This window comes from Lactobacillus sp. ESL0237, from assembly GCF_003692985.1.
In the GTDB taxonomy this organism is placed as follows: domain Bacteria; phylum Bacillota; class Bacilli; order Lactobacillales; family Lactobacillaceae; genus Lactobacillus; species Lactobacillus bombicola.
Genome location: NZ_REHE01000007.1, coordinates 1 through 115,343, shown reverse-complemented (window position 1 = coordinate 115,343; position 115,343 = coordinate 1). Strand labels below are relative to the sequence as shown.

The 115,343-nt window shown below is 34.7% G+C and carries 113 protein-coding genes and 1 riboswitch; of the genes, 15 read left to right on the top strand and 98 right to left on the bottom strand.

Features of this window, described 5'->3' with window-relative positions:
* Positions 1 to 82: 82 nt before the first annotated feature.
* Positions 83 to 163, top strand: a complete 81-nt coding sequence (locus F5ESL0237_RS08620; RefSeq protein WP_370448613.1) for an IS3 family transposase — start codon at positions 83 to 85, stop codon at positions 161 to 163.
* A 69-nt stretch (positions 164 to 232) separates the two neighbouring features.
* Here F5ESL0237_RS08620 and F5ESL0237_RS03495 read toward each other — a convergent pair whose 3' ends face one another.
* The 11 genes from F5ESL0237_RS03495 to F5ESL0237_RS03445 form a co-directional block, all read right to left on the bottom strand.
* Positions 233 to 1,117 (bottom strand): aldose 1-epimerase family protein, encoded by an 885-nt coding sequence (locus F5ESL0237_RS03495; protein WP_122024644.1) that lies wholly within the window; start codon positions 1,115 to 1,117, stop codon positions 233 to 235.
* Positions 1,118 to 1,135: 18 nt separating this feature from the next.
* A complete protein-coding gene (gene hslU / locus F5ESL0237_RS03490; protein ID WP_122021641.1) occupies positions 1,136 to 2,536 on the bottom strand; it encodes an ATP-dependent protease ATPase subunit HslU in 1,401 nt (466 codons plus the stop codon).
* 15 nt (positions 2,537 to 2,551) lie between these two features.
* Positions 2,552 to 3,076, bottom strand: a complete 525-nt coding sequence (gene hslV / locus F5ESL0237_RS03485) for an HslVU peptidase proteolytic subunit (protein ID WP_122021640.1) — start codon at positions 3,074 to 3,076, stop codon at positions 2,552 to 2,554.
* Positions 3,076 to 4,002 (bottom strand): site-specific tyrosine recombinase/integron integrase, encoded by a 927-nt coding sequence (gene xerA, locus F5ESL0237_RS03480; protein ID WP_122021639.1) that lies wholly within the window; start codon positions 4,000 to 4,002, stop codon positions 3,076 to 3,078. Before xerA ends, hslV begins: the two co-directional genes overlap by 1 nt.
* Before the next feature lies 1 nt (position 4,003).
* Positions 4,004 to 5,320, bottom strand: coding sequence for a methylenetetrahydrofolate--tRNA-(uracil(54)-C(5))-methyltransferase (FADH(2)-oxidizing) TrmFO (gene trmFO / locus F5ESL0237_RS03475; protein WP_090091901.1), 1,317 nt, complete (start codon positions 5,318 to 5,320; stop codon positions 4,004 to 4,006).
* An 87-nt stretch (positions 5,321 to 5,407) separates the two neighbouring features.
* Positions 5,408 to 7,516: a type I DNA topoisomerase gene (gene topA, locus F5ESL0237_RS03470; protein WP_122024643.1), complete on the bottom strand. Its 2,109-nt coding sequence runs from the start codon at positions 7,514 to 7,516 to the stop codon at positions 5,408 to 5,410.
* Positions 7,517 to 7,593: 77 nt separating this feature from the next.
* On the bottom strand, positions 7,594 to 8,430 hold the full coding sequence (gene dprA, locus F5ESL0237_RS03465; protein ID WP_122024642.1) for a DNA-processing protein DprA: 837 nt from the start codon (positions 8,428 to 8,430) through the stop codon (positions 7,594 to 7,596).
* Positions 8,431 to 8,482: 52 nt separating this feature from the next.
* Positions 8,483 to 9,238: a ribonuclease HII gene (locus tag F5ESL0237_RS03460; RefSeq protein WP_122021636.1), complete on the bottom strand. Its 756-nt coding sequence runs from the start codon at positions 9,236 to 9,238 to the stop codon at positions 8,483 to 8,485.
* Positions 9,235 to 10,074, bottom strand: coding sequence for a ribosome biogenesis GTPase YlqF (gene ylqF / locus F5ESL0237_RS03455; protein WP_118896463.1), 840 nt, complete (start codon positions 10,072 to 10,074; stop codon positions 9,235 to 9,237). The genes F5ESL0237_RS03460 and ylqF overlap by 4 nt, the downstream gene beginning before the upstream one ends.
* A 48-nt stretch (positions 10,075 to 10,122) precedes the next feature.
* Positions 10,123 to 10,353, bottom strand: coding sequence for a YozE family protein (locus tag F5ESL0237_RS03450; protein ID WP_122024641.1), 231 nt, complete (start codon positions 10,351 to 10,353; stop codon positions 10,123 to 10,125).
* 5 nt (positions 10,354 to 10,358) lie between these two features.
* Entirely contained in the window at positions 10,359 to 11,219 is an 861-nt protein-coding gene (locus tag F5ESL0237_RS03445; RefSeq protein WP_090091891.1) for a DegV family protein, read from the bottom strand.
* Positions 11,220 to 11,338: 119 nt separating this feature from the next.
* Between F5ESL0237_RS03445 and F5ESL0237_RS03440 the strand changes: the two genes are divergently transcribed.
* Positions 11,339 to 12,004 (top strand): hemolysin III family protein, encoded by a 666-nt coding sequence (locus F5ESL0237_RS03440; protein WP_122021635.1) that lies wholly within the window; start codon positions 11,339 to 11,341, stop codon positions 12,002 to 12,004.
* Here F5ESL0237_RS03440 and F5ESL0237_RS03435 read toward each other — a convergent pair.
* Positions 11,990 to 13,183 carry a CCA tRNA nucleotidyltransferase gene (locus F5ESL0237_RS03435; protein ID WP_122021634.1) on the bottom strand — a complete coding sequence of 398 codons (1,194 nt, stop codon included), beginning with the start codon at positions 13,181 to 13,183 and terminating at the stop codon, positions 11,990 to 11,992. The genes F5ESL0237_RS03440 and F5ESL0237_RS03435 overlap by 15 nt on opposite strands.
* Before the next feature lie 102 nt (positions 13,184 to 13,285).
* On the opposite strand from F5ESL0237_RS03435, the gene F5ESL0237_RS03430 reads away from it, so the two are divergent.
* Positions 13,286 to 14,173 (top strand): YitT family protein, encoded by an 888-nt coding sequence (locus tag F5ESL0237_RS03430; protein ID WP_122021633.1) that lies wholly within the window; start codon positions 13,286 to 13,288, stop codon positions 14,171 to 14,173.
* 48 nt (positions 14,174 to 14,221) lie between these two features.
* On the opposite strand, the gene F5ESL0237_RS03425 is transcribed toward F5ESL0237_RS03430, so the two are convergent.
* From F5ESL0237_RS03425 to F5ESL0237_RS03350, 16 genes are all read right to left on the bottom strand, one after another.
* A complete protein-coding gene (locus tag F5ESL0237_RS03425; protein WP_122024640.1) occupies positions 14,222 to 15,472 on the bottom strand; it encodes a peptide-binding protein in 1,251 nt (416 codons plus the stop codon).
* Positions 15,473 to 15,584: 112 nt separating this feature from the next.
* Positions 15,585 to 15,860 carry an HU family DNA-binding protein gene (locus tag F5ESL0237_RS03420; RefSeq protein ID WP_090091881.1) on the bottom strand — a complete coding sequence of 92 codons (276 nt, stop codon included), beginning with the start codon at positions 15,858 to 15,860 and terminating at the stop codon, positions 15,585 to 15,587.
* A gap of 182 nt (positions 15,861 to 16,042) precedes the next feature.
* A complete protein-coding gene (der, locus tag F5ESL0237_RS03415) occupies positions 16,043 to 17,353 on the bottom strand; it encodes a ribosome biogenesis GTPase Der (RefSeq protein WP_090091880.1) in 1,311 nt (436 codons plus the stop codon).
* 64 nt (positions 17,354 to 17,417) lie between these two features.
* Complete coding sequence (rpsA, locus tag F5ESL0237_RS03410; RefSeq protein ID WP_090091879.1) at positions 17,418 to 18,623, bottom strand: 30S ribosomal protein S1; 1,206 nt, start codon at positions 18,621 to 18,623, stop codon at positions 17,418 to 17,420.
* Positions 18,624 to 18,683: 60 nt separating this feature from the next.
* Positions 18,684 to 19,370, bottom strand: coding sequence for a (d)CMP kinase (gene cmk, locus F5ESL0237_RS03405; RefSeq protein WP_122021631.1), 687 nt, complete (start codon positions 19,368 to 19,370; stop codon positions 18,684 to 18,686).
* Between the two features lie 41 nt (positions 19,371 to 19,411).
* Positions 19,412 to 19,861, bottom strand: a complete 450-nt coding sequence (locus tag F5ESL0237_RS03400) for a LysM domain-containing protein (protein ID WP_122024639.1) — start codon at positions 19,859 to 19,861, stop codon at positions 19,412 to 19,414.
* A 104-nt stretch (positions 19,862 to 19,965) separates the two neighbouring features.
* Positions 19,966 to 20,649 (bottom strand): ECF transporter S component, encoded by a 684-nt coding sequence (locus tag F5ESL0237_RS03395; RefSeq protein WP_233551881.1) that lies wholly within the window; start codon positions 20,647 to 20,649, stop codon positions 19,966 to 19,968.
* An 84-nt stretch (positions 20,650 to 20,733) separates the two neighbouring features.
* Positions 20,734 to 20,848, bottom strand: a riboswitch (FMN riboswitch).
* Positions 20,849 to 20,876: 28 nt separating this feature from the next.
* Positions 20,877 to 21,596 carry a pseudouridine synthase gene (locus tag F5ESL0237_RS03390; RefSeq protein WP_122021628.1) on the bottom strand — a complete coding sequence of 240 codons (720 nt, stop codon included), beginning with the start codon at positions 21,594 to 21,596 and terminating at the stop codon, positions 20,877 to 20,879.
* 2 nt (positions 21,597 to 21,598) lie between these two features.
* The gene (gene scpB, locus F5ESL0237_RS03385; protein WP_122021627.1) at positions 21,599 to 22,204 is read right to left on the bottom strand and encodes an SMC-Scp complex subunit ScpB; all 606 of its coding nucleotides are present in this window, start codon (positions 22,202 to 22,204) and stop codon (positions 21,599 to 21,601) included.
* Complete coding sequence (locus F5ESL0237_RS03380; protein WP_199688762.1) at positions 22,194 to 22,931, bottom strand: ScpA family protein; 738 nt, start codon at positions 22,929 to 22,931, stop codon at positions 22,194 to 22,196. Before F5ESL0237_RS03380 ends, scpB begins: the two co-directional genes overlap by 11 nt.
* A complete protein-coding gene (locus F5ESL0237_RS03375; RefSeq protein WP_122021625.1) occupies positions 22,928 to 23,284 on the bottom strand; it encodes a reductase in 357 nt (118 codons plus the stop codon). The genes F5ESL0237_RS03380 and F5ESL0237_RS03375 overlap by 4 nt, the downstream gene beginning before the upstream one ends.
* An 8-nt stretch (positions 23,285 to 23,292) precedes the next feature.
* A complete protein-coding gene (gene xerD, locus F5ESL0237_RS03370) occupies positions 23,293 to 24,192 on the bottom strand; it encodes a site-specific tyrosine recombinase XerD (RefSeq protein ID WP_122021624.1) in 900 nt (299 codons plus the stop codon).
* Positions 24,185 to 25,072 (bottom strand): S1 RNA-binding domain-containing protein, encoded by an 888-nt coding sequence (locus F5ESL0237_RS03365; protein WP_122021623.1) that lies wholly within the window; start codon positions 25,070 to 25,072, stop codon positions 24,185 to 24,187. Before F5ESL0237_RS03365 ends, xerD begins: the two co-directional genes overlap by 8 nt.
* A gap of 158 nt (positions 25,073 to 25,230) precedes the next feature.
* On the bottom strand, positions 25,231 to 27,000 hold the full coding sequence (gene pyk, locus F5ESL0237_RS03360) for a pyruvate kinase (protein WP_122021622.1): 1,770 nt from the start codon (positions 26,998 to 27,000) through the stop codon (positions 25,231 to 25,233).
* Between the two features lie 24 nt (positions 27,001 to 27,024).
* Positions 27,025 to 27,984 (bottom strand): 6-phosphofructokinase, encoded by a 960-nt coding sequence (gene pfkA, locus F5ESL0237_RS03355; protein WP_090091861.1) that lies wholly within the window; start codon positions 27,982 to 27,984, stop codon positions 27,025 to 27,027.
* 156 nt (positions 27,985 to 28,140) lie between these two features.
* Entirely contained in the window at positions 28,141 to 31,269 is a 3,129-nt protein-coding gene (locus F5ESL0237_RS03350) for a DNA polymerase III subunit alpha (protein ID WP_122024638.1), read from the bottom strand.
* Between the two features lie 107 nt (positions 31,270 to 31,376).
* On the opposite strand from F5ESL0237_RS03350, the gene F5ESL0237_RS03345 reads away from it, so the two are divergent.
* The gene (locus F5ESL0237_RS03345; RefSeq protein ID WP_118896447.1) at positions 31,377 to 31,583 is read left to right on the top strand and encodes a DUF2929 family protein; all 207 of its coding nucleotides are present in this window, start codon (positions 31,377 to 31,379) and stop codon (positions 31,581 to 31,583) included.
* Positions 31,584 to 31,613: 30 nt separating this feature from the next.
* On the opposite strand, the gene F5ESL0237_RS03340 is transcribed toward F5ESL0237_RS03345, so the two are convergent.
* The 8 genes from F5ESL0237_RS03340 to uvrC form a co-directional block, all read right to left on the bottom strand.
* Complete coding sequence (locus F5ESL0237_RS03340) at positions 31,614 to 33,158, bottom strand: bifunctional UDP-sugar hydrolase/5'-nucleotidase (RefSeq protein ID WP_122021620.1); 1,545 nt, start codon at positions 33,156 to 33,158, stop codon at positions 31,614 to 31,616.
* A 68-nt stretch (positions 33,159 to 33,226) separates the two neighbouring features.
* A complete protein-coding gene (gene rpmF / locus F5ESL0237_RS03335) occupies positions 33,227 to 33,418 on the bottom strand; it encodes a 50S ribosomal protein L32 (RefSeq protein WP_090091854.1) in 192 nt (63 codons plus the stop codon).
* A 111-nt stretch (positions 33,419 to 33,529) separates the two neighbouring features.
* The gene (locus F5ESL0237_RS03330) at positions 33,530 to 33,751 is read right to left on the bottom strand and encodes a lipopolysaccharide assembly protein LapA domain-containing protein (RefSeq protein ID WP_090091853.1); all 222 of its coding nucleotides are present in this window, start codon (positions 33,749 to 33,751) and stop codon (positions 33,530 to 33,532) included.
* 8 nt (positions 33,752 to 33,759) lie between these two features.
* Positions 33,760 to 34,554, bottom strand: coding sequence for an SDR family oxidoreductase (locus F5ESL0237_RS03325; RefSeq protein ID WP_122021619.1), 795 nt, complete (start codon positions 34,552 to 34,554; stop codon positions 33,760 to 33,762).
* Entirely contained in the window at positions 34,551 to 35,489 is a 939-nt protein-coding gene (gene rnz, locus F5ESL0237_RS03320) for a ribonuclease Z (RefSeq protein ID WP_122021618.1), read from the bottom strand. The genes F5ESL0237_RS03325 and rnz overlap by 4 nt, the downstream gene beginning before the upstream one ends.
* A gap of 12 nt (positions 35,490 to 35,501) precedes the next feature.
* Positions 35,502 to 37,421: an acyltransferase family protein gene (locus F5ESL0237_RS03315; RefSeq protein WP_122024637.1), complete on the bottom strand. Its 1,920-nt coding sequence runs from the start codon at positions 37,419 to 37,421 to the stop codon at positions 35,502 to 35,504.
* A gap of 23 nt (positions 37,422 to 37,444) precedes the next feature.
* Complete coding sequence (gene obgE / locus F5ESL0237_RS03310) at positions 37,445 to 38,749, bottom strand: GTPase ObgE (protein ID WP_122024636.1); 1,305 nt, start codon at positions 38,747 to 38,749, stop codon at positions 37,445 to 37,447.
* Positions 38,750 to 38,822: 73 nt separating this feature from the next.
* On the bottom strand, positions 38,823 to 40,625 hold the full coding sequence (gene uvrC, locus F5ESL0237_RS03305; protein ID WP_122024635.1) for an excinuclease ABC subunit UvrC: 1,803 nt from the start codon (positions 40,623 to 40,625) through the stop codon (positions 38,823 to 38,825).
* 176 nt (positions 40,626 to 40,801) lie between these two features.
* On the opposite strand from uvrC, the gene F5ESL0237_RS08570 reads away from it, so the two are divergent.
* Positions 40,802 to 40,915 carry an SPJ_0845 family protein gene (locus F5ESL0237_RS08570; protein WP_255409262.1) on the top strand — a complete coding sequence of 38 codons (114 nt, stop codon included), beginning with the start codon at positions 40,802 to 40,804 and terminating at the stop codon, positions 40,913 to 40,915.
* 39 nt (positions 40,916 to 40,954) lie between these two features.
* Here the strand turns inward: F5ESL0237_RS08570 and yihA are convergent, their stop codons facing one another.
* From yihA to rpsO, 7 genes are all read right to left on the bottom strand, one after another.
* A complete protein-coding gene (yihA, locus tag F5ESL0237_RS03300) occupies positions 40,955 to 41,539 on the bottom strand; it encodes a ribosome biogenesis GTP-binding protein YihA/YsxC (RefSeq protein ID WP_122021614.1) in 585 nt (194 codons plus the stop codon).
* The gene (clpX, locus tag F5ESL0237_RS03295; RefSeq protein ID WP_122021613.1) at positions 41,529 to 42,806 is read right to left on the bottom strand and encodes an ATP-dependent Clp protease ATP-binding subunit ClpX; all 1,278 of its coding nucleotides are present in this window, start codon (positions 42,804 to 42,806) and stop codon (positions 41,529 to 41,531) included. The genes yihA and clpX overlap by 11 nt, the downstream gene beginning before the upstream one ends.
* A 123-nt stretch (positions 42,807 to 42,929) precedes the next feature.
* Complete coding sequence (tig, locus tag F5ESL0237_RS03290; RefSeq protein ID WP_122024634.1) at positions 42,930 to 44,255, bottom strand: trigger factor; 1,326 nt, start codon at positions 44,253 to 44,255, stop codon at positions 42,930 to 42,932.
* 143 nt (positions 44,256 to 44,398) lie between these two features.
* Positions 44,399 to 45,589: an elongation factor Tu gene (tuf, locus tag F5ESL0237_RS03285; protein WP_090091838.1), complete on the bottom strand. Its 1,191-nt coding sequence runs from the start codon at positions 45,587 to 45,589 to the stop codon at positions 44,399 to 44,401.
* Between the two features lie 183 nt (positions 45,590 to 45,772).
* The gene (locus F5ESL0237_RS03280) at positions 45,773 to 46,606 is read right to left on the bottom strand and encodes a tetratricopeptide repeat protein (protein ID WP_122021611.1); all 834 of its coding nucleotides are present in this window, start codon (positions 46,604 to 46,606) and stop codon (positions 45,773 to 45,775) included.
* A 2-nt stretch (positions 46,607 to 46,608) separates the two neighbouring features.
* The gene (locus F5ESL0237_RS03275) at positions 46,609 to 48,375 is read right to left on the bottom strand and encodes a ribonuclease J (protein ID WP_118896436.1); all 1,767 of its coding nucleotides are present in this window, start codon (positions 48,373 to 48,375) and stop codon (positions 46,609 to 46,611) included.
* Positions 48,376 to 48,530: 155 nt separating this feature from the next.
* Positions 48,531 to 48,800 (bottom strand): 30S ribosomal protein S15, encoded by a 270-nt coding sequence (rpsO, locus tag F5ESL0237_RS03270; RefSeq protein ID WP_090091833.1) that lies wholly within the window; start codon positions 48,798 to 48,800, stop codon positions 48,531 to 48,533.
* 198 nt (positions 48,801 to 48,998) lie between these two features.
* On the opposite strand from rpsO, the gene rpsT reads away from it, so the two are divergent.
* Entirely contained in the window at positions 48,999 to 49,250 is a 252-nt protein-coding gene (gene rpsT / locus F5ESL0237_RS03265; RefSeq protein WP_090091831.1) for a 30S ribosomal protein S20, read from the top strand.
* 48 nt (positions 49,251 to 49,298) lie between these two features.
* Here rpsT and holA read toward each other — a convergent pair whose 3' ends face one another.
* The 9 genes from holA to typA form a co-directional block, all read right to left on the bottom strand.
* Positions 49,299 to 50,285, bottom strand: a complete 987-nt coding sequence (gene holA, locus F5ESL0237_RS03260) for a DNA polymerase III subunit delta (RefSeq protein WP_122024633.1) — start codon at positions 50,283 to 50,285, stop codon at positions 49,299 to 49,301.
* Between the two features lie 160 nt (positions 50,286 to 50,445).
* The gene (locus F5ESL0237_RS03255; RefSeq protein ID WP_122024632.1) at positions 50,446 to 52,725 is read right to left on the bottom strand and encodes a DNA internalization-related competence protein ComEC/Rec2; all 2,280 of its coding nucleotides are present in this window, start codon (positions 52,723 to 52,725) and stop codon (positions 50,446 to 50,448) included.
* Positions 52,694 to 53,404 carry a helix-hairpin-helix domain-containing protein gene (locus tag F5ESL0237_RS03250; RefSeq protein WP_122021607.1) on the bottom strand — a complete coding sequence of 237 codons (711 nt, stop codon included), beginning with the start codon at positions 53,402 to 53,404 and terminating at the stop codon, positions 52,694 to 52,696. Before F5ESL0237_RS03250 ends, F5ESL0237_RS03255 begins: the two co-directional genes overlap by 32 nt.
* Positions 53,405 to 53,465: 61 nt before the next feature.
* Positions 53,466 to 54,515: a SepM family pheromone-processing serine protease gene (locus F5ESL0237_RS03245; RefSeq protein ID WP_122021606.1), complete on the bottom strand. Its 1,050-nt coding sequence runs from the start codon at positions 54,513 to 54,515 to the stop codon at positions 53,466 to 53,468.
* Positions 54,508 to 55,002 carry a pantetheine-phosphate adenylyltransferase gene (coaD, locus tag F5ESL0237_RS03240; protein ID WP_122021605.1) on the bottom strand — a complete coding sequence of 165 codons (495 nt, stop codon included), beginning with the start codon at positions 55,000 to 55,002 and terminating at the stop codon, positions 54,508 to 54,510. Before coaD ends, F5ESL0237_RS03245 begins: the two co-directional genes overlap by 8 nt.
* On the bottom strand, positions 55,002 to 55,553 hold the full coding sequence (rsmD, locus tag F5ESL0237_RS03235; RefSeq protein WP_122021604.1) for a 16S rRNA (guanine(966)-N(2))-methyltransferase RsmD: 552 nt from the start codon (positions 55,551 to 55,553) through the stop codon (positions 55,002 to 55,004). Before rsmD ends, coaD begins: the two co-directional genes overlap by 1 nt.
* A 2-nt stretch (positions 55,554 to 55,555) precedes the next feature.
* Positions 55,556 to 55,888, bottom strand: a complete 333-nt coding sequence (locus F5ESL0237_RS03230; RefSeq protein ID WP_118896430.1) for a YlbG family protein — start codon at positions 55,886 to 55,888, stop codon at positions 55,556 to 55,558.
* Positions 55,885 to 57,063, bottom strand: coding sequence for an FtsW/RodA/SpoVE family cell cycle protein (locus F5ESL0237_RS03225; protein WP_122021603.1), 1,179 nt, complete (start codon positions 57,061 to 57,063; stop codon positions 55,885 to 55,887). Before F5ESL0237_RS03225 ends, F5ESL0237_RS03230 begins: the two co-directional genes overlap by 4 nt.
* An 88-nt stretch (positions 57,064 to 57,151) precedes the next feature.
* Positions 57,152 to 58,993 (bottom strand): translational GTPase TypA, encoded by a 1,842-nt coding sequence (typA, locus tag F5ESL0237_RS03220; protein WP_090091814.1) that lies wholly within the window; start codon positions 58,991 to 58,993, stop codon positions 57,152 to 57,154.
* Positions 58,994 to 59,250: 257 nt separating this feature from the next.
* On the opposite strand from typA, the gene def reads away from it, so the two are divergent.
* The 4 genes from def to F5ESL0237_RS03200 all read left to right on the top strand — a co-directional run bounded on the left by def (position 59,251) and on the right by F5ESL0237_RS03200 (position 62,894).
* The gene (def, locus tag F5ESL0237_RS03215) at positions 59,251 to 59,805 is read left to right on the top strand and encodes a peptide deformylase (RefSeq protein WP_118896429.1); all 555 of its coding nucleotides are present in this window, start codon (positions 59,251 to 59,253) and stop codon (positions 59,803 to 59,805) included.
* Between the two features lie 196 nt (positions 59,806 to 60,001).
* Complete coding sequence (locus tag F5ESL0237_RS03210) at positions 60,002 to 60,226, top strand: DNA-dependent RNA polymerase subunit epsilon (RefSeq protein ID WP_090091810.1); 225 nt, start codon at positions 60,002 to 60,004, stop codon at positions 60,224 to 60,226.
* Positions 60,227 to 60,231: 5 nt separating this feature from the next.
* Positions 60,232 to 61,911, top strand: a complete 1,680-nt coding sequence (gene rnjA, locus F5ESL0237_RS03205; protein WP_122024631.1) for a ribonuclease J1 — start codon at positions 60,232 to 60,234, stop codon at positions 61,909 to 61,911.
* Positions 61,912 to 61,943: 32 nt separating this feature from the next.
* Entirely contained in the window at positions 61,944 to 62,894 is a 951-nt protein-coding gene (locus tag F5ESL0237_RS03200) for a diacylglycerol kinase family protein (protein WP_122021599.1), read from the top strand.
* 160 nt (positions 62,895 to 63,054) lie between these two features.
* On the opposite strand, the gene F5ESL0237_RS08565 is transcribed toward F5ESL0237_RS03200, so the two are convergent.
* The 35 genes from F5ESL0237_RS08565 to F5ESL0237_RS03030 form a co-directional block, all read right to left on the bottom strand.
* Complete coding sequence (locus F5ESL0237_RS08565) at positions 63,055 to 63,180, bottom strand: hypothetical protein (RefSeq protein WP_255409261.1); 126 nt, start codon at positions 63,178 to 63,180, stop codon at positions 63,055 to 63,057.
* Positions 63,181 to 63,686: 506 nt separating this feature from the next.
* Positions 63,687 to 65,129, bottom strand: coding sequence for an FIVAR domain-containing protein (locus F5ESL0237_RS03195; protein ID WP_122024630.1), 1,443 nt, complete (start codon positions 65,127 to 65,129; stop codon positions 63,687 to 63,689).
* A gap of 126 nt (positions 65,130 to 65,255) precedes the next feature.
* Positions 65,256 to 65,891 carry a hypothetical protein gene (locus tag F5ESL0237_RS03190; RefSeq protein ID WP_122024629.1) on the bottom strand — a complete coding sequence of 212 codons (636 nt, stop codon included), beginning with the start codon at positions 65,889 to 65,891 and terminating at the stop codon, positions 65,256 to 65,258.
* A 99-nt stretch (positions 65,892 to 65,990) separates the two neighbouring features.
* On the bottom strand, positions 65,991 to 66,461 hold the full coding sequence (locus F5ESL0237_RS08615; protein ID WP_370448609.1) for a hypothetical protein: 471 nt from the start codon (positions 66,459 to 66,461) through the stop codon (positions 65,991 to 65,993).
* A gap of 443 nt (positions 66,462 to 66,904) precedes the next feature.
* Positions 66,905 to 67,498, bottom strand: a complete 594-nt coding sequence (locus tag F5ESL0237_RS03180; RefSeq protein ID WP_147440976.1) for a hypothetical protein — start codon at positions 67,496 to 67,498, stop codon at positions 66,905 to 66,907.
* A complete protein-coding gene (locus F5ESL0237_RS03175; RefSeq protein WP_233551889.1) occupies positions 67,446 to 67,880 on the bottom strand; it encodes an SLAP domain-containing protein in 435 nt (144 codons plus the stop codon). The genes F5ESL0237_RS03180 and F5ESL0237_RS03175 overlap by 53 nt, the downstream gene beginning before the upstream one ends.
* Before the next feature lie 216 nt (positions 67,881 to 68,096).
* Positions 68,097 to 68,570, bottom strand: coding sequence for a GNAT family N-acetyltransferase (locus tag F5ESL0237_RS03170; protein ID WP_122024626.1), 474 nt, complete (start codon positions 68,568 to 68,570; stop codon positions 68,097 to 68,099).
* Positions 68,571 to 68,751: 181 nt separating this feature from the next.
* Positions 68,752 to 69,984 (bottom strand): MFS transporter, encoded by a 1,233-nt coding sequence (locus tag F5ESL0237_RS03165; RefSeq protein ID WP_122024702.1) that lies wholly within the window; start codon positions 69,982 to 69,984, stop codon positions 68,752 to 68,754.
* Between the two features lie 122 nt (positions 69,985 to 70,106).
* Positions 70,107 to 70,496, bottom strand: coding sequence for a DUF1828 domain-containing protein (locus F5ESL0237_RS03160; protein WP_122024625.1), 390 nt, complete (start codon positions 70,494 to 70,496; stop codon positions 70,107 to 70,109).
* 18 nt (positions 70,497 to 70,514) lie between these two features.
* Positions 70,515 to 72,869, bottom strand: a complete 2,355-nt coding sequence (locus F5ESL0237_RS03155) for an ATP-dependent RecD-like DNA helicase (RefSeq protein ID WP_122024624.1) — start codon at positions 72,867 to 72,869, stop codon at positions 70,515 to 70,517.
* The gene (locus F5ESL0237_RS03150) at positions 72,862 to 73,509 is read right to left on the bottom strand and encodes a tetratricopeptide repeat protein (protein ID WP_369931597.1); all 648 of its coding nucleotides are present in this window, start codon (positions 73,507 to 73,509) and stop codon (positions 72,862 to 72,864) included. The genes F5ESL0237_RS03155 and F5ESL0237_RS03150 overlap by 8 nt, the downstream gene beginning before the upstream one ends.
* Positions 73,509 to 74,162, bottom strand: coding sequence for a histidine phosphatase family protein (locus F5ESL0237_RS03145; RefSeq protein WP_122021591.1), 654 nt, complete (start codon positions 74,160 to 74,162; stop codon positions 73,509 to 73,511). The genes F5ESL0237_RS03150 and F5ESL0237_RS03145 overlap by 1 nt, the downstream gene beginning before the upstream one ends.
* Before the next feature lie 175 nt (positions 74,163 to 74,337).
* Positions 74,338 to 75,459, bottom strand: a complete 1,122-nt coding sequence (gene mnmA, locus F5ESL0237_RS03140) for a tRNA 2-thiouridine(34) synthase MnmA (RefSeq protein ID WP_228150126.1) — start codon at positions 75,457 to 75,459, stop codon at positions 74,338 to 74,340.
* A gap of 6 nt (positions 75,460 to 75,465) precedes the next feature.
* A complete protein-coding gene (locus F5ESL0237_RS03135) occupies positions 75,466 to 75,807 on the bottom strand; it encodes a DUF1831 domain-containing protein (protein ID WP_122021590.1) in 342 nt (113 codons plus the stop codon).
* Positions 75,808 to 75,855: 48 nt separating this feature from the next.
* Positions 75,856 to 77,010, bottom strand: coding sequence for a cysteine desulfurase family protein (locus F5ESL0237_RS03130; RefSeq protein WP_122024623.1), 1,155 nt, complete (start codon positions 77,008 to 77,010; stop codon positions 75,856 to 75,858).
* 3 nt (positions 77,011 to 77,013) lie between these two features.
* Positions 77,014 to 77,709, bottom strand: a complete 696-nt coding sequence (locus tag F5ESL0237_RS03125) for a 5'-methylthioadenosine/adenosylhomocysteine nucleosidase (protein WP_122024622.1) — start codon at positions 77,707 to 77,709, stop codon at positions 77,014 to 77,016.
* Between the two features lie 14 nt (positions 77,710 to 77,723).
* A complete protein-coding gene (locus tag F5ESL0237_RS03120; RefSeq protein ID WP_122021587.1) occupies positions 77,724 to 78,041 on the bottom strand; it encodes a hypothetical protein in 318 nt (105 codons plus the stop codon).
* Position 78,042: 1 nt separating this feature from the next.
* A complete protein-coding gene (locus F5ESL0237_RS03115) occupies positions 78,043 to 78,606 on the bottom strand; it encodes an NUDIX hydrolase (protein ID WP_122021586.1) in 564 nt (187 codons plus the stop codon).
* 13 nt (positions 78,607 to 78,619) lie between these two features.
* Positions 78,620 to 78,829 carry a cold-shock protein gene (locus F5ESL0237_RS03110; protein WP_090091777.1) on the bottom strand — a complete coding sequence of 70 codons (210 nt, stop codon included), beginning with the start codon at positions 78,827 to 78,829 and terminating at the stop codon, positions 78,620 to 78,622.
* Positions 78,829 to 81,618 carry an isoleucine--tRNA ligase gene (gene ileS, locus F5ESL0237_RS03105; protein WP_122024701.1) on the bottom strand — a complete coding sequence of 930 codons (2,790 nt, stop codon included), beginning with the start codon at positions 81,616 to 81,618 and terminating at the stop codon, positions 78,829 to 78,831. Before ileS ends, F5ESL0237_RS03110 begins: the two co-directional genes overlap by 1 nt.
* Before the next feature lie 220 nt (positions 81,619 to 81,838).
* Complete coding sequence (locus tag F5ESL0237_RS03100) at positions 81,839 to 82,609, bottom strand: DivIVA domain-containing protein (protein WP_122024621.1); 771 nt, start codon at positions 82,607 to 82,609, stop codon at positions 81,839 to 81,841.
* A complete protein-coding gene (locus tag F5ESL0237_RS03095; RefSeq protein WP_233551872.1) occupies positions 82,585 to 83,397 on the bottom strand; it encodes an RNA-binding protein in 813 nt (270 codons plus the stop codon). Before F5ESL0237_RS03095 ends, F5ESL0237_RS03100 begins: the two co-directional genes overlap by 25 nt.
* A 175-nt stretch (positions 83,398 to 83,572) precedes the next feature.
* On the bottom strand, positions 83,573 to 83,878 hold the full coding sequence (locus tag F5ESL0237_RS03090; protein ID WP_090091773.1) for a YggT family protein: 306 nt from the start codon (positions 83,876 to 83,878) through the stop codon (positions 83,573 to 83,575).
* The gene (locus tag F5ESL0237_RS03085) at positions 83,875 to 84,315 is read right to left on the bottom strand and encodes a cell division protein SepF (protein WP_090091771.1); all 441 of its coding nucleotides are present in this window, start codon (positions 84,313 to 84,315) and stop codon (positions 83,875 to 83,877) included. Before F5ESL0237_RS03085 ends, F5ESL0237_RS03090 begins: the two co-directional genes overlap by 4 nt.
* Positions 84,316 to 84,328: 13 nt before the next feature.
* On the bottom strand, positions 84,329 to 85,654 hold the full coding sequence (gene ftsZ / locus F5ESL0237_RS03080) for a cell division protein FtsZ (RefSeq protein ID WP_122024620.1): 1,326 nt from the start codon (positions 85,652 to 85,654) through the stop codon (positions 84,329 to 84,331).
* A 15-nt stretch (positions 85,655 to 85,669) separates the two neighbouring features.
* Positions 85,670 to 87,016: a cell division protein FtsA gene (gene ftsA, locus F5ESL0237_RS03075; RefSeq protein WP_122024619.1), complete on the bottom strand. Its 1,347-nt coding sequence runs from the start codon at positions 87,014 to 87,016 to the stop codon at positions 85,670 to 85,672.
* Positions 87,017 to 87,077: 61 nt separating this feature from the next.
* Positions 87,078 to 87,929 (bottom strand): cell division protein FtsQ/DivIB, encoded by an 852-nt coding sequence (locus F5ESL0237_RS03070; RefSeq protein ID WP_122024618.1) that lies wholly within the window; start codon positions 87,927 to 87,929, stop codon positions 87,078 to 87,080.
* A 17-nt stretch (positions 87,930 to 87,946) separates the two neighbouring features.
* Positions 87,947 to 89,047 carry an undecaprenyldiphospho-muramoylpentapeptide beta-N-acetylglucosaminyltransferase gene (murG, locus tag F5ESL0237_RS03065; protein ID WP_122021579.1) on the bottom strand — a complete coding sequence of 367 codons (1,101 nt, stop codon included), beginning with the start codon at positions 89,045 to 89,047 and terminating at the stop codon, positions 87,947 to 87,949.
* Positions 89,048 to 89,055: 8 nt separating this feature from the next.
* Positions 89,056 to 90,426 carry a UDP-N-acetylmuramoyl-L-alanine--D-glutamate ligase gene (murD, locus tag F5ESL0237_RS03060; RefSeq protein ID WP_122024617.1) on the bottom strand — a complete coding sequence of 457 codons (1,371 nt, stop codon included), beginning with the start codon at positions 90,424 to 90,426 and terminating at the stop codon, positions 89,056 to 89,058.
* 4 nt (positions 90,427 to 90,430) lie between these two features.
* Positions 90,431 to 91,393, bottom strand: a complete 963-nt coding sequence (gene mraY / locus F5ESL0237_RS03055) for a phospho-N-acetylmuramoyl-pentapeptide-transferase (RefSeq protein WP_122024616.1) — start codon at positions 91,391 to 91,393, stop codon at positions 90,431 to 90,433.
* Between the two features lie 5 nt (positions 91,394 to 91,398).
* Positions 91,399 to 93,564 carry a penicillin-binding protein gene (locus F5ESL0237_RS03050; RefSeq protein ID WP_122021576.1) on the bottom strand — a complete coding sequence of 722 codons (2,166 nt, stop codon included), beginning with the start codon at positions 93,562 to 93,564 and terminating at the stop codon, positions 91,399 to 91,401.
* Positions 93,564 to 93,926 (bottom strand): cell division protein FtsL, encoded by a 363-nt coding sequence (gene ftsL / locus F5ESL0237_RS03045; protein WP_122024615.1) that lies wholly within the window; start codon positions 93,924 to 93,926, stop codon positions 93,564 to 93,566. Before ftsL ends, F5ESL0237_RS03050 begins: the two co-directional genes overlap by 1 nt.
* Positions 93,927 to 93,941: 15 nt before the next feature.
* On the bottom strand, positions 93,942 to 94,889 hold the full coding sequence (rsmH, locus tag F5ESL0237_RS03040; RefSeq protein WP_122024614.1) for a 16S rRNA (cytosine(1402)-N(4))-methyltransferase RsmH: 948 nt from the start codon (positions 94,887 to 94,889) through the stop codon (positions 93,942 to 93,944).
* Positions 94,890 to 94,895: 6 nt separating this feature from the next.
* A complete protein-coding gene (mraZ, locus tag F5ESL0237_RS03035) occupies positions 94,896 to 95,327 on the bottom strand; it encodes a division/cell wall cluster transcriptional repressor MraZ (RefSeq protein ID WP_122024613.1) in 432 nt (143 codons plus the stop codon).
* Positions 95,328 to 95,474: 147 nt separating this feature from the next.
* On the bottom strand, positions 95,475 to 95,801 hold the full coding sequence (locus tag F5ESL0237_RS03030; RefSeq protein ID WP_122024612.1) for a DUF3397 family protein: 327 nt from the start codon (positions 95,799 to 95,801) through the stop codon (positions 95,475 to 95,477).
* Positions 95,802 to 95,899: 98 nt separating this feature from the next.
* Between F5ESL0237_RS03030 and F5ESL0237_RS03025 the strand changes: the two genes are divergently transcribed.
* Positions 95,900 to 96,031: a DUF4044 domain-containing protein gene (locus tag F5ESL0237_RS03025; RefSeq protein WP_090091749.1), complete on the top strand. Its 132-nt coding sequence runs from the start codon at positions 95,900 to 95,902 to the stop codon at positions 96,029 to 96,031.
* A 27-nt stretch (positions 96,032 to 96,058) separates the two neighbouring features.
* On the opposite strand, the gene mreD is transcribed toward F5ESL0237_RS03025, so the two are convergent.
* The 9 genes from mreD to F5ESL0237_RS02980 form a co-directional block, all read right to left on the bottom strand.
* Complete coding sequence (mreD, locus tag F5ESL0237_RS03020) at positions 96,059 to 96,589, bottom strand: rod shape-determining protein MreD (protein WP_122024611.1); 531 nt, start codon at positions 96,587 to 96,589, stop codon at positions 96,059 to 96,061.
* Complete coding sequence (mreC, locus tag F5ESL0237_RS03015) at positions 96,589 to 97,440, bottom strand: rod shape-determining protein MreC (protein WP_122021571.1); 852 nt, start codon at positions 97,438 to 97,440, stop codon at positions 96,589 to 96,591. Before mreC ends, mreD begins: the two co-directional genes overlap by 1 nt.
* 48 nt (positions 97,441 to 97,488) lie before the next feature.
* Positions 97,489 to 98,493: a rod shape-determining protein gene (locus F5ESL0237_RS03010; protein WP_122024610.1), complete on the bottom strand. Its 1,005-nt coding sequence runs from the start codon at positions 98,491 to 98,493 to the stop codon at positions 97,489 to 97,491.
* Between the two features lie 97 nt (positions 98,494 to 98,590).
* Positions 98,591 to 99,214, bottom strand: a complete 624-nt coding sequence (locus tag F5ESL0237_RS03005; RefSeq protein WP_122024609.1) for a RadC family protein — start codon at positions 99,212 to 99,214, stop codon at positions 98,591 to 98,593.
* 37 nt (positions 99,215 to 99,251) lie between these two features.
* On the bottom strand, positions 99,252 to 99,929 hold the full coding sequence (locus tag F5ESL0237_RS03000; RefSeq protein ID WP_122024608.1) for an HAD family phosphatase: 678 nt from the start codon (positions 99,927 to 99,929) through the stop codon (positions 99,252 to 99,254).
* Complete coding sequence (locus tag F5ESL0237_RS02995; protein WP_122024607.1) at positions 99,907 to 101,187, bottom strand: folylpolyglutamate synthase/dihydrofolate synthase family protein; 1,281 nt, start codon at positions 101,185 to 101,187, stop codon at positions 99,907 to 99,909. Before F5ESL0237_RS02995 ends, F5ESL0237_RS03000 begins: the two co-directional genes overlap by 23 nt.
* Before the next feature lies 1 nt (position 101,188).
* Positions 101,189 to 103,828, bottom strand: coding sequence for a valine--tRNA ligase (locus tag F5ESL0237_RS02990; protein WP_122024606.1), 2,640 nt, complete (start codon positions 103,826 to 103,828; stop codon positions 101,189 to 101,191).
* 269 nt (positions 103,829 to 104,097) lie between these two features.
* Entirely contained in the window at positions 104,098 to 105,315 is a 1,218-nt protein-coding gene (gene thiI, locus F5ESL0237_RS02985; RefSeq protein WP_122021565.1) for a tRNA uracil 4-sulfurtransferase ThiI, read from the bottom strand.
* A gap of 6 nt (positions 105,316 to 105,321) precedes the next feature.
* Positions 105,322 to 106,479: a cysteine desulfurase family protein gene (locus F5ESL0237_RS02980; RefSeq protein WP_122021564.1), complete on the bottom strand. Its 1,158-nt coding sequence runs from the start codon at positions 106,477 to 106,479 to the stop codon at positions 105,322 to 105,324.
* A gap of 806 nt (positions 106,480 to 107,285) precedes the next feature.
* On the opposite strand from F5ESL0237_RS02980, the gene F5ESL0237_RS02975 reads away from it, so the two are divergent.
* On the top strand, positions 107,286 to 107,723 hold the full coding sequence (locus F5ESL0237_RS02975) for a hypothetical protein (RefSeq protein ID WP_122024605.1): 438 nt from the start codon (positions 107,286 to 107,288) through the stop codon (positions 107,721 to 107,723).
* Between the two features lie 621 nt (positions 107,724 to 108,344).
* On the opposite strand, the gene ezrA is transcribed toward F5ESL0237_RS02975, so the two are convergent.
* Entirely contained in the window at positions 108,345 to 110,060 is a 1,716-nt protein-coding gene (gene ezrA / locus F5ESL0237_RS02970; RefSeq protein ID WP_122021562.1) for a septation ring formation regulator EzrA, read from the bottom strand.
* 372 nt (positions 110,061 to 110,432) lie between these two features.
* On the opposite strand from ezrA, the gene rpsD reads away from it, so the two are divergent.
* The 3 genes from rpsD (at position 110,433) to F5ESL0237_RS02955 (ending at position 112,896) form a co-directional block, all read left to right on the top strand.
* Entirely contained in the window at positions 110,433 to 111,044 is a 612-nt protein-coding gene (gene rpsD, locus F5ESL0237_RS02965) for a 30S ribosomal protein S4 (protein ID WP_122024604.1), read from the top strand.
* A 71-nt stretch (positions 111,045 to 111,115) separates the two neighbouring features.
* Positions 111,116 to 111,589, top strand: a complete 474-nt coding sequence (locus F5ESL0237_RS02960; RefSeq protein WP_122021561.1) for a YueI family protein — start codon at positions 111,116 to 111,118, stop codon at positions 111,587 to 111,589.
* Positions 111,589 to 112,896, top strand: coding sequence for a replication-associated recombination protein A (locus F5ESL0237_RS02955; protein ID WP_122024603.1), 1,308 nt, complete (start codon positions 111,589 to 111,591; stop codon positions 112,894 to 112,896). The genes F5ESL0237_RS02960 and F5ESL0237_RS02955 overlap by 1 nt, the downstream gene beginning before the upstream one ends.
* A gap of 131 nt (positions 112,897 to 113,027) precedes the next feature.
* Here F5ESL0237_RS02955 and F5ESL0237_RS02950 read toward each other — a convergent pair.
* Positions 113,028 to 115,343, bottom strand: a 2,316-nt coding sequence (locus F5ESL0237_RS02950; RefSeq protein ID WP_122029874.1) for an SLAP domain-containing protein, incomplete at its 5' end; no start/stop codon positions are given.

Here is a 115,343-nt window from a genome sequence, read left to right as displayed (position 1 = left end):
TGCAATGGCAGAAGTTAGAAATAGATTCTACATTCTTAGATTTACCTATATCTTTTGGAAAACAGATTGTCTATTAAAGTGAATCAAATACTACACTAAAACTAGAATTAAGTATAAGTTAAAAGGCCGCACCCCGATTGAATATCGGAATACGGCCTTATAAAATGAAATAATATTAACTTCTAATTCTAGGGGTTAGTTTCAGTCAATAATTAACACTAAGCTTTTTACCTTAATCATGAAAAGCCATACTAAAACCAGCAGTAAAAGTTTTTCCTGTTTCAAGGTGATTCATTCCAAATTTTTCTTCTAACTTCCCAGTCGAATCTGCTCGATCAGCAATTCCCCACCAAGGTTCAATACAAACATAATCAGCCATTTGGGGATACTGTGACCAAATCCCTACAAAAGGTGCATCCCGCAGCCATACATTAACATGATAATTACTAGTATCAGTTTTCAACGATATGCGATTATCATGGCCATGTAATTCAAAAACCAGGGCATCATTTTTAAATAAATGTTCGCTTAAGGTAATCAAACTATTAGTCGATGCTAGAGAGCGATTAGCCCAGTCTAGAAGACCATTACTTTTTATTGGAATTTGCACACGAGTAAGTGAAGGTTTAGTACTAAAATAAAAATCAGACTTGCTAATAACCGAACTTGTTGGAATATTAAATCCCGGATGACCGCCAATTCCAAAAATCATTTCATAATCTGATTTATTGGTAATACTAAAGTTTTCTTCAAGTAAATTGTTTAATAAATTATAGTTAACCCGCAGTTCAAACTTAAAGGGATAAATTTCTCTTGTCTGAGCTGTATCTGTTAGCAAAAAAGTAATACTCTCAGCGGTATGTTGCTCAACCTCAAATGCCATATCGCGGGCAAAACCGTGCTGGGCCATTTGATAGGTCTTACCTTGAAAAGTATATTGATTATTTTTCAATTTACCTACGATAGGAAACAGAATTGGTGCATGCCGTTGCCATACATCTGGATTTGCCTGCCAAATATATTCATAGTTACTATGCAGACTTTTAACACTGTGAATCTCGGCACCTATATTTGAAATAACAACTTGTAAAATACTATTTTTAATAGTGTAATCCATGATCATTCATCGCCTTTATTAAAGAATAAACTTGGTTAAATCTTTATTTGTTATTATATCACTAAGTTTTTCATTAACATATGCTTCAGTAATCGTTATTTCACCCATGGCCATATCTGGTCCTTCATAAAGCACATCTTCAAGCAATTTTTCTAAAATAGTCGACAATCTTCTTGCACCAATATTATCAGTTCCCTGATTGACATCATAAGCAATTTGTGCAATTCGACTTATAGCTTCTTGTGTAAAAATCAATTTAACACCATCTGCTTTCATCAAAGCAACGTACTGTTCTAACAGAGAATCGGCTGGATCCTTTAAAATTTTCACAAAATCATTCTTTGTCAACGCATTAAGTTCCACTCTAATTGGAAAACGTCCCTGTAATTCAGGAATTAAATCACTAGGTTTAGATTCAGAGAAGGCACCGGCTGCAATAAACAAAATATGGTCTGTTTCAACTGGACCGTATTTTGTCTGCACGGTCGATCCCTCAACAATTGGTAAAATATCGCGCTGTACCCCTTCACGTGATACTTCCCCAGAAGTTTTTTTATTACCAGCAGCAATTTTATCAATTTCATCAATAAAAATGATGCCATTATTAGCCGTCCGTTCAATCGCTTTTTGATAAATTGAATCATAGTCAACCATCTTATGTGATTCTTCTTGAATTAAAATTTCACGTGCTTCTCGAACTGGTAAGGTGCGCTTAATTTTCTTTTTAGGTGCTAGCCCATTAAGTATTGAACTCATATCAATACCCATTTGCCCCATCATATCACCCATCGGGTTAACTTTAGGTGCCTGTTCAACGTTAATTGTAACATCTCGATTTTCTAGTAAGCCTTTGTTTAATTGTTCAGCGACAGTCAAACGCTCATTACGGATAGCATCAGTTACTTCTTCTTCATTTGAATTAGCGTCTGCCTGAGTACCTGAAGTCATCGCCGACATCATCTGTTGCCATTCTTCCATCATATTCTTTTGCTTTTCACGTTTAATACCAGGAACTAGCAAGCGTACTAAAGCTTTATTAGCTTCTTTAGTTGCCTGTAAACGAACTTGATCAAATTGTTCTTTTTCTTCCATACGAACTGCTTCATTAACCAAGTCACGTACCATTGATTCCACATCACGACCGACATAGCCAACTTCTGTAAATTTAGTTGCTTCTACTTTAACAAAAGGTGCCTTAACGATTGTGGCTAACCTTCTAGCAATTTCTGTCTTACCCACACCCGTTGGTCCTGCCATCAGCATATTTTTAGGAGTTATTGCTGCCTGCATTTTACTGGATAATTGCATGCGCCGATAACGATTATAAAGGGCAACTGCAACTGCCTTTTTAGCATTATCTTGACCAATAATATATTCGTTTAGCAAACTAACAATTTGCTTAGGAGTCTTTGTTTCCATGAGTTTCACCTGCTTTTAAAGTTCATCTGTATTAATTTGGTCATCGGTAAAAATATCAATACCAGCAGCAATTTCAACTGCTTCATGTGCAATTTCACTCGCTGTCATATTCGAAGAATGCCTAATCATCGCAATTGCCGCCGCTTGAGCAAAATTGCCACCTGAACCAATCGCAACAACATTCTCATCTGGCTCTAAAACCTCTCCATTACCAGAAATAAGCAATAGGTCATGATCATTAAAAGCAATAATCATGGCTTCCAATTTCTGTAAAGTTGCATCTTTACGCCATGCTTGCGCCATTTCAACAGCTGCTCGGCGCAAATCTCCACCAAATGCCTCTAACTTTCCTTCAAGCATGTCTTGCAGACTAACAGCATCCGCAACCCCACCTGCAAAACCGATTACTACTTGATTATGATATATCCGGCGAATTTTTTTAGCAGTTGACTTAGCAATTACTTTTTCACCTAAAGTAACCTGTCCATCACCTGCAATTGCAGTCTTACCATTATATTTTACTGAACATATTGTTGTCATTATTTTGCCTCGTCTTTCTTATCATTGCGGGAAAAAAATCTTTTATAATTTGCTTGTAGATGGCTCATAGTCACATGCGTATATATCTGGGTGGTTGAAAGATTAACGTGACCAAGTAATTCTTGAACGCTACGCAAATCAGCACCATTATTGAGCATAGCCGTCGCAAAGGAGTGCCGTAACTCATGTGGATGCACTTTACCGTTAATTCCTGCATTGTTAAACACTTTTTGCATAACATACTCAATGCCACGCGAGGTTAATGATCGTCCCCGACTATTTAAAAAAACATGATCTGTATCTTTTGCATTGGCTAAAAGTTGCTTGCGCGCACTTTCTAAATAATCTACTAATACAACTTTAGTTTGATCATCAAAAGCTACATAACGATCCTTATTCCCCTTACCATGGACTAAGATAATCTTTAAATCAAAATCTATTGCCTTAATTTTTAATCCACTAACCTCACTAACCCTCATACCAGTTGTATAAAACAATGCAAACATCGCTAGATTACGCATTGTTAATGGATCTTTACTACTTAGTGAAGTTATAACTTGATCAATTTCTGGTGGATAAAAAAATTGCGGTAGTTTTCGTTCTTTAGCTCTCAAGACAATAGTCTGAGTCGGATTAACTTTAATCATTTTTCGTTTAAACAAAAAATGATAAAAAGAACGTAAACTTGACATTTTTCGCGCTTGAGTAGTACGTGCAAGCTTACGTTGAGCCAAATTTTGTAAAAAAATCTCCACATCCCTGGGTACTACTTTTTCCCAACCAGTAAAGCCACCATTTTCTTGCCAAAACATTTTTGCTTCAAGCAAATCAGTTTGATAAGACCTAATAGTTGCCTTGCTATATTGACGCTCATTTTGTAAATACGAAATAAAAAGTTGCAAAAAATTACTTTCTTCCGCTACCATTTTAGTCTATCACTTCTTGCTTGAACTTTGCTAGCGTTTCCAAGCTACGCTCACTAATTTTTTCATGCCGTTCACGCTTATTACGAATTTTTTTACCTTCAAGACCAGGTATCAAAGCAAAACTAGCATTCATTGGTTGAAAGTGCTTAACATTAGCTGTAGTCACATAATTAGCCATTGAACCCATTGCAGTAATTTTCGGAAAAATAATTGTATCTTGTCCGCTCGCTTTTCTGGCTGCATTAATTCCAGCAACTAAGCCACTGGCTGCACTCTCAACATATCCTTCTACACCTGTCATTTGACCAGCAAAAAAGAGGCCAGCACATTTTTTAGCTTCATAACTTGCCGTTAGTACTTCAGGTGAGGCCATATAAGTATTACGATGCATTTTACCATAACGAATAAAACGTGCATTGGCTAGTCCTGGTATCATTGAAAAAACTCGCTTTTGGGCCCCATACTTCAAATGAGTCTGAAAGCCAACTATATTATACATTGAGGCAACCGCATTATCTTGCCGCAATTGGACTACTGCATACGGCTGTTTCCCAGTATGTGGATCTTCTAACCCTACTGGCTTTAGTGGACCAAATAACATAGTCTTTTCACCACGAGCAGCCATAACTTCAATCGGCATGCAACCTTCAAATACATCTTCTTTTTCAAAACTATGCACTTGAGCTGTTTCTGCACTCACCAATTCACGGGCAAAATTTTCATATTCTTCTTGCGTCATTGGACAATTTAAATATGCCGCCTCACCCTTATCATAGCGTGACTTCTTATAAACAATATCCATATCAATTGAATCAGCAGCAATAATTGGTGCAGCAGCATCAAAAAAATGTAAACTTTCAGTTCCAGAAAATTTTTGAATTTGTGTAGCTAATGCATCACTAGTTAAAGGACCTGTAGCAATAACATTTATTCCTTCAGTTGGCAAAATTTTTATTTCTTCATCATGAAAAGTAATCTTCGGCATTGCGTGCAACTTAGCGGTAACATAGTCACTAAAATCATCCCGATCCACAGCTAGTGCTCCACCAGCTGGAACTTGTGTCTTATCTGCTGCAGCAATAATAAGTGAATCTAACTGACGCATTTCTTCTTTTATCAATCCTACCGCATTTGATAGTTGATTCGACCGCATTGAATTGGTACAAACAAGTTCAGCTAACTGCCCTGTTTTATGTGCAGATGTCATTTTTTGCGGTCGCATTTCATAAAGATCAACTGGAATTCCTCGTTTAGCCAATTGCCAAGCAGCTTCACTTCCAGCTAAGCCACCACCTACTACAGTTACTTTTTTAGGCATATCAATATTCCTTTACTAAAAATATTATTTATGTAAAAGAATATCATCAAATCAGATTGATTTGATGATATTTACATAAATTTAACTTTATTGGTTTTCTTTTTCTTCTTCCCTTGGTTCTTCGCTGTAATCACCATTAGGGCATAAAACAACTAAATTGTGTTTACTTCTTTTTTCAACTAGGAAGTGACCATCATTAGGGCATTGGCGACTAATCGGCTTATCCCATGAAACAAAATCACATTCTGGGTAACGAGAGCAGCCATAAAATTTACGGTTACGTTTGGATTTCTTTTCAACCACATCACCTTTACCACATTTGGGACACAAAACACCTATTTTTTTAACAATTGCTTTCGTATTACGACATTCCGGAAAGCGCGAACAAGCATAAAATTTGCCATAGCGGCCCATTTTAATGACCATGGGGGCACCACAGATATCACAATTAAAACCAGCTGGTTCATCTTTAATCTGAACTTTTTTTATGTCGGCATCAGCCTTATCTAGTTCCTTTTTAAAGGGATGATAATATTCATCTACCACCTTTACCCAATTCTTCTGGCCCGCTTCAATGCTATCTAAGTCATTTTCTAATTGAGCTGTAAAATCAATATTAACAATGTCTGGGAAAAATTTTTCAATTAAATCGTCAACAATTTCACCCAATTCTGTCGGTACAATAGATTTAGCTTCTAATTTAACATAATAACGCCGCTGCAGTGTATCAATTGTCGGAGCATAGGTTGAAGGCCGACCAACACCATTTTCTTCTAGAGCATGAACCAAACTGGCTTCAGTATATCGAGCTGGTGGTAAAGTGAAATGCTGCTTATTATCAGATTTTGCTAATTTAACAATATCACCATTTTCCAATTCAGGTAATTCACTACTTTTTTCTTGTTGATTGTCATATACCTTAGTAAAGCCAGCAAATTTCATTTTTGAACCTGTAGTTCTAAAAATCACCCCATTTTGTTCAGCATCTGCTCTAACTGTGTCATAAACAGCTGGTGTCATTTCACTAGCTAAAAAGCGTGACCAAATCAACTTGTATAAACGATATTGCTCAGTAGTTAACACTGCTTTAAGTGACTCCGGTGTACGATAAACGCTAGTTGGCCGAATTGCTTCATGAGCATCTTGGGCATCTTCTTGATTTTTAAAATGCCGCGCCCCTTTAGCTGCATATTGGGCACCATATTTTTCATTCAAAAATTTAGATGCTTCAGCCTGGGCTATTGGAGATATTCGTTTGGAGTCTGTTCTCATATATGTAATTAAGCCGACCGTACCTTCTTTACCTAAGCTAATTCCCTCATATAACTGCTGGGCAATGCTCATAGTTCTTCTAGTACGATAACTTAACCGCTTATTGGCTTCTTGTTGCATTGTTGAAGTTGTAAACGGAGCAGCTGGTTGGCGCCGACGTTCACGTTTAACAACATTATTAATATTAAATTCTTGCTTTTTATCAATTTTAGCTAAAACATTTTTGACAGCGTCATTATTGGGTAAGTCCTTTTTTTTACCATTGATTCCCCAAAACTGGGCTTTAAATATTTTAGTTTTTTTCTTAAATTCAGCGTCAATTGTCCAGTATTCTTCAGGCTTAAAATTATTTATTGCTTTTTCACGATCAATCACAAGCTTAAGCGCAACAGATTGAACACGCCCAGCACTCAAACCTTTTTTTACTTTATCCCATAAAATAGGTGATAAAGAATAACCGACTATTCGATCTAAAATTCGGCGAGCTTGTTGGGCATTAACTGTATCCATATTAATTGCCCGTGGATGCTTGAAACTGTTTTTGACAGCATCCTTAGTAACCTCATTAAAAGTAACTCTATTCTTAGCTGTATCATCCAAATTTAAGGCATGGGCCACATGCCAAGCAATAGCTTCTCCTTCACGATCGGGGTCAGAAGCCAAATATACTTCTTTAGCCTTTTTGGCTTCTGCCTTCAATTCCTTAATTGTGTCACCTTTACCACGAATTGAAATATATTTAGGCTCGTAGTGATTTTCAAAATCAATCCCCATTTGTGATTTAGGCAGGTCACGAATGTGTCCCTTAGAAGCAATCACACGATAGTTACGTCCTAAATATTTTTCAATTGTTTTAGCTTTAGCCGGTGATTCAACTATTACTAATGTTTTTTTACGCTTTTTTGGCTTTGACTTAGTAGGCATCAAAAGCCTCCTCATTAATTTTCTTAATTTTAGTACTAGACTGAGAATAGAATATTTATTGGCTAATTGTCAAATCTTTAAAGTTGAAATTCAAAATCCGTAATTGGACAAGCCCCAGCTGCAATTAACTTGTTAGGTCCTGCAGAAAGGAGACTAGTAATTGGCCCCGGGATGGCAAAGATATCACGATTTTCTTGTAAAGCTAAGTTAGCTGTTATCAATGAGCCAGACTTTTCCTTAGCTTCAGTTACAATCACACTTTGTGCAATGCCAGCTAAGATACGATTACGCTCTGGAAATCGAAAGGGTCTTGGTGGAGTATCAGGTAGGTACTCACTTAAAATTAGACCAGATTTAGCAATTTGCTCTTGAACCTGATAATTACTCATGGGATAAAAATGATTAAGTCCATTCCCCACTACAGCAATAGTCTTACCTTTATTTTTTAAGGTTGCTTTGTGCGCCATGACGTCTACCCCTTTGGCTAGACCACTGGCAATTACTATCTTATTTTTGATTAAATTAGGTACCAACTTATCCAACACTACTTGACTATAATTAGTAGCCTGCCTAGCGCCAACGATTGTTACTATTTTATTTTTTAATAAACTCAGATCTCCTTGAGTAAATAAAACTAAAGGTGGCCGATAAATTTGACGCAAGGCGTCTGGATATTCATTATCAAAAAAACTAATGGGGTAACACTGTTTCTTAATACGAATAATAATTTTTTCTATCCCTGTATCATTATACGCAGCTAAGCATGACTGATTTAAATTATCAGGCAAATTCATATTCTTAATAGTCTGAATACTGATATCATTGCTAGTGATTTGACTAGCAATTCGTAACATTTTAACATAACCAATATTTTTTTGTAGTTTTAGACGTAAAAGAAAATCTGTTATTTTCATAAAAAATCCTCCCATTTGTATAATACGCAGAAAAGGAGGCAGATTTTTTATTTTACTTATAAAAATCACTTACTGGAGCAAAAGTTTTACGGTGAATCGGCGTCGGACCATATTTTTGTAATGCTGCAATATGATCCTTAGTGCCATAACCAGCATTACAATTAAAATGATATTCGGGATAAATATCATGATAATCTTCCATTAACTGATCACGAAAAACTTTCGCAATAATCGAAGCTGCTGCAATCGAATTAGATTTAGCATCCCCTCTAATCAAGCGCTCTTGCGGCAAGTTAATTGGCACATTCATCGCATCAACTAATAATGCATCTGGTTTTAAGTCCAATCCTTTTACCGCATCAGCCATTGCTAAACGATCAGCCTCATAAATGTTAATTTGATCGATTACTTGGGCACTCTTTATTCCTATAGCTACACTAACTGCCTTTTGTAAAATTAATGGATAGAGCTCTAAACGTTTAGTTCCACTTAATTTTTTAGAATCATTGACTTCAATAAGATCAAAACTATCGTCTAAAATAACTGCCGCAGTAACTATCGGACCAGCAAGCGGTCCACGCCCTACTTCATCTACTCCAGCTACAATCTTTTTTTTCGACCAATATTTTTTTTCATAAAAAAAACGATTATTAAAGGCAAGTTTTTTTTCGGCAAACTTTGCTTTACGTTTATAATAGCTTGCTAATAATTTTTGGACGCCAACTCTTGAATCTAACGAAAGCATTGTTAAATCTGACTCACTAACATTATCTTCAGTTAATAACTGTTTTATTTCAGTAATCTTCATGGACGATCAAGCGTAATCCTTCCTACCTTACCTTTACGAAGCCGTTGTAGTAAATACAAAGAGAAACGGTCATAATCATCGCGCATGCCATATTCTTCAGTAAGTGCTAATAACAAATCAGTATTATTAATCTTCTCTACTCGATCTTTTGTCGAACGAGTAAATCTCACCAAATCAGCTAAATAATTTTTGCGCAAACTTGCAAGCAAAAATAAAGCAACATCATCTGCGCTAAAAATTGTATCTTTAATTGCTCCAAATGCAGCTAACTTATAACCAACATCTTGATCTTCAAATTTAGGCCACAAAATCCCTGGTGTATCAAGGATCTGAATATTAGACTGCGTTTTTAGCCAAGTTTGTCCCTTAGTAACGCCTGGCTTATTACCAACTACTGCTACATTACGTCCAACTAAACGATTAATAATTGTCGATTTCCCGCAATTAGGTACACCAGCTACGGCAATTCTAATTATAGGATTAGTAGCCCCTTTGGCTTCACGCTGTTTAATTTTTTCATTGGCGGCATTTTTAATCATACGAACTAAAACTTGCATATTATTACTATGCAAGGAGTCCATTGCCATAACAAATTTACCTTTGCCAGTTAATTTTTTTTGCCAAAGCTTGGTCATTGTGGGATCTGCTAAATCTGCTTTATTTAAAATAATTAAATGCGGTTTATCTCCAACCAAGTCTTCAATCATTGGATTTCTTGATGATTGTGGAATTCGTGCATCTAATACTTCAACTAATACATCAATTAAGCTCATCTTATCTTCAAGTTGATTACGAGCTTTATTCATATGACCTGGATACCACTGAATTTTAGCCATTACTATCTTGCCTTCTTTACACTAAAAGGTCTATGTGACCATATATAATTAATATGACATCTTTTCGCGGTACATTTGATATGCTTCATCAAAAATACTCATATTTGGTAAATAACCTGCATTTAATTCCAAATAATTAGACAATTCTTCATAACTTTGCTCTTGTTTAGGAAAAGTTTGATCATTTAGAGCATTATTTGCAAATTGTGCTACATCATCTTTTGCATCTGCACTACACTGGGTCATTAAATAACGATAAAAGCTCTCTCGATATGACAATATGTTTACTCCGTATAATATAAAATGGCATACGCATCCATACCAGCATGGGTGGCAATAATAGGACTAGTTTCACGTACCAATACATTAATATTTGAATTAATATCTTTTATTTTTTGAGCCAAATCAAGTAATTTTTCTGGTACTCCACCAGTTGAAACATAAGAAATGCCCACTTCCTTAATACTATCTTTGTTAGCCGCTATATCAGCTAAAACGCGTTGATCAAAGGCAAGCGAGAACTTTTTACCACGGCCCTTTTTAGCAATTTTTAATTCTCCACCTGGCATCTGTAATTCAATTCTAATATTAAGTAAATTAGCAATCTTCCCAGAGATGGGGCCTAAACGTCCACCTTTAATAACATTTTCTAGGTTCACAATCATCATCCGCAAACGCTGCGTTTTTTTAATGTTTTCAATATGCTCTAAAATTTGGTTAACTGTTTTGTTAGATGCAACATCACGTGCAGCAGCTAAAACTTGTAGTCCCTCAGCTCGATCTGTTAATTCTGAATCTACAATATGAACAGCATCAGGCTTATCAGCCATATTGGCTGCTTGCCTTGCTGCATCAATCGTACCACTTAATGCTTTGGCTAAAAATATACCGATGACTTCACTACCATCTGCTGTCAAATCATTAATTGCTTTTATGATAGTCCCGATTGGTGGTTGACTTGTTTTGGGTAATTCTTTTGCAATAACCATTTCATCAACAAATTGTTGTCTAGTGATTTCTACCCCATCTAAATAGGTTTTACCTCCAACGGTTACCGATAACGGTACAACCGTAATATTATATTTTTCTATTTCTTCTGGCGTCAATTGTGCCGAAGAATCTGTCAAAATTTTAATTTCTGACAACTTTACTCGCCCTCAATTCTGAATTGCTGTCACATTTTTATGATAGAATATTAATATCAATTATCTGTATTATATCAAAAAAATAAACAAAAAGAAGAAAGTGAATGGCTTGATTCATTATGAAATTAAAAGAATTTTGGCAAGAGCCGCAAAAAAGAACAAAAAGATACTATATTATTGACAATACGCTGAGTGCTATTACGCATGGCATCGGCTTTTGTCTCGCTATAGCGGGGTTGATTTTATTGATTATTAAAGCTGTTTCAACCCATAGTACAGTAAGAATTATTACCTTCAGTGTTTATGGAATTTGCTTGTTGCTACTATACCTTTTTTCAACCCTTTTTCATAGTTTAATATTTACAAAAGCACGAAATATATTTCAAATTTTTGATCATTCCTCAATTTTTCTTTTAATTGCTGGTACCTATACGCCTTATTCATTAGTAGTCATTGGCGGTAGATGGGGTTGGTTCTTGTTTAGTTTAGTTTGGCTATTAGCAATTTTGGGCATACTTTACTACATTTTCAATCGGGGCAAACATCGTATTTTAGATACCATAATATATGTTGGTATGGGCTGGTTAGTAATTTTAGTCGCCCAACAGCTATATGTTCGTCTGAGCCCAACTGGATTTTGGTTACTAGCTAGTGGAGGAGTAGCATATACTGTCGGAGCATTTTTTTATACCATGAGACGCATTCCTTATATACACGTTATTTGGCACCTTTTTGTTATTTTAGCATCTGCTTTAATGTATTTTTCAGTTTTATTCTACGTTTAAAAAGGCCGCAATTGCTTCTGGGCTATTTTCTAATTCACCTGCAACAACTGCTTTTTTGATTGTTAGCAATAAATTGCCTAACTCCGGCCCTGGTTTAATTCCCAAGTTAATCAAAAAACGACCATCAACCGCTAAATCAGCGGCTTTTTTTATTGGTAAAGCCCGATATCGGTTAACCAGGATTTCTGAACTAATTGGTTGTCCTAAAATACGTGCAACATCAATTGTATTCATTAAAGTTTCCTCACCAGCCTCAAATAATTCAAAATCTGTTGGCACATGAGCAGAAATCACATCAAATAAGGTAATAATTTTTTCTACCTTATTAGTCATTAAATTAGAATTTTTCCAACTGCGCATAAAGTTCGCTATTTGGCGGTTAGGAATCTTAAGTAAAATAGCAATCACACTCCAGAGACTCGTTTCTAAGTGGGGATTAAACTTTAAATTGGGATAAACCGCTAGCAAGTTTTTTTTACCAGCAAAATTTGGAACTTCTTCACTAAGATGGGTATTCAAAAATACTGCAAAAGCCCTTCTAGAATCATTCCCTAATCCCATTTTTACAAATTCATCTCGAATCCGTTCAACTGAAATTTTGGCTAGCAACGGATGCAACTCTTTTAGTGCTGTTGCTGTTTGTTTTTCCAATCTGAAACCTAGTTGACTCATAAATCGAACCGCACGCATCATTCTTAAAGCATCTTCATGAAATCGTTCTAGCGGATTGCCAACTGCTTTAATTAAATGCTTATGTAAATCACTTAATCCATCAAATAAATCAATGATATCTCCACTAGTATTCATTGCCAGAGCATTTATAGTAAAATCGCGTCGTTTAAGGTCCTCAGCTAAACTACGTACAAACGTCACTTTATCAGGGCGACGAAAATCTTGATAGCCTGATTCAGTCCTAAAGGTTGTTATCTCATAACTTTCCCCATTATGTAAAACTGTTACTGTACCATGTTTAATTCCGGTATCAATTGTTTTAGGAAAAAGCTTCTTAACCTCTTCAGGATAAGCGCTTGTTGCGATATCAATATCATGTATTGGCCGCTTTAGCAGCAAATCACGAATTGATCCTCCAACAAAATACGCTTCATATCCAGCTTGTTCTAATATTTTCAGCACTGGTAGTGCCGATAAAAAAATTGAAGGTAATTTATCTATTTTCATTCTTAATCAACTCATTTAACTTAGTATTTTTATTTTCAAAAGACTTTATTTCTGGTATGTTTAAGGGGCTATATTTAAGAACTTAAAAGAAAGATTTATATTATGTCAAAATTTAATAAACACAATCTTTTAGAATTGTTAATGATTATGCTAGGCTGCGCTATTTATGGTATTAGTCTAGATATGATCTCAGCTCCCAATAATTTAACTGACGGTGGTATAAGTGGTATCTCACTACTTTTACGTCATTTTTGGGGAATTAATATGGGACTATCATCCCTTTTATTAAATATTCCCTTAATTATTTTAGGTTATCGTTACATGGGAAAGCGTCTTTTAGCCTATACAATTTGGGGGACACTTTGGTTATCCTTCTTCTTATGGTTTTGGCGCTTGGTACCTATTATATCGCAATTAAATCTAGAACACGACCTCTTCTTATCTTCAATAATGGCCGGTGCTTTGTCAGGAATTGGACTAGGACTAGTTTTTCGCTACAACGGTACTTCTGGCGGCACAGATATTATTGCCCGTATTTTACAAATGAATTATGGTATTTCTTCTGGTAAGGTTTTGCTAATCTGTGATGCACTAGTACTCTTTGCCTCACTTTCATATTTGGATATTAAACATATTATGTATACTTTAGTTGCTTCTTTTATTTTATCCCGGGTAATGGATGCCGTTCAGCAAGGAACAACATCAGCTAGAGGTCTATTAATTATTTCCAATAAATATCAAGAAATTGCTAAAATGATTGACTTGAAATTGGACCGCGGTTTTACTTATTTAGAAGCACAAGGAGGCTATAGTAAGCATAAGCGCCCCGTCATTTATTTAGTTGTGTCGCCAAGAGAATTGCCTGCTATTAAAGATTTAATAGCTGCAGAAGATCCTAAGGCATTCGTTAGCGTAATCAAAGTCCATGAAGCTGTTGGTGAAGGCTTCACCTATAAGCAAAAACAACGGCACTTTTTTATCCGAAAATAGTCTTTAATTAAAAAAACTGTTGGAATTTCCAACAGTTTTTTTGTTTAATTATAAATCAGCATACATTTCTTGCATTTCAAAATCTTCAGGTTCTAATTTTAAGTATCTTTGTAGTAACTGCTTCACAATATCAGTTGAGTGCGCCTGAGTTTTAAAAAAGCGAATCATCTGTTTTAAAAAGGCAGCGTTATTTTTGAATTCAGGATAAACCAATAGATACTCACTTTTAGCCTTATCGGCTTGTTCTAAATTTTGATATGACATAGCCATATTCCAATGTGCTCGCGGCTCAATTTCATCTTCAGCAACATTTTTGAATAATTGCAGATTTTCTGTATCCTTGCCTTCACGAAGGTATAAGTTAGATAACTGCAAGCGTAAATCTTCACTTTCAGGAATATTCTTCAAACCCTTTTTAAGCAATTCCTCAGCCATTTTATTATTGTTAAGTTTAACCGCCGCTAAGGCGCCTTCTACATACAAAACAGGATCAAATTCGTTGTATTCAATACCAGTTTGGGCCATATATAAAATTTGCTCATTATCATTCTTATGTTTATAAGCAGTAACTAACAAGCGATAAGCATTAGCATAGTCTGGACTCTGTCCAATAACTTCATTCAAATACTTAATTGCCAAATCATCTTCATTGACTGTTAATAACACTAATCCGGCTTGATATTTACTATCAATGTCTAATAACGAACTATTATTACTTTTAATTACTTGGCTAGCTTCTTCATACCGACCTAATTTTGCTAAAGTTTGAAAAAGTCGGTCATTTAAACTAATTTCACCAAAACTTTCTTGTCGCTTTAATAAATCCTTATATAACTCAAGTGCATTCTCATATCGACCACTAAGATAATCTATCTCAGCTAAGCCAAATTTTATAACATCTTCATTGGGAGCAAGCTGAGATGCCTCCGTCAATTTACTATAAGCTGTTTCTAAAAAGCCATTGGTCTGATAATAATCTGCTTGTACTAAAAGACTATCAAGATAAGCTGGTGATGCATTAGAAATATTGTAAAGTAAAGATAAGCCATCGTCATCTTTGCCATCATTTAATAAAATTTCAGCTAAATAAATTTTAAAAATATCTTCCTTGGGAAATTGAGCGATAAGACTACGATAGACTTGTTTAGCTAAATCAGTAAAACCAATATTAGTTAAACTTTCAGCTAATGATGCTAAAATTTCTGGTTGGTCGCTCTCTAATGCTTTCTTTAATAAAATATTTGCTTGAGAAAAATCTTGTTCTTCAATTGAATCAAGTAATTGTTCTGAATAGCTCATATTATTCCTCCACTTAATCAGATTACATCCAGGTGTCTATTATAGCTCTTTTATAAATTTTTTTAAGTAAAAAAAATGATGGCCAAAAATGCCATCATCTTTTTATTAAAAACTATTTAACTGCCTCTTTAAGAGCCTTACCTGGTCTAAAAGCAGGAACAACACTTGCTGGTATCTCGATTTCATCACCAGTTTGTGGATTACGACCTTTACGAGCTGCACGTTGACGCACTTCAAAAGTACCAAAACCAATTAATTGAACTTTTTCATTTTTAGCAAGATCATCTTGAATTGAGCTAAAAATTGCATCAATAGCTGCAGCAATTTGCTTTTTAGTTAAATCGGTTTTTGATGCTACCTCATTAACTATATCAGCTTTATTTGCCATCTGGAATTCACCTCCCAAAATAAAATCTCCATCTAGAGATTCTCAACTTATCCTTCAAAAAAGAATAAGGAATAAATGATTATTTAAATCATCATTTCTCTGTTCTTAAAATAGCACAAAACCCTTAGTACAACAAGCAATTTAATCAAAATTTGTGTTTTTTATTATTTGCTAAATACAAACTATTTTCTTTTACGTGCAATAATCTTAACTGGAGTTCCAGAAAGATTGAAATTATTACGCAACTGATTGATTAAAAAGCGTTGATATGAAAAGTGCATTAATTCTGGATCATTCACAAATACCACAAATGTAGGTGGTGCTGTAGCAACCTGAGTCATATAATATAATCTAAGTCGCTTACCCTTTATCATTGGTGCAGGGGCTAATTTACTTGCGTCAAGTAATAAATCATTTAAAATACTTGATTGGATACGTTGAGTTTGATTTTGATGCACCAATTTAACTAGTTTTGCTATTTGATCAAGATTTTGTCCAGTTTTGGCCGAAACAAATAAAATTGGCGCATAATCTAAGTACTGAAATTCCTCTCTGATTACTTGTTCAAATTCTTTACCACTATTACTAGTTTTTTTGGGCAAGTCCCATTTATTGACTACAATAATGATACCGCAACCAGCTTCATGAGCATAACCTGCAACATGCTTATCTTGCTCACGAATACCAGTACTTGCATCTAATACAAGACAAACTACGTCAGAATGTTCAATTGCACTCATTGCTCGCATGACAGAATATTTTTCAGTTTTTTCGTAAACTTTACCACGACGCCTAATTCCAGCTGTATCGACAATTCGAAACTTAGTGCCTTCTTCATCAATAAATGGAGTATCTACAGCATCTCGTGTTGTGCCTTCTTCATTATTAACAATTACCCGCTTTTCACCAACTAGTTTATTAACAATTGACGACTTACCAACATTGGGACGACCAATCACGCTAAAACGTATTTGATCATCATTTTGTTGGTCTAGGTCTTTAGGTAGTTCACTCACTATACAATCAAGTAAATCTCCAATTCCAGTCCCATGAACACTTGAAATTGGAATTGGTGTTCCTAATCCTAAACTATAAAAATCATAAATATCCATTCTTTGTTCAGGATTATCGGCCTTATTTACAGCAAGAACAATTGGCTTTTTAGTTTGATAAAGCATCTGTGCAATCCGTTCATCTAAGTCAGTTAAATGATTAGTAACACTTGTCAGAATGACAATAACATCCGCTTCTTCAATTGCAATCTCTGCTTGCGCTCTTATTTCATCTTCAATTCGACTATTTTCCCAGGTTATTCCACCTGTATCAATCAAATCAAATTTATGCCCCATCCACTCAGCTTGAGCATAATTACGATCACGAGTAACACCAGGCTTATCTTCAACGATTGCTAAACGCTCATTGATTATCCGGTTGAAAAGAGTAGATTTACCAACATTGGGTTGTCCTACAATTGCAACTACAGGTAAAACCATATTTCCAGCCTCCCTTAAAAATAAAAATGCCGACTTTAAGTTAAGTCGGCATTTTTTATTAAAACTAACGACGATCTTTTAATTGGTCACCTATAATGTCACCTAAAGCAAAGCCACTGTCATCGCTATTCATATACTTTTTATTAACTGCACTTCTATTGTAAGAATTGTGTGAACGTGTACTTTCACTATCTGAACTCTTAGCTTCAGTAGCTTTCATTGAAAGTGAAATTCGACGATCATTAGGGTCAATGTTAAGTACTTTAACTTTAACTGTTTCGCCGACTTTTAAAACATCACTTGGTTTATCTACATGCTTATATGATATTTCAGAAACATGAACCAAACCTTGAATTCCATCAGCTACTTCAACAAAAGCACCAAAATTAGTTAAAGACTTAACTTCACCTTCAAAAATATCACCTTCATGAAGTTCTGCTGTGGCTTGTTCAAATGGGGATGGTTCAGTTTGCTTAATTGAAAGGGAGATGCGATGTCTGTCATCATCAATACCAATTACTTTAACTTTAACCTCTTGACCAGATTTTAAAACATCACTTGGTTTATCTACATGCTTGTATGATATTTCGGAAATATGAACTAATCCGTCAACTCCACCAACATCAACAAAAGCACCAAAGTTAGTCAAACGAGATACCTTACCTTCAACGATGTCTCCCACAACTAATTGTGATGCAACACTGTCAAAAGCTTCTTCACGCTCTTCTTCAATTAAATCTTTGTGTGAAAGAATCAGACGATTCTTACTTGGGTCAATCTCTGTAATCTTAAGTTTCATTGTTTTACCAATATATGGCTTAAGATCCGAAACGTAACGATTTGAGATAAGTGAAGCTGGTAAAAATCCTCTAGTACCAACGTCAACTAGTAAACCTCCACGAACTGAAGAAGTTACAGTACCCTCAATTGGATTTCCTGCTTCAAAATCTTTTCTTAGTTCTTCGTATGCTTCTCTTTCCTTTAAGCGAGTAACTGAGAAGAAAAATTCACCGTTTTCTTTATCGCCACCAGCTTTTCTTAAAACTAAAGCCTTAAAGTTATCACCTGGCTTAACAGCATCACGTAGATCGACGTTGCGATCTGAAGTGTATTCACGACGAGGAATTACACCTTCAACACCGGCATTTACAACACCGACATCGATTTGGCCTTCTTCAACATCCAACACTTCAACATCTACAATATCTCCGACCTCAACCCCTTGCATTTGCTTTAATGCATCTAAAAATTGATTACTATTTTCTGACATTATTTACCTCCCGATATCATAACCTAATTTTAAATGAAAGTTAGATATTTTTCTACTGTTTTATCCCCTTTTTTCTAGTTTTTTTTGACTTTTTTTAATTTCTGTCAAAATTGCATCAACTACTTGGGCAATTGTCATATTTGTTGTATCAATTTCAATTGCACTGGCAGCTTTTCTTAAAGGAGAGATTTTGCGGTGAGAATCTTTATAATCACGAGCGGTAATATCTGCTTCAATTTCTTCAATTGTTTGGGAATTTTTGATACCACGTTCTTTAAAATCTAACATTCGCCTTTTGGCACGAGAATAAGCTGAAGCAATTAAAAATATCTTCACCTGAGCATTAGGCAAAACAGTAGTTCCAATATCACGTCCATCCATTACCACGTCCATTTTTCCAGCCATTTGTCTTTGAAGATCGACCATTTTTGCACGAATTCCAGCTAAAGCTGAAACTTGTGAAACATTAGCTGAAATTTCGGGAGTCCTAATTTCTTGTGAAACATCCTGCTTACCAACATAAACTCTTTGCTCATTATTAATAGTTTGAAATTCTATTCCTTCTGCTTCAACTGCTTTTAAAATTTCTGCTTCATTACTATAATCTATACCATGCTTTTGGGCAATTATCGTACATGCACGATACATTGCTCCAGTATCAATATAAATAAAATTTAATTTTTGTGCGATAAGTTTTGCCACTGTACTTTTTCCAGCTGAAGCTGGACCATCAATTGCTACTTGCATTCCAATAAAAAAGGGACATTCAGTCCCTATCCTTTCTATATTTATTTCACTTTAAGTATTTGATTAACTTTAACTTGGCTATCTACATTAAGCTGATTTAGACTTGCGAGCTCTTCAATACTTAAATTAAATTTTTCGGCAATACTTGATAATGAATCTCCACTTTTTGCTACATACTGTGTAGGCTTAGTTTGCACTTTTGGGGGTTGCCTTTTTTTCTTTTGTTCAGCTTTTGGCTGAAGCCGGTTTTGAGGTACAACCGATTTTTTTAGCTTGTCATGCTTTTTTACCGATTTTTTTAATTCAACTACTCGTTCATTAATTGACCCATTTGTAGCTAAGTGATGAACAACCGGTACAAGTGCAATAATACTAAGAATCAGAATAGCCATCCACACAATCCACCCTCTTGATGTTGCTTTATGGATCACTGTTCTAGATTCATTCGGACGCTCGTAATGTAAATACGGGCCCTTGGGTTTATGGCTCATCTAAAAACCTCCTTCACTTAGCTTGTTTTATTTTAGCATATTTAATTATTATTTTGGATAAAAAAATCGACCTCATATGTGGTCGATTAAAATCTAGTAAAAAATTAATTTTTCAAATTAAAATAGCGCTGTACAAACGGCTTTAAACTACCCAAAACTGTTTCAAAAAGTAAATAAACTACTGTGCCGTTAATGGCACCCTTAATTAAATTAAAGGGAACAATAATTCCTGCAATATAGCTACTCATTGACGGAATATGAAGCAATTGCCCTAAGTAAACTTTTTCTGTAAAACTTAATAAACCTGAATAACCATCAATTTTTGGTAAATTGGGCACAGTTGTTACAGCATAAACAGGGGTCAAAACTAATGCATTGAGTACAGACAAAACCAAAGTCATTGCAACAATTCCTAAAATAACTCCTAAAATTGGCTGCAGATGTCTTTTTACCATACTTTTTTCATGAACATCAATTTTTTTAGTGAAAAAATAAAAAGGTAATGCAAATGAAATTGTTGCCACAAAAGCTGCTAATTGACCTACTATACTTGGCAAGGAAAAACCTTTATAAATTAAAGAAATAAACATTCTAATAAAAGCAATAAATATTCCTGGACCAGAACCAAATAAGAACATCCCAATAGTAACAATTACATCTGAAAAGTCAAACTTTAAAAAACTTGCTACTGGTAGTGGAAATGCAATAAACATCAAAATAAATGCAATTGTACCAATCAATGCATAAGCAATAATATTGGCTAAATTACTTCCATTCTTTGTTTTCAATGAACTTACCTCCAAAAAATAATTGGTCTGTTGCTTCTAGCAACAGACCAATTAAAAGTAAGCATCATCTTGGCTCTTAGCTTAGTCTGTCTTCTTTCATCTAGACTTTAACTATCGGTATCTTAAACGATTCCACCACTTACGTGGGTCGTGGACTTTCACCACCGGTCGGGATTTTCACCCTGCCATGAAGACAACAAACTCGATATTTAACTACAATTATAATACTAATCTACCTGCTTTAATCTGTCAACCTCAGCATGACTTAATTCACGGTACTTACCAGAGATTAATGAATCTAAGGTTAAAAAGGAATATTTTTCACGTGAAAGTTTTCTTACTTGATGATTAACAGCTTTAAACATCCGCTTCACTTGGTGATAATGACCTTCGTGAATCGTTAATTGAACTATTTGCATATTTTTCTTTTTATCCGTCCGAATAATTTTAACTTTTGCTGGAGCACATTTTTGATGGTCAATCATTATTCCCCGTTTAAGCAGACTTATTTCTTCAGGCAGTAGCTGGCCACTAATTTTTGCTACATAGACCTTTGCTACTTCACTGCGTGGGTGCATTAGTAAATTGGCTAACTGACCATCATTTGTCATTAACAATAACCCAGATGTATCATAGTCAAGCCTACCTATGGGGTATAAACGATACGGTAAATCTTCGAAATAATCAGCTACCGTTTTTCTGCCTTTATCATCACTTACGGTTGAAACTACACCTCGCGGCTTATAAAAAAGATACGTATGCAAACTCTCACGTTCAATTGGTTCACCGTCAACCGTTATATTACTGAAGGTATCTACTTTGGTACCGAGTTGAGTAATAATCGCGCCATCAACTGTTACCCTACCTTCTTCAATCATTTTTTCGGCTTTGCGGCGCGAGGCAATTCCAGCTTCGGCAATTACTTTTTGTAAACGTTCTAAAACCATTGTTATTCTCCTTTTGGCAATTTCGCCAAATTTTTATCTGCTTGTCCTTTAGTGGTAAATAAGTCAATTTCTCCGTCAGCATTAATTTCGTTAACTTCAAAATCTTCAATTAACGGTAAATCAGTTAAACTTTGATATCCAAAATATTGCAAAAAATAATCACTAGTAACATATAAATTGGGGTGGCCAGCAACATCCTTTTTACCTTGAACTTTAATTAATCCGCGCCAAATTAACGTTTGTAATGCGCCTGATGAATTAACTCCCCGAATTTGATCAACTTCAATACGCGTGATAGGCTGTCTATATGCAATAATAGCTAATATTTCAAGCGCTGATTGACTCAAAGTTTTAGTTAAATCTCTTTGAAAAAAGCTAGTAACAGTTTTACTAACTTCAGGTCTAGTAGTTAGCTTATAATTATGATTAACATGTAGTACTTGTAATCCAGAATCAACGTTTGATTTAAGCTGGCTAGTCAATTTGGTAGCCATTTCACGTAAGGCAGATTGCTCCACATGTAATAACTCACAAAGATTTTCACTCTCAATCCCGTTATCACCAGCAAGATACAATAATGCTTCTAGTTGAGCTATTTTACTTACCATTATTATCAATTCTTTCTAATTTTAAATCACCAAAAGTACAAGCTTGTTTAACCTTAATCTCTTTCTTCTTGCAAAGTTCAAGTAATGCCAAAAATAAACCAATAAAATCAGATAGATTTTGTAACTGATCTGTACAAGAAAAAAAACTAATAACTTTATTCTCAGCGAGTTTTTCTCGCAAAAAATCAATCATTTGCGTTATAGATTTTTCATTTACTTTGACTGAAGCAAGATTAGGCTGGCGTAATTTTAAACGTTGTAAAACTACAATAAAAGTATTAGCTAAGTCAGATGAAGTTATTTGTCCTAAAGGCAGAGGTTGAATTTCTTTAGTTTGGGGCACACTCTCTTCTTTAGATGCTGTAATTGGTACTTTTTCATTACGTTCTTTAAAGTATGCCGAAATTTTTTTAAAAACAGAGTATTGAACTAATTGCTGAACTAATTCTTCTCTAGGGTCTTCTTCTGGTTCATCTTCATTGACAAAATCATTTTGTGGCAAAAGTGATTGTGATTTTATCCGCAATAATATAGAAGACATCACAAAATATTCACCAGCAATTTTCAAATTTAGTCGTTGCATTTCATGGAGATATGCCAAATATTGGCTAGTAATTTGAGCAATCGGAATATCATAAATATCGATTTTTTGTGATTTAATCAAATGTAACAGTAGGTCAAGTGGACCTTCAAAATTTGGTAATTCTAAAGTTAGATTATTACTCATAATTCCTTATTTTTAAAATATTCAACTAATTTAGTAAATTCAGGCAGTGCCGTAATCCGTTTATCAGGATTATTGCATGCCAGTTCATGTATAATTTTACCTTTATACCTAAGTTGGCGGTAGTTGGGAGACAATGAAAGATACCGAATGACAATAAAATCTTTATAATTTTGAATGCCGATTACACCAATAAAATTTGAATTTAACTCACGATACAAATAAAGCTGAAACTCGCTACTATTTTTATTTAGTTCAATTTCTTCTTTTAAAACATTAATATTTTTAAAATCATCTAAATAAGACAAAAGTCCCATAGCAATTTTTTCATTGTCATTCTTACATTCAATTAGCATATAATTACCTAAATTCGCGGATGCGTCTTTGAATATACTTCTAAAATGTGCTTTTGTGACAAATTAGTATAAATTTGTGTAGTACTAATGTCAGTGTGTCCTAATATTTCTTGAACCACACGCAAATCGGCCCCATTTTCTAACAAATGAGTAGCAAAAGTATGGCGCAAAGTATGCGGTGTTACATTTTTTGGAATTTGGGCTGTTTGACAATAATGCTTTATTATTTGCCAGACAGCCTGTCTAGTTAACGATCCACCACGGTTATTAAGAAAAATGTAATCATTATATTTGCCAACACGCAAAAGCAGTCCATCACGCACCTCTTTTTGGTATTTTTCAATCCAGGAGATAGCCACCTCACTGATTGGAATTAAACGTTCCTTTGATCCCTTTCCAAATACCTTTAACAATCCTAAATCAGCATGTAAGTCGGTAAATTTTAAATTAATCAATTCACTAACCCTAATGCCAGTTGCATATAGAGTTTCTAATAAAGCACGGTCACGTATGCCCAATTTTTTATTTATATCTGGTTGTTCTAAAAGGGTAGTTACCTCTTTGACACTTAAAGCGACTGGTAATAAGTGTTGCTTTTTAGGTGAATCAATTTCTTGCATCGGATTTAACTTTTGAATATGCTGGCGTACAAGCCATTGATAAAATTTGCGCAAACTAGATATCATACGACTAATCGAACTGGTTGCTTTATTTTCATCCCGTAATTCAGCCAAAAATGCATCAATATCAATTGCACTAGTTGGCCAAGAAGTCATCTTCTCTTTTTTTAGAAATATTAAAAAATCAGTTAAATCCTGCCGATAAGCAATACAAGTATTATTACTTAAGCCCCGTTCAATTTGACAATGTCGCAAATAATCATCAACATTTTCCTGTAAATTATTCATTTTCAATTGCTTTAGGATCTTTAATTAACGTGATTGTTCCAGCTACCTTATCTTCTGTAATATATTTTGCTTTAAGCAAATGACCTACTGCCCGTTTAAAAGAAGACTTAGATATACCAAAATAATTCTTAATTTCTTGAGCATCTGATTTATCGTAAAAAGGCAAAGTTAAATCACCTTTTCGGCGCAAACTCATTAAAATCATCTCAGCATCTTCATCAATTTCTTCAAAGGCTCGTGGTAAACTGCTTAAATTTAAACGGCCGTATTGACTCACTCCAATTACGCGACCCTTGAACTGTTCCCCTAAACGTAATGGTCTTCCCATTTGGGAAGAATGAACAAAGCCAAGATAATAATCGCTAGTAATAACAAAGGCCCCTACCTCGCGGCTTGAATAAACGGTGCCAAAAATATCTTTATTTTCCATATTATTGGGAAAATGCGTCGATAGCTGATTAAAAATATCTTCGTCAGCTAATTTGGCCCAAATACGATCTTTATGATCTGTTTCTAAATGAACCAAAAGTTGGTCATCTTTATGGGGCCAATGGCTTTTATCAAAGGGCAAGTCATCCACTGATACCACTACATCTTTATCAGGTAATCCTATATCAACAAAAACCCCCAAATCATATTTCACCTCAGTTACTTTACTCCAACCATATTGATCAGCTTGAACAAAGGGCAAAAACTGCGTCATTTGGCGATTATGTTGTTTATCATCATATAAAAAGCCTTGAATTTGATCACCCAAATTAGGTCTTTCGTCTTGTGTAAGTTCTTTTTGCTTTAATTCATAAGTTATTCCTTCAACTTGAACATAAAATGAATTCTCATTTTGGTCAATTATCTTACCTGTTGCAACCGTGCCCAGCATTATCTGCACTCCCCTAAAATATAATATTTCTTTTCATTAAGTATAACATTTTAGAATAGTAAAGTGATATAAGTCAATATTAATTAAGGGCGAATACTTGATTAAAATTAAAATAGCCAGCCAATCGGCTGACTATTTTAATTATTTATTACTGCTAATTAAAGGTTAGCAATTTCACCTTGATAAATGGCACCACGACGTGCATCAACAGTAATAGTTATATTACTTGCAATTCTTTCAGTTGCTTCAGTTACCCCAACTACAACAGGAATTCCAAGCGATAATCCTACAATTGCTGCATGAGAAGTCAATCCCGAAGCTTCAACTACTAAACCAGAAGCTTTTTTAATTGCAGGCAAGTAATCAGGATCAGTGGTCTTAGCAACAAGAATATCGCCTTCTTTAATTTGGCTATTCGCTTCTTCGGCACTGTTAACTACTAATGTTTTTCCTACAACGGAACCGTTACCAACACCCAATCCTTGAGCTAGTTTGCTACCGATAATTTGCAACTTCATTAAGTTAGTTGTACCTGAATCACCAACCGGTACACCAGCAACGATAATTACTAAATCACCATCTTTAACATAACCTTGTTCCTTAGCAACCTTAGCAGCTACTTCAAACATATCATCAGTTGATGAAGGCTTGTCAGTAAGTAGTGCTTGTACACCCCAAGTAATTCCCAATGAACGTTGAATCTTTTCATCAAAAGTCAAAGCCAAAATATTTGCATTTGGACGATACTTAGAAATCATTCTTGCAGTATAACCAGAATTAGTAGCAGTAATAATTGTTTTAACTCCTAATTCTTGAGCTGTCCGAACTACTGATTCACCAATTGCTTCAGTAACATTAGAACCCTTGTACTCTTCAAATCTTTGCAAAGCCAAAGTATTACGCTTAAGCAATTCATCTTCAGTTCTTTCATCGATCTCGGCCATCGCTTTAACAGCATTAATTGGGTAAAGACCATTAGCTGATTCACCAGATAACATTGTAGCATCTGTTCCGTCTAAAACTGCATTAGCAACATCAGAGACTTCAGCACGAGTTGGACGTGGATTTTCTTGCATTGAATCAAGCATTTGTGTGGCTGTGATAACTGGCTTACCCAGAGCATTAGCACGCTTGATTAAATCCTTTTGCACAAATGGGACATCGATAAATGGAATTTCTACTCCCATGTCACCACGAGCAACCATTAAACCATCTGAAACTTGTAAAATTTCATCAGCATTATTGATACCTTCTTGTGATTCAATCTTAGGATAAATCTTAACGTAATCACAACCAGCATCCTCGCAAAGCTTGCGAATATCTAAAATATCCTGTGCCTTACGGGCAAATGAGGCAAAAATAAAGTTAATTCCATGTTCAAGACCAAATTTAATATCATCAGCATCTTTTTCAGTAATTCCTGGAAGACGAATTTCAACTCCAGGTGCATTAACACCCTTCTTTGATCCAATGACACCAGTATTTTGAGCTTCACAAACTAATTCTTTGTTAGCATCATCTTTTTCCTTGATTAACAAGTCGACCAAACCATCATCGATTAAAACGTGTCCCCCAACATGAGTGTCATCGTATAATCCTTCATAAGTGACATGAATTTTATCTTTGTTACCTGCTTGTGAATCATCCATTGAAACACGAATTTCATCACCAGTATTAATAGTAAACTTGCCACCTTCTTGGTCAGTAGTTCTAATTTCAGCCCCTTTAGTATCTAATGCAATACCTAGAACTAAACCAGTTTCCTTTTCAACTTGGCGAACCATATTCATCCGTGAAAGGTGTTCAGCATGGTCCCCATGTGAGAAGTTAAAACGAAATACATTTGCACCAGCCTTAGCTAAAGCTGTAATAGTTGCAACATCATTGGAAGCTGGTCCTAACGTACTAACAATTTTAGTTTTCTTCATTATCTAAAAATCTCCTCAAATTGACTATTTAGTCATTTCTTTATTAATATCTATTAATGTTTCATCACTGTCATGTTTTCCATCAAATAAATCAAGGATATCATGAGTTTCAAGCTTTCCATTCTCCATACCGACAGCTAAACCGCCTTTACCATCAAGAAGTAACTTAACCGCATAATTTCCCATCTTTGTAGCATTGATTCTATCCAAAACAGATGGTGAACCACCACGTTGCATATGACCTAAGATATTAGCTCGGGCATCAAAATCACCATACTTTAAAAGCTCGTTTCTAAAGTCATCGGCAGTCATCACACCTTCAGCCAATACGATAATACCATTATCCTTGCCATCTGCAAAGCCGCGTTTCAACGTTTCAGCAATTTCTTTAATATCATATGATTGCTCAGGAACAACAATTGCATCAGCACCACTTGCTAAACCTACCCGCATGGCAATATCACCACAATTGCGGCCCATCACATTAACAATGAACACGCGATGATGGCTACTTGCCGTATCACGAATTTTATCAATAGCTTGCATGGCTGTTTGGCATGCAGTATCTAATCCAATTGTATATTCAGTATATGGAATATCATTGTCAATAGTACCTGGCAAGCCAATTGAATTAATGCCCAAGCGAGTTAAAGCAAGTGCACCATGATAAGATCCATCACCGCCAATTACGATAACAGTATCAATATCGTGCTTCTTTAATTGCTCCACACCTTTTTCTTGCACATCTTTTTGTGCAAATTCTGGATAACGAGCACTATAAAGAAATGTACCACCTAAATTAATCAAGTGGTCAACATTTTCAGCAGTTAGTGTAACAAAATCTCCTGCAACTAACCCGGCAAAACCATAACGAATACCAACAACACCAAGTCCATGATGAATAGCAGTTTTAGTAACAGCTCTAATAGCTGCATTCATACCGGGAGCATCCCCGCCACTTGTTAAAATACCAATTCGTTTCATGAATTCACCTCATCAAGATTTTATTGTGTAATTTCTCACATCAGTTAAATTCTAACATTAATTTATAAAAAAATCTCAAAAAAATTATATATTATCCCGTTTTAGCTAACTTTTAATGTGTTAGCGTTAACAGTTAATAAGTTGCCATTTGATACCCTAACTTTTAAAATTAACAATTTTTAATTTATTTAATAAATATTGTTTTTGGCTTGTATCATAGCGATCATTTTGAACTTTTATTTCTAATAAATAAATAGTGCCGACCTTTAAGTTTGCTTTAAACTGGTCATAAACACCAGGAAAGATAACAATATCTTGGCGACTAGTTGAATCAGCAAACACACTAAAAGCCATTGTTGCCCCTTTTTTAGTCTTAATTAATTTTAAAGTCATTAATTTTCCAACAGCGATACCAGTTTCATTTATGTTAAATTGACTCAAAGGCTTGGCATTAAATTTTACTGCATATTTTTGTACAGCAATTAATGGCGACGTAAGCGTTGAAAAGCCTAAGGTTTCTTCTTCCATTTGCGCTTTTTCTTGTTTCGAAGGCATGGAGGCTTGTTTAAGTGGTACACCCCCTAGACTTTCTGAAAGAGCAATATTTTTACCTGTTAGTTCAACATTTTCAATGATTTCTTGACTATTTTCTAATAATTCATTGCGATTGGGATCCAGCCGATCAAAACAACCTGCTTTAATTAGCGTTTGAATCACTTTGGGTTGAATGAATTTAGGATCAACCTGCCGTAAAAAATCACTAAAAGATGTAAATTTACTTTTTGCTCGAACTTCAATTATTTGCTTTAAAAAATCAAGACGGATATTTTTAATGGCACGTAAGCCAACAATTATTTTCCCATTTTTAATTTCATAATCTAAGCCGCTTTGATTAATATCTGGCGGTAAAATTTTCACCCCCAATTCTTGAGCTTGCATTACTAAATCATTTGTCTTCAACTGATTGGCACTTGTGGAATTCAACATTGCTGTATAAAATTCAGTCGAATAATGAACCTGTAAGAAAGCCAGCCAAAAGGCCAATTTGGTATAAGCAACCGCATGTGAGCGGTTAAAGCCATAATTAGCAAATTCTGCAATATAATTATAAACTTTTTCAGCTACGTCTTTAGAACGGCCTTTCTTTATTGCACCAGCTATAAATTTACTACGTTCTTGTTCAATGACAACTTGATTTTTCTTCGACATTGCACGCCGTAAGATATCGGCTTCTCCTAGAGAAAAGCCAGCTAAAACTTGTGCGGTTTGCATAACTTGTTCTTGATAAACCAAGATACCATATGTTGGCGCTAGTATTTTCTTTAAACTAGCATCTGGATAAGTTACTTTCTCTTTTCCCTGTTTTCGAGCAATAAAAGATGAAATATTTTGCATTGGTCCGGGACGATAAAGCGCATTCACCGCCACTAAGTCTTCAAAATTATCTGGATGAAGCCGGCGTAACACCTCTTTGATACCACTTGATTCAAACTGAAAAATCAACCCTGTATTACCTGTTTGAAATAACCTGATGGTTTCAAAATCATCAAGTGGAATTTGATTGGCATTAAATTTCTTCCCTTGAGCATGAATTAATTCCTCAGTTTCGCCTAAAATAGTTAAATTACGCAACCCTAAAAAATCAATTTTTAGTAGTCCTAAAGCTTCAACATATGCCTTAGTTTGCTGAGTAACAGGTATCCCGAGTTGACCTGCTTGCAAGCCACTAATTGCTGCAATTGAATTATCACTAATAACTAATCCTGCAGCATGAATGGAATAGTGCCGCGGTAAGCCTTCTAATTCTTGCGCTGTTTTAAATAACAGCTTATTTTTTTCATTTACATTTACCAAGAGTTTCATTTCAGGAGAAGATTCATATGCTTGTTTTAGGGTAATCTTCCCTTTAGAAAAAGTAACACTATTTGACCATTTACTCAATTCGGCCTCACTTAGACCAAAAACTCTTCCAGTATCACGTAAAACTTGCTTTGCTGCTAAAGTACCAAAAGTAAGAATTTGAGCAGCGTGGTCCATGCCATACTTTTCATACATATACTTAATTACAGCATCACGCCGATTATCTGGAATATCCAAATCAATATCTGGCATTTCATGCCGCGCAGGATTCAAAAAGCGTTCAAACAATAAATTATATTGAATTGGATCTACTTCAGTAATTTTCAAAGCATACGAGACAAGTGAACCACAAGCTGAACCACGTCCAGGTCCCATAGCAATATTCACACGGTGACAATAGCTAACAACATCCCATACAATTAAAAAGTAATCATTAAAATCCATTTCATCAATCACTTTTAACTCGTAGTCTAATTGATGCTGATATTGCATTGGAACAGTTTGTCCACTGAAACGCTGTTTCAATCCCTGTTGCGCTAACTCATTAAGATATTCTTTAGAAGTTTGAAACTTATTCTGTTTATACTTAGGTAAAACTGGCAATTGAAAGGTAATTTGTGCTGTACATTTATTAGCTATTTCCCATGTATTGCTGACCGCTTGATCAAGGTCTAAACTATGGTAGCGCTCACTTATTTCCTCAGTTGAAGGTAAATAGTGCGAGCCACTTTGCTTTGCTAAAGATTGAACATTGGGTAATACACTACCATTTTTAACAGATTTTAAAGTATGCCGTAGGAATTGATTTTCGGGCTTTAAATAACGTGTATCTTCAACGCAAACTAAGGGTAGTTTAAATTGTTTAGCTAGCATTTTGACATATGAAATATAAACTTTTTGTTTTGGTGACCCGTAAACTCCTAAATACAATTCACTTGATTTGGGTATAATCCCAATTAGTTTTCGTACAAAATCATTGCCCAATCGTTCGTCTTGTCCTTGCAAATTCAAAAGTTCACTATAAGGATTTGCTGGAACAATTAAAATTAAATTGGTCAAATCTTTAGTTAGCTCTGTCAAAGTCAAAACTTTTTTATTAGTTCCATTATCAGTTTTTAGGTTGATTCTGCTTGATAAGCGTAAAAGATTACGATAACCAGCATCATTTTTTGCTAGGACAATCAAATCATATTGATTAAACGTATCAATTAAGCCATTCACTCGAATTTGCATTCCTAAAAGTGGTTTAATACCTACTTCTTGAGCTAATTCGAAAAAATTTACTAACCCATAAGTAACATTAATATCTGTTAGGCTGATTGCCTCATAACCTTGTTTTTTGGCAGCTAGCAACAAGTCTTTAATTTTTGTTGGACTTTCTAACAATGTAAATGCACTAATATTCTGCAGCGCAGCCATTTTCATTTTTCATGCCACCTTTCTTACTAATATAAGTATACCAAAAACCACCTTTAAGATTTGAAATCAAACGCTAACTTTGTTAAAATTCATCTATGAAAGAGGGAACTTTTATGGGGCGATATATTGTAACTATTGGTTGGAGTATTGTTTATATGTTAATCGTTGGTTTTATTGCTGCACCTTTAACACAGAACGTATTTAATTTTGGTGAAGCTATAGTTGTAGGTATCATTTTTGGACTACTATTTGCAGCAACTATCCCAACAATTACAGCTCATTCAACTAAAGATAAAAGTAAGTATTCAAATTTAAAATAAAAAAAGCAGACGGCAATACCGCCTGCTTTTTTATTTGAAAGAATAATTTTTAACTAAATCAATCTTCGGCTTAATCTGAGTTAAAAATTCTTGAAACATTTGTACATAATCCTTGTCATATATCTCTTCAATTTTGTCTAAATTATAGACGGGATAAAAACCGCCACCCATTGCGCGATAATTATTGACTGCCAAACGGTAAATTTGCCCATCTGCAATTTCTTGTCCATCAAGTTCTAATCTGGTTAGCCTTTGCCCAATGGGACGATCAATTTCAGCTTGATAATTTATAGGATAGAACGTATCAAAATTAAAAAGTAGATTTTGATACTTAGGAGCAAATTCAATTTTACCTTGATCATTTTTAATTAAAAATGAAAGACTATGTTCAATAATTTGTCTTAATTCTTTTCCAGTTAATTTTACACGGCATAACTGATTAGCATACGGATAGTTAAGCAAAATATCACGCATTGTTACTTTTTGCTCGAATCCTTTTGCGGTTTCACTCATTACTGCAGTTGCCGAGATATCCGCCTGAGTATAATATAGCTGCATTTGTTGTAAAAGATTGACAAAAGGGGCTCCTTGAAGTCTAGCTTTTTGAGCGTTATCTATTTTGGCTGGAGCATCTAAATGAGCAATTGGTTGATCAAGCCAGTTTTCAGTTTGCTTATTTAAATCTGAACATAAAGAAATTATTTCTTTATCAGGGCAATAATCTTTTGTATCAATTAAACTTGCAGTTGTTGATTGGATTTTTTTAGTGTCTTCATCTATTTCAACGACAACCTTACCAACAGCTTCTCCGCGATATCCAGGTTGAACAATTGCCGTATCAAAAGCTTCTAAACTCATTTTTTGGTGTTGATGACCTGTCAAAAAAACATCAATTTCTGGAATTTCTTTTAAAATTCGATATCCCTCGTTTTCACCAGTTTTTGGTTCTGTTGCTTGACCAGTATGTATATCGGCTTCAAAGCCGCCATGGTAAATAACTGCTAAGATATCAACTTCAGCTCGTATAATTTGTGTATAATATCTAACTTGATCAAAAGCAGACAAAAATTTCAAGCCTGTAACATTCTCTGCTGGTTCCCATGCAGGAACTCGTTTAGTTGTTACTCCAATTATGCCTATCTTGATGCCATTTTTAGTAATTATACAGTAGCCTTGACCAAAAGCCGGTTGAGCAGTCTTCTTTGCTAAAATATTGGCATTTAACAAAGTTGAGTGATTGTAATTAATGTATTGTCTTAAATAAGTTAGGCCAAAATTAAAATCATGATTTCCTAAACAGCGTACATCATAGCCAATAGCATTATATAAGTCAGTATATTGTTTTAGGGCAGTCTCATCTGCTGTATGAACATATGCGGCTAAAGGAGAGCCTTGTAAGCAATCTCCTGTATCTGCTACAACAACGTTATTAGCGCCATATTTTGCTCGCTCTGACTTAATTACACTACTTACTCGACTTAAACCAAAAGAAACATCTTCAGTTCCGAAATTTTGATAATCAGTCGGTAATATATAGCCATGAATGTCACTTGAACTCAAAAATACTATTTCCATCATTTTCCTCTTACTCAACAGATTCTTTTAGGTAAAAAAAAACACCAATAATCGGTGTTTTTTTCATATTATTGGTTGTCACTGCTATTAGCTTCTGTAGCAACTTGACGACCTTTGTAATAACCTTTAGGTGAAACGCGGTGGCTCAAACGGTATTCACCAGTAGTTGCATCGTAATGCATTGCTGGAACAGTTAATTTGATATGACCACGACGTGAACGTTTCTTTTGCTTAGAAGTATGTCTCTTAGGAACTGCCATTTAATTGATCTCCTTTATTGTAAATTAGGTTTTCCGGTCACTATTAATAAGGGCCTTAAACACTTCACGTTTGTTAATGATACTATTGTATCCCAAATAAATCAAGATATATTAGTTATTCTTATCATGATTATGTCCATTTGAACCCCAAAACCAGCCGATTAAAACGCCAATAATTAGCATTAAAACTAAAATAATAATTAAGGGCAAATTGAGTTTAAATAAACCAAAATTGATTGCCACATTGCCAGTATTAATAACTACAAAAATTACCGATAACAAGCTAAGAATTAAAGTTAAAATTAATTTTAACTGATCAATTTTATTTTTCATTGGTTGAACTACTTTCTGGAAGCATACTTAATAGATAATTTGTCACCTATACTTGGAAACAAATTATACAGTTTCGCATACACAGCAAGACTAATCGGAATATTTAGTTCGCGCTTATTGCTACCAAAATAATGTACCACTTGCCAAGAAACATCATCAGGGTCAAGCATATATCCTTGAATATTTTCAACATAATGTCCAGTTTTATCAGCAATATTAAAAAAGTTAGTATAAACTGGACCAGGATTAACAGTCATCACCTTAACGCCAAAGGGTTTTAATTCTAAGCGCAAGACATTAGAAAATTGAATAACAGCTGCTTTTGATGCGCTGTATGCCGCAGATTTAACTGTTGGAATTTTGCCAGCAATTGAACCAAAGTTTATAATTTGCCCTGCCTTTTGGTCCATCATCACTCGACCAATTAGTCTCGTAAAATACATTAAACCCAATACATTGACTTGAAACATGGCAGTTATTTCGCGCCGATTCATCTCGACAAAGTTACCAAATTTTCCAAATCCGGCGCAATTGACTAAATAATCAATATGATTAGTTACCTTAATTATATTTTTAAAAGTAGCATCAATTGCGTCGCTCTCCCCCATATCAGTGACAAATGCGTAAGCTGGAGCACCAGAAAGTTCATGTGCCTCAGCTGCAAGATGATCAAGTTCATCTTCTCTTCTTGCAATTAAAACAACTGTAGCACCACGACCAGCACTCTCTAAGGCAATTGAATGACCTATACCACTTGAAGCTCCTGTAATAACAACCACTTTATCTCTTAATGAATCGCTCATTTTTCTTCACCTTTCATTGGAATTATAACTCGATCAAAATCATTAGCTAATTTAGTATTGGGGAATATCTTCTCCGCTTGTTGCACTAATTTTTTTGCTTTTGCACCTAAGTATCTAGCTGAAATATGGTTTAAATACAAACGCTTTACCCCATTAGCTTGCGCAACCTTAGCCGCTTCTACAGCAGTCGAATGATAATAAGAATACGCTAAATCTGCTTCGTTACCAGCAAAAGTAGACTCATGAATCAAGACATCAGCATTTTTAGCTAGCTGTGCAATTGTTGCCGTTGAACGGGTATCATAAATAATTGAAATTATCCGACCAGCCTTAGATGGACCTAAAAAATCGTGTCCATCCAAAATCGTATTATCATCCAAAACGATTTTCTCCCCATTTTTTAGTTTACCAAGTAATGGTCCATTAGGTATATTATATTGCGCTAATTTATCCATTAAAAGTTCACCTTGATGAGGATCTTCAACTACGCGATAGCCAAAACTAGGCACTCGATGTTCTAATTTTTCTGCGAAAACTCTAAATCCATTGCCTTGAAAAATCAGTCCACCCTTTTCTAGCGGTACAAACCTAATTGGATAGGAAATTTTTGTTCTTGATACTTTTAAAGAAGTTCTAACAAATTGTTCTAAGCCTGGGGGACCATAAATTGTTATTGGACCAACATCGCCTTGAAATGATCTAGTTGCCAAAAAGCCAGGCAGGCCAAAAATATGATCGCCATGATTATGTGAAATGAATATTTTTGTTATCTTGCGCATTCGAATATTAGTCCGCAAAATTTGATGTTGCGTAGCTTCACCCACATCAAATAACCAAATCTCATTTAATTCATCAAGCATTTTAAGGGCAATGCTTGATACGTTGCGTTGCTTTGATGGTTGCCCTGCTCCTGTACCTAAAAATTGTAACTCCATAAATTTCCCATTCTAAAATTTTGCATGCTTAACGATTGCTTTGACAACAAAAGCGCTATAATATTTTGAGCCGATTGGTGTAGGATGAGTATGATCATCATAAAACCAATTGGGATGACTTTTTGCATAGTTGCACCAATCAATAATATTTAAATTATGATAACGTCTAGCCGCTTTAGTTAAAGATTGATTGACCTGATTTTGCCACGGTCTATTGGGCACATAAGTATTAATCCAAAAAACTTGCCGCTTAGATCCTATTAGTTGCATTAGTTGATTTAAGTCAGACATTGGAAAAGCTCCATTTGTTCCTAAAGCAATTAATACATTGTCAGCTAAGACATGCTGAGACTTGTAATGGTCAAGTAACCCAAAAGATGCGTTTACTTGTCTAGAAACAGCCGCGTCAATAATAGATTTAGGCATTAACCGCGTTAAATCGTTACTAGAACTTGCCATAACAGAATCACCAATTGCCGTTAATTGAACTTTATGTGCTAATTGTAAATCAAGTTGTGAAATTCCATATTTTTTATATAACCGATTGACTGGGTGGCTCTTTGCAGTCTTATTAGCTACTTTAATTAGTTTAGCTCTTTTTTGATCTTTTTTCTTACTTTTTTTTATTTTGGCAATTGCCAGTTGATTATCTTTTTTTTGCTGCCGACAATTCTTTCGAATTCTTACAGCTAACTGCGACTGATTATAATCTTGAGCTTTAACCATTGGTGAAACAATGATAGCAATACTACCGCAAATAAAAATTAAACTTATTACTAAAGCCTGGATTTTAGAACCGTAATTTTTTGTCTTAAAATTTAAAACTTTTTTTAGGTATTTTTTGATGGAAGATAGACTAATTTTACTCAATGGCTTTTCAATAAAGCGATATGACAATTCGCTTAAGACAAGAATTATCGCAATTTCAAATAAATGGTATAAAAAAGCATATTCAGCTAGATTAGCTACTTTATCTTCGAAAAAGATCATAACTGGAAATTGATATAAATATATACCATAGCTTCTAGAACCGAGCCAATTAAAAACCGGATTGGTCATCCATCTATTCCAGTGACTACATGGATGAGCAATAACAGCCACAAAGATAGTTGTTGCTATCGTAAATAACATCATCCCACCATAATAAGGAAATGGCCCTTCAGCATTCATTGCTGGACTAAAAAACATCAATAAAATAATAAATAAGGCAACAAAACCCATGCCATCCAAAAAATAAGCTTCACTTTGCTTAATTTCGGTCTTCAATTTATTTATTGGCCATAATACGGCTAATACTGCTCCTATACCTAAAGCAAAAAAACGTGTGTCAGTACCGTAATAAATCCTATTAATATTAACACCAATTCGATACATAATTGCCATTTCAAGAGCAGAAAGTAGAGAAAGACCTGAAAGCATTTTGACCATTACTTTTCTATTCTTTGCATACTTGACAAGTAGATAAACGACTAGTGGCCATAAAAGATAGAATTGCCCATTAATTGACATTGTCCAAAGATGGACAAAAGGTGACTCATTAGCAGCAAATCGTTCAAAGTAACTTTGCCCATTAAATATTTGCCAAAAGTTATAAACACTTAGTACATTAGAAACTACGATTTGCCATAAATTAGCAAGTAAATTGCGCTGAAATAATAATATATACGCCGAAGAAAGCCATAAGACCGAAAGTAATGATGGATATAATTTTTTAATTCTACTCCAATAAAAATTTACGTTATCAAAAAAACCATCTTTTTCATATGACTTTAACATTTGACAAGTAACTAAATACCCTGATAAGACAAAAAATATCGGTACACCAAGATAGCCACCAATAAAAGTATCGGGATTAAGATGATATAAAATCACCCCAATAACTGCCAATGCTCTGAGTCCAGAATATCCTGTAATAAACCGATTTTTTTCCATATTTTCAAACTTTTCTATTAAATTTATTGAACAAATTCAAAATTAAATGTGCCAATAACAACGTCATCACCGTCAACAGCCCCACTTTTACGTAGTGCTTCATCTACACCTAAGTTCTTTAATTGCCGAGCTAAACGAATAATACTATCTTGATAATCCAGGTTGGTTCTTGCAACTAATTTTTCTAAACCTTCACCCTTAATTTCAAATAAATGATCTTCAAGCTTTTCGATCGTGAATTCATCTTTCTTAGATTTTTCGTATCGATATTCCTTAATAACTTGGCTAACCTTTATGTTTTCTTTAGCCTGTTCCTGTTCGACTTGCTCTATTAAAATGGCTGTATTATTAAGCAACTGCTCAATACCCTGATGAGTAACACTTGAAATTGGATAAACCGGTTCATTAATAGCAGCTTGTTTTAAATCCTGCTTAAATTTAACTAGCTTGTCAGCAGCTTGAGGTAAGTCCATTTGCGTGGCTACAATTATTTCACGTCTTTTTCCTAGATTTTGGTCATAAGACAACAATTCCTTACGAATTTTTTGATAATCCTCAATTGCGCTACGACCATTATCTGGATCCATTGATACCAAATGCAAAATCACTTTAGTTCTTTCAATATGACGTAAAAACTGAATACCAAGACCAACGCCTTGACTGGCGCCTTCGATTAATCCAGGTAAATCAGCTATTGAAAAATCACGACCATCAGGAAGAATGACTATTCCTAAATTAGGAGTAAGTGTAGTAAAATCATAGGCCCCAATCTTAGGTTTTGCTTTTGTTACTACTGATAATAAAGTCGATTTACCTACTGATGGAAAGCCTACTAAACCAACATCGGCTAGTACTTTAAGTTCTAAGCGTAGAACTCGATCTTCACCAGGTTCACCATTTTCAGCAATTTCTGGAGCAGTATTAACACTATTAGCAAAATGAATATTTCCACGACCACCACGACCACCATGAGCAACAATTAACTCTTGCTTATTTTCGGTTAGATCTCCGATTTCTTCATTAGTGTTAAAGTCGTATACAGTTGTACCAAGCGGTACTCGTAAATAGAGATCTTTAGCGCCACGACCATATTGTGATTTTATACGACCGTTTTCACCATTCTCGGCCTTAAATTTGCGCCGATAACGGAAATCCATCAAGGTCCTTAACCCACTATCAGCAACAAAAATAATACTTCCACCGCGACCACCATCACCTCCGGCTGGTCCGCCATTTGGTACATATTTTTCATGGCGAAAGGCAACGATACCATCTCCACCTTTACCAGCTTGAACTTCAATCTTAGTTTGATCGACAAATGTTGGCATGTATTTTCCCTCCCAATTGCACTAACCTTAATACTATACCACAAAAATTCTGGCACATTCGATAAAATTAGCGTCACAACGTTAATTTAACAGTTTGCGCCTGTGGTAAAGTTAATCCCGCTGAACATAATTCTGCAATACTTGCTTCCTTTATTTTCTTTAAAGATCCAAATTGTCTTAAAAGCTTATTTCTACTTTTTGGACCAATTCCCTTAATTGAATCAAGCTTACTTGATAAGGCATTTTTTGCATGTGTACGCCGATGAAAAGTAATGGCAAATCGGTGTACTTCATCCTGAATCCTAGTCATTAGATAAAATCCTTGTGATTTAGGATCAAGTGGAATCAATTTCATGGGTATGCCATTAATTGGGTCGCCATAAAGCAGATGATTTGTTCGGTGCTTATTATCCTTAACCATACCAGCAACCGGTATTTTTAAATCCAATTCATTACGCAAAATATCCTGGCAAGCATCAATTTGAATTTGTCCACCGTCCATTAAGATGAGATCAGGCATTTTTTTATGTTCACGTAAAAGGCGACTATATCGGCGACGAACAACTTCACGCGTATTACGAACTTCATCACCCCCGTTTTGATGTTCAACTTCACCTTTTAATTTATACTTTCGATATGAATTTTTATCAGGTTCTCCGTCTTTAAAAACCACTAGTGCTGAAACTGGATCTGTTCCTTGAATGTGGGAGTGATCAAAGCTTTCAATTACATGTCCATAGGGCAGAGTCAAAGCATCAAAGATTTCTTTTTGTGCCCCCTTAGTCTTACGGTTATCAAGTTCTAACAATCTAAACTTATCATCCAATTTAAGTTTAGCATTTTCCTTTGCCATTTTTAATAATGCTTTCTTTTGTCCTCTGATGGGAGTTCTAACTTGAACTTGTAAAACTTCACCTAAGGCTTCATTATCAATTCCAGTTGGTACTAAGACTTCTCTTGGTAATACTCTATTTTTTTGACCATAAAATTGCACAATAAATGAAGTAAATGCATCTTCGGGGTCACTTTCATCAGTTAAGGGATACATTCTTGTTTCGCTTCTAAGTAACTTAGCCTGTCTTAAAAAGAAAATTTGAATCGCAATCCATGATTTATCTACATAAAAATTAAAAATATCACGCTGAGTATTGTCATTAGAAATTATTTTTTGCTTTTCGACTGTTTCTTCAATATATGCGAGTTGATCACGAACTTCTGCTGCTCGTTCAAATTCTAAATTTTCAGCAGCTTTACCCATTCTCTTATTTAAATCTTGTTTTACTGCTGTTATGTCTCCATTTAAAAAACTTTTGATTTTTTTAATTTGTGCTCTGTATTCTTCTTTGGGAACTTCCTTAAAGCAAGCCCCTAAGCACTGCCCCATATGATAATATAAACATGGTCTTTTCTGTTTACCATTGCACCTTCTTAAAGGAAAAAGCTTTTGAATAAATTTTAATGTTGCTTGTGCCGCATAAACATTAGGATATGGACCAAAGTAATATCCACCATCCTTACGCACAATACTAGTTAACTTAGTTTGAGGATCGCGTTCATTAGTGATTTCAATATAAGGATAACCTGTTCCTTGTTTCAACTGTACATTATAGTAGGGTTGATATTTTTTAATTAAGGTAACTTCTAATAGAAATGCTTCTTTATCCGTTGATACAGTGATAATGTCATAATCTCGAATTTCACGCACTAATTCAGCCCTACGTCCAACCTGTTTACTCTTAAAATACGACCGAACGCGGCTCTTCAGATTTTTTGACTTACCAACATAAATAACCTTACCGTTTATATCTTTCATCAAATAACAGCCTGGCTTAGCAGGCAAAAGCTTTAATTTATTTTCAATTAATTTTGTTGCCAAAAACTCACTTCCTTATTTGCTGAATCAATTTTATCACAAACTTTCTTTCTGGGAGCCTGTATAGGGTTTTAAATTAGCAATTACTTTACATAATAATAATTATTTCTAATAATAAGTTAGCACTAGCCGAATCTTTCTTTTTTTATTATAATAAGACAAACGAAAGGAAGATAATTATGGGATTAACTTTTAAAAAGCAAGACAATTTAGAAAGATTATTTGATAAGTTTGCTACAGTTCCTGAAGATAAAAAAAAGAAAAGCAATAAAGATAAAAAAAAGGCAAAATAAAAATGGCTCATTAATGGGCCATTTTTATTTACTTTAGTCTTACAAATATTGTTCAATCCAAGTCCATACTTCTTTAACATGCGTTTTTTGCACAGAGCTATAAGTTAATACACTAACATTAGCATGAGCTAAATCAAAATTTTTCTTTAGATTGGATATAACTTTATTTTGCTGACTTTTCTTTACTTTATCAATTTTTGTACAAACTACCAAAATTGGCAATTCAAGAACTAAGGCATAGTTATACATCGCAACATCGTTTTTAGTAGGTTCATGCCTTGAATCAACTAAAATAATCAATCCCTTTAAGTTTTCTCTAGTTTCAAGGTAATCTTGAATCATTTCGCCAAATTTTTCTCGTTGTGCCTGAGAAACTTTCGCATAGCCATATCCTGGAACATCTACTAAATAAAAATCTTGATTAACAATATAAAAATTTAAAGTTTGTGTTTTCCCAGGTTGTGAAGATGTTCTAGCTAAATTTTTGCGTCCTAATAATGAATTAATCAAACTGGACTTTCCAACATTAGAACGACCCGCTAAAGCAATCTCACTTAAATTATCTTGAGGATACTGTTCTTCTTTAACTGCACTAATTGCATAGTCACTACTCTTAATGATCATTTACAACCTTAATTTCTTCTTTAAGTGGCTTACCACTTTCTTTTTTTCTAACAACTCGAGGTTCAGCTTGCTTAGTAATCACATCTTCAGTTATTTCAACTCTTTCAATATCTGTCTCACTAGGTATTTCATACATAATGCTCATCATTGCATTTTCAATAATTGTTCTTAAACCACGCGCACCCATATTACGTTCAATTGCCAAATCAGCAATTGCTGTTAAAGCACTATCTGTAAATTCTAGTTCAACATCATCAAGAGAAAATAATTTTTTATATTGTTTTACCAAAGCATTTTTGGGTTCTGTTAAAATACGAACTAAATCTTTATTATCTAATTTATTTAGGGTAGCTACAATCGGTATACGTCCAATAAATTCTGGAATTAAACCAAATTTAACTAAATCACCAGTCGTCAAGTGCTCTGTCCATTCTTCATCTTGTATTGAATTTAACTTACTTTCTGCACTAAAACCGATAACTTTTTTACCTAACCGACCTTTAACTATCTGTTCTATCCCATCAAATGCTCCACCAACAATAAATAAAATATTAGTGGTATCAATCTGAATCAATTCTTGTTGGGGATGTTTACGTCCACCTTGTGGTGGAACTGAGGCAATAGTGCCTTCTAAGATTTTTAAGAGCGATTGCTGCACTCCTTCACCAGATACGTCACGTGTAATCGATACATTTTCAGATTTTTTAGAAATTTTGTCAATTTCATCTATATACACAATTCCACGTTGCGCTCTTTCAATGTCGTAATCAGCATTTTGCAATAACTTTAGTAAAATATTTTCAACATCTTCACCAACATAACCAGCTTCTGTTAAAGTTGTTGCATCTGCTATGGCAAATGGAACATCCAGAATACGAGCCAAAGTTTGAGCTAAATAGGTCTTACCTGAACCAGTAGGCCCAATAAGAGCAATATTTGATTTTTGCAATTCTGTTGAAGAATCAATATCCATCTGGGTAATCCGTTTATAATGGTTATAAACAGATACTGACAAAATTTTCTTGGCTCTCTCTTGCCCAATAACATATTGATCAAGCTGCTTCTTGATTTCCATCGGCTTTGGTAAGTCTTTTGCCTCTTTTAATGAATCTGATTTCAATTCATCGTCGATAATTTTTTTAGATAAATTAACACATTCATTGCAAATATAAACACCATTACCAGCAATCATTTTTTTAACTTGATCTTGTGTTTTATCACAAAAGGAGCACTTAATTTCTTCTTGATCAGTAAATTGTGATGCCATTCTATTCCTCCTTATGTCTACAAGTTTAAGAGTATCATAAATATGTTAGGTACTTGAATTATTTGCTTGTAGAAAAATAAAAAGGTAGTTAAATAAACTACCTTTCTACTTTCGATTTAAGTTCTATTTGTTGTCTGAACTCTTATCGTCGTCATTAATCTTGGATTTAGCAACTTGTTTTGCATTGTCAGTGACAAGATCAATTGCCTTACGAATATTGATATCGTGTGAAAGCATGTCATCAGTTAAAGTATTACGGACAGTCTTTTCATCCATATTGTACTCTTTTGCAAGCTCTTTAATTTCGTTATCAATCTCTTCTTTTGAGGCTTTAATATCTTCTTTTTCAACGATTGCTTCAAGAACTAGGTTAGTCTTAACTCTTTCTTCTGCATCCTTGCTAAACTGTGAACGCAATTGTTCTTCAGTAGTTCCAGTTAATTTATAATAAGTTTCTGGATTAATGCCTTGACGTTGCATATTACCTAAATATTGATTCATTTGAGTATTAACATCTTCTTGAATCATCGTATCAGGTATTTCTTTAATCTTTGCATTGTTAACTGCTGCTTCAATTGCGGCTTGCTCAATCGCTGATTTAGCTTCTTCTTCTTTTTTAGCTTTTAAATCTTTCTTGATTTTTTCTTTTAATTCATCAAGCGTTTCAACAGAATCATCAATATCTTTAGCAAATTCATCGTCTAATTTAGGAAGTTGCTTTGATTTAACTTCATGAATCTTTGTAGCAAAATGTGCTTCCTTACCAGCTAAATCTTTTGCACCATAGTCTTCTGGGAATGTTACTACAACGTCTACATCATCACCAGCCTTATGACCAATTAGTTGATCTTCAAAGCCAGGAATAAAGGTATTTGAGCCAAGTTCAAGAGCGTAATCATTAGCTGTTCCTCCATCAAAGGCTGCGCCATCTACTGTACCCTTATAATCAATAGTTACAGTGTCACCTTTAGCAGAAGCATCTTTCTTAAGCACAAGTTCAGCATTCTTCTGGCGATCTTGCTCAAGTTCATTCTCAATATCCTTAGCATATACCCGCGTATTTTGTTTAGGAACTTCAATACCCTTGTAGTCACCTAATTCAACTTCAGGCTTAACATTGACAAGTGCTTTTACACTCCAGTCCTTACCCTTTTCCATTGAAACAGGGATAATTTGTGGTTGCCCTACTGCTTCAATGCCAACCTCTTTAACTGCAGTAGCATATGCAGTTGGAAGAACCATATTTAACGCATCTTCATATAATGCTTCTTCACCATAATATTGATTAAAAATTACTCGAGAAACATGTCCTTTTCTAAAACCAGGAACACGTAAATTATTTTTTACTCGCTTAAAAGCTGAGTCTAACCCACGCTTAACTTCAGCTTGGGGAATATCAAAAGTAAGTTCACCGTTATTTTCACCAGTTTTATTCCAATTTACAGACATTAATTAAATACCTCCAATGTCAAGTATCACTTCATCGTACATACTAAATTATCTTACATTAAACGATTGAAAAAAACAAATTTAGGCAAAAAAAGATGTACTTCTATGAAGAAGTACATCTTTTTAAACTGTCCTTTTATGAACTAGTCAAGGATTTCAGTAACCTGACCAGCACCAACAGTACGACCACCTTCACGGATAGTAAACTTAGTACCCTTTTCAATGGCTGCTGGTTTAATTAAGGTAACAGTAAATTCTGTGTTATCGCCAGGCATAACCATTTCAGTACCTTCTGGCAATTCGATTTCACCAGTAATATCAGTAGTGTGGAAATAGAATTGAGGACGGTAGTCTGAGAAGAATGGAGTATGACGTCCACCTTCTTCCTTCTTCAGGACATAAACTTGACCCTTGAACTTGTTGTGGGTTTGAATTGAGCCAGGTGCAGCTAAAACTTGTCCACGAACAACTTGGTCACGGTCAATACCACGAAGCAATACACCAACGTTATCACCGGCTTCACCAGAATCTAAAGTCTTGTGGAACATTTCCAAACCAGTAACAACTGACTTGATAACCTTTTCTACTAAACCAACGATTTCAACTTCATCGCCGACCTTAACAGTACCACGGTCAATACGACCTGAAGCAACAGTACCACGACCAGTAATTGTAAATACATCTTCAACTGGCATTAAGAAAGGCTTATCAGTTTGACGTTCTGGGGTTGGAATGTATTCATCAACAGTATCCATTAACTTCATAATAACGTCTTGTTGTTCCTTGTCACCTTGTAAAGCTTTCAAAGCTGAACCACGGATAACTGGAATGTCGTCACCTGGGTAATCATATTCTGATAACAAGTCACGAACTTCCATTTCAACCAAGTCAATCAATTCTGGATCATCAACTAAATCAGTCTTATTTAAGAAGACAACGATGTAGTTAACACCAACTTGACGAGCAAGTAAAATGTGTTCACGAGTTTGTGGCATTGGTCCATCAGTTGCAGCAACAACTAAAATGGCACCATCCATTTGAGCAGCACCAGTAATCATGTTCTTGATATAGTCGGCGTGTCCTGGAGCGTCCATGTGAGCATAGTGACGCTTTTCAGTTTCATACTCAACGTGAGCGGTATTGATAGTAATACCACGTTCTTTTTCTTCTGGTGCAGCATCGATTTCTGAATAATCTTCAGCTTTAGCCAAACCTTTTTCTGATAAAACTTTAGTAATAGCCGCTGTTAAAGTGGTCTTACCATGGTCAACGTGACCAATAGTACCAATGTTTACGTGTGGCTTCGTTCTAACGTAATGTTCTTTTTCTGCCATTAAAATGACCCTCCTGTAAATTTGCAAGAAGTCCGTTGAGATAATAACGGATAGTTCTCTGTTGAATATTGTACTACTTTCATGGGCAAATGCCTAGTATTTTAATGCATAGAGCCATGCCTAATGAAAACATCCTTTGCTATTATACTAAATGTTTTCAAAAAGTAAACCCCTTTGTTTAAATTATTTAGGCAAATTAAGTTCGATTGTTTCGAACAGCTTTTGATTACCCCTACCATCGTGGTTATCAATGTAAGAAGCAATATCGCTAGCGAAACTATCAGGCTCATCAACGTACTTATTTATCATAGGATAAAGACTACCTAAAATCAAGTTAACTTCAGCTAAAACTACTGGTAATTGACTTGGCCGATGATAATATTTTGCTCCTATGCCCGATATTACTTCACGATATATTGGCTCATCTTTTAATAAATTAGTATCAGCTGGAATAAATTTCACTAAATTACCTAGAATGACTACGCTAATCTTATCTTTCAAACCAAGCCGTACAAAATCTTCACAGAGTGCTATTCTTACTGCAAAGTTCAAAGTTGGATCAACTAACAAACTTTGTGCAAAAAATTTAAAATTAGCTAAGCTTAATTTAAATAGTTGCTGATAATCATATTGCGTAGGCTGTTGTAGTTGCTTAAACTTAAGCATCAATTCTTGTTGTTCAGTTATGCTTACTGGTTCAACAGAAATAGCTAGTTCTCCTTTGGTCAAATTAGTTACTTCAAAAGCTTCAATAGCAAAATGATTAGCCTTTAAAATTTTACTATATTCAGTAAAAATAGTTTTATCTGAAAAAAGATCTCTTTCTTCTTTAATCAAACTATATGCAGCATATTCCTGCTTATCTTTTAAATATAATTCACAAAGCATTAAAACTATTTCTTGACTTGAGCCATCACGTAGTGCTTCTTCTAAGTTTTGAATGGCTAGTGTCACATTGCCATCTAACTCATTTTTTCTTGCAAGCTGCAATAAATTTTTTTGACTTAATGTAGTCATAATTAATCTTTCTTAATAATTCGCTTGCCAGATTTATTTACATCAACTGAGTGGTAATCGTTATTTTTGCCGTTGCGTTTTTGTAAAGCTCGGTGCCGGTTTTGGTTAACTTCCATTACCACCGGTAAAACAACCGGTCGCCGATTAGTTTTTTTGTACAAAAACTTCTCTAAATCATTGCGTACATCCTGTTTGATTTCAGTCCAATCAAACTTTTTATGTTCAAAATTATTTTTAATTGTGCTTTTAATTAACTCAACACTATCCTGCATCAATTGTCGATTTGCTTTAATATAAACGAAACCTCTACTAGTAACTTGAGGTTGAGCTATAATTTTTTTCTTTCGGCGATCAATAGTTACTACTGCAATAAAAATCCCATCATCAGAAAGAACCTCCCGGTCACGTAGCACAATATTACCTACATCTCCAATACCAGAGCCATCTATCATGATATCATCACCTGGAACCGGGTCAGTCAAATAAAATTTAGCTTGTTTAAAATCATAGTTTAAACAATCACCATTACGCGTAACTATTACATTTTCCTGACTTATTCCTGCTTTAACTGCTAAGTCTTTATGGGCTTCAAGTAAGCGATATTCACCAATAACTGGTATTACAAATTTAGGCTTGAGGATACTAATTAACATTTGTAAATCGGTCCCTGTAGCATGCCCACTCGTACTTTTAGCACGCCCTAATTCAATAACCCTTCCACCTGCTTGATAAACCATATCACTGGTTTGTGCTACTGTTGTTTCAACTGCATGAGAAGGAGTAGTTGCAATAAAAACGAGATCTCCGGGATGAATGGTAATCATCGTATGGCGCTTCTTGGCCATATTCTGTAATGAATTAAGGGGCTCGCCCATTTGACCTGTTTCAAGGATAACCACTTTATTTTCTGGTATTTCCTTTAAGTCTTTAACACGTATCAAAAGCCCCTTCGGCACTTTTAAATAACCTAAGCCCATCGCTGTACGGACAATTTTGGCAACATCTCGGCCTGTTAACAACACTTTTTTACCAGTTCTATAAGCAGCATTTAATACTTCCTGTATACGAATCAAATTAGAAGCTTTGGCTGCAACAATCACTCTTCCCTTTGCATTACGGAAAACATTAGTCACATATTCGCCAATTTCTTGTTCCGAAACATTTGGTAAGGTGGCTTCAGCATTAGAAGAGTCACTTAACAAAGCCAAGACATTTTTTTGTGAAATTTCTGCCAATCTATCTAAATCAGTCCGATAATTTGGTGCTGCAGATAAATCAAATTTAAAATCACCGGTATAAACTATCTCACCCGCATTTGTATGAACATCAATTCCTAAAGAATCTGGAATTGAATGCGTGGTGTGAAAGAAAGAAATATTAGAATTTTTAAATTCAATTTCTGTATCTGCATCAATCACATGAAAAAGACTTGTCTTTAGACGCTTATTTTCACGTTTAACTTTTATTTTTGCTAATTCAATTGTGAGCTGCGAACCAAAAACCGGAATATCATACTTACGTAATATATATGGCAATGCCCCGATAGAATCAGCATGTCCATGTGTTAAAAAGATGCCAACTACCTGATCACTATACTGCTCAAAAAAATCAAGATCTGGGATAACCAAATCAATTCCAAACAAGGTACTATCAGGATATTTTAAACCAGCATCAAGAATATAAATTTCGTCATTTACTTGGACAGCAAACATGTCTTTTCCTTGCTCACGTACGCCGCCCAAAATCATTATTTTAACTTGATCAGTCATCAATATTTCCTTTTCTATTGCTATTCAATTGTTATTTTATGGATCATTACGATCACAACGTAAAAAAGTGTCTTTTTTCATTCTAGCATAAAAATTAATGATGAGAAAAATAAAAAGTCAGTTCCTAGTTCGAACTGACTTTTTATTTTATTAAATTAACGACGTAAACCAAGCTTCTTAATCAATTCACGGTAGCGATTAATATCATTATCTTGCAAATAACGAAGCAAGTTACGGCGATGACCGATCTTTTTCAATAAACCAACATATGAGTGGTGGTCATGCGAATGATTACGCATATGTTCAGTTAAATTGTTAATATCTGTTGTTAATATTGCAACTTGAACTTCTGTTGATCCAGTATCACCTTCATGAGTCGCAAACTTTTTAATAATTTCATCTTTTTCTGCTTTTGAAATTGCCATAATATTTCACCTTTCATTAAATAATTGCCGTTAACAACGTTAACCGTCAGGTGTGAGCGTGCAAACAGCGTTAACGGTTCACAACAATAGTATAATACAGATTATTTTTTTAAAAAGCAAGTATAAATTAGCTTGCATCTGCAATTATTCTTCAGTATAATTTACTAAGTGAATTTACAATTATTGGAGGTGAATTTTATGCCACAAATCAAGTCAGCTATTAAACGTGTTAAAACTCAAGACGCTACTAGAAAGCGCAATGCCGCTCAATTGAATCAATTAAGAACTGCTGTTAAGAAGTTCAAGGTTGCTCAAGCTGCTGGTGCTGAAAACGCCTCCGAATTACATGTTGCTGCTGCCCGTGCATTAGATAAGGCTGCTTCAAAGGGTCTTATTCATAAGAACAAGGCTAGTCGTGACAAGAGCCGCTTAGCTAAGTTAGCTAAATAAACTTGTATAACTAAAATAAAAAGCAAGAATGAGTTCATTCTTGCTTTTTTATATGCTTAAAATAAATAATTTCAAAAAAATACTTTCCCGATATTGACCATTTTTATAATTGAAATCTAGCTCAATCGCCTGCTCAAGCAACTTTTCTATCTGAGTAACTGCAAATTTGTTGCTAAGGGCCACCTTTACCCGATAGGGATGTACCCCTAGTGTTTTAGCAATTTCCATTTCCGTTCTGCTTCGCTGCTGTAAAATTTTGACTACCAAAATTAATTCTAACTGATTTTCAAAAACAGCAAGTAGTTGGATTGGATTAGTTCCTTCACGCAACTGATTTTCTAATCGATCAATTGCTTCTTGATAATTATGTTTTAGTGCAGCTTCCAAAATTGCAAAAATATTTTGTGCCAAAGAAAGGTCAATATTTTTTTCAACTAATTCAGATGTAATTTTGCCATTATCTGCAACTAGCTTTAACTTATTAAAATTACTTAGTGCAGTATCTAAAACTTGATCACTTCGTTCAAGTAACAATTGTAATGCTGATCTTGAAATTTCATAACCCTGGGTATTCATAATTGCCTGAATTATTTTCCCAACTTCGTAACTTTTTACTGTGGTATCAACAACATTAAACTTATTTAAGACAGTTTTCGTTAACTTTTTACGTCGATCAAGTTTGTCATCCGAAGCAACTAGCACAACAATATCATCTAGCTGCTCAATATTAGTAAAAATTTTTTGTAGTTGGTCCGTTTGCTTTTTTAATTTTTGTGGAACCTTAGCCTTTAAAAAAAATGGATTTTTCACCAAAATTACCTTTTTCTGACTAAATAGACTTGATTCAGTTAAATCAGCTATCAACAAATCTAGCCCATCATTTTCACAATCAATAGTTAGATAGTCAAAGCCAGAAAAAGCTTCTTCATGTGTAAATGAGGCAGCCAAATAATCATTTAAAAAGGCATCATTTCCCGTAATCAGCGTTTGCGGATTATTCTTACTTGAATTTTTAAATAAAGAAAGTAAAGTCATCGCTACTCACCATTATCAAAACCTAAAATTTGGTATAAATCTAATTAATCATATCATAGTCTACTGTTGAAACCCACGCCTAATTTATGATGAAATAAAGTATATATTCAAAATCAGAATTTAGCCAAGTTAATAAAACGGCAATATCGCTAACTTATTTTTACTTTAGAAAACGATTAAATTTAGGTTTAGTAAACTTACCATATGTCCAAGAAATCATGCCGCAATCCTGTGTTGAAACCCAGGGAATGCCTAATTTTTTAAGTGTAGCAATAGTTTCTACATGAGGATGTCCAAAGCGATTATTACGACCAGCTGAAATAAAGACAATTTCTGGCGCTAATTTATGTAAAAAATCAGGATTAGACGAGGTTTTACTACCATGATGACCTAATTTGAAATAATTAGCCTGTAAATTATATTTAGCCATCAACTTTTGTTCACCTTCTTGGTCTAAATCGCCGGTAAATAACCAGCTTTTATTTGCAACTTTGAAAAAAATTGATAAGCAATCTTTATTTTCACCTTGTCCCGGTTTAAAGGGATAAACGATATTAAATTTAATTTGTGGTTCCTTAATTTCTTGTCCCGCTAATAATTGCACTAGCTGATTCAATTTTATGCGCTTTTCTATACGCTTTTTAAAAGAAGGATTAGCCATCAACCCTTGTGCAAAATATAATCTTTCGACTGGAATTTGACTCATAAGTGGTCCTAAATCTCCAATATGGTCAGTATCCTTATGCGTTACAAAAATGCCATTAAGTTTGCTAATTCCCTGAGCTTTTAAAAAGGGAAGCGTAATTTTATTGATTTGTGGTTGCACTTTTTGCTTACTAAAATTAAGCTTACCACCAGTATCTATCAGATAAGCTCTCCTAGGAAAAGGCGTTGTAATTAAAATGCTATCTCCTTGCCCAACATAGATAAAAGTTACTTGACCAGTTAACGGAAAATGAATTATTAAAAACAAAATCAAGTATAGCCACCCTATACTTTGAAAGAGCCACTTTCGTTGCAACCGATTAAAATATGGCTCATTCTGATCAGACAGTAAAATTATTGTTAAGCTAATTAGCAGTAGGCATTGCCACCAATTGATTTTACCAAAAGTTAATAGGCCAATTTTAGAAGCCGATAGGCTACCGATTTGTTGCTCTCCCAGCATTAAAATTTTTTCAAAAACCGTACTCATGCTAGGTACAAGGCTAAAAGTTAGTAAATTTATAAAAGTAAGTGGCAGTATAATGTAGTTAAAATAAGGCACAATCAACAAATTGAAAATTACAGTTAATAGATTTAACTGGAAAAAGAAGAGTAATAGCAAAGGGGCTAAAAAGATATTTAATAATAATGACTGTTTAAAATTAGGTAGCTTATCTGTAATAGCCAAGCCAAAACTAAGTACATAACTTAAAAGAGCCCCAGCTTGCATCATTAAACGTGGATCAATTAATAAATGGACTAAGCATGTCAGCCCTAGTAAGTCTAATTTAGCAATTGGAAAGCGATGAAATTTGAACATCTGGCTTAAAAAATAAGATAAGCTGGCCCGAATAAAGCCTGCTTGGTAATTACTAAAAAAAATTCCTCCTAATAAAAGTGGCACACAGCAAGCAAAAGTTTCAAATTCTGTTAATTTAAAATAGCAGCAGATAGTGCTAATAAGTATAGTATATATGCCTACATGTAACCCTGAAATACTCAAGATATGAATAACGCCAAGATCGCGATAATTATCTAGAATCGGCTGATTAGCTTGACTAGGATTTTCCCCTAGTATCAACTCACTACTAAAAAAGCATAGTAATTGTGGCATTTTTTTAAAATAAGACTGTAAACAAAAGCGTAAATAATGTAAATAATTTATCATTCCAGCTACTCGAGTTTTAATATGACAACTCTTTAAATTAATCTGCTGCGTTATATTTTTTCCTAAGTAATATTTACGTAAATCGAATTGACCATAATTAGTTGCTTGATCAATTTTTTTAACTTCCTCATTAAGCTTAGTTAAAACTACTTGATAGCCACGCTCCAGTTGCTTTTTTTGCATATCCGTAATAGTTGCTGTTACTAAAACTGGGGTCCCTTTTACCTTACCTACCCCAGTAAGCCAATTATCCTTTAAGTTTACTTGATCAGGATAAAGTTCAATTGAAGAACTACTAGTAAGGGAAAAAGTTGGATGGTGCCTGTTTAAAGTTACACTTACAGCTGCTAAAATCAAAAATAATGCTAATACATTTTTTAAAGCTGAATATTTTTTTAATAATAAATAAATAAAATATAATCCGAATAAACTACAAACAATTGTTTGTTCTATTTTGAAACACTGATATATTAAAAAACTCAAGTCAATAAATAAGAGCGCAGTAAGTAAAAAAAATCCTGGCTGTAACTGCTGCCTAAATTTCCAGTTGATTTTTAAGTGCTGCAAAAGTTTTATCTCCAATACCTGAAACTTGCTTTAAATCTTCAATTCTTTTAAAAAGACCATTTTTTTGACGATAAGCAATTATTTGAGCTGCCTTTTTTTCACCAATTCCAGTTAGCTTTTGTAAATCCTGTTCGTTTGCAGTATTGATATTTACTTTCCCCGTAGCCGATTGATTAGAATTAGTAGCTGCTACTGCGGTCGCAGAGGTACTTGCTGCTTCACCTTGACTTGAATTTGCAGAAATAATTATTTCACTTATTTTGATTTTCTCACCTTTATATGGAATGTGAATCTTGTCTTGATCTTTTAAAATTAATGCTCGATTTACATTCTTTAGCTGGGCATTGCTTACAATTCCACCTGCTGCCGTTATTAGTTCCTGTAGCCTTGCACCATTTTTTAAAGTATAGACTCCTTGGTGCTTAATAGCACCTGAAATATCGCAAGTTATATCACTGTTTCTTGCTACAAATTGCGGCTTATCAACTTCATTCTTCTGCTGTTTTTGCTTATTTGAAGCACTCTTTTGAACATGTGTTTGTTTAATACCCAACTGGTCATCAACGGTTGGTGCACGATTTTCATATTTATTCCAAAATACAATAAAAATAAAAATTACCCCTATAATGACGTATTGCTTATGCTCAATGAGCCAATCCCTGATCTTTTCCCAATTCATTCCTCTTTCCTCCTTAAAGTTATATACGAAAAAAAAGCTCAGAATTTTTTCTGAGCTTTTTTTAATAATTATTTGTCAAATAGTTTATTGCATCATCGACTGTGTGCACTGGAACTATTTTCATTTTAGTCCCAATTTTTTGGGCAGTTTTTTTAGCAACTACATAATTACTTTCAGATTGTTTAACGACCGAAGTATCCGTTGGGGCAAAAAACACTTCCGCTCCAGCTTTATCAGCAGCCACAACTTTTTTGTCTACTCCACCAATGACACCAACTTTACCATCAGGTGCAACTGTACCAGTACCCGCTATCTTATGTCCCTTAGCTAATTTACCTTGAGTAAAAATTTCATAACTTGTTAACGTAAACATTAAGCCCGCTGATGGTCCGCCAATTTCACCAGCATCAATTTTAAGTTTAGGCTTGGTAGTTACTTTAATGTGTTCAACTAACTGAATGCCAATTCCGGCCTTGCCAGTGCCGGCAACTTTAACAATTTTCCCAGAAAAAGTATAGTACTTTTGGTTTCGTAAAACTTTAATTTTAACTTTTGTACCAATCTTTTTCTTTTGAAAGTATGACATCATTTCTGCAGTTGAGTGAAAATTATGCTGATCAGCGCCCAGGACTGTATCGCCAACTTTAAGTTTATTTTTAAAGCTAGAATTCTTTTGCACTTGCATCACATAGACGCCTTCATAATTTAACTTTGGCCTTAACTTAGCTCTTTTAGCGGCATAATAAATGGCATTCTGCTGACTAGTTTGCATATACCATTTTTGTAATTCTTGATATTGACTATTTGTAGCATTGCCTAATAGCTCATCTTTGGGTACTCTAGTAGCAAATTTTTGGGTGTAACTTAGCAGATATTCAAAAACTGATGCCGGTTGACTAGTTTCACTAACCGTAACTAGATAAAAATTTTGGGGTACTTTTTTTTGGCTTTTAATAAAGTGATTAGTGGCCACAGCCTCACCAGGCATTTCAATATAATAATTGGTTGGCCAACTTAAGCCAATAATTATTGCCAATATTGCTAGAATTGAAAATAGCCATTTAATTGTAGATTGCTTACCTTTTTTATTTTGTTGCTTCGTATTACTCATTATTAGTTGACCTCATTTTTTTCTTCAATTCCCGAGCAGCAGTTGCTGGTAAAAATGATTCAACTTCTCCCTCAAACCGCGCAACTTCCTTAACGATACTTGAAGCAATAAAACTTTCTTGAGGTTGAGTAAATAATAAAATTGTCTCAATTTCTGGTGCCAACACTTTATTCATGGCTGCAATTTGCTGTTCATATAAGAAATCCTCTGTGTTTCGTACCCCGCGAACAATTACCGTCGCATCTAATTGACGTGCAACATTGACTGTTAGTTGGTCAGGTCTTTTGATAACTTGAACGTTGGATAAATTACTTATTGCATCTTCAACCAGATTTACTCGTTCATCAGGTGAAAAAAGATAATGTTTAGCAGTATTAGTCATTATTAATACATCTACTTGATCGAATAACTTAGCTGCCTGCTTAATTATTCCAACGTGTCCGTTAGTAACTGGATCAAAACTGCCAGGAAAGAGTGCTTTAGTCATTATTTTTCCTTTCGATAAAAGCTAACTATCGTTCGTCCTAGGTGATGTTGTTTTTCCAAACTAAAGCCACTAACTTCACCTAAATTACTTCCTTCATCTGTTTCTGCTACAACAACCGCTTGTTCAGCTAGCAAATCTAATCTAACCATTTTTTGCATATCAGCACTGATTTGCTGCTTAGCATAGGGGGGATCCAAGAAGACCAAATCAAATTTTTGTCCCTTAATAGAAAATTGCTTAAGTGCTAAATTACTTGACATTTTATACACATCAAATCGGTTTTCCTCACCAGTCAAGGCGACATTTTTCCGAATTATCGCGACTGCTTGATAGTTAATATCGACAATTGCTGCGTGACTATAGCCACGTGAGACTGCTTCTATTGCTAATGCGCCGCTACCGCCATATAAATCCAATACTTGCCCACCAGCAAAAAATTGGCCTAAACTGTTAAATAACGATTCTTTGACTTTATCACTTGTAGGCCTAGTTTTTTGACTCTTCAAAGTAAATAAATTTCGTTTTGCAAATTTACCAGAAATAATTCTCATCGCTAATTTTCCATATCTTTATTTTTTTCTAATTCTTCTCCAGCAGTCTTAGCCATTTCACTTATTTGTTGTTCAATATGCTTACTGTCTAGATTAATATTATCTGCCATAGTTTTTTCAATACAATTGACAAAATCCTGAGCCTCTAATATTGTAATTATCTTTTCCACATCATTTTGATTGACATATAGAATACAATAGCGCAATTTATTCGAAGAATAAACAATATCACCGAAACGACGTAACTTATATTGATTACTTATGGAATTAAGATAAACAATTAGTCCTTGTCTCGAAGTTAACTGGGTATTAGCCAGGTCTTGATTAACACTCATCTATTATCTATTTCCCTTCTTATCTTTTCGTTAGCAGCTATATTAAGAGCAAGTCCTATTGCCGTAGACAAAACAATTAAGGACGACCCCCCATATGAAATAAATGGCAATGTAACTCCTGTAATCGGTAATAGTCCAATAACTGCGCCAACATTAAATAATGTTTCAGTAAATATAATTGTAGTAATTCCAAAACACACTAGCGCATTAAATTGTGACTTAGCCTTTATTCCAACTTCCATAATCCGCCACATTAAATAAAATAATATGCCTAATACCACCAAAGCACCAATAACACCTAGTTCTTCAGCTACGATAGATAAAATAAAGTCAGTATACGGTTCCGGTAAATAGCCTCTTTTTTGCATACTATTACCTAGACCAACACCAAACAAGCCACCATTGTGAATAGCATAATAGGAATTAACCAATTGAGCGCCACCCTTTTGCTCAAGTTCAAATGGATGCATAAAAGACATTAGTCGTTGATATTGATAATTATCTTGTAAGAATTTAGGATTCCAATGAATAATTAAAAAAACTAGTAAAGTAACAGTTGCAGCAATACTAAATAAAAAAATCAACGCATTTTTAACCGGGATTCCTGATAAAGAGAACATAACAATGACTATCATTGCTAAAATTGCCGTACCGCCTAAATCCGGTTCAATAACTACTAAAAACATCATAAATGCGGCTAAAATTGCAGGTCGATATAAGTTTTCAACAATATTACCCTTACTAAAACTGCCATCGTGTCGATCTAAAAAATAAGCCAAATAAATGACCAAGGCTAGTTTTGCAATTTCTAGTGGCTGTATTTTGATTACTTTTAGATCAATCCAGCCAACTGCCCCATTAACGGCAGCATCAGAACCTTTAATAATCTTTAAAGCAATTAAATATAGTAATAAAATCAAGCTGATTTCTAAAAAGCAAATAACAAATTTGCGCTCTTTGAAAATTTCCAATTTTAAAAAGAAACTTAAGCTAGCAAAAACAAAAATAGCAATTATGGCATACCAAGCTTGCCGTATACCATAAAAACTTGGCTTAAAACCATTCACTAACATAATGTTTGAACTAGCAGAATATACCATAATTATCCCAAAAATAACTAGCAATAAATATGGTACCAAAATCGAAAAATCAAGATGATGTAATTTTTGGCGCACAAGTAGACCTCCTATTAAGTAAGTTGTCTCTGTAATTATAAAACAAAAAAGACACCACTTCATTAGTGAGTGCCTTTAATATTGTTACTTAATTACGATTACGCTTTTTATCAGCCTTTTGTCGTTCAGAAGTATTTAAAATCTTTTTACGAAGACGAATAGATTCTGGAGTTACTTCACAATATTCATCATCATTTAAAAATTCAATTGCTTCTTCTAAAGTCATATTCTTCGGTGTTCTAATTGCAGCCGCATGGTCCTTACCAGCTGCCCGCGTGTTAGTTAAATTCTTACCCTTAATAACGTTAACTGCAATGTCGCGATCACGTGAAGACTGACCAACAATCATTCCTTCATAGACTTCAACACCCGCGCCAATAAATAACTCACCACGTTGTTCAACGGTTTGTAAAGAATATGTAGTTGACTTACCTTGACTGATTGAAACTAAAGCGCCGTTTTTACGTCCAGGTTCCCAATTCTTTACCACAGGCTTATATGAATCAAAACTGTGGTTCATAATGCCATAACCACCTGTTTGCGACATGAATTCGTTGTTATAGCCGATTAATCCGCGCGATGGAACCAAGAAATCTAAACGAGTTTGGTTATTGCCGGTTGAAGCCATATTCTTCATTTCACCTTTTCTTTGGGAAAGAGAATCGATTACCGAACCAACATATTCATCAGGAGTATCAACTTGAACTGCTTCAAATGGCTCACACATCGTACCATCAATTTCACGGTAAATAACCTTTGGCCGGGATAATTGTAATTCGAAGCCTTCACGACGTAGCTCTTCAACTAAAATGGAAAGGTGTAATTCCCCACGTCCAGAAACAGTCCAGGCATTAATTTGATCTGTGGGCTCAACTTTCAATGAAACATCAGTCCGAGTCTGTTTAATTAGTCGATCTTCTAATTTCTTTGGGGTAACTTTATCACCTTCACGTCCAGCAAAAGGTGAATCACTAGCAACAAAATCCATTTGTAAGGTTGGTGGATCAATTTTAAGAAATGGCAATGCTTCAGGTTCTTCAGCTGAAGCAATTGTTTCTCCAACAAAAATATCATTAATACCACTAATCGCAATAATGTCACCAGCTTTGGCTTCAGTTATTTCATTACGCTTAAGCCCAAAGAAACCGAATAATTTAGTAACACGGAAATTCTGACTTGAACCATCGCGCTTCATAACTGTGATATTATCGCCTACTTTAACTTGACCGCGGTAGATACGACCTACACCAATACGGCCTACATAATCATCCCAATCAAGCATTGTAATCTGGAATTGTAATGGCTCATCAACATTATCAATAGGAGCTGGGATTGTCTTAATGATAGTTTCAAAAATTGGATCCATCGTTTCTTTTTGGGTTGAAAGATCTTCATCATAAGAAGAAGTACCATTTAAAGCTGAGGCATAAACAACTGGAAAGTCTAATTGCTCATCGTTAGCACCGAGTTCGATAAATAATTCAAGTACTTCATCTAATACCTCTTTCGGACGAGCTCCTGGACGATCAATTTTATTGATAACGACAACAGGTTTAACACCAGCTTCCAGTGCCTTCTTCAGAACGAAACGAGTTTGCGGCATTGTACCTTCATATGCATCAACTAAAAGTAAGGCACCATCAACCATATGCATAATTCGCTCAACTTCACCACCAAAATCAGCATGTCCTGGTGTATCCAAAATATTAATGGTAGTGTCACCAAATTTTACCGCAGTATTCTTAGATAAAATAGTAATACCACGCTCACGTTCAATATCATTTGAATCCATTGCTCGGTCTTCTATAGTCATGTGTTCAGACAGAGTATCAGATTGCTTCAACAATTGATTAACTAAAGTGGTTTTACCATGGTCAACGTGAGCTATAATGGCTATATTTCTAATATCGTTTCTTCTTTTTTCTGACAAAAGTATTCCTCCTCCACTCCTCAATAAAAAAACTGTGACGTGGTCACAGTTTCGGCGGCACGTCAAAAACATGCTAATCGAAGTGTTTCATATCTGTATATTTACGCTCATTGATTTTAACACCTAACTATAACAACGGTCAACGTTTATCCCTCTTTTTCAAATCAAAATTTTAGTATAGAATAAAAACAGGACAAATTAGCCTAACCTATGTTAAAAATATAGATATATAAATTTTTGTGAAAGAGTGAATGTAATTGATTTTAATGAAAGACATAACCCGTGATGGCAATCCAGTGTTACGGAAAGTAGCTGAACCTTTATCCTTCCCTTTAAGTGACCACTATAAAAAATTAGCCGACAGAATGATGGAATATTTAATTAATTCTCAAGATCCCAAAATTGCTCAAAAACACCAATTACGTGCTGGTGTTGGTTTAGCTGCACCACAAGTAGGAGAAAGTGTGCAAATGGCCGCTTTACTTGTACCCAATAATGAAGGCGAAATAGTTTTTAAAGACACATTTGTTAATCCGGAAATTTTATCTGAATCTGTTCAACAGGCTTGTTTAAGTGAAGGGGAAGGCTGCTTAAGCGTTGACGAAGTAATTGATGGCTATGTGCCTCGTCCTGACAAACTAAAAATAAAATATTACACAGTTGATGGAACTGAAAAAATAATTAATTTAAAAGATTACCCTGCAATTGTTGCTTCTCATGAAATTGAACATTTACGCGGACATTTATTTTATGATCGAATTAATAAACAAGACCCATTTAAACTAGCTGACGATACTGTCATTGTTTACTAATTAAAGCCGCCAATACTAAGATCTTAGCCTCACAGACTCTAAGTTTTATACTTGTATCAGGCGGCTTTTTTAATTAATCCTGATAACTTGTTTCTATACTTGAAATAACAATTATGGTAGAATCTTACTAGCTGTTAGATACCTTGAGTATCTACATTAAGAACGTTTTTTAAAAAATATTAAGGAGAATACAAATATGATCTACAAAGTTTTGTATCAAAAAGACAAGGTTGTCAATCCTCGACGTGAAACAACCCAAACTCTTTATTTAGAGGCAGAAAATATGGTTACGGCTAGAACAATGGTTGAAGACAATACCCCCTATAATATCGAACTCATCCAAGAATTAGCCGGCAATTCACTGCAATACGAAAAAGAACACGCTGATTTTAAATTAACATCTTTTGAAAGTAAGAAGTAATTTAAGTGCGTATTAAAAATAATGAAGTTGCTATCGTAGCAATCGGGGGGTTGCACGAAATTGGCAAGAATATGTATTGTGTTCAATACCAAGATGAAATCGTCATTATGGATTGTGGTATTAAATTCCCTGAAGATGATTTACTTGGTATTAATTATGTTATTTCCGACTATTCCTATCTAATCAAAAATCGAAAAAAAATCAAAGCACTGGTTGTAAGTCACGGACATGAAGATCATATCGGAGGAATACCTTTTTTACTTGAAAAAATACCCGAAATTCCTGTTTATGCTACCCCATTTGCTCTTGCTTTAATCAAAGGTAAATTAGAAGAGCACGGAATCTTGCGAACAACAGAATTGCATGAAGAACATGAAGATACTGTATTAAAATTCAAAAAATTATCCGTTAGCTTTTTTAGAACTACTCACTCAATTCCAGATACCTTGGGAATTGCTGTGCACACTCCATTAGGTGCGGTTATTTTTACAGGTGATTTTAAATTTGATTTAACTCCTGTTATGAACCAGCCAGCACCTAATTTTCAACAAATGGCTCAATTAGGTAATGAAGGAGTGCTAGCTTTATTATCAGATTCAACCAATGCCGAAGTAGCCCAATTTACTAAATCTGAACGGTTTGTAGCCAAATCACTGCATGACATTATTACAGGTATCCATGGCAGGATTATCTTCGCTACCTTTGCCTCGAATCTTTATCGCGTATCAACTGCAATTCAAGCAGCAATTGATACGGGACGTAAAGTAGCAATCTTTGGTCGAAGTATGGAGAATGGCGTACAAAATGGCATTGATTTAGGCTATCTTAGTGTTCCTGAAGGACTAATTGTTGATGCTAATGAAATTAATCATACTCCACCTGATGAAGTAATGATTTTATGTACTGGTTCCCAAGGTGAGCCATTAGCTGCCCTTTCTCGAATTGCAAATGGAACTCATAGACAAATAAGTCTGCAACCAGAAGACACTGTTATTTTTTCTTCAAACCCAATTCCTGGAAATACGCTTAGTGTTAACCACCTGATTAACAAATTAATGGAAGGTGGAGCTACTGTTATCCATGGACGAGTAAATAATGTACATACTTCTGGCCATGGTGGGCAAGAAGAATTAAAAATCATGGTTAGATTGACTAAGCCTAAATATATGATTCCAGTTCATGGTGAATACCGCATGCAAGTAATTCATACCGAACTGGCACAAGCTGCCGGGATACCAGCAGACCACACTTTTGTTTTAGAGAACGGCGAAGTAATTTGTTTTGGACCAGAAGGTTCACGAATTGCTGGACACATTCCTGCTGGAGATGTTTATGTCGATACATCCGGGACAGCTGATGTGGGGAATGTAGTGGTTCATGATCGCCAAGTTTTATCAGAAGATGGTCTAGTTGTTGTAGTTGCCACTGTTGACTATAAGCATAAACGAGTTTTAGCAGGACCTGATGTTTTAAGTCGCGGCTTTGTTTATATGCGTGAATCTACTGATTTAATCAGTCAGACACAAAAACATATTTATCATATTCTTAAAACTGAAATGGATAAAACTGACAATCCCAAAGATAGTATTATTCGTAAGGCAATTGTTGATAATCTTTCTGATTTTTTATATTCAAAAACTAAAAGACGACCGATGATTTTACCAATGCTAGTTGAAAAGAAGTAAAATTTCTGATTTTGCTTTAAAAATAAGGATTAATGAACAAAAAACTAAGATTACACCTGCTTGTTAATGAAACTGCCGGTAACGGACGAGCCAAAAAAATACTTTATCAATTGGTTTTGCTCTTAATAAATGAAAATATTGATTTTGATATTAAGAAAAGTACCTATGCGGGACAAACGATTAAACTTGCTCAAGAATACGGTAGCAATATACATAATGAAGGTGAAGTACTAATAGTAATTGGTGGTGATGGTTCACTTAATGAGGCACTTAATGGGATTAAACGCTCAAGCAATCCCGAGACCCCCTTTGCTTATTTACCTGCTGGAACTGGTAATGACTTTGCCCGAGCAGCTAAGTTATCTTCTGATCCGAAACTTTTGTTGCTACGCTTAAAGAAAAGCCTAATACCCGATAAAGTTGATTGTGGCTCATTTCAAATAGATGGTCATCTTAATCAACTTTATTATTTTGCCAATAGTTTTGGCATTGGTTTTGATGCATGTGTTAATCATTTAAGCAATATTTCCGAATTAAAAAAAATCTTGAATAAGCTAGATAAAGGTAAGCTTGTCTATGGCCTAAATATTTTATTCGGCTTGCGTAAACAAGACACTTTTAATGTTGAAATTAAGAGTGATCATCAACAATGGTATTATCAAAAAGCTTTTTTAGTTACTACAACTAACCATCCTTATTTAGGGGGTGGTATTCCCCTATTACCTAGTGCTCGAATTGACAATCATAAAATTGATACCGTAGTCGTTGAAAAATTTGGTCTAAATAAATTAGTCAAACTTTTTATTAACTTATTAAAGGATGGTTCGCATATTCACGATCCCCAATTTCATTATATTGAAGCAGAAAAAATTACCGTCACTGTCAATAAAAAAGAGTTTGCACAGGTCGATGGTGAAGAAGTTAAGCTTAACTCTTTTAAGCTAGAATTTGCCGTCAAGCAATTTAACTTGTTCAGGTATTAAAAAATATAAAAAGCAAGAAATTTTAAAGTTTCTTGCTTTTTTATTTAAATTATTTATTACTATTTCTTTTCAGGAACTGGTAAATCCGAACCAGCTAGATACTTTACATCCGAAGCTTTCATCAAAATACCGCCACCAATTATAACTTGATAAAATAATGCTACTTTATTGTTATCATATCTTCTTTTTTACCAAAATGAATCATATTCGCAGCACTTTCGCCATAATCGTCCTTATCATAATATAGTGCATCATATAACTGATTAAAGATGTTGGCCCAGGTCATTTGTTGTCTCACTGTATTTTTAAAATCATAATTGCAAATAAATGTATCTAGATACGCAGGAGTACAAAGTTTACCCCAAAATTATCACTAGTAGCAATTATATCAACAATTAATTTTTGCCCACTCTTTAAAGTCTTAGGTAATAATTGGCCATGTCTATTTAATTATAATAGTTGCCCTAAGCCATACTTAATAATTTTTGTTTAACTTTAATCAATAAACAAAGACAACAACTTTTTTAGCTTAAAATTCGTTGTTTATTGTATCAGCTCGTATGTCCTTTTAGCATCATTACCAGATTTCAGAAATACTTCTGGGCTAATTTTTTAGCTTGAAGCTAATCGAATTCTGTGCAAAAAAGCAATATTAGTTTTTTATACTTCCGATTTATTACATGTATAAGAAATTAGGGTATTTTTATTAACAATTTAGTAATAAAACAAAAATTTCTGTTGAATTAAATTATGCAAGCCATAAGGCCTAAAAATATATAGGTATACTTTTTGTTATTTTTTTGTTACATAATCAGAAATATTTAATTGCTTTTCCGATTTCAAACCAGTTATATTATCATACAAATGAAGAAGAAGTTTAGTTCTGTCTTGATTAAATTCGATTGCAATATTCATATTTTTCCCTTTATACTCTTCTCCTATTGACTTTTTAGCTAGCATATATACTTGATTGGTCTCTTCTTTCGTTAGATTATTAATATTTTTAACTACTATTTTCTTTCCATTTAATTTTTCAGTTGCATCTTGCAAACTCCAAATAGCCTGATTTATTTCTGCTTGAGTTGGCTGTGACTCTTGGACAACCTTTTTTCCATTATCAACCGCATGTAAATATGTATTCTTTTCTAAGTAACTACCAAATTTATATGGATCGCTGTTTTTAATGTTTGTTTCTTTATCTAGCAACCTTTGGAGACTCTCTTTATCATCATTAGAAGCTAATGCCACAAAATTTTTAGCTTCATCTGCTGTATTTATTGCTTTTAATTTTGGCCCATAAATATACTTATTATCATTAGCCTTAATAAAATCAGTTGAATTACTAAACGATCCTTCATTAGGTTTATCACTTAATCTGTAAAATAATTCAGCTCGATTATCACTTGGTACCCATATATATAATAATTCATCAACTGGCCGTTCCTTATATTTTTGAACTATATTTGTGCTTTTTGGTTTACCATTAATATCGTAAACCAGAGTATTTTTGCCTATCATTACAGTAGTATAATTGCTATATGGCAATAACATTTGACGTGCAGAAATTCTCACTTTATCTGTATAAAGATATTCATTTTGGTTTTTTATACCATAGAATGCTGACGGAGTATTTCCATCTATTTCATAATAATTCATATCTAAAGCAAATGGTACAGCTTCACGATCAATAGTCACTTTTTTACCTATTTTTATTTTTTGGCCAGTATTATTTCGATGACTATCAAAAACATCTAATCCACCCTTAGAATTAGGAGTTACATGCTCAACAGTGGCAGTTGTTTGATTTGTATATAAACTATCACCATCAATTTTATCAACATTTGCCGCTTTGATATAGCCACCGTGACTAATGCTGTAATATTCCTGCCCTCTAATTGTCTTATATGGCAAGTAGAACCAATTCCATTTATCATCATGGAACGAGTAACGCTTTGTATCCGGATTAGTTATTGCTTTAACCTGATCAACATACTTAACTGTCGCCCATTTTTTAAGTAAGCCATTACTCCCCTGGTAAGAGTATAATTTCTGCCCTCTTTGATTATAAATGCGCGTGTTGTGGTTTAATGTTAAGGTATCGGCTGTTGCAATTTTATTTTGCGTTTGGTCAGTTGTTTGTGCTGCCTGAGCTTGATTAAGACTAGTGGTAATTACTGGTACCGCTACCAAAGCAACTGCCGCTAAACTAACTATTAATTTTTTACTTTTTTTCATTTTTTATACCTCATAATAAAAAAGAAATAATATATTTACTAAATTATAGTTTATACTTCAAAGTAATAAGTTTTCTACTATGCGACCAAACAAAAAAGTGAGTAAAAATAGCTACTCACTCTTCTTTTAATTTGCTAATAAGTCACCTGGATGCTTACCAATTAGAAGTACCGGTGTTTCTGATATGTCTCTATGCTTTAAATAACGTTTTAACTGTTTAATTGAAGTATCAGCTATTGGCTTATTCTTACCAGTTAACTCGCTAGCTAACGTTTGTGCTTGCTCTAATAAAGCCGAAGTAGGTTCGTTATTATCTCTAGCAATCATTACTTTTAGTTCAGCATTAATTAGTGGTTGTAAGTCCTTGTTAAATAGGTTTTTGTTATAAATACCATTCACATAATTGGTATAACCTTTATATTTTCCATCCTTAGAAATCAAATCAACGGAAATGCTGTTTTTAATGGTTGTCAGCTTTCTGACCTTAAATAGTGTATGATTCTTAACAAGCTTCTTTAATACCTTTCGGCTGTATGATTTACCCCCCTTGGCTGTTGTATTCTTATATAATGCGCCTTTACCAGCATGAGGTAATACAAAAACATACCCAGCTTTAGCTAACTTCTTAGTCCAAGCTTTATTAGTTACACGCTTAGGTTTTTCTATTTGCGCAGCTTGGGCCGTAGTATTATTTGTGGTAGCCAGCAGTTGTCCCATCGATACTATCGTTAAAACAACCAAGACTTTAATTATTTTTTTCATATGCTTTTCTCACTAATACCATTGATGTGCTTGCCAAAATTGTTTGGCTTTTTCCCATGAACCATACCAATTTTTGACATATCTATCTGCAGTTTTTTCTTAATTTACTTTACTATAATCTCCATTAAGGTAAGACTTAGTTAATTGAAAACGCCCATAGTACTGACCATTGACTGCTGTATAACTATAGGTTGATTCATTATAAGCAATCCATACTTTTGCCGATCTATTTGCACTACTTAAATTATCATAATACTTACTTTTTATACTTGCTGGGACATTAGCATACGGGTTACCAACAGGATTACGACCATAAGATCGTAAAAGATCATTGCCAAAATCTAAAATGGTATTGTCGTTAACTGTACCTTCACTATAATCAGCAGCATTTTCAACATTTTGTGGTAAGTAAATTGGTGTTCCACTAGGGATTGGTGTATCAGGATCAAGATTATTATTAAGTTGCTCAACTACTGATAACTCAAGATTATTGTTTTCAGCAATTTGTCTTAATGATTGATTATCTTTATTAGCAACCGGAGCTATATCATTCTTAGAAATCGAAGACAATGCTGTCTACTCTGCTGACGCAGTACTAGTGGTCAGCATCATGGATGCTGGCACTGTTGCTAACATAATTGCAGAAGAACCTACGCCTAAAATTTTTTTAAATTTCATTTTTACGCCTCATTTATAAAAAAGTAATTATAAATTACATATTATATCTAAGAACATTATAACGCTTATTTTAATTTGTTGTATATCTTTTAAACATATAACAACATAATTTTAACATAGTGCAGATTAGTCGAAGTATTACTAAAGCATAGAACCACAAGACTAAATTTGGCAATAAATAATTTTTTTGAATTTATAATTGTATATAATAAAAAAAGGGCATTATTAATGAAAGAAACATGAAGACAAATTACACTTAATTCCAGAAGAAAACCGCCAACTTGCCAAAACTTATCTGACCAAGCTAGTACTTACAACTGCTGAGATGACTGATCTTAAATGCTGGACTTATCAAAATCGGTTTTTTTTGACGTTACATCAACTGCTGTATTGCTCGGTACTAAGTGCTCACCCAGAAAATATTCAACATCTGAAGCTTTAATATACTTAAATTCAGCACCTTTATAGAATTCTATTCCTTCATAAAATAATTCTGCCTTATTTAAGCTCGGAACCCAAATATACTGTAATTTTTTAACATCTAAACTATCACCCTTTTCAACGATACTATGACTATCCGGAATGCCATGAATATTATATAGTGGGGTCTTCCTTATGGTAACTACACTCGTAAAATTAGTATATGGCAGAATAGCTTGTCTTGGTATTGAACTTCTCTTAATATCGGCCCTCAAAACGAATTGCTGCTTATTATTTTTTAAGCGAAATACTTCCATATCTGAATTGGATAACCCAATTATATCCATTGAACCAGCTAAACTAACTCTATCGGAGGTGCGGTCAATTACTATTTTGGAGTCCTTCTTAATATACTTATTAGTAAAATTCCCTTGCGAATCAATTATTCTAGCATTATTACTGCTGCCTACTCCAGATTCTGTTATCTTCGCTAGCCGAACAGTAGGCATAATTTGTATACAAACTATAACTATCAATTTCTTGAACATTAGCAGCTTTTATATAACCACCATGGCCAATACTATAATATTCCTGTCCCTTGATTGTTTTATATGGTAAATAGAACCAGTCCTGAAAATTTTCTTTATGGAAGGAGTAACGCTTTGTATCCGGATTAGTTATTGCTTTAACCTGATCAGCATACTTAACTGTCGCCCCTTTTTTAAGTAAGCCATTACTTCCCTGGTAAGAGTACAATTTTTGCCCTCTTTGATTATAAATGCGCGTGTTGTGGTTTAATGTTAAGGTACCGTCTGTTGCAATTTTATTTTGCGTTTGGTCAGTTGTTTGTGCTGCCTGAGCTTGATTAAGACTAGTGGTAATTACTGGCACAGTTGCCAAAGCAACTGCCGCTAAACTAACTATTAATTTTTTACTTTTTTCATTTTTTATACCTCATAATAAAAAAGAAATAATATATTTACTAAATTATAGTTTATACTTGAAAATAATAAGTTCCTACTACACAAGCAAAAAAGGGTAAGCAATTTTAAAAATTGCTTACCCTTTAAATTAAGTTATGTTACTTGCTAAATCCAATTAGTGATATCATTCAACCTTAAATTTATGTAGACCGAAACTCATATAATGTAATAACTGATTAAGGATTTCCGCTTTAAATACTGTGCCAGTAGTCATAACCGCATATTGACCCCCAGCATCAATTAATTTTTTACCAGTTTGCTTAAAGCCATTGCGTTCATAAAAATGAAGCCGTTTTACCCGCTGGTTATAGTTTAGTGCCAGACTATTAATTGGTTCGATATCTAAAATAATATCTTTATTGTAATAATTCTCTCTTAAAGCCTGTAATACTTTCGTACCATAACCCTGACCATGCTTAGCTGAAATAATTGCTAAGTAAGCTAAATAAACCGCTGTTTCTCCTTCAACTAAAAAGATTAAACCAACAAATTCTGTTTCGTTGTAAATAGCTTGAAAATGAGCTTTTTTTCGCAAAGCCATAACTAGTAGTTGCCAAGTATGGAATCTTTCAGCTTCAGGAAAAGCTTTTACGTACAATTCTTTTACTTTTCGATATTCCTCAGTTTGCCACTTAATGTTTTTAAAATGTAAAATAATATCCTAACTTTCTATATTTTTAAATTTAGTCTCTAGGATACAGCATAACAAATATGACATTATTAGCCAAGTAAGTAAGAAATATTTAAGAAAAAAATTTTCTCAGTACATCTAAATTAAACTATGCCTTATTGCGAGATAGAGTCTTTAAGCCAGGTAAATTAATCATAACAATCAGACTAATAATATACAAAGCAGACAAAAAGCCCATTACAATGGTTAAATTATATCGATCCATCAAAATACCAATTACGACTGATGAAAAGCCACCAATTGCCCGACCAATATTAACAATAATATTATTAGCACTTGACCTAATTTCAGTTGGATACAGTCGACTAATTACAGCACCGTAGCCACCAAACATTCCGTTAGAAAAGAAACCAACTACTGCCCCAATTAGCAGTAAAGTTAGCATATTAGTAGCTAAGCTGAGAGTATAAACCATAATAGCAGATCCAACTAAGAAAATGCCAAAAGCTCTTCTAGGACCAAAATAATCAAAAATAGAACCAAAAGTAAGCATACCAATGCTCATCCCAATAATTGTTGCAATCATCCATAAACTGGAATTAGCAACATTCAAATGTAATTGCTTTTGGACAATTGTTGGCAACCAATTCATTAAGCCAAAATAGCCAGCAATTTGTACTGTCATCATCAACATTAAGCCTAAACTTTGCAATGCTAACTGCGGTGTAGCAAACATTTTTTTAAAGACATTTGATAGCAATGAACCTTTTTCTTTAGCCTTCGCTGTTAAAAATTGTTCACTCTCATGAAGATGCTTTCTAATAAAAATTGTTAATACAACCGGCACAATTCCAACTAGAAATAGCATATGCCAGCCAGCGTTAGGAATAATCCAAGCGGCAATTAAAGCTGCTAAGACGGCACCAACTTGGCCACCAATGGCCGCAATCGAAGTCATTTTACCAATCTGAGCTTGCGGAAAAGTTTCTGCAATCAAAGCAATCCCCACCCCATATTCGCCACCAGCACCAATACCGGCTAGAAAACGCAATACATAGATTAAATAAATATTCTTGGCAAAAGCCATGCAAGCCGTAGCTACTGCAAAGATAATTACAGTATGACTAAAAGTCTTCACTCGCCCAATTTTATCACCAAGAATACCAAAAATAATACCACCAGCCAGCATACCTAAATTGGTCACTGATGAAATTAATCCAGCAGCACCACCAGATAAATGTAAATCAGCAATCATTGAACTCATTGCAAAGGATAAAAAAAGCACATCCATATTTTCTAAAGCAAATCCGGATGAAGTAGATGCAATCGTCCACTTTTGATTTTTACTTAGTACTTGAGTGTGCTGTTTAATAGTATTCATCATTTATTTCCTCCAAAACGAACGCTCTCTGTCATTCAATTATTTCATCAGAATTACATTCTACTCGTTTTTTCACTTTTTACAATAGGATAATATGACTATATTTCCTTCCAGAAGTATATTTACACTAAATAAGAAATTGCAACCTGTAAACGCGCAAGGTCGATAATTTTAGGTACTAAATCTTCTGAATCTACTTCAGCAAAAATAACACCAGTACTAGGATTAACTTCAAATCCTGCCTCCCAAATCAAGTTGGCACAAGATTCAAACAATTCTTCATCACTAGCACTAGGGTCGAGTTTAAATAGACAACGACCATCATCAGTAACTTTTAATGCAGTTTCTTTCTTTTCAACAAAACAATATACCTCTTCCCCCAGTGCATCTCTTTGTGAAGTGGCAATTTCAATAGTGTTCTCATCAAATATCAATACATTAATATTACTAGCTAGCCAATTAATTATTTTTTGCTTTAATTCAGTACACACTCTTTTTGATTGCTTAGTCATTAAATTACTCCTTATTAATTATTTTTTGCGCTTAATATTGACATCTTGCATACCAATCATTGGGTCAATTTCTCCAGAATAGATTAATTCGGGCGTCAAAATATACGAAGTCTTGGAATCAGAACTGACTACTGCTGCTCTTATTTTTGCTTTTTCCTTAAGACTTAACGTCGCTTCTTCATCTTTAGCTAGCTGTTTCTTAAGTTTCTTACATAATCCAGTTTGCCGATCATTTCCCGAATTAGTTAAAGCCATTGTGTAAGCATGTGGATCACCAATTAAGACTAAATTTTGGGCTGCCCGAGTCACTGCCGTATATAAAAGATTTCGTTTAAGCATTACATAATTTTGCATAGTTAAGCTCAAGATAACTAATGGGAATTCAGAACCCTGTGACTTATGAATAGTAATTGCATAAGCTCTAGTTAAGTCAAACATATCTTTTTTGCTAAAACTGATTTCACGTCCATCAAAATCAGCAGTCATACAATTTTTGGTACTAGTATTATCAATTGAGACTATTTTACCAATTTGCCCATTATAAATATCTTTTTCTGGATTATTCTGTAACTGTAAAATTCGATCACCAATTCGAAAAATTTCGTCATGAATTTCTAAAAATTTACTTTCTGCTTTGGCAGGGTTTACGATTGCCTGAATCACGTTATTCAAATTAATAACGCCACCTTCACCTTGATACATTGCGCCCAAAACTTGTATATCATCTTGATCAAAATGATTTAAAGCTTTTTCGACAATTTGTTGCACAACGTGATCAACTTCATGTGTTGGACAAGAAATAAAAGAATAATTTTTAGTTTTTTTAAAAATAATTTGTGAATTTTGCCCTTCATTTATGGCATGAGCCAAAGTAATAATGCTTGAATCATCGCCTTGCCTATGAATTTGCTCTAAAACAGTAGTAGGAAAAACATCAGCTTTAATTAAATCACTAAATACATTTCCCGGTCCCACTGATGGCAATTGGTCTTTATCACCCACAAAAACAATATGTTTAGTTTGATCAATACTATTAACTAATTGCTTAAATAAAAACATATCAACCATCGACATTTCGTCAATAATTAAAATTTCACCGTTAAGTTCATTCAAATCAGTTGCATCATTTTCACCGATTCCTAATCCCAGCAAACGATGAATTGTTTTAGCAGTTATCCCTGTTATTTCTTCCATTCTTTTAGCTGCTCGCCCTGTTGGAGCAGCCAACAAAAATGGTGGATCACTACTATATAAAGTTGAAGCTGGAATTTCGGCTAATTTTTGTAAAGCTATCAAAATTCCATTAATAATAGTGGTTTTACCGGTTCCCGGACCACCAGTTAAAATTGATATCGGATTAGTTAAAGCATTCTTAATTGCCATTTTTTGAGTATCATCATATTCAATTTTTAACTGTTTTTCCGCTTTTTCAATTGCTGCTTGAACATCTTTTTCTTTAAACTGATCACTATTTTGCCGGTTAACTAAATTTTTCATTGCCAGAGCAATTTCGTTTTCCGTCTGAAAAATATTTTGTAAAGCTGCCTCATCACCTGAAACCACAACTTTTCCTTCATGCTGTAATTTATTAATGCAGTTGGCAATCTGATCAAATTGATCAAGCGCTAATAATTTACTTGAACGCGTCAAAAGATCTGCTAATTTAATATAGGTATTGCCCTCTTTATTAACTTCATCAAGCATAATTTGAAAAACTGCGCCGCTAATTCTTTTTGGATCATCCCTAGCAATATTTAAATTAGTGCCCATGCGGTCAGCACTTTTAAAAGCATAGCCTGAAACATCTGCAATTGCTGCATAAGGGTCTTCTTTTAACTTGTTTATAGTTTCACCATGGTAAATTTGATATAAGCGATTAGCAACTTTTTTATTCAGTCCATACTGTGCTAATTTTAAAACAATTTCTGAATAGGAATCCATGGCGCTTACACCATTAAGCAAACTATCCTTCTGTTTTTTCGTCAAAGACAAGGTGGCAACTTTTTCTGGCTTATCCTTTAAAACCGATAATGCATTATCACCTAAAACGGAAACAATTTTTTCTGCGGCTTTTTTACCGATTCCAGGAAATTTACTAGAACTTAAAAAATTAATTAGGCTATCTTTTTCATGTGGTAACGACTGCTGGTAACTTTCACAGTTAAATTGTAGACCAAACTTATTATGAACAACTAGCTGACCATGAAAAAGATATGTACCGCCCACTTGAATATCGCCAAAATTACCTGTAATTTTAATTTCTTTCCGGTCATAATCAGGTAATTCACTAATTAGTGTTGCATCTAATATTTTAAATAAATTTTGATCATTTTCAAAAACGATACGCTTTACTTTTCCAGTGAATTCAGTCATTATCTTTCTCCACATCACTAAGCATTTTTAAAATGGCGTTATACTGTTTTTGAACAGATTGATAAAATTGGGGATCTTCTTCTTTTGCCTGACTAAAATATTTTTCTGCCAAATCACGATTGCGTTCTAAAACAGTAATTCCAAGTAAAAAATTTATTTTTGCCCCCCTTTTAGTCGGACAAATTTTTTCATAGTTTGCTTGTGCCTCCGCTAATTGGCCTAAACTAAGCCAAATATCACCTAATAATTCATAAACACGATCATCTAGCTGCTTAATTGTCAACGCGTATGCCAGAGCCTTCTGATGCTGGCCTACTTTCTGCATTACTAACGCTTTTTGATACAATACCAAATCATCATTAGGAATGTGGTTAAGTAATTCTAAGGCATGATTAAAATCACCTTGCATATAGTAGCCAACCGCTAAGTCGTAATCTAAAGCTTGAGGATTTTGAACAAGTTTTTTAGCTTGTTCAAGCAATTGAACCGCTTGCTCAAAACTACCTTTTTCGATTAGAATGGTCGCTAACTTTAGATAATTATCTGTCTCAGTAGGAGCCGCATCAATTTTTGTAATTAGAGTATGAATCTGGTCTTTAGTTTGATTACTTTCACTAGCTAGACTACTTTTTTTATTTATCATAATGAATCTGTTTCCACCATTTTTCTTTCTAAAAAACTCGTTTCATTCCAGACAATTAGTTTAAAATTAAAATGATTAGTTGTTTCTAAAATTGTTAAACTGGTATTATTTAGTCCGCCGTTTTGGCGCAGATTATTTAAGGGATAGCCTAATAAGCCGCCCATAATTGCTCCTAATGCAGCTCCATGACTAACTGCAATGATTTTATCATCATGATCATATTTTTGTACGATTTCTTGGGCAAAATTTTTACCACGAGCAATTACGTCCAGATAATTCTCACCACCAATACTTTTACCATCATATTGATCTGGTCTTTGCCAAAGGTCATTTACCTGGGCAGGAAACTTTAAAGTAGCTTCTTCAAACTTTAGTCCTTCCAGTTCACCTAAATCAAATTCGCGTAAACGCTCATCTTTGTTAACTGGATGTGTGAATCCCATTGTTTGCTTTAGCCTAGTTGCAGTATCATAAGCTCTTTTTAACGGACTCGCATATATGGCAGCGAATTTTTCTTTTTGTAAATATTTTCCTAATTTTGTAATGTCAATTAAGCTTTGGGGTAAAAGTGGTGAATCCCCATGCGCTCCTTGAAATCGTTTAATATTATTCCACTCTGTTTTTCCATGTCGAATAAAATAAATTTGCATTAATAATTTTCTCTCCTTATTCTACTTTTAGTTTAGCATTTAATAAGTCAAAGAAAAAATTTAATTCATCTACCCAACTAACTTTATGTTTAAATTTAACAAGCAAAATTAAAAGCATCAATCTATACTGTAGTTTGATGCTTTTAAAATCAATATTTTTCTTTCTTAACTATCGTTAAACTAATTGTAACTTATCATTATTTTGGTATGCACAATCAATATTGCCGCCGCCCATACATTCTTCACCATCATACAAAACTAACGCTTGACCAGGAGTAACAGCTCGGGCTGGTTCATCAAAATAAACACTCGCTGTGTTTTCTTTTGCATGATACTCAACTGTCACACCTACATCAGCTTGGCGATAACGAAACTTTGCACTACAATGCTTTTTAAAATCTCGTTTAGGCTGTCCAGTAAAAAATGACATATCACTAGCTTCAAGTTTGGTGGCATAAAGCAACTTACTATCATAGCCTTGTTCAACAATTAACTCATTATTTTTTAAGTCCTTACCTACCACAAACCAGGGGGCAGTTGATTCTTTAGTGGAACCAAGACCAAGACCAGATCGTTGACCAATTGTGTAATACATTAGTCCAGCATGTTCACCGACAACTTTACCTTTAGGCGTAACCATTTTACCTGCTTGTGCTGGTAAAAATTCACTTAGAAATTTGCGAAAGTTTCTTTCCCCTATGAAACAAATTCCCGTTGAATCTTTCTTTTTAGCAGTAGCTAATCCACTTTTAATAGCAATCTCACGAACTTGGGGCTTAGTCAAATTAGCTAAAGGAAAAATCACCTTACTAATTTGCGCTTGACTTAATTGACTTAAAAAATAGGTTTGATCCTTATTACCATCTTTGGGACGTACCATATGCGTAATTCCATTGACATCGGTCAATGTTTTTGCATAGTGGCCCATTGCAATATAATCAGCATCAAGCTTTAAAGCAAATTCTAAAAATGATTTGAATTTAATTTGACTATTGCACATAATATCAGGATTAGGAGTACGCCCCTTCTTGTATTCATCTAAGAAATACTCAAAAACTCGATGCCAGTATTCTTTTTCAAAATTGATTGAATAATAAGGAATCCCAATCTGATCAGCAACCTTTTTAACATCTTCATAGTCCTCAGTTACTGTGCACACTCCTGCATCATCAGTGTCATCCCAATTTTTCATAAAAACACCTATAACATCGTAACCCTGCTCTTTAAGTAGTAGGGCTGAAACTGAGGAGTCTACCCCTCCACTCATTCCTACTACAACTCGAGTCTTTTTTGTCAATTTTTATCAATCCTTTACTTCAACTAGAATTTTGCGCTCTATTAAATCTTTTAAAATATAATTTAAAAGTTCAACTGTTGCTATTAATTGCTTGTTTTTAAAAATATTTACTTTTTTTAAACCATTTCGATCAGTAATAACCATCGTAAAATGCGAAAAATCTTTATCAACTGTAATTTTTAGTTTAGTTGGCGCATTATAAGGTGAATCATTATACAGTGGGTGTTCATAACTATAATTACCCTTGGCAGTTTTAATAAAACCAACGTCGATTAAAGCATAAAGTTTCAAATCTGAACTAAGTGTATACTCACGATTATCACCATTAATTATAACTGTATTTGACATAATTTAACCTCACTTACTAATAATAAGTCAAAATAATTGTAAAAGCAATTAATTTTCATTCACTTGCAGTTTACTAGCAATTTTAACTAATTGCTTAGCAAAAAATCCAATTTCTTCATCCGTATTATATCGACCAAATGATATACGAATTGATTCCTCTACGCGGATAGAATCTGCCCCATAACAAGCAATTAAAACATGTGAAGGTTCAAGCGAACCTGCTGTACAAGCAGAACCGCCAGATACCGCAAAACCAGCCAAATCCAAACTTGCTTGTAAAAGAGTTGTTGAAACTCCATTTATTCGCAAATTCAAAACATGATGCGAACAATGTGCACCTGCTCCGCCATTTATTTGATATTTGATTTTTGCTTGATCAAGTTCAGCTAAAATCAAATGTTGAAAATGAGCATATTTTGCTTGTAATTTTATTTTATCAATTTGCTCAATTTCTTTAATTGCCTCGCTAAAACCGGCAATTGCGGGCACATTTTCTGTACCAGCCCGTCTTTTTAATTCCTGTTCGCCACCTAAAATAAGAGATGGTAACTTAATTTGGCTATTTTTAAATAAAAAGCCTAAAAACTTAGGACCATTAATTTTGTGAGCTGACGTAGATAATAAATCAATTTTCATTTTTTTAACATCAAGTTCAATGTTACCTAACCCCTGAACTGCATCAACATGAAAATATGCATTACTTTGAGCAACTAATGCTCCTATTTCCGTTAGAGGATTAATCGTGCCAACTTCATTATTAACTGCCATTACTGAAACAAGAATTGTATCTGGTGTTAGCGCATTTTTTAAATCTACTAGTGAAATTTGTCCATTATGATTTACATCCAGATAAGTTACCTCATATCCTTCACGCTCAAGCTTTTTTATCGGCTCAAGGACTGATGGATGCTCAATTTTAGTAGTAATAATTTTTTTACCAATTTTTTGCCTACTATAGGCTGTGCCAAAGATGGCCGTATTATTACTTTCAGAGCCACCAGATGTAAAAATTATTTCATTATAAGCTGCATTAATGACCTTAGCAATTTTAGTCCGAGCTTGGTCAACCGTATGTCTTGCCGCACGCCCTAGACCATATGTACTAGACGGATTGCCAAAATCTTTTTTCATTTCTTGCGTAATTTTAGCAATTACCGTTGGGGACATTGGTGTTGTTGCGGCATTATCAAGATATATATCCATTAATTAATTCATCTTTTCTATATATGCACAAATTATCTTAGCAGCCTTGGCACCGACTTTTTGAGCAAATTTATCAAAATCTTCATTTGCACTATCATCACCATTATCTGAAATAGCCCTGATTGCAATTAGTTTTTTCTGAAAATGGTATGCAACCTGTGCAAACGCGGCGCCTTCCATTTCAACGCCTAATGCACTAGTAAAATCTTGGTTAATTTTCTTTTTTTGCTCATTGGACCCAATAAATGAATCTCCAGTAACAATTAATCCTTTTTTGTATTGAATTCCTTGCTCTTGCAAAAAATCTGCAAATGCTGTCTGTTCCTTTGATTTTAAGTCAAACAATGCAGGTTCGCCAGGAATTTGTCCTTCGACATAATTACCAGCAAGTGTATTATGTGCATCATGGTAACTAAAAGAATCAGCTAAAAGTAAATCTCCTTTGCGAATACTTGATTGCAGCGAACCTGCAGTTCCTGTCATAAAAATCAAGTCAATATCAACCTTAGTTAATAAACTCGCTAAATTCATCGCAGCTTGTACTTTGCCAATACCACTTAATCCAATATAAATATCATTGTGCTTAACGCAAAAATGCTCGAATACGCTTGATCCGAACATTTCTTTGTTACCAGCATGAAAATATTTACGATAATATTTTGCCTCAATTTCCATTGGGACAATAATTGCTATTTTCATCTTTTCCTCACTTATTATAAATGAAACAATGCCAATAATACCAAAATAATTAATACCAATACAATAAAAATTGCTAAGTTTAATTTGTTTTTTAGTTTAAGGGCCTTGTCTTCTTTTTTTAAATATTCTTGAGCATTATTACTCCGGCGTTGCTCTCTTTTTTGGTGCGAATTATTTACTCTTTTAGAATTGGTTTGTGTTGACCGCATAAAGTCAGGATTAACATCAACAACCTCTTCATCATTATTAAAAGCAGACTTAACCGAATCAAAAATAACATTACTTTTTTGATTTTTGATTTTTTTTTGGTAATCAGATCGTTTTTCAGTCATATTATTCCTTAGCTTTGGCACCTGTTAAAAGCATATTTTCCCATACACTCATTGCATAAAGGGTTTTGATATCAACAATTTTGCCCTCAGCACTTAAATGCTTTAATTCTTCTAAGTTATACCAATGACTAGTTAAGAATTCATCAGCATCAAGTGGCTTTTTTTCAGGTAATTTTGTCAAAGTATCACAATAAAACAAGTACAATTTTTCATTGGTGAACCCAGGAGAAGAATAAAATTCAGTAATTTGTTCCCAATAATCAGCGCGATACCCACCTTCTTCGTTAAGCTCGCGTTTCATAGCATCAAGTGGACTAGCATCAGTTGCATCAATTAGCCCAGCAGGTATTTCTAAAGTCAATTCTTTAATTGGTTCCCGCCATTGCTCTACTAAAAGCATCTCTTGCTTATCATTAACAGCAATTGCTGCAGCTGCAGGCTGATGTTTTACAACCTCTCTAGTAGTAACCTCACTGTTTGGTAATTTTACTGTTCTTACTGATAGGTCAACAATTCTACCAGAAAATATCTGTTTTGAAGAAATTTCAGTTTCTGTTAAATCCATCTATTCACTTTCCCTACACACTAGTTAAATAAACATTAACACATTGAAGACCATTTTTCCCCTGTGCCAGTTGATACTTAACTTTTTGCCCGACTTGAAGACGGCGATAGCCCTCTTCTTTGATAGCCGTATAAAAAACAAAATATGATTTGTGATTTTGGTCATCTTCAATAAAACCAAAGCTACTATTTTGATCAAATTGTTTTACTGTACCTAGGCGCATTATTCTTCTAAACCTTCTTGTATTAGTTCTGGATAATCATTTTTAACAATTTTGGCACAACGACCACAAATTATGCTCAATTCATTATCTGCCCCGATATCTGTTCTAATCATGCGACATCTTGGACACACTTCACCTTCTGCATGTTCAACTACAAAGGAACCATTTGGCAACTTAAGCGCTTCTGCTGGAGCTGCGCTATCAGTGATTACTAATTTAGAAACAATTAGAATTTGTCTAAAATCTGCATCTAATTTATCAAGAACCGCTTTAGTTTCTTTAGTTGGATAAATAGTCACTGCCGCTTCAAATGATTTTCCAATCAGTTTGCTATTTCTAGCTTCTTCTAAAGCCTTCAAAACATCATCACGTAAATTAATGAAGACGCCCCAATTGTTAAGTAATTCTTCCCGATTATCATATTGCTCTACCTTAGGCATATCGGTTAATTGAATATGGTCTTCTTTTTCCTTTGTGAACGACCAAATTTCTTCCATAGTATGCGGTAGAATTGGGGTTAATAATTTAGCTAATTTAACAGTTGCATCATAAATAACTGTTTGCATCGATCGTCTAGCATGACTATCTTTGCCTTCAATATATAAAACATCTTTTGCAAAATCTAAGTAAAAGGCCGATAAGTCGTTAGAAATAAAGGCAAAAATATGTTTATAAACTGTATTAAAATCATACTTGTTGTAACTAGCAAGACAATCTTGAACTAAGTCGTTTAAACGAACTTCAATATATTGGTCAATTGAATTCAAATCTTCATATGCAACTTTATTAGTATGTGGATCAAAATCGCTAGTATTGGCCAATAAATACCGGAAAGTATTACGTATTTTCCGGTAACTTTCGGCTGTTTGACTCAAAATTGACTGAGAAACGGCAACATCAGACGTAGCATCAACGGAAGCTACCCATAAGCGTATAATTTCGGCCCCCATTTTCTTAATGATATCACTTGGAGCAATAACATTACCCAGTGATTTAGACATCTTATGTCCTTGATCATCTAACACAAAACCTTGTGACAAGATACTACGATAAGGTGCTTTTTCCGTAGTTGCTACTGCAGTAATCAAACTTGAGTTAAACCAACCACGGTATTGATCACTTCCCTCAAGATATAAATCAGCTGGAAAATGTAAGTTCGTTCTTTGGGCTAAAACAGCTCTATGCGAAGACCCTGAATCAAACCAAACATCTAATATATCTGTTTCTTTTCTAAATTCACCATTAGGTGAGTGTTCAGAAGTGAAACCTGCAGGTAACAATTCCTTAACACTACGCTTATACCAGGCGTTGGACCCTTCTTTACTAAATATCTCAGCAATATGATTAATGGTTTCTGGTGTAACAATTGGCGTATCATCTTCAGCATAAAAAATTGGTAGTGGTACTCCCCAAGCGCGTTGCCGTGAAATTACCCAATCTCCACGATCTTTAATCATATTATGCAAACGTAACTTACCCCATGATGGCATGAAATTAATTTGATTAATTTGAGCAAGAATTTGCTCGCGGCACTTATCAATTGAAGCAAACCATTGAGTTGTTGCCCGGTAAATTACTGGTTTTTTAGTCCGCCAGTCGTGAGGATAAGAGTGCGTAAAGTAGCTCAATTTTAACAAATTGCCGGACTTTTTTAATTTATCACTAACTAATTTATTAGCATCAGCATAGAATACGCCAACTAAATCTGCATCGGGCACTTCTTCAGTAAAACATCCTTTATTATCCATTGGACTAAAGACTGGTAAGCCATACTTCTGTGCAACATTATAATCATCTTCACCAAAGCCTGATGCAGTATGAACCAGTCCTGTACCATCTTCTGCGGTTACATGCATTGCATTCATCAGCAAAACATCTTGACCATATAATGGATGAGTAGCTAGCATTCGATCCATTTCTGAACCCTTTAAATGTTGCACAACTTGATAATCATGCCAACCTAGTGCTTCAGCCACAGACTCCAGTCGATCTGTCCCAATGACATAACGCTTATCGTTAACCGCTACAACTGAATAATCAAAAGCTGGGTTAACCGTAATTCCTTGATTAGCTGGAATCGTCCATGGTGTTGTTGTCCAGATTAAAAAGTAAGTATCAGTTGTATTTAAGATACCCTTGCCATCTTTAACTGGGAAAGAAATATAAATTGACGGTGATTCTACATCATGATATTCAACTTCTGCTTCAGCTAACGTAGATTCACTGGAAGGTGACCAATAAACTGGTTTTTTACCTTTATAGATATAACCCTTCTGATACATTTCCCCAAACAAGCGAATCTCTTCAGCTTCATACTCAGGTTGTAAAGTAATGTAGGGATGGTCCCAATCAGCTAGAATACCTAATCGTTTAAAATCAGTCATCTGTTTTTTTACTTCTTTTTTGGCAAATTCTTCACAAAGTTGACGGTATTCAGCCCGACCCAGCTTTTCCCTTTTAATTCCCTTTTTTGCAAGTTGTTGTTCAATTGGTAACCCATGCGTATCCCAACCCGGAACAAAGGGGGCATAATATCCATTCATGTTCTTAAAGCGAACAATAATGTCTTTAGAAATTTTATTCAAAGCATGACCCATATGAATATTCCCGTTAGCAAAAGGAGGGCCATCATGTAAATCAAAACTTGGCTTACCTTCGTTCAATTTAAGCCGTTGTTCATATAGCTTATCATCATCCCACTCTTGTTCCCATTGTGCTTCGCGAACAGGTAAATTGCCTCTCATTTTAAACTTAGTCTTACCCAAGTTAAGTGTATCTTTTACCTTCATTTCATATTCCTTTCTGTTAAAAAAACCTCGTCCAAAATTAGGGCGAGGTTTCATTCGTGGTACCACCTAAATTGAGCTTATTCAGCTCCACTTAAATTTTGCGTATCGTGCAAATCACGTAATAAACAAATCAGACAGCTGATCAACCTCTAAGCTTTTGTATTAGCCTTACACCATCGCTAATTCGCTGAATTTGCTTTTCGATTTTACTGTCAGTTTATTAGTTATTATCCTTATAATTATCGGGGAAAATAATATCCTTATCTGCAGCTTGCTTCATGCCGGTTGAATCTACACCGTTAAATGAAATATTCGGACTATCGCCCTCAATTAGCTGCGAACTATGATGCGAATCATCAATATTCTCCTCAAAGTTTACTTCAATCCCTGCTTCATTGTCAACCTCATCGTCTTCATCAATCTCTTCATCTGCATCAGTTAAAGTTAAAGGCTCTGAACCATCTGGTGGATAAAAACGCTCAGTTGAAAAATAATGATCAAGTGCTTTTTGCCATTTTTCATCCTCTAAGTTTGCAATCGCCTTTTGTAAAAGCTCTTGAATGTAATTACGATAACCAGCTACTTCTTTTTTAACTCGTTCATAATCGAATTTAATAGTTTCAAGTTGTTGGCGTTGATAATCTGTATCAATTAGAGCTTGAGCAGTTTTATTGTCAGCTACAATTGTTGCATCTGCAATAATCTTTTGCGCTTTTTCTTTAGCCTCAGTAATTATAGCTTGCTTTTTACTTTCAATTGCATGATATTCTGCAACTTGCTTTTTAAATTTATCAGCTTGTCCTTGTAATTGCACTATCTCATTTTTCAAGTCAGCAATCTGATCAAGTGCATCTCCATAATCATTAACAATGCGATCTAAAAAGCTATCAACTTCATGGCGATCGTAGCCACTAAGTCCTCGCTTTTTAAATTCTTGTTTATGAATATCCATTGGAGTTAATGGTTCTATCTGTATTTTTTTGCTTGCCAAAGTTTTAGCACCACCTTATATTTACCTTTTTTAGTTTGACCAATATCAGTAATCTGCAGACGCCCAAATTTCCTTAAACTAAGAACATCATCTCTTTGTAGCATAAGATTAGTTTCGGTAACTGTAAACCAGTTTAACTTAACCAATTTGGCCGAAACAGCAGCTTTTATTTGTGATCGACTAAGCTTACTAATTGCTGATAAAAGCGCATCTAATCTTAAAGAGGCGACAATTACAGTTGCCATCTTACTGTCATCGGCTGGAACTAATACACTGGTCTGTGGTAGCTGCTTTATACTGACTTTTGTTTTACCAATATACTGCAACTCACTTTGGAAAAAAGGGAGTAACTTGTTATCTGCCATAAACTGCCAATTTCCATAGTTATCGGTAATAATGTCACCAAAAGTTTCAGTTTTTATGCCTGAATTGGCTAAACTACCAAGAATCATACTATGATTTAATCGAACAAATTTTTTAGGATAAACAATCTGACAAATACTTATTTGAAAAGCATCTAATGAATAACTTGCACCTTCAGACAAAAGAACACGCTTCTTTTCAGCATCAGGATAGCCACCAAATTCTTGAAAAGAAATATCGCTACCAACAAGAATTTTTAAAACTGCCCTTTGCCCTGGATTTAGAAATTCTGACAAGACTGGTTGATTACTATAAAGAGCTTTTTTATAGTAATGAAGTAGTTTATCCACAAGTTTACTACTTTCAGTTTCCCCTAAAATTCCTTCTACATAGTGTTTTCGCTGATTAATATTTTCTAAAGCCAAATTATTTCACCGAGAATCCATATTTTTAAAATTTGCTAGCAAACATAGTAGGTATAATTATAACATAACTAACAAACAAAATTGTTATCAAATAAAAAACATTAAACTAAAAAAGTTCAATGCTTTATTGTTTGTTTTAAACTATATATTTTTAGTTGCAGAATACTTGAAAAGACTAACCGAATAACTTTAATAATATATTTAATAGCCAATTAATCACATAACTTTGAATAAAGTATAGTACTAAGACGCCAACTAAAAATGAAATATCAATTCCCGTTGTATTAGATAAACTTTCAATCGGACCTTTTCTAAAAAGATTGACATAGGGATCGATTAAACGATTAAGAATTCTAGCAACTGCTGATTCATGTAGTCCTGGTATCCAACTTATGATTGCATCAATTACCATTAAAATACTATAAAGATAAATAAGATAGTCAAGAATACTGATAAGATTATAAATCATTACTGTCATCATTCTAAGTTATCTTTTTTATCGACTAATTCACTAATCTTGCCATCAGTAACAAATCTTGGTGGGGTTGCTAAAAAAATTTTATCTCCTACTCGTTGTATCTTACCATTTAAGGCATAGACCGTCCCCGTAATAAAATCTACAATTCTTTTAGCCGAAGCATCTTCCATTCGACTAAAATTAATAATTACGGCCTTATTATCTAACAAATTTTGTGCTACTTCTTTAGCATCAGAATATACTCGTGGCTCGTATAATACTATCTTACTTTTTTTGTGACCGCTTGCACTAGAATTAATTGAGACAACATTATCATGGTAAACACCATTTGATGCACTGTTATCATCAGGTCTTAATGTGTCTTCATATTCTTCATCATCTTGAATTTCATCATCGATATCAGTTACACCGAAAAATTTACCTAATTTGCTGAATGACATTTTTTACCTCCTATTAGTTTTCACCACGATGTCTAAAAAATGGGATATCATCAGTGTCATCGTCAAATGCACTTGTTTCAATTTGAGAAATACTATTTGGTTCATCATCAAATGAGTCTTCTCGATCATTTTCTTCAATCGATGGTGTTACTCGAGTTGATGTCTGCTCATCGCTATTCAACCCCCATACACTAGTAGGGTCAACCATTACCTTATGCTTGGGTGCTGGTTGAACAGTAGGTTGATCCAATGAAGGCTCTGAATTCGTATTTTGCAAATTTTCATCAATAACTGTTTTTTCTTGACTATGATTATTGACTTTTGCTTTAGCTTGAACTTGATGACTACGACCAGGAAGTTGCTTTGAAGCTTCTTCTTCAGCTTGAGAGCTAATTCCTGTGGCAATTACTGTCACTACTACTTCATCACCTAAGTTTGGATTGATTGAAGTACCAAAAATAATATTGACATCATCTCCGGCAGCTTTTGACACTATTTCTGAGGCATCCTGTGCTTCAAACAAGGTTAAATCTGGACCACCTGTAATATTAAGTAAAACTTGCTTTGCTCCATCAATGGAAACCTCAAGTAATGGTGAAGAAATGGCAAGCTTAGTAGCTTCGACTGTCCGATTTTCACCATTTGCACGACCTATTCCCATTAAGGCAGCTCCTTGATTGGCCATAACTGTTTTTACGTCGGCAAAATCTAAATTGACGTAGTCAGTTGAGGTAATTAAATCAGAGATACCTTGTACGCCTTGTTTTAATACATTATCTGCTTCTTTAAAGGCATCCATCATTGGTGTCTTCTTGTCAACCATTTCAAGCAGCCGATTATTAGCAATAATTACTAATGTGTCAACGTACTGCTTTAATTGCGCAATCCCTTCTGTTGCATTTTTGGATCTCTTGGGACCTTCAAAAGTAAAAGGACGGGTAACAACACCAACAGTCAAAGCTCCTGTTTCACGCGCAATTTTAGCTACTACAGGTGCGGCACCAGTTCCGGTTCCGCCACCCATACCAGCAGTAATGAAAATCATGTCTGCACCTTTAAGTGAATCTTCAATCGTCTGTTCACTTTCTTCAGCAGCCTTTTGTCCAACTTCTGGATGTGATCCAGCACCTAAGCCTCTAGTTAACTTGGGCCCTAATTGAATTTTATTATCTGCTTTATTGCTATTAAGAGCTTGAACATCAGTATTGGCCGCAACAAAAGACACTCCTTGTACGCCATCATCGATCATTCGATTAACCGCATTACCACCAGCACCTCCAACACCAATTACTTTGATGACAGCATTTTTATTGTCGTCTGAATCGAATGTAAAATCCATCTAAATTAACCACCTTTAATCAAAGAACTTTTTAAAGAAATTCCTTATGCCTTTTTCATTTTTATGCATATTATTCAGTTTGCTTTGCGAGTCTGTCTCTCGCTTAGACAACTCATGTCTATTATATTCTTCTTTTACTTTTGTTTCATTAGCAGAAGTCGGTCTTTTTGATTTTTTTGTTACCGTTTTTTCATTTTGATCAAGTATATCATTTCCATATATTGAACTAGTAATCAAAAAATCAATATCTGACATTTTATATGCATAATTGACAATCCCGAAAGCTACGGAATACACTGGGTTGCGCATCCCAATTTGATCCGGATAGTAAACACGTGCCTTAACATTCATTGCATTTGCAATGATTTCAGCATATCCCTGAAGTAAACTACTTCCACCGGTAATGATTACACCACCAGGTAATTTTAATGCATCATGTTGGGCCAAACCCTTTTTTATTCGGCCAATTATTTGCATTACGCGGGCATTAATTATTTTACTTAAGTAAACTTCGTCTACCATTTGTTGCCCATTTGAGCCAACACTATTAACAGCAAACTCATTTTTAACAGAAGCTAAAGCTGGATTAGCATAGCCATAATCAAGCTTAATTTGATTTGCATCTTTTTTTGAAGTACTGAGAACTACAGAAATATCATTGCTAATGTCACTGCCACCTTCATAGTCAACATTGGCATAGACAATTTGATTATTGCGAATAACCGTTGCTGTAGTAACTCCACCACCTAAGTCAAGAATAATTGAGCCAAATTTTCGTTCGCTTTCTTGTAAAGCGACACTAGCGATTGCTAACGGGGTGGGAACAAAGAAATTATTTTGATAGCCGGCTCTTTCAATTGCCTTCTTAATATTATGAAGTGGGCTGGTTGGCGCGGTCAAGACAATTCCTTGTACTGCTAATGAATGAGCAATCATTTTTCGGGGATCATCAACAACGTCTGTTCCATCTATCACAAAATGATTAGGAAAAAAAGCAATTGGTTCACGATCACTTTTTACACCAGACCTAATTGCAATGCTGATAACGCGCTTAACATCACTGTTGCCAACTTCTTGACCACTGTCACTCACATTAATTAAATCACTTGCTTTTTCTAACTGCAACATTCCAACTGGTATTCCAGTTACCACGCGATAAATATGAGCGTTGGTCTTAGTAGCAATTTCTTTTAAAGCTTGTTTAATTGCGCTGGCTGTTTCATCAATATCTACTATATTACCATGCCGCATGCCCTTATTATTGACCGCAACTGCACCTATGACCTTACCTGCATCAGCAACAACAGCTTTTACTGTAGTAGTACCTATATCCAATCCCACTAAAAGATTTGTATCGTCCAAAAATTAAACCCCCCGTCGATGTTCTTTTAAAATTTTAACATAAAAGAAACATAAAATCAGCTTATGTTAAGCCATATATTCGCTTTTCATTTGCTGTGAGTGGGCGACTGAAAGCACCCACTTCTAAATCTATTAAACTATTTTTTCCAACTTTATTTCTTATTTCATTATAATACTTTAATTTGCTTTTGAGTGTTGAAATATCGCCAATAACTACATTCCCATCTTTCATGACAAAAATCACCTGTGATTTATGACGTGTATTCCCACTCAATAATTTTATTTGGCTTTGAAAACTACTTGGTAGACTATTAAATAATTTTAAATTATTTTCGAGTGAAACTTCGTGGTTATAATCAATAAAGACTGGTTTATTGTGGCTTACTCTATTCCAAGGAAGTAACTGTGATCCTAGTTTACCATTTGACAATATTTTACAATACCCTTTTTCTCTCTTTATATACCCAATAGTTTTAAATTCATTTATCTCCAACTGTAAGTGATTAAAATGTTCAACATATATATTGATAAATTTTATTTCATTATACTTATTAACTAACTTATTATTAATTTTTTTTTGCTTTAATAAACAATCAATTACCTTATCACTGCCTTTAATTTCGGAAGTGTTCACAATTTCCTTAATGGGAAGGCTACTTTCACCTGTTACTGTGATACTGTTAACATTGGCTAATGGAGATATATAGTAACCTAAGCCTAATAAGACTATTACCGAAACAATAATAATCAAACCCATTCGCTTGAACAAGGCTGACCTACGCTCGCTATGCAACTTAGAAAGAGAAGCAGAGATTTTTACTTGATTTTTTCTCTTATTTTGATTAGATTGATAGTTTAAATATCGAGATAATTTTTCTTCAGGATCAATCTTTGTCACCTTTTTTTTAGTCAACAGTTTTCACCTATTTATTACTTAGTAATCTCTTCCATTACTTTAATTATCTGATCTGAAGCATTTGGAACCCCTAATCGCTTAGAAGCAATACTCATTGCGTCAGCATATTTACTATCCAGTAAAATATGGTCAATTGACGAAATAAAATTGTTAGGATTCAGATCATTTTCGGCAATTACAGTAGCTGCACCTGCTTTTTCAAGATCAAGTGCATTTTTCATTTGATGATTATGTGTAACATTAGGACTAGGAATCAAAATTGCTGGGACACCTAAAGCAGTAAATTCAGCAATACTGGTTGCTCCAGAACGAGAAACAACGCAAGTCATCTTAGGTAACAAGGCCGGCATATCTTTTACATAAGATAAAATAGTAATATTATCATATTGAATACCAGCTAATTTCTTTTTGATTTCTTCATAATAATACATTCCGGTAACCCAAATGATTTTATATGGCTTTTGGTTAAGCTTTTTTAGTGATTGCAGCATAATTCTATTAATGGTCAATGCTCCACGTGAACCACCAAAAACTAACACTGTGGGCATTTTAGAATCATATTTACTTGTAATATTATTTGCGCTTGCAGACAATAATCTTAATACTTGTTGTGACCGGGGATTCCCTGTTTTTACAAGTTTTTTTTTCTCACTAAACTGCTTAGCTGCATCATCAAATGTGTAACAAATTTTATCAACAAAATGACCCAAAAATTTATTAGCAACACCAACTACTGAATTTGATTCATGAATCATAGTTGGAATTCCCATCTTAGCAGCAGAGTATACAATTGCTCCACTTACATACCCACCTGTGCCGACTACTACATCAGGTTTAAATTCACTGATAATTTTTTTAGCATTTTTAGTTGCTTTGATAAACTTTTTAATAGTTGTAAAATTATTCAATAAGTGCTTACGACTAAAGCCCTGAATTTCCAGTGTTTTAAAGTTAACCCCAGCTGCTGGAACTATATTTGCCTCTAATCCTTTTTTAGTACCTACAAATAAAATTTCATCATCTGTTGCCAAATTTCTTTCTTTTAAGCGTTCAATAATCGCCATAATTGGGTAAATATGGCCGCCAGTTCCACCACCAGTAAATATAACTCTCATTTATTTTTCTACAATTCCTTAATAAATTTAATAAAATAGTTGCCACGATCTTCAAAATTCTTAAATTGATCCCAAGAAGCACAAGCAGGCGAAAATAATAAAACGTCTCCTGGAAGAGTTAAGTCATATGCTTTGGGTACAGCTTCTTGAAGCGTACTAGTAATTACAATTTCCTTAATATCTGCTTTTCTTGCTGCATCTGCTAATAAATACCTTGTTTCACCATAAAGGACAACAGCTCTAACGTGCTTTTTTAATAAAGGAATCAAGGAATCAAAATTAAATCCGCGATCAAGTCCGCCAGCAATCAAAACTTCAGGGGAATCAAAGGCGGGAATTGCAACAGAAGCAGCTTCAATATTAGTCGATTTTGAATCGTTGTAAATTCTACGCTCATTTAGTGTCATTACATATTGTAAACGATGTTTAGCGCCTGTAAAGGTGGACAAGACTGCGCGAATGTCATCAATTTCAGCTCCCATCAAATGTGAAATGGCACTGGCAACCAGAGCATTTTGCTGGTTATGTATGCCTGGCAGTTTTATATCACTAGCTTTTATAAGCTTTTCCTTTTTAGTTTGCAAGTAACCATCAGCAATAAAATAATCAGCTTCTTGATTGTTTTCAGAAAAAGTTTGGATTTGAGCTTGAGTTATTTTTCTTTCTTCATTGAGAATATTAGGCTGGTCAAGATTAGCCAAAAAATAATGATTAGCTGTTTGCGTTCTAGTTACATTTAATTTTGCATCAACGTAGTTATTAAATGTTTTATGATAATCAAGGTGCACATTGTGATAAATATCAATAATTGTCGCTACTTCTGGATTGATATCAGTTACACCTAGTAACTGAAAGCTGGACATTTCTACTATTAATAAATCTTGACTACTAGCTTTCATTACTACTTCGGAGATAGGAGTACCAATATTGCCAACTGCGTAAGCGTGATGACCTAATTTAGTCATATGATGTTCCATAATTTCTTGCGTAAGCATCACAGTTGTAGTTTTACCATTTGAACCGGTCACACATACGTAGGGTGCTTCACTGGCACTTAAAGCAATTTCTGGTTCAGTAATAATGGGCAGACCAATTTCCTGTGCCTTTTTTACCATTGGGTTTTCATAAGGGATACCCGGATTCTTAACAAAATAATCAAAATGTTCTTGATTTAATAATTCAACTGGATGTTTACCCCCAATTACACGTACACCCAGCTGCACTAATTTTTGAGCATATTCATTTTTAGCTAAATCTGCCTGATCATTCAAAGTTAGCTTTGCACCAAGTTTAAGTAGCAATCTACTCACTGCAAAACCACTTTTTCCTAAACCTAAAACTAATATATTTTTATTTGCATACTTTGCAACTTTTTTCATGACACTATCCCCAAATTAATAAATATAGAATACTTCCGATTAAGCCAACAGTCCAAAACAAAAAGTCAACTTTCCACTCAGAAAATCCAATCATTTCAAAATGATGATGAATAGGTGTCATTTTAAAAATTCGTTTGCCTGTAGTTTGATAAGAAATTACTTGCATAATCACACTAGCGGTTTCACAAACAAAGACAATGCCAATTAGCAAGAGTGACCAAGGATGATGTAAAAATACACTTACAGCTGCAAGACCGCCTCCTAGTGCCAACGAACCTGCATCCCCCATAAAAATCTTTGCTGGTTTATGATTAAAAACAAAAAATGAGATTAACCCACCGATTATGCTCATACAAAAAATTAAAATAGAAAAATTCTTTTGCTTTAAAGCAATATAAGCATAGGTCGCATAGGCAATAATTGACAACCCAGTTGCTAAACCATCAAGTCCATCAGATAAATTGACAGCGTTTGAAAAGCCAACTAGCCAGAAAATAACAAAAGCCGTAAATACAACAACACTACTGATAGTTCCGATTAGTGGCAAGAAAAGTGCAAACTTAAAATTATCTTTCATTGCAATGCAGATAATCGCAATAGCAATAAAAATTTGAAAAACAAACTTTTGCCAAGCTTTCAATCCCAAATTACGCTTATAAAATAATTTAATACCATCATCTAAAAAGCCGATAATTCCATACCCTAGTAGGCTAATTAGCAAAATATATACCAAATTATTCATTTTATTTTGCCATATTGAAACCCAAATAGTTGTAATAGTGGCTGCAATTACAAAAATAACACCGCCCATTGTGGGGGTACCAGATTTCTTTTGGTGCCACTTTGGGCCTTCATCACGAATTTTTTGTCCTTCATGATGTGACGACATAAAAATAATCATCCACGGAAGAAAAATTCCGGTTAATACTAGTGAACTAACTAATGCGATAATGCTAATAATCAGCATAAATGCTACTCCTTTAATTTTACTTTAATTTTGCTTGATGGATCTATTACAGTATCTGGGGTAATGTTTTGCTTATAAACTATTCCAGACCCACTAATATTTATTTTGTTCGTAATCAATCTTGATAATTGATATAAATCATCCCTTTTCCAGCCCTTCAAATTAGGCATCTTAACATTGCCTGCTGTCAGTACTATTAAATTGCTACCAGATACTCGTTGAGTTCCTTGTGAAAGAGCTTGTTTTGCTATTTTATTTCCTGTTCCTAAGATAATCAGATTAACACCAGTTTGACGAGCTTTTTTCTTCGCCTCAGCAACAGTTAAATTTTGTAGATTAGGAATTTTTACCTCTATTGATTTGTCCACACTATTTTTTGACATTAAAATAACACGGTTCATCATTGGTTTAAATATCGAGGCCAGTATAACTTCTGCTGGCTTAGACATTCGCTGTGGCTGTTTCATTGTGATATAGATGCAATATCGCGGATGCTTTGCTGGCGTAACACCAACAACTGAGAAGGTATAATTATTACTTCCCTTTAGATAACCGCCACCTTTTAATCTTGCTATTTGTGCTGTACCTGTTTTTGCTGCAATACTTTCTTTATTGATGCGGTAAATAGATCCAGTACCAATTTTTTTATTTAACACGCGTTGCATATTGGACAAAACTACTTGAGCGGTTTTCCTTGAATAAATCGGTTCACCCACATTTTTAACTTGATAACCATCTATTACTTTACCAGCAGAATTGGTTGTTTTTTCAATAAACTGTGGTTTAACCATTTGCCCATCATTAGCTAAACTACTAAATGCTTGCATCATCTGCATTACATTGACATTAACTCCTTGGCCAAAACTAGTAACAGCTTGATCAATTGGAGATTGAAAAGTTATAAATCCAGGCTGTTCACCAGGTAAAGTGACATTAGTTTTTTTACCAATCCGAAATTTTTCCAAATAATTACGCCACGTCTTAGCTCCCATTTGTTGTTCAATATGAACAAACCCCGTATTACTAGAACGTGGAAATGCCTGTGAGTAGGGAATACTACCCCATCCTTGTGCTTGCCAATCATGGATAACTGATCCTGAAACGGTTACTGCTCCTGAATTGTAATACTGATTGGGATGATAATTGTTGCTATTGACTGCAGCAGCTAGCGTCAACACTTTGAACACTGAACCTGGCTCGAATGTATCTTGTACTAAGATATTACGATAAGAATGTGAAATTCCCTTTTTCGTTTGCGGGTTAAATGTCGGACGTTGCGAAGCTGCTAAAACTTTACCAGTTTTCATGTCTTCCACCACTGCGGTCATCGATACTGGTTGGTAATTTCTTTGGACATAGGATAAACGATTTTCCAAATAATTTTGTAATTGAGAATCAATTGTCAAATAAAGATTTTTACCATCAACAGGTGCCTTATATGTTTGAACACTATTAGGTATCTGATAATTAGCCGCATCAACTGAAGAAATCTGATATCCATCCTTTCCAGATAAAACATCATCAAACCACGCTTCAAGTCCCATTGTTCCAACTAAGGACTCTGACTTGGTCTTTTTGTCATATTTTGGAGTGGCAATTCCGATAATATGAGAGGCAAAATTTCCATTTAAATATAAACGCGATTGCGTTTCAAAAAATTTAATACCTGGCAATTTCATCTGCTCAATTTTATCTTTTTGTTTCTTAGTTAGACCCATTCCAGCAGTTCCAAACTGAACTTGAAAAGCAACATGTTTAGGAGAAAGATAATGTAAAATTTGATTAGCCGATAAAGGTAAAACCTTTGCCAACTTTTGAGCGGTTTTTGTCTTATTAGTCACGTATTCAGGCTTATTTTTATAATTGATTGAAGATTTATCTAAAATAGCATAAATCGTATATAAGTGTGAATCTTGAGCAACTGCTAAACCGTTACAATCATAGATAGTTCCTCTAGTTGCTTTTAAAATTTGATTGCGCTTATATAATTGTTCTGTTTTTTGCGTTAAATCCTGACTATTAACAGTTTTAGAGATACCTATATACAAAAATCTGCCTGTAAATACAAGAAAAACCAAAGCTACAGCCAGCTGAAAAAATCTGCCAACTATGATACGGTACCCGTGAGCTTTGGAATTGGGATTATTTTTTTTATTGTCTTGTTCATTCATTAGTGTATAGTCCTAATGTTTTTATCAATTAAAATTAGTCCTTGACTATGCGCAATTCGATTCATTCGCGAGCTTGAGGTCAATTCTCCAAGTTCTTGATGTAAGTCACTAACTTCACTTTTTCCCCTATCAACTGAGCGTTGAATACTGGTTAATTCATGTTGCGCTGAAGTTGCAGTAATACTGGCCGACACAAGAACGGTCATCATACTAATCGTAATTATAGTTCCTAAAAACAATATTATTTTTTCCAATCCACTCCAAGGGACTTCCTGTTGCGTAATAGGTTGGTGTTGTTGCTGTTTGGATTCAAGTTCTTCTTTGGGATCATATTCTATTTCCCTTGCTAAATTATCAGCCATTGTTATTTCCCTTTATTATAATTTTTCCGCAATCCGCAACTTGGCACTGTGTGAGCGGTTATTATTTTTTAGCTCTTCAGAAGAAGCAGTTATTGGTTTGCGATTTACCAATCTAAGGATTGGTTTAATACTATCTGGAATCATTGGCATTCCACGCGGTACTTCAACTTCCGAATACTTCTTAAAGATATTTTTTACAATTTTGTCTTCATCAGACTGAAAAGTAATTACACTAATTCGCCCACCTGGCTTAAGTAATTCTATTGCTTCTTCAAGTGATTTTTCTAATACTTCGAGTTCATGATTTACGGCAACCCGCAAAGCTTGAAAGGTCTTTTTAGCTGGATGCCCCCCAGTTCTTCTAGCAAATGCAGGAATTGCGGCCTTAATAATCTCAACCAATTCAAAAGTTGTTTCGATTGGCTTTTTTTGTCTATTCTCTATAATCTTTTTAGCAATTTGCCGTGAATATTTTTCATCACCAAATTTATACAGAATAGCCGCCAATTCTTTTTGACTTGAATTATTTATTAACTGATAAGCATCCAGATTTTGGCTTTGATCCATCCTCATATCAAGTCGAGCATTAAATCTATACGAAAAGCCACGTCCTGCCTGATCAAATTGGGGTGAAGAAACTCCTAAGTCATAATAAATACCATCTATCCCAGTTTCATAGCCTAACTGATTCATTTCTGATTTTAAATGACTAAAATTGTTATGTACTAACTTTAGTTGTGGCTTACTACTAGATTTTAGTACATCGGCAAAATTAGCTTTTGCCATTTGAATCGCATACTCATCCTGATCAAAGCCAACTAATGTACCATTGCTTAACTTGCTTAATAAATATTTGGCATGCCCGCCGCCACCAAATGTTGCGTCTACATACAGGCCATCATTCTTCAGTTTTAAATTATCAATTGTTTCGTGTAAAAGTACACTGGTGTGTTTAAATTCCATAATTATTTATAGTTCAATATCATCGAAATCTTCAGCAATGTCATCATAATTTTCATTAGCCTGTACACTAAATTCATCCCAACGATCTTTTGACCAAATTTCTATTCGATCAGAAACGCCAACGATTACACATTCTTTAATCAAGGATGCATGTTTCTTTAAAGTCGTGGTCAGATTCACACGTCCTTGCTTATCGAATTCGCACTCCATTGCACCAGAATAAAATAGTCGCGTAAAACTACGAGCATTCCTTTTAGTCAATGGAAGGTGGGCTAATTTTGCTTCCATGACTGCCCACTCTTCTGTGGTATAACCAAAAATGCAGCCTTCCATGCCGCGAGTGAAAATCATTTTATCACCAATTTGATTACGCAAACGGGCAGGTATAATTAGCCGACCTTTGCTATCAAGATTGTGATGATATTCACCCATGAACATGGCTTAGCCCCCTTCTAAAGAATAATTTACCACAATTCACCACTTCCTACCACTTTTTAGTTACAAAACATTAAATATTTATATTTTCTTTTAAAAAAATAACAAAAGACCGAAATTATTTAAAATCTTCGGTCTTTTTAAAATATATTAGATCAGCATAAACATTAAACTAATATACCAGAAAATTGTATTAACGGTTAGATAATTCCATATTTCACGCATTATTTTATCTAGTGCTATATTCTTATTTTTTATTGCCTCAGCAATTGTCAAAATAATAACTAAAATGAAAAAAAAGAAAAAACCATAAGGTAAAAATTCTGGTTTACTTTGCTTCAATGAAATTAAATGACAAGCATAGATAAAAAAGAAGGGTAAGATATCATATCCACGAAATTTAGCTCTTGGAAATAGTTTATTTAAAATAACAGCACAAACTAAACCTAGTAAAGGTAATCCAAATATCAAAAACATACTTTAGCCTCCTCAGTACTAAACCATATTTTAGCTTAACAACTGTTTGAAAAAAACTAATAAGTAGCATAAAATATTGTTCAAGCAGGAGGTTAATCATGTCACGCAAACGTAAACAAAAAAAATCAGGTTTTCAAAAACTTACAATTGTTATGGCTTGGCTTATGGCAATTTTTACATTAGCTGCTATTGCAATGCCAATAGTTAGTGCATCAGGAATTTTTGAATAAAAAAAGTGGGAAGAGTTCCCACTTTTTTTATTGATAATTATTCAAATTAACCAAAAACGGATACTTAATTGCTAAACTACCCCAGATTTTGTATGTAAGACAAGCGAATAAAAATGACCACCCAATCGTTGTGGGCAAGCTCCATAATAAATCTAAAACAGAAACATTTATTACCCCAGTAATTTTTAAAATTAGCCAATTATAAGCATTTACTCCAACTACAGCAATAATTATTACTAGCATTCTTGCCCAAAAAACTTCTGGTAAAAAACGAGCTACCTTTTGTAAAAGCCAACATGTCGTAGGTAAAGCAACGGCATAGAGCCCAATAATACCGTAAAAATAAATGTCACTAACTATTCCAGCACCAAGCGCAAGCCAAATTTCATTTTTATTTGTATCATCAAATAAAGCAATTAGCATTACTCCTATTGGTAATAACAAATTAGTACTTGAACCAAGTGAAAAAAATTCGTGTAAATAAAGGGCTAAACTGGCATTAATAACTAAAGCAATATAAAGTGCAATCGCTAACACAAATCTCTGCAGAGAACGCATTAATCAGTCACCTTTCTTTTAATTACCGAAACCACTGTTGGATCATTTAATTCTCCGGCTGGTCTCAATTTAAGTAAGTCAGATAGACCAAAAGAATCATGTGTCGTTGTGGCAATCGTACCAATTAACAATCCTTTAGGTGAATTGCCACCCATACCACTGGTATATACTTTAGTCCCTCGCTTTAACTTCTTCCCATCAACGGCTTGAGTAAAGGCTAAACTTTTAGTTCCAATAACAGTAATAATACCATGCACTTTTTTGCCATTTACTGCTTTTGCTTCAACAGCAAATCGATTGGCCGATTTATCGGAGGTAGTGATTAGCTCTACTTTAGCGCTAGCTGCATTAACTTCTACAATCCGCCCAATAACTCCTCCTCCAGACATAACCGCCATGTTTTTTTCCAAGCCAGAAGTTGTTCCTTTGTTTATGATAAGCAAATCACTCCAACTATCTGGTGAGCGAGCAATGACTGAAGCCTCAATAGTATCAAAATCCGTCAATGATTCTTTCAGTTTCAGTGCTGATTTTAATTGCTTATTTTCAGTTTCAAGGCTAGAATTACGTGCTTCTGTTTGCTGCAATTCCGTTACTCGACTCTTTAAATAATTATTCTCGTCTTGTGTTTGCAAAAGATTGTGCACATTACTTAATGTTCCCGAAACTAAACTAATTGGATAATCAACCAACCTTGTACCAACTGCGGCTACATCATTTCCAAAACTTTGAATAACTAGCGGCGTACTTCTTTTATTACGTAAACTAACACTAGCGCCGAGAATCGAAAAAATAATAATAATTACAATACATACTGATAATAGTTTTTTATTTTGTAGAAACTTTTTCATCTGGAATTGATCCCTAAAAAAGCCGGCAAAAAGAGCCGACTTTATATATTATTTGCGACTTCTACGCATTATTTCAATATTTTTAAGTGATTCTCCAGTACCGATTGCAACACAATCAAGTGGATCTTGTGCAATAAATACAGGCACTTTAGTTGCTTCTGAAATCACATCAGGTAAATTCTTTAGCAACGCTCCTCCACCAGTTAAAACGATTCCATGATCAATTACATCTGCAGCAATTTCTGGAGAAGTTTGCTCAAGCGTCTCTTTAATAGCAACAATAATATCTTGCACAACATCTTGAATTGCTTTTGCAACATCAACGGCTTTGACATCAACCGACTTGGGTAAACCAGTAACTAGGTCACGACCCCGAATATTAATTGAATCGATAGTTTCCGCCTTTTCAACTGAAGCAGAACCAATTTTAATTTTAATATCTTCAGCAGTACGTTCTCCAATTAATAAATTAAAGTTGGAATGTACATAATTTATAATTGCGGCATTAAATTTATCGCCAGCTTGACGAATAGAAGTTGATGAAACAATTCCACCAAGTGAAATTGTTGCAACATCCGTTGTTCCACCACCAATATCAACTACCATTGAACCTGTTGGATCCATTACAGGTAGCCCGGCTCCAATTGCAGCGGCAAATGGTTCTTCAATTACAAAAGCTTCACGAGCCCCGGCCACGCGAGCAGCATCGATAACTGCTCTTTTTTCAACTTCTGTAACCCCTGATGGTACACAAATCATTGCTGAAGGCTTTGAATTACCAACTGTTTTTTCAATGAAGTACTTCAACATTGCGGCGGTTGTATCATAATCAGCAATTACTCCATCCTTCATTGGCCGAATTGCGACAATACTTGCAGGTGTTCTACCAATCATTTCTTTAGCTTCTGAACCAACCGCGATCACTTTATTAGTCTGCGTATTCTTTGCTACTACTGAAGGTTCTCTAAGTACAATACCTTTACCTTCCATATAAACAAGAGTATTGGCTGTACCCAAGTCGATGCCAATGTTTTTTGCTCCTAATCCAAACACGAAAATCTCTCCTTAATTACTGCAGTCTCTAAATCTTGGTTAATTATAGCATAAAGTGAAACAGAAAAAAGATTTGTAGAATAAGTTTAAGATGAATTTAAAACAATTGATGCTCCTGCATGCTGAAATATTGCCCCTTACCTACAATAAAGTGATCTAAAAAATCAATATGCATCATTTCGGCACAACTATGTAAACTTTTAGTTAATTCGATGTCACTCCTAGACGGCAACAAGTTGCCACTCGGATGATTATGAACGACTATGAAGCCCGCACAAGCATAAATAACTGCCCACCGAAAAATTTCTCTTGGATGTGCAACCGACTTATCTAGCGTCCCAATAAACAAACACTTTTCAGCAACAATATGGTTGTTATTGTCAATATAAATTGCCCATAATTGTTCTTGTTTATGTCCTGCTAATTTGTCCGTTAAATACATCCCAACCTCATTACTTGAGGTCAAGACTGCTTCACGATCAGGAACTGCAAAGCGTAGACGCTCAAGTAAATTCTCACAAATAATAGAAATATTCTGATCACATTCATCATTTGAAATAAATTTCAGTAACTCATTAAAATTATTAATATGTAGTTGTTTCAGTTTCGATGAGAGCTCTTCAAAGCGAGTAATTCCTTGTTCTGTTAATTGATCAAAAAGACTATTCATTATTTCAAAATCTGTATTAATTAAATAGTGCTTAGATTTAATAATTTCCATGTAAATCATCCCTTTCACTACTTAATACGCAAAAAAACTAAATTTTAGCTAAAAAGTCTTTAAAACTTGATCTAATAAACGTAGCTATTTTTCGATCTTCCTTTGTCGCCGGTACTAAGTCAGGAATCATTACACACTTAATACCAGCATTGACTGCTGCTTGCAATCCAGAAGATGAATCTTCAAAAGCCAATAAATTCTTTTTCGGTAAAGCCATTTTTTCAGCAGCTAAAAGATAAATATCTGGTGCCGGTTTGGGATTGACTTGCTTATTTTTAACATCTGCGGCATTCAAATGAAAATAAAAATAGTTACGGGTACCAGTTACCCATAAGTTATGTTCAACAACTTGTTCAGTATTACTTGTGACAATTGCCATCGGTATTTTGCACTTTTGCAAATAGTCAAGGATTGCTTGCACACCAGGTTTTAACTTTAATTTCCCTTCGTCTGTCCATTGCCACACTAAATCATCTGTTTGCTGAATAAATTGTCTTTTCTGCTGATCATTTTGGAAATAATTTTTATAAAAATCAGCCATACTGGTGGCTGACGCACCAACTAGTTGCAAATAAAGATCAGCTGGCATCTTAAGCCCAGCTTTGCGTGCCGCTTGGATATTTGCTTGCCAATATAATTCTTCCGAATTAACTAATAAGCCATCCATATCAAAAAGAACGCCTTTAATTTCACTATTTATGCCTTTTATTTTCATACTTTTGCTCCCATTGCAAAATATTGCCAACCAAATAAAACGAACCTGTTACTAGTAGTATATCATTAGGCTGACTTTTTTGACGTAGCTGTTTAAAGGCAATTTGCCAATCTGCCTCGTAGGGATACTTATCTTTAATTTGCTGCGGGAAATCAGCCTTGTTAGCAGCCCTAGGATAATCAATAGTGGTTATATGAACCTCATCATTTTTTTCAAATAAAGAAAAAATCGGGGTAAGATCTTTATCTCGCATTAACATTATGAGAATACGCACTTTACCTTGGCGTCTTTGTTGTTGCTGGTGAACAAAATGCAATAAATTTTGCATTGCCTGAATATTATGCGCCCCATCAAGCACAACTAAGGGATTATTTTGAATAATTTGGTAGCGCCCAGGGATAACCGTTTGATCAAGAGCTAATTCAATTTGATTATCGGCTAGTGGAATCCGCAAAAGGCTAAAAGCTTTAATTGCAACTGCTAAATCATAGCATTCAACCAATGGTCTGGGCGATAGCGTTACTTGCCTTTTTTGATCAGTATACACTGCCGCTGTAGTAAGAGTTACATCAAAATCAACGCCCAGCTGATATAAAGGAGCTGCTTCAACTAAAGCCTTTTGCTTAATAAGCGGTAATACATCATTAGGAACATTACCTAAAATAACTGGTCGCTGGCACTTAATTATGCCACTTTTTTCACGTGCAATATCTTGAATTGTTGGTCCAATTAAAGCTTCATGGTCAAGCCCAACCGTCGTAATTATACTGACTTCCGGTACAATTACATTGGTCTTATCATGCTGACCACCAATACCAACTTCAATTACGGCATAATCACATTTAGCTTGAGCAAAATAAGTAAAAGCCAGTACCACTTCATATTCAAATGTAACTAATGAAAAAGACGCATCATCTTGGCGCAGTTGTGCCAAAACTTGTTCGACCCTGTTTGCAATTCTAAGTAATTCAGATTCACTAATATACTGACCATTAATCTGAATTCGTTCACCAAATTCAAAAACATAGGGCGAAACAAAAAGGCCAGTCTTTTGACCGGCTTTTTGTAACAAGTTGCTCAAATAATACGAAGTTGATCCCTTGCCATTAGTACCTGTAACATGAATTGTTTTAACTTGATTTTGCGGGTTACCTAGTAAATTAAGAACCTGCTTGATGTAAGTCAAATCAGTTTTTTCATGGGTTTTCGGCAAGGCATATAAATAAGTTAAAAAGGCTTGAGAATTGTTAAAAATCACATTATTCACTCTTTTTTAAATCTTGAATTCGCTGTTGCACACTAGCTAGTTGATTTTCATAATCAGCCAGCTTAGCTTTTTCTTTGTCAATTACAGCAGCAGGAGCATGGGCAACAAAACCCTCATTGCTTAATTTTTTAGTTGCCCGTTCAACTTCAGCTCTAAGGTCTTTTTCTTCTTTTTCCATACGCTTAATTTCATCATCAACGTTTACCAAATCAGCTAGCGGAATAAAAATTTGCGCTCCCGACACCACAGCGGTTTTAGCCAATTTAGGTGCGACAATTTCAGTGGCAATCGTTAATTCTTTCGGATGTAAAAAGTTTTTCACATATTCAGCATTATCAGCCAAAATTTTTTCATTATTAGCATCCTCTAGTTGAATCATGATATCAATTGGTGAAGATAAAGGCGCATTAACTTCCATACGAATGTTGCGCACTGCTTTAATAATTTCAATCAAGAAAGCCATGTCATGCTGGGCTTTATCATTTACAAATTCAGCGTGAAATTCTGGATAAGGTGCAATCATGATTGATTTACCTTCATGTGGCATGGATAACCATAATTTTTCAGTTACAAATGGCATAATCGGATGGAGTAGTCGTAAAATTTGATCCAAAATCCAAATTAAATTATCTTGTTTTCTAGTCTTTAATTGGGCATCGGTACTGTTTAAAGCAACCTTAGAAACTTCGATGTACCAGTCACAGAAATCATTCCAGATAAAGTTATATAATTCTCGCCCAGCTTCGCCAAACTTATATTCATCGAATAAGCGAATCACTTCACTAACAGTATGATTTAACTGCGCAAAAATCCAGCTGTCAGCCAAATCAAACTGCTTAGTATCAGGCATATGAGCTGGCTGCGCACTTTCTGGTAAATTCATGATTACAAAACGAGCAGCATTCCAAATTTTATTAATAAAATTCCACGCAGCCGATAATTTCTTTGGATTATAGCGCGTATCCTGACCTGGAGCAGTCCCATTAAGTAAAAACCATCTTAAGGCATCAGCTCCATATTCATCAACGACATCCATTGGGTCAACCCCATTGCCCAGTGACTTACTCATCTTGCGTCCTTGTTCATCGCGAATTAAGCCATGTAAAACTACATCCTTAAATGGACGTTTATGGGTAAAGTGTAAACTTTGGAAAATCATGCGTGAAACCCAAAAGAAAATAATATCATAGCCAGTTACTAAGGCATTAGTTGGAAAATAACGATTAAAGTCAGCGGCAGTTGTATCAGGCCAACCCATTGTCGAAAATGGCCACAAAGCACTAGAGAACCACGTATCCAAAACATCAGTATCTTGGTCCCAGTTTTCAATATCATGCGGTGCTTCTTCACCGACATACATCTCACCTGTCTTTTTATTGTACCAAGCTGGGATGCGGTGCCCCCACCAGAGCTGGCGTGAGATTACCCAATCATGCACATCTTCCATCCAATGCTCTAGCGTTTGCTCAAATCGTTCTGGAACAAAGTTAACCTTGTTGGCAGTTTTTTGATTTGCCAATACCTTTTCAGCTAAAGGCTTCATTTTCACAAACCATTGAGTTGAAAGACGCGGTTCAACTTGGACACCTGAACGTTCAGAGTGACCAACTGAATGCACAATTGGTTTTATCTGAATAAGGTACCCCTGCTCTTTTAAGTCCTTAACTAGAGCTTCACGACAAGCAAAACGATCCATGCCTTGATATTTTCCTGCTTGCTCATTCATTGTCCCGTTGTCATTCATTACATTAATTCGTTCTAAGTTGTGGCGATTACCAACAGCAAAGTCATTCGAATCATGGGCGGGCGTAATTTTTACTAGTCCTGTTCCAAATTCAGGATCAACGTGTTGGTCTTCAATAATTGGAATTTTACGTCCAACTATTGGTAAAATTAATTCCTTACCGACAAGGTCTTTATAGCGTTCATCCCCATGAGCCACAGCTACTGCCGTATCACCAAACATAGTTTCTGGTCGAGTGGTTGCAATTTCGACAAAACCAGAGCCATCAGCAAAGGGATACTTGATGTGATAAAAAGCCCCTTTATCATCTTGGTGAATAACTTCAATATCACTCAATGCTGTTTGCAGTTGCGGATCCCAATTAATAATATATTCACCGCGATAAATCAACCCTTCATTATACAATTGAACAAAAACTCGCTTAACAGCCTTAGATAGCCCTTCATCTAAAGTAAAGCGCTCGCGTGAATAATCAAGCGACAACCCCATCTTTGCCCATTGACTTTTAATGATATTAGCGTACTCATCTTTCCAGTCCCAAACTTGTTTAACAAATGCTTCACGTCCCATTTGGTGACGATCTTTACCTTGCTTACGCAATTTAGCTTCAACTTTAGCTTGAGTAGCAATTCCAGCATGATCCATTCCAGGTAAATATAGCGTATCGTACCCTTGCATTCGTTTAAAGCGGATTAGAGTATCTTGAATTGCCGTGTCCCAAGCATGGCCCAAATGTAACTTTCCCGTAACATTTGGTGGCGGGATTACAATAGAATAAGGATGGGCTGTTTTATCCCCTGATGGCTTAAACAAGTCTTGATCAAGCCATGCTTGATACCTGCCAGTCTCAACCTCATGGGGATCGTATTTAGGTGCTAGATCTGTCATAAATTTCCTCCAATAAAAAAGTCCTAGACAATCTTGTCTAGGACGATATAATAACCGCGGTACCACCTATCATTAAGCAAAAATATTGCTTCTCTTAATCTAGTGATAACGGACCTTGATACCGGACTAGCCTACTTTAAATTCAGCTAATCAATTAAATCAAGCTACCAATTAACCTTCATTCGGTCTTTCACCAACTATGGACCTTTCTCTACTTATAAGATTAATACCTCTTGATTACTTCTTTAGATAGAATTATAGCATGTTTTTTATAGCAGTGCAGTATCTTCTGCTGCTTTATCGGCTATGAATTTATCACCAGGATAAATAGTCGTTATTTTCATACCAGCTAGGGCGCGCTCAATTAAGCCCTCAACATCTAGCCGTGCTTCAAATTCGCGTGCTTTATCAATTCTTGGCTTAGTTTTAGGACGGGGTGGGGCAAAGATTGTGCAACAATCTTCAAATGGTTGAATTGATAAATCAAAGGTACCAATTTGTTCAGCTAAACGAATAATTTCAGTCTTATCCATTGTAGCAACTGGGCGCACAACCGGAGTTGTGGTTACATCGTTAATTGCTGCCATTGACTCCAATGTTTGCGAGGCCACTTGTCCCACAGATTCCCCATTGAAAATAGCTAGTCCTTTTCTTTTAGCCCGGATTTGATCTGCTAAACGTAACATAAAACGACGTTGAACTGTCATCAAATAACCTTCTGGTAACTTTTCTTTAATAGTTTCTTGAATTTCGGCAAATGGAACTGCAATAAAATTAATTCGTCCTGCATAGTTAGCCAATATTCCTGTTAATTCTTTAGCTTTGTTGAGGGCTTTCTCAGTCGTATATGGCGGACTATAGAAATGAACCATATCAATGTCCACCCCCCGCTTCAAGGCTAAGTATGATGCAACCGGAGAATCAATTCCGCCTGAAAGCATCATTACCGCCCGACCTCCAGTTCCAACAGGCATCCCACCTGCGCCGTGCAATAACTGGTTAGAAATATATACTGCATCTTGACGAACTTCAAGTCTTAATACCAAATCAGGATGTTTCATTTCTACTTTTAAGTTGGACATATTTTTAAAAAGATAGTCCCCAACTAATTGATTTAACTCATTGGTATCATAGGTAAAATTATGGTCACTACGCTTGGTATTAACCTTGAAAGTCATTCCCTCTTGGTAAGTCTCTTTCATCAAAGCAAGAGCAGTTTCTTCAATTTTAGCCAGTGTTTTTTCTACCTTAACTGTTGGTGAATACGTTTGGATACCAAAAACTTTCTTTAAACGCTGATCTATTTCCGCAAAAGGTGCGTCGTTTAAGACAATATGCATCCGATCATGACGCGGATGAAGCTCAATTTGCGGGAAATCGCGTAATACCCTAGTAACATTACCAGCTAAACGACCAATAAAATCCTTTCTATTCTTTCCTTTAGTTGAAAGTTCACCATAGCGAACCATAATTTCAGTATATTTCATCAAATTTTATTCTCCTAAATGATTAATTGGGGCAAAATGACGGTAAATCTGGTCAAAAACACTAATAAATTCATCAGCTTCAGCTAAAGTATTAGTTTCATCAAAACTCAAACGAATAGCACTTGTAGCTTCTTTATCATCCACATGCATCGCTACCAGTGTACTTGCCTGATCAGTTTTTGTTGATGCACACGCAGAAGTCGTAGACGTATATATATCATGCTCTTCTAAGGTATGAACAAGTGTTTCACCCCTAATTCCCTCCAGCGCAAAACACAAAATATGCGGTGTAAACCCCGCATTTACTGGTGAAAAAATTTTAATTCCTGGTTTATCCTGTAGATAGTTAACTATCCTATCTTTAATGGCCTCTTCTTTGACAGCATTACTTTTTTCATTAGCTAAAAGCAAACGTATTGCTTTAGCCATGCCTGCAATTGCGGGTAAATTTTCAGTACCTGAACGCAAACCTTTTTCTTGACCACCACCATCATGCAGTGGCAAAACCATCTTCCCCGCTTTCTTGTAAAGAATACCAGTTCCCCGAGGACCGTGAAACTTATGGGCCGAAAGACTAGAAAAATCAACTCGCGGTGTAAATACCTGTGACCAAATATCTTTACCAAGTGCTTGCACATTATCAACGTGAAAATGAATATTGGGATAATTAGTTAATAAATCACTGATCTCCTCAATTGGTTGAATAGTACCAATTTCATTATTAACTCCCATAATGGAAACTAAGGTTGTTTCCGAATCTAATGCATTACGCAAATCATTGACATTAACGCGTCCTGCTTTATCAACGGGTAAACGGGTTACACGAAAGCCCAAATTTTCCAAGGCAGTAAAAGCATTTGCTACTGAAGCATGTTCAACACTAGAAGTGATTAAGTGATGCCCAAATGCTTGTTTTTGCAAAGCCGTTCCTTTAATTGCCCAATTATTTGATTCTGTACCGCCAGAAGTAAAGAAAATTTCATTGGTTTTAGTACCTAACAGCTGAGCAATTTGTTTACGTGAGCTTGCTAGCAATTGATATGCCCGATCACCTAATTTATGTAAACTAGACGGATTACCCCAAATATTCTGTGCAACTTGAGTATAAGTATCTAGAACTTCTTGATCAATTTTGGTCGTTGCGCTATTGTCAAAATATATCATGTAATAAAATCATCCCCATGTATTTCTACACTTTTCGCTCATATCAGTGTTTTATAGCATAATTAACTTCGTATAAATTCACTTAATTCGTGAAAAATCGATATTTCGGTCCCTTTTGTGCTTCCCAAATGGGAAACATCAGGATTTTTTGCCAATAGTTATTCTAACATCTTAATGGTCTTTTACAAATCGGAAAATTTTTATAGAAGCTCACACAAAAATAAGTTACTCCAGACAAAGGTCCAAAGTGACTGACTTGTTTAAAAAAGATAGTTAATAATATTTTTTTCACCATAATCATTTATCCTTACCTGCTCCAATTAGCAAATAGCTTCTATTCAATTTATCAGCTTTCAAAGGTGAACCAGTTAACTTCAATACCATAGTTGTACTTTAACATACTTAACTTTTTATCATTACCCTATACTTTTTAGCGACTGCTACCCAGTTATAGTAGTTTTCATCAACTAAACCAAATGAAAAATAAGAAGTAACCTACAGTAAAATAGTTAATAAAGTTATTCAGAGCTTACTTGCTAGTAAACTAGACGCTTTACCCACTTCTACTAGAAAAAAATATAATAAGTTGTTAGATATAGTTAAGCAACAAGACTTTCTCACTTGCAACTAGAATTTAATAGTATATTTATTCTATATAAAACCCGTAATTTTAACTATACCCTTTATTATCAATAATTGATAGCGCTTTATTTAAGCGCTAAAATTTTAGTGTTGAAATGAGGAGAAAAAATGAAATTTAAACAAATATTAAAAGTTTTAGCTGCTACACTTTAGCTGCTACACTAATGTTTGCCGTAACTGGAATGGTATTTTCATCAACGCTGCAGGCTAAATATGTGGGACATAATGCTACTCCCACAGAGTTAAGAGGTAATTGGTACGCCTATAAAGGACACAACAAATGGACTCATATAAAAATTACTAAACATGCATTTATATATGACGGCAAAGTTAGTTGTAGTTTAAATAAAAACGGAGTTCGAAAATTGCATGTAATGCGCTATAAGCAAAATGGTAGACCTTATTATGACATGAATAAGTCTAACTATCATTACCAAGAAATTGGTTCGTTCTGGTTGTCCAGAAGCAAAGTACAAGATAGAAGAGTAATGAAGTCTTACTACAATATGGGATATTTCACTGTCTATACAAGAAATAAAATAAAGCATGACTATTCTTATGAAGTTAAAGGTGCCGGCTACATGCAACAAATCGGTAAATAGCCAATCAGTATTAGTTAGACCACTGTCAACTTTACATAATAGCCATTAAATAAAGTTAACAAAAAGTCGCACTAAATTAAGACAAATCTTTTTCCCCTAATATTAGTTTGCAAAATCAAAGCCGGATGGCATTAATGAATCCTAATTTTATAGGATTCTTTTTTACTAAAAAATAAAATTCATCTATTTATTAAAGGATAACAGATGTAGCGAAACAGGCTTATTTTAAGCCTGCTTCTTTCAGAATTGCGTCTTGTGTGCATTTTTAATCCTTTACCACCATTAATTGGACCTAAGATATTTTTCTTTTTGTTATCCATTATTAGTGAAATGCCTTATTTCTCAGCTATATCAATTGTACTTCATACCTATAACGTAATCATGTTATGCAACTATTCGGCTCTCTGCATAGATCACGAAAACGAAAAAATCACTCGTGAAATTTATTTATATGTAACGAACAAACAATCTGAAAAGTACAATAATATGATTCTAAAAAACGGGTCAAAACTGTTCCTCGGCTTAAATTATTGATAATAATGTGTTGAAAAACAGATTTAAATCTTATTAATCATTCTTTATTTAAAAACAGACCTAGATTATTAGGTCTGCTTTTAAATATTAGCTGTTTGTTTTTTCTGAGTAATAAAGATTTTCTAAGCGCTGATATGAACCGGGTTCTACTCTTTCAATAGCTGTCGCAATCGTATCAAGTGCTTCCTTATAATTATATTCTTGGCTATATAGCTGTAATGCTGTTTTTTGTGCAACTCTCACTGCATTATTTGTTGCATATTTATTAGAATACTGCATGGTTAACTCAACTAGACTAGCCGAATTAACAATATCATCAGCTTCACGCTTTAACCGTTCAACATCATCAGAGATATTAATTAATTCATTGGAAATTTTTTCCATGTTAATTCGAACTTGATTAAGCTCTTTAGCCACATGACCAATCTCATTAACAACTAAAGTGTACATTTGCACAAAAGTATCAGGCATGCCAGGTAATTCTTTACGTTCTAAGCGTCGATAAACCAATGACACTTCTTGCTTATACCGGTTAATTGAATCAATTGCAACATTTTCAGCGTCATACAAGCCATCGACATCTTGAGCCATCGCTTTTTGTTTAGAACTGATTACTCGCAATCTCTCCAATATGTGCAACCATGAAGCTTTAATTTCTGAATACACGCCTTTACCATCAGCAAGATTTTGTGTATCAACTGTATATTGACGATTCATATCGTTAACTTCCAATTCAAGCTTACGACTAGCTTCGAGCTCATTATGTGTCAATTCATAACTTTCATCAATGTGCCTTAATTTTTGAATTAAATCTTTCGCCTCAACCTGTTGATGTGACAGCAAGCGTTGAATCTTATCTTGATTGTCTTCCACAAATGGACGCGCCTTATATTCATTCTCCAAAAGTTGATATAAATCAGATATATTAGACTTAATACTTTTAATTTGTTGGTCTAATTCTTCAATTTTTAAATGGGTCAACAGCTGCCCTGCATTATCAACCAGCTCATAATTTTTTTTGATTTCAGCTAAAACATCAACTTGATTAATACAAAACCTGGATGCTTTCATTTTCTTATAAACTTCTGTTAATTCCTTTAATTGGTTTTGAAATATTGTGTCAAGTTCACGTCTATCAGCTCTAATTTTAGGCAAGACATTGTCAATAGAAATAATTGCCGCTCTAATTTTTGACAGAACTCGCTTAGCTTCAACCTGATCCCCTTGTGCAGTCAAGCTTTTAGCTTCCGCAAAATCACTCTCTACATTAGTTAGTTCATCTTCTAACTTATCAAGAGCAGAGCCATATTCAAAAGATCCAGCTAAAACCTGTTTACGCATTTCTTGATATTTTTTATTTAAATCCTCATACTGCATTTGATTTTCACGGTTTGATTCAAGCAATTCCGTAAAAACATCATTCGTATTCTTGGCATCTTCAAAAGTTGACTGCATAATTGCTTGAGCTTGTTTAATATTTTTGTGTGCCCTAATGAGGTGATAGGAAGTATTTTGACCTGCAGCTTGATCCAGAAGTTCTTGAACTTGAGGTATTCTCTTATTGGCTGTTTGTTCATAACTTTTACGCCAAGTGTTAAATGTCGTTAGACTTTCACCTGCTAAATCCATTTTATCAAGATTGACAATATCTGCATCTAGGTTCATTCGGTCTATTTTAGCAATCAGATCATCAAGCTCAATAATTTCGTGTAGCTGTCTTCGATTAACAACGAGCATAAATGCTATAACAATAATAATGATTAAAATTGTAATTATTACAACTATGGACTGAGTTGGTGACATATTTTTCCTCCAAAACTAACCCAATTATACCAAATTTATTTAATACTGTGCTATACAGTTTATTAAAATAGACAAGAATTTAGTTGGCGAAAAAATTTAGCTAAAGCATGATTAAATCAAAAAGGATAAAAATTTCCTTATTATACTAACTTAACGACTTTTTCTTGCTTTAACATAGTTTAATCGTTATAATATGGGACGTGTAAAATATTTGCAGCTATAAGTGACAAGAACGTCAACATCTTAATACGTTTTAGTGAACGAGTAACCGACGCTGCAACAGGCGAAAATGAAAATTAAGATGCACGAATGTTGAACTTATATGTAATATTTTACTCCAAAAACTGTTATCAGATTTTATTGGAGGATTTTATGTCAAGATATACAGGTCCAAGTTGGAAACGTTCAAGAAGATTAGGTATCTCACTTTCTGGTACTGGTAAGGAACTTAGTCGTCGTAACTATGCTCCTGGTCAACACGGTCCTAATTCACGTGGTCGCTTATCTGAATATGGTGAGCAATTGCATGAAAAGCAAAAGTTGCGTTGGATGTATGGACTAAACGAACGTCAATTTAGAACATTATTTAAACGCGCTGGTAAGATTCGTGAAGGTGAACACGGTACTAACTTTATGAGCTTACTTGAATGCCGTTTAGATAGCCTTGTTTACCGCCTAGGCTTAGCTACCACCAGAGAACAAGCTCGCCAATTAGTTAACCACGGTCACATTACTGTTGACGGTAAGCGCGTTGATATTCCTTCTTATGAAGTTAAGGTTGGTCAAATCATCAGCTTAAAGGAAAAGTCAAAGAACTTACAACAAGTTAAGGATGCTCTTGAAGTAGCTGTAGCTCGCCCATCATTTGTTTCATTTGATGAGAACAAGTTAGAAGGTTCTCTTGTACGTCTTCCAGAACGTGATGAAATGGAACCAGAAATTAACGAAGCTCTAGTTGTTGAATACTACAACAAGTTACTTTAATTTCTTTATACGAAAGCCCCTTCTCCCGTTTAGGAGGGGTTTTTTTCTTACTTGAAAGGAGACAACACTTAATGTCTGAAGATTTAAATACTAGAGTGGCTAACGCTGCCCAAGGTATTAGTCCCCAAACGCTGCCTGATGAACGCAGAAGATTTTTAGGTTCTTTACGTGAACGAGTTCTAGTTAGAATGACTAATGCTGAAACTCAGGATATTAGCTTAACGGAACTTTTTTTGTCTCACTTTAAAGATTATATTGGCTATGAAATTTTATTAAATGCTAATGTGAAAGATGAATTTTTAAGTAAAATTGAAACCAATTGTAGTAAATATAATATTACTTTTACACTTATTAATAATGAAACTGCTCAAACAAATCCTGATGATACTGCTGTTTTAGTTGTTGCCAAAACAGCAATTAATAAAATGAGAATTGAAATTAAACAAGTTTATGCTCCTGAAATGGAAAAAGTAGCATTACCTCAGAATAAGACAAAGCAAAAAAAAATTGGCTTTTGGCGACATCTTTTTAATGGGGATAAATAATGAAACCGTTAGCTTATAGAATGCGACCTCAGAACTTAGATGAAGTTGTAGGTCAGTCGCACTTAATTGGACCTGGGAAAATTATTAGGCGTATGGTTGAAGCAAAATTATTGTCCTCAATGATTCTTTATGGTCCCCCAGGCATTGGTAAAACAAGTATTGCTAGTGCAATTGCTGGTTCAACTAAATATGCCTTTCGCATGCTTAACGCTGCTACCGATGGTAAAAAGCAATTGCAACAGGTAGCTACAGAAGGCAGAATGAGTGGTACTGTGATTTTACTGCTAGACGAAATTCACCGCTTAGATAAAACTAAGCAGGACTATCTACTGCCAATGCTTGAATCAGGAGAAATCATTTTAATTGGAGCTACTACTGAAAATCCATATATATCAATTTCACCTGCAATTCGTTCTCGCTGTCAAATTTTCGAATTGCGACCACTGGAATTTGATGAGATAAGTGCAGCAATTGATCGCGCTTTAGCAAACAAAGAAAATGGATTAGGCAAATATCAAGTCCAGTTAACTCCTGCAGCCAAAAAATTATTAATTGAAAATGGTAATGGTGATTTACGTTCAACTTTAAATGGCTTGGAATTAGCTACTCGTTCAACCAAACAGGAATTACTTACGGCAAAGAAAAATATTGCTAAAGGTTTTACAATTGACCAACAAGAAATGGCTAATTCAATCCAAATGCGTAATCAAAATTTTGATGCTGATGGCGACGGACATTATGATCTCATTTCAGCTTTCCAAAAGTCAATTCGCGGCTCTGATACTGATGCTGCACTGCATTATTTAGCTCGGCTAGTTGAAGCTGGTGATTTGATTTCAATCTGTCGGCGTCTCAGCGTAATTGCATATGAAGATATTGGTCTTGCTAATCCTACTGCTGTTCAGCATGCGGTAATTGCGATTCAAACAGCTCAAAGTATAGGCTTGCCTGAAGCAAGAATACCATTAGCGAATGCGGTGATTGAACTATCTTTGTCACCTAAAAGTAATAGTGCAATTAGTGCAATTGATGCAGCTTTAGCCGATATACGTACACAGGATTATGGCAGTATTCCGAATAATTTAAAAGATACACACTACCAAGGTGCTAAAAATCTAGGACATGGAAAAAATTATATTTATCCTCATTCTTTTCCTGGCGATTGGGTGCCTCAACAATATCTTCCTGATAAGTTATTAGGTAAACAATATTTCATGCCGAAAGGCAATTCTAAAATTGAGAAAGGCTTGCAAAAGCAATATAAAATTCTTCACGATATGCAAAAAAATGGCTTACAGAATAGTTAAACAAGTATTAGACTTGCGTTTTAAATAAATTTAAGTAGCTAAAATACATAAAAAGGCAGAGAAATTAAATTCTCTGCCCTTTTTATTTGCCTAAGTCATAAATCTTAGGCGCGTTTTACTTAATTAAGAAACTACTTTACTTTAAAATTAGCTTTTTTAACATTTTTATTATTGTCTGTAATATAGTACATCTTACTCTTAATTTTAACAGGACTACCGTATGTCTTAACAAGATAATTTTTCTTTAAAACCTTTTTGCCGACCCGATTACCATATTGACTATAAAGATAAGCATTATGACCTAAACTTAACTTTTTCCCGTCAATATTTCCTGCAGCTAAGTACATACCATTGTCTAAAGTATAGTATGAGCTCCCATTAATCTGCTTCTGACCAGTTGTATTAACTACAGAGCCTGCATTTAAGATTAACTTATTGCTACGTTTTCCAGTCCCATCATAAATATACGCATTATGTTTAAGCGTCTTTTCAACTGATGGCTTAGTATTATTGTCAGCAACTGGTGTATTAGAAGTTACTGCAACACGTTCAATTTTAGTAGCAAGCTGAGGTCGCAGAACATTGGCAGCTTTAACATACTGATTAGTAGCGATTATAAAGTACTTTTTACCCCTAATCTTTACAGGAACGCCATATGTTTTCACTTTCGTACCTTTCTTCAAAGTTGGTTCTGCTTTAATCCTCTTACCATATTTATTATAAATATAAGAATTATGACCTAACTTCTGTACAAGGTATTGTGCATTACCAGCTGCAATATAATATTTTCTATTACTTGCACCTTGATCTATAGCAACATAATATTGTCTCCCAGCAATATTTTCAAGGCCATAAGTTGTCACAATCGAACCAGCTTTAAGTACGACCTTATTGCTACGTTGCCCATTTTTGTCATAAACATATGCATTATGAATTAAAGTAATATCTTTACCTTTTTCCTGATCAATGTCTGTGCCATTGCCTGTGCCGGTTCCGTTTCCTGTGCCATTACCAGTTCCATTGCCGTTGCCAGTTCCGTCTCCGTTACCTGTGCCACCGGTGCCGGTGGCGTTGCCGTTACCTGCATTTGGTACTAAGTTATTAACAATATTTTTAATTGCCTCATCACGAGCTTTATTTACTTCAGTAGCACTTGGTGCTTGATCAATTGTTCCAGGAGTAGTAACTGTCCCATTAGCTTTACCTACTTCTTGATCAATTTTATCCTTGATAGCTTTCTTTTCTTCACTAGTATAATCTGTTTTATCAGTATGCTTAAGCTCATCAACTTTTTTCTTAGCATTCTCTGCAGCATCTGCCACTGCACCTTTGGCTATTTCTTTTTCAGCAGCTAATTTATCCTTGTTTATAGCATCTGCCGATGATCCAGTTGCATTTTTATGATCTTCAAAAGCCTTATCAGTTTTTGAAGTATCCGCATCTGGTCCAAAGTTTGTGTGCAATTTGTCTACAGCATCCTTGTGACTTTGTGCTATCTCAGCTGCAGCATCCGTCTTAGTTTTATCTGCATCAGCTTTACCAGCATTGTCCTTAACCGCATCAATAGCAGCGATTGCCTTATCCTTAGTTGTAGTTACGGCCGCACTATCAGTCATTGTTGGGTCGTCGATCTTACTAATTGCATCTTTGACAATTGTATCAACTGCATCTTTATCTGCTTGGTTAGTTAATCCAGGCTTAACTTTATCAGCTTCTGCCTGAATTTCAGCCTTGGCCTTTGCTTTAGCATCAGCTAAATCAGCCTTGTCCTTAGCGGCCTTACTATCAGTCACAATTTGATCAATTGCTTTGTTGGCATCATCCTTAATTCCGTTAGCCTTATCTGCCGTATCAGTTGTTGGACTATCTATCTTATCCTTGGCATCTTTGGCATGATTATTAATATCGTCAATAACCTTGTTTTCATCTTCAGGCTTGAGCCCTTCTTTTTTGGCTTCATCAATTGCACTATTGGCGTGGTCATCAAGCTCTTTCTTAGCTGCATTTTTAGCCGCTTGTAATTGGGCATCAGTTAAAGCCTGATCAATATTAGTTATCCCTTCATTCTTTCTAGCATTAATATCAGGTACTGTAGCACTACCATTTACATTAGCAACAGCGTCATCATGCGCTTTTTGGGCTTGTTCTTTAAACTTAGCCTTTTCTGCTGGAGTTAAGCCAGTTAAACCATCAATTTGTTTAGCAATTCCTGGACTACCTGCTGTACCATTACCATTTAATTCATTGTCTAGTTCTTTGATGGCATCAGCTTTAGCTTTTCTAATTGCATCTGCATCGGCCTTACCAGCGTTGTCCTTAACCGCATCAATAGCAGCGATTGCCTTATCCTTAGTTGTAGTTACGGCCGCACTATCAGTCATTGTTGGGTCGTCGATCTTACTAATTGCATCTTTGCCAATTGTATCAACTGCATCTTTATCTGCTTG

What these genes read in the sequence shown, in the direction of transcription:
- tuf (WP_090091838.1), bottom strand. Translation starts at nt 45,589, where the DNA reads ATGGCAGAAAAAGAACATTACGTTAGAACGAAGCCACACGTAAACATT.
- F5ESL0237_RS03135 (WP_122021590.1), bottom strand. Translation starts at nt 75,807, where the DNA reads ATGTCAAATACAGTTATAATTAATGGTGATAATCGTGAGTATACACTT.
- holA (WP_122024633.1), bottom strand. Translation starts at nt 50,285, where the DNA reads ATGACTTTACTTTCTTTATTTAAAAATTCAAGTAAGAATAATCCGCAA.
- F5ESL0237_RS03460 (WP_122021636.1), bottom strand. Translation starts at nt 9,238, where the DNA reads ATGAAGATTACTGAAATAAAACAGTTATTAACTGAAGATAATGTTAGT.
- F5ESL0237_RS02990 (WP_122024606.1), bottom strand. Translation starts at nt 103,828, where the DNA reads ATGACAGATCTAGCACCTAAATACGATCCCCATGAGGTTGAGACTGGC.
- F5ESL0237_RS03195 (WP_122024630.1), bottom strand. Translation starts at nt 65,129, where the DNA reads ATGAAAAAAAGTAAAAAATTAATAGTTAGTTTAGCGGCAGTTGCTTTG.
- trmFO (WP_090091901.1), bottom strand. Translation starts at nt 5,320, where the DNA reads ATGCCTAAAAAAGTAACTGTAGTAGGTGGTGGCTTAGCTGGAAGTGAA.
- F5ESL0237_RS03435 (WP_122021634.1), bottom strand. Translation starts at nt 13,183, where the DNA reads ATGAAAATAGATAAATTACCTTCAATTTTTTTATCGGCACTACCAGTG.
- F5ESL0237_RS03110 (WP_090091777.1), bottom strand. Translation starts at nt 78,829, where the DNA reads ATGCGCCTAGGTACAGTAAAACAATTTGATCAAAATAGTAGCTTTGGT.
- F5ESL0237_RS02980 (WP_122021564.1), bottom strand. Translation starts at nt 106,479, where the DNA reads ATGATATATTTTGACAATAGCGCAACGACCAAAATTGATCAAGAAGTT.
- coaD (WP_122021605.1), bottom strand. Translation starts at nt 55,002, where the DNA reads ATGACTAAAGCACTCTTTCCTGGCAGTTTTGATCCAGTTACTAACGGA.
- F5ESL0237_RS03330 (WP_090091853.1), bottom strand. Translation starts at nt 33,751, where the DNA reads ATGAAAAATAAAATTGATCAGTTAAAATTAATTTTAACTTTAATTCTT.
- mraY (WP_122024616.1), bottom strand. Translation starts at nt 91,393, where the DNA reads ATGCTGATTATTAGCATTATCGCATTAGTTAGTTCACTAGTATTAACC.
- F5ESL0237_RS03090 (WP_090091773.1), bottom strand. Translation starts at nt 83,878, where the DNA reads ATGATGACAGTAATGATTTATAATCTTATCAGTATTCTTGACTATCTT.
- F5ESL0237_RS03495 (WP_122024644.1), bottom strand. Translation starts at nt 1,117, where the DNA reads ATGGATTACACTATTAAAAATAGTATTTTACAAGTTGTTATTTCAAAT.
- rpsA (WP_090091879.1), bottom strand. Translation starts at nt 18,623, where the DNA reads ATGTCAGAAAATAGTAATCAATTTTTAGATGCATTAAAGCAAATGCAA.
- pyk (WP_122021622.1), bottom strand. Translation starts at nt 27,000, where the DNA reads ATGAAGAAAACTAAAATTGTTAGTACGTTAGGACCAGCTTCCAATGAT.
- F5ESL0237_RS02975 (WP_122024605.1), top strand. Translation starts at nt 107,286, where the DNA reads ATGTTTGCCGTAACTGGAATGGTATTTTCATCAACGCTGCAGGCTAAA.
- rpmF (WP_090091854.1), bottom strand. Translation starts at nt 33,418, where the DNA reads ATGGCAGTTCCTAAGAGACATACTTCTAAGCAAAAGAAACGTTCACGT.
- F5ESL0237_RS03350 (WP_122024638.1), bottom strand. Translation starts at nt 31,269, where the DNA reads ATGAAAATGGCTGCGCTGCAGAATATTAGTGCATTTACATTGTTAGAA.
- F5ESL0237_RS03430 (WP_122021633.1), top strand. Translation starts at nt 13,286, where the DNA reads ATGTCAAAATTTAATAAACACAATCTTTTAGAATTGTTAATGATTATG.
- obgE (WP_122024636.1), bottom strand. Translation starts at nt 38,749, where the DNA reads ATGCCAACATTTGTCGATCAAACTAAGATTGAAGTTCAAGCTGGTAAA.
- F5ESL0237_RS03365 (WP_122021623.1), bottom strand. Translation starts at nt 25,072, where the DNA reads ATGCTGGGCACGGTTGCAACAGGTAAGATAATTGACCAAAATGAGAAT.
- murD (WP_122024617.1), bottom strand. Translation starts at nt 90,426, where the DNA reads ATGAAAAAAGTTGCAAAGTATGCAAATAAAAATATATTAGTTTTAGGT.
- F5ESL0237_RS03315 (WP_122024637.1), bottom strand. Translation starts at nt 37,421, where the DNA reads ATGGAAAAAAATCGGTTTATTACAGGATATTCTGGACTCAGAGCATTG.
- F5ESL0237_RS03440 (WP_122021635.1), top strand. Translation starts at nt 11,339, where the DNA reads ATGAAATTAAAAGAATTTTGGCAAGAGCCGCAAAAAAGAACAAAAAGA.
- F5ESL0237_RS03030 (WP_122024612.1), bottom strand. Translation starts at nt 95,801, where the DNA reads ATGTTTTTGATATTTGGATTACCTTTACTAGGTTTAGTTTGTGCTGTT.
- F5ESL0237_RS03425 (WP_122024640.1), bottom strand. Translation starts at nt 15,472, where the DNA reads ATGAGCTATTCAGAACAATTACTTGATTCAATTGAAGAACAAGATTTT.
- F5ESL0237_RS03005 (WP_122024609.1), bottom strand. Translation starts at nt 99,214, where the DNA reads ATGGAAATTATTAAATCTAAGCACTATTTAATTAATACAGATTTTGAA.
- xerA (WP_122021639.1), bottom strand. Translation starts at nt 4,002, where the DNA reads ATGGTAGCGGAAGAAAGTAATTTTTTGCAACTTTTTATTTCGTATTTA.
- F5ESL0237_RS03340 (WP_122021620.1), bottom strand. Translation starts at nt 33,158, where the DNA reads ATGGAAATAGTATTTTTGAGTTCAAGTGACATTCATGGCTATATATTA.
- ftsL (WP_122024615.1), bottom strand. Translation starts at nt 93,926, where the DNA reads ATGGCTGATAATTTAGCAAGGGAAATAGAATATGATCCCAAAGAAGAA.
- F5ESL0237_RS03325 (WP_122021619.1), bottom strand. Translation starts at nt 34,554, where the DNA reads ATGAGCGATTCATTAAGAGATAAAGTGGTTGTTATTACAGGAGCTTCA.
- F5ESL0237_RS03130 (WP_122024623.1), bottom strand. Translation starts at nt 77,010, where the DNA reads ATGGATATATATCTTGATAATGCCGCAACAACACCAATGTCCCCAACG.
- topA (WP_122024643.1), bottom strand. Translation starts at nt 7,516, where the DNA reads ATGCCTACTAAGTCAAAGCCAAAAAAGCGTAAAAAAACATTAGTAATA.
- tig (WP_122024634.1), bottom strand. Translation starts at nt 44,255, where the DNA reads ATGTCTGTAAATTGGAATAAAACTGGTGAAAATAACGGTGAACTTACT.
- F5ESL0237_RS03390 (WP_122021628.1), bottom strand. Translation starts at nt 21,596, where the DNA reads ATGGTTTTAGAACGTTTACAAAAAGTAATTGCCGAAGCTGGAATTGCC.
- mreC (WP_122021571.1), bottom strand. Translation starts at nt 97,440, where the DNA reads ATGAAAAAGTTTCTACAAAATAAAAAACTATTATCAGTATGTATTGTA.
- F5ESL0237_RS03230 (WP_118896430.1), bottom strand. Translation starts at nt 55,888, where the DNA reads ATGAGTGTTAATCAAGACCTGGCTAATACCCAGTTAACTTCGAGACAA.
- F5ESL0237_RS03200 (WP_122021599.1), top strand. Translation starts at nt 61,944, where the DNA reads ATGAACAAAAAACTAAGATTACACCTGCTTGTTAATGAAACTGCCGGT.
- F5ESL0237_RS03125 (WP_122024622.1), bottom strand. Translation starts at nt 77,709, where the DNA reads ATGAAAATAGCAATTATTGTCCCAATGGAAATTGAGGCAAAATATTAT.
- F5ESL0237_RS08565 (WP_255409261.1), bottom strand. Translation starts at nt 63,180, where the DNA reads ATGACCTGGGCCAACATCTTTAATCAGTTATATGATGCACTATATTAT.
- F5ESL0237_RS03165 (WP_122024702.1), bottom strand. Translation starts at nt 69,984, where the DNA reads ATGAATACTATTAAACAGCACACTCAAGTACTAAGTAAAAATCAAAAG.
- ezrA (WP_122021562.1), bottom strand. Translation starts at nt 110,060, where the DNA reads ATGTCACCAACTCAGTCCATAGTTGTAATAATTACAATTTTAATCATT.
- der (WP_090091880.1), bottom strand. Translation starts at nt 17,353, where the DNA reads ATGGTTTTACCTGTAGTTGCAATTGTAGGACAACCCAATGTTGGTAAA.
- rpsD (WP_122024604.1), top strand. Translation starts at nt 110,433, where the DNA reads ATGTCAAGATATACAGGTCCAAGTTGGAAACGTTCAAGAAGATTAGGT.
- F5ESL0237_RS03345 (WP_118896447.1), top strand. Translation starts at nt 31,377, where the DNA reads ATGGGGCGATATATTGTAACTATTGGTTGGAGTATTGTTTATATGTTA.
- ileS (WP_122024701.1), bottom strand. Translation starts at nt 81,618, where the DNA reads ATGAAGGTAAAAGATACACTTAACTTGGGTAAGACTAAGTTTAAAATG.
- rsmD (WP_122021604.1), bottom strand. Translation starts at nt 55,553, where the DNA reads ATGAGAATTATTTCTGGTAAATTTGCAAAACGAAATTTATTTACTTTG.
- mraZ (WP_122024613.1), bottom strand. Translation starts at nt 95,327, where the DNA reads ATGTTCATGGGTGAATATCATCACAATCTTGATAGCAAAGGTCGGCTA.
- hslV (WP_122021640.1), bottom strand. Translation starts at nt 3,076, where the DNA reads ATGACAACAATATGTTCAGTAAAATATAATGGTAAGACTGCAATTGCA.
- F5ESL0237_RS03275 (WP_118896436.1), bottom strand. Translation starts at nt 48,375, where the DNA reads ATGACTGATCAAGTTAAAATAATGATTTTGGGCGGCGTACGTGAGCAA.
- F5ESL0237_RS02955 (WP_122024603.1), top strand. Translation starts at nt 111,589, where the DNA reads ATGAAACCGTTAGCTTATAGAATGCGACCTCAGAACTTAGATGAAGTT.
- scpB (WP_122021627.1), bottom strand. Translation starts at nt 22,204, where the DNA reads ATGGTAAGTAAAATAGCTCAACTAGAAGCATTATTGTATCTTGCTGGT.
- F5ESL0237_RS03250 (WP_122021607.1), bottom strand. Translation starts at nt 53,404, where the DNA reads ATGAATTGGGAAAAGATCAGGGATTGGCTCATTGAGCATAAGCAATAC.
- F5ESL0237_RS03145 (WP_122021591.1), bottom strand. Translation starts at nt 74,162, where the DNA reads ATGCAAATTTATTTTATTCGACATGGAAAAACAGAGTGGAATAATATT.
- F5ESL0237_RS03190 (WP_122024629.1), bottom strand. Translation starts at nt 65,891, where the DNA reads ATGAAAAAAATAATTAAAGTCTTGGTTGTTTTAACGATAGTATCGATG.
- rnz (WP_122021618.1), bottom strand. Translation starts at nt 35,489, where the DNA reads ATGGAGTTACAATTTTTAGGTACAGGAGCAGGGCAACCATCAAAGCAA.
- clpX (WP_122021613.1), bottom strand. Translation starts at nt 42,806, where the DNA reads ATGGCATCACAATTTACTGATCAAGAAGAAATTAAGTGCTCCTTTTGT.
- cmk (WP_122021631.1), bottom strand. Translation starts at nt 19,370, where the DNA reads ATGCAAGTAGCAATTGATGGTCCAGCTTCAGCTGGAAAAAGTACAGTG.
- dprA (WP_122024642.1), bottom strand. Translation starts at nt 8,430, where the DNA reads ATGAAAATAACAGATTTTCTTTTACGTCTAAAACTACAAAAAAATATT.
- F5ESL0237_RS08570 (WP_255409262.1), top strand. Translation starts at nt 40,802, where the DNA reads ATGGGATTAACTTTTAAAAAGCAAGACAATTTAGAAAGATTATTTGAT.
- xerD (WP_122021624.1), bottom strand. Translation starts at nt 24,192, where the DNA reads ATGAATAATTTACAGGAAAATGTTGATGATTATTTGCGACATTGTCAA.
- hslU (WP_122021641.1), bottom strand. Translation starts at nt 2,536, where the DNA reads ATGGAAACAAAGACTCCTAAGCAAATTGTTAGTTTGCTAAACGAATAT.
- F5ESL0237_RS03085 (WP_090091771.1), bottom strand. Translation starts at nt 84,315, where the DNA reads ATGTCATTCAGCAAATTAGGTAAATTTTTCGGTGTAACTGATATCGAT.
- mreD (WP_122024611.1), bottom strand. Translation starts at nt 96,589, where the DNA reads ATGCGTTCTCTGCAGAGATTTGTGTTAGCGATTGCACTTTATATTGCT.
- F5ESL0237_RS03050 (WP_122021576.1), bottom strand. Translation starts at nt 93,564, where the DNA reads ATGAATGAACAAGACAATAAAAAAAATAATCCCAATTCCAAAGCTCAC.
- F5ESL0237_RS03380 (WP_199688762.1), bottom strand. Translation starts at nt 22,931, where the DNA reads ATGAGTAATAATCTAACTTTAGAATTACCAAATTTTGAAGGTCCACTT.
- F5ESL0237_RS03000 (WP_122024608.1), bottom strand. Translation starts at nt 99,929, where the DNA reads ATGAAAATAAAAGGCATAAATAGTGAAATTAAAGGCGTTCTTTTTGAT.
- F5ESL0237_RS03025 (WP_090091749.1), top strand. Translation starts at nt 95,900, where the DNA reads ATGTCACGCAAACGTAAACAAAAAAAATCAGGTTTTCAAAAACTTACA.
- murG (WP_122021579.1), bottom strand. Translation starts at nt 89,047, where the DNA reads ATGAGAGTTATATTTACTGGTGGTGGAACTGGCGGCCATATTTACCCA.
- F5ESL0237_RS03155 (WP_122024624.1), bottom strand. Translation starts at nt 72,869, where the DNA reads ATGACTGAATTCACTGGAAAAGTAAAGCGTATCGTTTTTGAAAATGAT.
- F5ESL0237_RS03245 (WP_122021606.1), bottom strand. Translation starts at nt 54,515, where the DNA reads ATGAGTAATACGAAGCAACAAAATAAAAAAGGTAAGCAATCTACAATT.
- ylqF (WP_118896463.1), bottom strand. Translation starts at nt 10,074, where the DNA reads ATGGCTAAAATTCAGTGGTATCCAGGTCATATGAATAAAGCTCGTAAT.
- F5ESL0237_RS03120 (WP_122021587.1), bottom strand. Translation starts at nt 78,041, where the DNA reads ATGACTGAAAAACGATCTGATTACCAAAAAAAAATCAAAAATCAAAAA.
- yihA (WP_122021614.1), bottom strand. Translation starts at nt 41,539, where the DNA reads ATGATCATTAAGAGTAGTGACTATGCAATTAGTGCAGTTAAAGAAGAA.
- rpsT (WP_090091831.1), top strand. Translation starts at nt 48,999, where the DNA reads ATGCCACAAATCAAGTCAGCTATTAAACGTGTTAAAACTCAAGACGCT.
- F5ESL0237_RS03210 (WP_090091810.1), top strand. Translation starts at nt 60,002, where the DNA reads ATGATCTACAAAGTTTTGTATCAAAAAGACAAGGTTGTCAATCCTCGA.
- F5ESL0237_RS03375 (WP_122021625.1), bottom strand. Translation starts at nt 23,284, where the DNA reads ATGCTAATTGAATGTAAGAATGACAATGAAAAAATTGCTATGGGACTT.
- rsmH (WP_122024614.1), bottom strand. Translation starts at nt 94,889, where the DNA reads ATGGAATTTAAACACACCAGTGTACTTTTACACGAAACAATTGATAAT.
- ftsZ (WP_122024620.1), bottom strand. Translation starts at nt 85,654, where the DNA reads ATGGATTTTACATTCGATTCAGACGACAATAAAAATGCTGTCATCAAA.
- F5ESL0237_RS03115 (WP_122021586.1), bottom strand. Translation starts at nt 78,606, where the DNA reads ATGGATTTAACAGAAACTGAAATTTCTTCAAAACAGATATTTTCTGGT.
- F5ESL0237_RS03420 (WP_090091881.1), bottom strand. Translation starts at nt 15,860, where the DNA reads ATGGCAAATAAAGCTGATATAGTTAATGAGGTAGCATCAAAAACCGAT.
- F5ESL0237_RS03280 (WP_122021611.1), bottom strand. Translation starts at nt 46,606, where the DNA reads ATGACTACATTAAGTCAAAAAAATTTATTGCAGCTTGCAAGAAAAAAT.
- F5ESL0237_RS03400 (WP_122024639.1), bottom strand. Translation starts at nt 19,861, where the DNA reads ATGAGCCATAAACCCAAGGGCCCGTATTTACATTACGAGCGTCCGAAT.
- thiI (WP_122021565.1), bottom strand. Translation starts at nt 105,315, where the DNA reads ATGAAATATACTGAAATTATGGTTCGCTATGGTGAACTTTCAACTAAA.
- pfkA (WP_090091861.1), bottom strand. Translation starts at nt 27,984, where the DNA reads ATGAAACGAATTGGTATTTTAACAAGTGGCGGGGATGCTCCCGGTATG.
- rpsO (WP_090091833.1), bottom strand. Translation starts at nt 48,800, where the DNA reads ATGGCAATTTCAAAAGCAGAAAAAGATGAAATTATTAAAAAGTTTGCG.
- F5ESL0237_RS03180 (WP_147440976.1), bottom strand. Translation starts at nt 67,498, where the DNA reads ATGCCTACTGTTCGGCTAGCGAAGATAACAGAATCTGGAGTAGGCAGC.
- F5ESL0237_RS03160 (WP_122024625.1), bottom strand. Translation starts at nt 70,496, where the DNA reads ATGACTAAGCAATCAAAAAGAGTGTGTACTGAATTAAAGCAAAAAATA.
- F5ESL0237_RS02960 (WP_122021561.1), top strand. Translation starts at nt 111,116, where the DNA reads ATGTCTGAAGATTTAAATACTAGAGTGGCTAACGCTGCCCAAGGTATT.